The 115,343-nt window shown below is 41.5% G+C and carries 107 protein-coding genes, 1 riboswitch and 1 other annotated feature (2 of these 109 cut by a window edge); of the genes, 85 read left to right on the top strand and 22 right to left on the bottom strand.

All coding sequences use genetic code 11. The features are described from left to right. Positions 1–66, bottom strand: partial view of a type 2 periplasmic-binding domain-containing protein gene (locus NQ550_RS17340; RefSeq protein ID WP_025579254.1) — the start only. Its footprint begins 1,263 nt before the window's first position; 66 of the gene's 1,329 nt are visible here — the first part of the coding sequence; its start codon is at positions 64–66; its stop codon lies off the left edge, out of view. Positions 67–152: 86 nt separating this feature from the next. Then, positions 153–1,166, bottom strand: coding sequence for a LacI family DNA-binding transcriptional regulator (locus tag NQ550_RS17335; protein WP_025579252.1), 1,014 nt, complete (start codon positions 1,164–1,166; stop codon positions 153–155). Between the two features lie 396 nt (positions 1,167–1,562). On the opposite strand from NQ550_RS17335, the gene NQ550_RS17330 reads away from it, so the two are divergent. Beyond that, complete coding sequence (locus tag NQ550_RS17330) at positions 1,563–3,998, top strand: glycoside hydrolase family 94 protein (protein ID WP_025579251.1); 2,436 nt, start codon at positions 1,563–1,565, stop codon at positions 3,996–3,998. 96 nt (positions 3,999–4,094) lie between these two features. On the opposite strand, the gene thrS is transcribed toward NQ550_RS17330, so the two are convergent. Further along, entirely contained in the window at positions 4,095–6,056 is a 1,962-nt protein-coding gene (gene thrS, locus NQ550_RS17325; protein ID WP_025579249.1) for a threonine--tRNA ligase, read from the bottom strand. Positions 6,057–6,220: 164 nt separating this feature from the next. Then, positions 6,221–6,448: a binding site (T-box leader), on the bottom strand. Between the two features lie 147 nt (positions 6,449–6,595). On the opposite strand from thrS, the gene hisC reads away from it, so the two are divergent. Both hisC and NQ550_RS17315 read left to right on the top strand, forming a co-directional pair. Next, entirely contained in the window at positions 6,596–7,651 is a 1,056-nt protein-coding gene (gene hisC, locus NQ550_RS17320) for a histidinol-phosphate transaminase (RefSeq protein ID WP_025579247.1), read from the top strand. A gap of 15 nt (positions 7,652–7,666) precedes the next feature. After that, on the top strand, positions 7,667–8,167 hold the full coding sequence (locus NQ550_RS17315) for a COG2426 family protein (RefSeq protein WP_022380515.1): 501 nt from the start codon (positions 7,667–7,669) through the stop codon (positions 8,165–8,167). Between the two features lie 167 nt (positions 8,168–8,334). Here the strand turns inward: NQ550_RS17315 and NQ550_RS17310 are convergent, their stop codons facing one another. The 7 genes from NQ550_RS17310 to NQ550_RS17280 all read right to left on the bottom strand — a co-directional run bounded on the left by NQ550_RS17310 (position 8,335) and on the right by NQ550_RS17280 (position 13,250). Continuing rightward, positions 8,335–9,396 (bottom strand): type IV pilus twitching motility protein PilT, encoded by a 1,062-nt coding sequence (locus tag NQ550_RS17310; protein WP_025579246.1) that lies wholly within the window; start codon positions 9,394–9,396, stop codon positions 8,335–8,337. Beyond that, the gene (locus tag NQ550_RS17305; protein ID WP_025579245.1) at positions 9,393–9,875 is read right to left on the bottom strand and encodes a hypothetical protein; all 483 of its coding nucleotides are present in this window, start codon (positions 9,873–9,875) and stop codon (positions 9,393–9,395) included. The genes NQ550_RS17310 and NQ550_RS17305 overlap by 4 nt, the downstream gene beginning before the upstream one ends. Beyond that, positions 9,868–10,320, bottom strand: coding sequence for a hypothetical protein (locus NQ550_RS17300; protein WP_022380512.1), 453 nt, complete (start codon positions 10,318–10,320; stop codon positions 9,868–9,870). Before NQ550_RS17300 ends, NQ550_RS17305 begins: the two co-directional genes overlap by 8 nt. 30 nt (positions 10,321–10,350) lie before the next feature. Continuing rightward, positions 10,351–10,851 (bottom strand): DUF4860 domain-containing protein, encoded by a 501-nt coding sequence (locus NQ550_RS17295; protein WP_025579242.1) that lies wholly within the window; start codon positions 10,849–10,851, stop codon positions 10,351–10,353. Continuing rightward, a complete protein-coding gene (locus tag NQ550_RS17290; RefSeq protein ID WP_022380510.1) occupies positions 10,848–11,198 on the bottom strand; it encodes a hypothetical protein in 351 nt (116 codons plus the stop codon). The genes NQ550_RS17295 and NQ550_RS17290 overlap by 4 nt, the downstream gene beginning before the upstream one ends. Before the next feature lie 10 nt (positions 11,199–11,208). After that, entirely contained in the window at positions 11,209–12,258 is a 1,050-nt protein-coding gene (locus NQ550_RS17285; protein WP_025579240.1) for a type II secretion system F family protein, read from the bottom strand. Between the two features lie 77 nt (positions 12,259–12,335). Continuing rightward, positions 12,336–13,250 (bottom strand): transglutaminase domain-containing protein, encoded by a 915-nt coding sequence (locus tag NQ550_RS17280; RefSeq protein ID WP_025579238.1) that lies wholly within the window; start codon positions 13,248–13,250, stop codon positions 12,336–12,338. Positions 13,251–13,475: 225 nt separating this feature from the next. Then, a riboswitch (cyclic di-GMP riboswitch) is annotated at positions 13,476–13,562 on the top strand. Positions 13,563–13,723: 161 nt separating this feature from the next. Between NQ550_RS17280 and NQ550_RS17275 the strand changes: the two genes are divergently transcribed. From NQ550_RS17275 to NQ550_RS17170, 22 genes are all read left to right on the top strand, one after another. Continuing rightward, entirely contained in the window at positions 13,724–14,692 is a 969-nt protein-coding gene (locus NQ550_RS17275; protein WP_242833601.1) for an anthrax toxin lethal factor-related metalloendopeptidase, read from the top strand. A 438-nt stretch (positions 14,693–15,130) separates the two neighbouring features. Next, complete coding sequence (gene rho / locus NQ550_RS17270) at positions 15,131–16,528, top strand: transcription termination factor Rho (RefSeq protein WP_025579236.1); 1,398 nt, start codon at positions 15,131–15,133, stop codon at positions 16,526–16,528. Positions 16,529–16,716: 188 nt separating this feature from the next. Next, on the top strand, positions 16,717–16,920 hold the full coding sequence (rpmE, locus tag NQ550_RS17265) for a 50S ribosomal protein L31 (RefSeq protein ID WP_020993628.1): 204 nt from the start codon (positions 16,717–16,719) through the stop codon (positions 16,918–16,920). 73 nt (positions 16,921–16,993) lie between these two features. Then, positions 16,994–17,962 carry a DUF1385 domain-containing protein gene (locus tag NQ550_RS17260; protein ID WP_022380506.1) on the top strand — a complete coding sequence of 323 codons (969 nt, stop codon included), beginning with the start codon at positions 16,994–16,996 and terminating at the stop codon, positions 17,960–17,962. Continuing rightward, entirely contained in the window at positions 17,959–18,924 is a 966-nt protein-coding gene (gene prmC / locus NQ550_RS17255; protein WP_008706447.1) for a peptide chain release factor N(5)-glutamine methyltransferase, read from the top strand. Before NQ550_RS17260 ends, prmC begins: the two co-directional genes overlap by 4 nt. Then, positions 18,917–19,993: a peptide chain release factor 1 gene (gene prfA, locus NQ550_RS17250; protein WP_008706449.1), complete on the top strand. Its 1,077-nt coding sequence runs from the start codon at positions 18,917–18,919 to the stop codon at positions 19,991–19,993. The genes prmC and prfA overlap by 8 nt, the downstream gene beginning before the upstream one ends. An 80-nt stretch (positions 19,994–20,073) precedes the next feature. Next, positions 20,074–20,991 carry a nucleotidyltransferase family protein gene (locus NQ550_RS17245; protein WP_025579233.1) on the top strand — a complete coding sequence of 306 codons (918 nt, stop codon included), beginning with the start codon at positions 20,074–20,076 and terminating at the stop codon, positions 20,989–20,991. Positions 20,992–21,024: 33 nt separating this feature from the next. After that, on the top strand, positions 21,025–21,177 hold the full coding sequence (locus NQ550_RS17240) for a hypothetical protein (RefSeq protein ID WP_154108134.1): 153 nt from the start codon (positions 21,025–21,027) through the stop codon (positions 21,175–21,177). Then, positions 21,123–22,469, top strand: a complete 1,347-nt coding sequence (gene glmM, locus NQ550_RS17235) for a phosphoglucosamine mutase (protein ID WP_008706453.1) — start codon at positions 21,123–21,125, stop codon at positions 22,467–22,469. Before NQ550_RS17240 ends, glmM begins: the two co-directional genes overlap by 55 nt. Before the next feature lie 20 nt (positions 22,470–22,489). Next, complete coding sequence (locus NQ550_RS17230) at positions 22,490–23,539, top strand: tetratricopeptide repeat protein (protein WP_025579231.1); 1,050 nt, start codon at positions 22,490–22,492, stop codon at positions 23,537–23,539. Positions 23,540–23,563: 24 nt separating this feature from the next. Continuing rightward, positions 23,564–24,799, top strand: a complete 1,236-nt coding sequence (gene hflX, locus NQ550_RS17225; RefSeq protein WP_025579229.1) for a GTPase HflX — start codon at positions 23,564–23,566, stop codon at positions 24,797–24,799. 216 nt (positions 24,800–25,015) lie between these two features. Then, complete coding sequence (locus NQ550_RS17220) at positions 25,016–27,394, top strand: ribonucleoside triphosphate reductase (protein WP_025579227.1); 2,379 nt, start codon at positions 25,016–25,018, stop codon at positions 27,392–27,394. Between the two features lie 34 nt (positions 27,395–27,428). Then, positions 27,429–27,857 carry an ACT domain-containing protein gene (locus NQ550_RS17215; protein ID WP_025579225.1) on the top strand — a complete coding sequence of 143 codons (429 nt, stop codon included), beginning with the start codon at positions 27,429–27,431 and terminating at the stop codon, positions 27,855–27,857. Positions 27,858–28,022: 165 nt separating this feature from the next. After that, positions 28,023–28,457 carry an RrF2 family transcriptional regulator gene (locus NQ550_RS17210; RefSeq protein ID WP_008706458.1) on the top strand — a complete coding sequence of 145 codons (435 nt, stop codon included), beginning with the start codon at positions 28,023–28,025 and terminating at the stop codon, positions 28,455–28,457. 91 nt (positions 28,458–28,548) lie between these two features. Continuing rightward, positions 28,549–29,478 (top strand): cysteine synthase A, encoded by a 930-nt coding sequence (gene cysK, locus NQ550_RS17205; RefSeq protein WP_022380499.1) that lies wholly within the window; start codon positions 28,549–28,551, stop codon positions 29,476–29,478. 182 nt (positions 29,479–29,660) lie between these two features. Further along, positions 29,661–30,743 (top strand): tRNA 2-thiouridine(34) synthase MnmA, encoded by a 1,083-nt coding sequence (gene mnmA, locus NQ550_RS17200; protein ID WP_022380498.1) that lies wholly within the window; start codon positions 29,661–29,663, stop codon positions 30,741–30,743. A 269-nt stretch (positions 30,744–31,012) separates the two neighbouring features. Continuing rightward, positions 31,013–32,326, top strand: a complete 1,314-nt coding sequence (locus NQ550_RS17195) for an O-acetylhomoserine aminocarboxypropyltransferase/cysteine synthase family protein (RefSeq protein ID WP_022380497.1) — start codon at positions 31,013–31,015, stop codon at positions 32,324–32,326. A 376-nt stretch (positions 32,327–32,702) separates the two neighbouring features. After that, entirely contained in the window at positions 32,703–33,557 is an 855-nt protein-coding gene (locus NQ550_RS17190; RefSeq protein ID WP_008706466.1) for a putative manganese transporter, read from the top strand. Between the two features lie 54 nt (positions 33,558–33,611). Next, positions 33,612–34,034 carry a Fur family transcriptional regulator gene (locus NQ550_RS17185; RefSeq protein WP_008706467.1) on the top strand — a complete coding sequence of 141 codons (423 nt, stop codon included), beginning with the start codon at positions 33,612–33,614 and terminating at the stop codon, positions 34,032–34,034. A gap of 147 nt (positions 34,035–34,181) precedes the next feature. Then, positions 34,182–35,186 (top strand): InlB B-repeat-containing protein, encoded by a 1,005-nt coding sequence (locus tag NQ550_RS17180; RefSeq protein ID WP_022380496.1) that lies wholly within the window; start codon positions 34,182–34,184, stop codon positions 35,184–35,186. A 132-nt stretch (positions 35,187–35,318) separates the two neighbouring features. Next, positions 35,319–36,044 carry an AzlC family ABC transporter permease gene (locus NQ550_RS17175; RefSeq protein WP_025578184.1) on the top strand — a complete coding sequence of 242 codons (726 nt, stop codon included), beginning with the start codon at positions 35,319–35,321 and terminating at the stop codon, positions 36,042–36,044. Continuing rightward, on the top strand, positions 36,034–36,351 hold the full coding sequence (locus NQ550_RS17170) for an AzlD domain-containing protein (protein WP_008706474.1): 318 nt from the start codon (positions 36,034–36,036) through the stop codon (positions 36,349–36,351). The genes NQ550_RS17175 and NQ550_RS17170 overlap by 11 nt, the downstream gene beginning before the upstream one ends. A 127-nt stretch (positions 36,352–36,478) precedes the next feature. Here NQ550_RS17170 and dapF read toward each other — a convergent pair whose 3' ends face one another. Beyond that, complete coding sequence (gene dapF / locus NQ550_RS17165; protein WP_022380493.1) at positions 36,479–37,330, bottom strand: diaminopimelate epimerase; 852 nt, start codon at positions 37,328–37,330, stop codon at positions 36,479–36,481. Positions 37,331–37,830: 500 nt separating this feature from the next. Here dapF and NQ550_RS17160 point away from each other — a divergent pair, with 500 nt between their 5' ends. From NQ550_RS17160 to NQ550_RS17145, 4 genes are all read left to right on the top strand, one after another. Further along, complete coding sequence (locus NQ550_RS17160; RefSeq protein WP_022380492.1) at positions 37,831–38,619, top strand: transporter substrate-binding domain-containing protein; 789 nt, start codon at positions 37,831–37,833, stop codon at positions 38,617–38,619. A gap of 82 nt (positions 38,620–38,701) precedes the next feature. Continuing rightward, the gene (locus NQ550_RS17155; protein WP_029676907.1) at positions 38,702–39,397 is read left to right on the top strand and encodes an amino acid ABC transporter permease; all 696 of its coding nucleotides are present in this window, start codon (positions 38,702–38,704) and stop codon (positions 39,395–39,397) included. Next, on the top strand, positions 39,387–40,127 hold the full coding sequence (locus tag NQ550_RS17150) for an amino acid ABC transporter ATP-binding protein (RefSeq protein ID WP_025578180.1): 741 nt from the start codon (positions 39,387–39,389) through the stop codon (positions 40,125–40,127). The genes NQ550_RS17155 and NQ550_RS17150 overlap by 11 nt, the downstream gene beginning before the upstream one ends. 37 nt (positions 40,128–40,164) lie before the next feature. Continuing rightward, on the top strand, positions 40,165–41,079 hold the full coding sequence (locus tag NQ550_RS17145; RefSeq protein WP_259838205.1) for a bile acid:sodium symporter family protein: 915 nt from the start codon (positions 40,165–40,167) through the stop codon (positions 41,077–41,079). 78 nt (positions 41,080–41,157) lie between these two features. On the opposite strand, the gene NQ550_RS17140 is transcribed toward NQ550_RS17145, so the two are convergent. Beyond that, complete coding sequence (locus NQ550_RS17140) at positions 41,158–41,583, bottom strand: CBS domain-containing protein (protein ID WP_022380489.1); 426 nt, start codon at positions 41,581–41,583, stop codon at positions 41,158–41,160. Positions 41,584–41,691: 108 nt separating this feature from the next. After that, positions 41,692–42,699, bottom strand: coding sequence for an aspartate--ammonia ligase (gene asnA, locus NQ550_RS17135; protein WP_008706487.1), 1,008 nt, complete (start codon positions 42,697–42,699; stop codon positions 41,692–41,694). 288 nt (positions 42,700–42,987) lie between these two features. Between asnA and NQ550_RS17130 the strand changes: the two genes are divergently transcribed. The 3 genes from NQ550_RS17130 (at position 42,988) to nrdD (ending at position 46,240) form a co-directional block, all read left to right on the top strand. Beyond that, on the top strand, positions 42,988–43,776 hold the full coding sequence (locus tag NQ550_RS17130) for a hypothetical protein (protein WP_025578176.1): 789 nt from the start codon (positions 42,988–42,990) through the stop codon (positions 43,774–43,776). Between the two features lie 20 nt (positions 43,777–43,796). Then, a complete protein-coding gene (locus NQ550_RS17125) occupies positions 43,797–43,985 on the top strand; it encodes a hypothetical protein (RefSeq protein ID WP_025578175.1) in 189 nt (62 codons plus the stop codon). Between the two features lie 119 nt (positions 43,986–44,104). Further along, positions 44,105–46,240, top strand: a complete 2,136-nt coding sequence (gene nrdD / locus NQ550_RS17120) for an anaerobic ribonucleoside-triphosphate reductase (protein WP_020993622.1) — start codon at positions 44,105–44,107, stop codon at positions 46,238–46,240. 163 nt (positions 46,241–46,403) lie between these two features. Here nrdD and arcC read toward each other — a convergent pair whose 3' ends face one another. Beyond that, positions 46,404–47,336, bottom strand: coding sequence for a carbamate kinase (gene arcC, locus NQ550_RS17115; protein WP_025578173.1), 933 nt, complete (start codon positions 47,334–47,336; stop codon positions 46,404–46,406). Positions 47,337–48,027: 691 nt separating this feature from the next. Between arcC and NQ550_RS17110 the strand changes: the two genes are divergently transcribed. The 13 genes from NQ550_RS17110 to NQ550_RS17050 all read left to right on the top strand — a co-directional run bounded on the left by NQ550_RS17110 (position 48,028) and on the right by NQ550_RS17050 (position 63,750). After that, a complete protein-coding gene (locus NQ550_RS17110) occupies positions 48,028–49,839 on the top strand; it encodes a DUF7507 domain-containing protein (protein WP_025578171.1) in 1,812 nt (603 codons plus the stop codon). Between the two features lie 296 nt (positions 49,840–50,135). Beyond that, on the top strand, positions 50,136–51,593 hold the full coding sequence (locus NQ550_RS17105; protein WP_025578170.1) for a UDP-N-acetylmuramoyl-L-alanyl-D-glutamate--2,6-diaminopimelate ligase: 1,458 nt from the start codon (positions 50,136–50,138) through the stop codon (positions 51,591–51,593). 26 nt (positions 51,594–51,619) lie between these two features. Next, entirely contained in the window at positions 51,620–53,839 is a 2,220-nt protein-coding gene (priA, locus tag NQ550_RS17100; protein ID WP_025578169.1) for a replication restart helicase PriA, read from the top strand. 169 nt (positions 53,840–54,008) lie between these two features. Further along, a complete protein-coding gene (gene def / locus NQ550_RS17095; RefSeq protein ID WP_008706495.1) occupies positions 54,009–54,485 on the top strand; it encodes a peptide deformylase in 477 nt (158 codons plus the stop codon). A 7-nt stretch (positions 54,486–54,492) separates the two neighbouring features. Continuing rightward, entirely contained in the window at positions 54,493–55,440 is a 948-nt protein-coding gene (fmt, locus tag NQ550_RS17090; protein ID WP_025578167.1) for a methionyl-tRNA formyltransferase, read from the top strand. A 4-nt stretch (positions 55,441–55,444) separates the two neighbouring features. Further along, the gene (locus tag NQ550_RS17085) at positions 55,445–56,140 is read left to right on the top strand and encodes a zinc metallopeptidase (protein WP_025578165.1); all 696 of its coding nucleotides are present in this window, start codon (positions 55,445–55,447) and stop codon (positions 56,138–56,140) included. After that, positions 56,133–57,485, top strand: a complete 1,353-nt coding sequence (gene rsmB, locus NQ550_RS17080) for a 16S rRNA (cytosine(967)-C(5))-methyltransferase RsmB (RefSeq protein WP_025578163.1) — start codon at positions 56,133–56,135, stop codon at positions 57,483–57,485. The genes NQ550_RS17085 and rsmB overlap by 8 nt, the downstream gene beginning before the upstream one ends. A 3-nt stretch (positions 57,486–57,488) precedes the next feature. After that, complete coding sequence (rlmN, locus tag NQ550_RS17075; protein ID WP_025578161.1) at positions 57,489–58,529, top strand: dual-specificity RNA methyltransferase RlmN; 1,041 nt, start codon at positions 57,489–57,491, stop codon at positions 58,527–58,529. 1 nt (position 58,530) lies between these two features. Next, positions 58,531–59,277, top strand: coding sequence for a Stp1/IreP family PP2C-type Ser/Thr phosphatase (locus tag NQ550_RS17070; RefSeq protein ID WP_025578159.1), 747 nt, complete (start codon positions 58,531–58,533; stop codon positions 59,275–59,277). Further along, positions 59,271–61,454: a Stk1 family PASTA domain-containing Ser/Thr kinase gene (gene pknB / locus NQ550_RS17065; RefSeq protein ID WP_025578157.1), complete on the top strand. Its 2,184-nt coding sequence runs from the start codon at positions 59,271–59,273 to the stop codon at positions 61,452–61,454. The genes NQ550_RS17070 and pknB overlap by 7 nt, the downstream gene beginning before the upstream one ends. 3 nt (positions 61,455–61,457) lie before the next feature. Continuing rightward, positions 61,458–62,336 (top strand): ribosome small subunit-dependent GTPase A, encoded by an 879-nt coding sequence (gene rsgA, locus NQ550_RS17060; protein ID WP_025578155.1) that lies wholly within the window; start codon positions 61,458–61,460, stop codon positions 62,334–62,336. Next, entirely contained in the window at positions 62,336–63,010 is a 675-nt protein-coding gene (gene rpe / locus NQ550_RS17055; protein WP_025578154.1) for a ribulose-phosphate 3-epimerase, read from the top strand. Before rsgA ends, rpe begins: the two co-directional genes overlap by 1 nt. 8 nt (positions 63,011–63,018) lie before the next feature. Beyond that, the gene (locus NQ550_RS17050) at positions 63,019–63,750 is read left to right on the top strand and encodes a thiamine diphosphokinase (RefSeq protein WP_025578152.1); all 732 of its coding nucleotides are present in this window, start codon (positions 63,019–63,021) and stop codon (positions 63,748–63,750) included. 261 nt (positions 63,751–64,011) lie between these two features. On the opposite strand, the gene NQ550_RS17045 is transcribed toward NQ550_RS17050, so the two are convergent. Continuing rightward, entirely contained in the window at positions 64,012–64,461 is a 450-nt protein-coding gene (locus tag NQ550_RS17045) for an Rrf2 family transcriptional regulator (RefSeq protein ID WP_025578148.1), read from the bottom strand. Positions 64,462–64,783: 322 nt separating this feature from the next. Between NQ550_RS17045 and NQ550_RS17040 the strand changes: the two genes are divergently transcribed. Next, positions 64,784–65,410, top strand: a complete 627-nt coding sequence (locus NQ550_RS17040; RefSeq protein ID WP_025578146.1) for a DUF3786 domain-containing protein — start codon at positions 64,784–64,786, stop codon at positions 65,408–65,410. On the opposite strand, the gene NQ550_RS17035 is transcribed toward NQ550_RS17040, so the two are convergent. Continuing rightward, the gene (locus tag NQ550_RS17035) at positions 65,332–65,979 is read right to left on the bottom strand and encodes a TetR/AcrR family transcriptional regulator (protein WP_025578144.1); all 648 of its coding nucleotides are present in this window, start codon (positions 65,977–65,979) and stop codon (positions 65,332–65,334) included. The two genes, NQ550_RS17040 and NQ550_RS17035, sit on opposite strands and share 79 nt — an antisense overlap. Positions 65,980–66,147: 168 nt before the next feature. On the opposite strand from NQ550_RS17035, the gene NQ550_RS17030 reads away from it, so the two are divergent. The 21 genes from NQ550_RS17030 to ftsZ all read left to right on the top strand — a co-directional run bounded on the left by NQ550_RS17030 (position 66,148) and on the right by ftsZ (position 92,117). Beyond that, entirely contained in the window at positions 66,148–66,918 is a 771-nt protein-coding gene (locus NQ550_RS17030) for an ATP-binding protein (protein ID WP_025578143.1), read from the top strand. Between the two features lie 134 nt (positions 66,919–67,052). Further along, positions 67,053–67,208, top strand: coding sequence for a hypothetical protein (locus tag NQ550_RS17025; RefSeq protein ID WP_259838183.1), 156 nt, complete (start codon positions 67,053–67,055; stop codon positions 67,206–67,208). 146 nt (positions 67,209–67,354) lie between these two features. After that, positions 67,355–68,059: a LytR/AlgR family response regulator transcription factor gene (locus NQ550_RS17020; RefSeq protein WP_025578142.1), complete on the top strand. Its 705-nt coding sequence runs from the start codon at positions 67,355–67,357 to the stop codon at positions 68,057–68,059. Between the two features lie 23 nt (positions 68,060–68,082). Next, complete coding sequence (locus NQ550_RS17015) at positions 68,083–69,390, top strand: ATP-binding protein (RefSeq protein WP_044996326.1); 1,308 nt, start codon at positions 68,083–68,085, stop codon at positions 69,388–69,390. Between the two features lie 133 nt (positions 69,391–69,523). Then, a complete protein-coding gene (locus tag NQ550_RS17010; RefSeq protein WP_025578139.1) occupies positions 69,524–72,385 on the top strand; it encodes a glycoside hydrolase family 3 C-terminal domain-containing protein in 2,862 nt (953 codons plus the stop codon). A gap of 26 nt (positions 72,386–72,411) precedes the next feature. Further along, positions 72,412–74,850, top strand: a complete 2,439-nt coding sequence (locus NQ550_RS17005; protein WP_025578138.1) for a glycoside hydrolase family 3 C-terminal domain-containing protein — start codon at positions 72,412–72,414, stop codon at positions 74,848–74,850. Further along, positions 74,847–75,443, top strand: coding sequence for a hypothetical protein (locus NQ550_RS17000; RefSeq protein WP_025578136.1), 597 nt, complete (start codon positions 74,847–74,849; stop codon positions 75,441–75,443). Before NQ550_RS17005 ends, NQ550_RS17000 begins: the two co-directional genes overlap by 4 nt. A gap of 184 nt (positions 75,444–75,627) precedes the next feature. Continuing rightward, entirely contained in the window at positions 75,628–75,801 is a 174-nt protein-coding gene (locus NQ550_RS16995) for a hypothetical protein (RefSeq protein WP_172730318.1), read from the top strand. 138 nt (positions 75,802–75,939) lie between these two features. Then, positions 75,940–77,037 carry a redox-regulated ATPase YchF gene (ychF, locus tag NQ550_RS16990; protein WP_008706507.1) on the top strand — a complete coding sequence of 366 codons (1,098 nt, stop codon included), beginning with the start codon at positions 75,940–75,942 and terminating at the stop codon, positions 77,035–77,037. A gap of 20 nt (positions 77,038–77,057) precedes the next feature. Then, entirely contained in the window at positions 77,058–78,080 is a 1,023-nt protein-coding gene (gene lgt, locus NQ550_RS16985; protein ID WP_242833552.1) for a prolipoprotein diacylglyceryl transferase, read from the top strand. Between the two features lie 293 nt (positions 78,081–78,373). Further along, the gene (mraZ, locus tag NQ550_RS16980) at positions 78,374–78,805 is read left to right on the top strand and encodes a division/cell wall cluster transcriptional repressor MraZ (RefSeq protein ID WP_025578132.1); all 432 of its coding nucleotides are present in this window, start codon (positions 78,374–78,376) and stop codon (positions 78,803–78,805) included. A gap of 50 nt (positions 78,806–78,855) precedes the next feature. Beyond that, positions 78,856–79,791 carry a 16S rRNA (cytosine(1402)-N(4))-methyltransferase RsmH gene (gene rsmH, locus NQ550_RS16975; RefSeq protein ID WP_008706511.1) on the top strand — a complete coding sequence of 312 codons (936 nt, stop codon included), beginning with the start codon at positions 78,856–78,858 and terminating at the stop codon, positions 79,789–79,791. A 15-nt stretch (positions 79,792–79,806) separates the two neighbouring features. Further along, the gene (locus tag NQ550_RS16970) at positions 79,807–80,385 is read left to right on the top strand and encodes an FtsB/FtsL family cell division protein (RefSeq protein ID WP_020993617.1); all 579 of its coding nucleotides are present in this window, start codon (positions 79,807–79,809) and stop codon (positions 80,383–80,385) included. Between the two features lie 65 nt (positions 80,386–80,450). Next, positions 80,451–82,634, top strand: a complete 2,184-nt coding sequence (locus NQ550_RS16965) for a peptidoglycan D,D-transpeptidase FtsI family protein (protein ID WP_008706513.1) — start codon at positions 80,451–80,453, stop codon at positions 82,632–82,634. 69 nt (positions 82,635–82,703) lie between these two features. Continuing rightward, positions 82,704–84,539, top strand: a complete 1,836-nt coding sequence (locus tag NQ550_RS16960) for a peptidoglycan D,D-transpeptidase FtsI family protein (RefSeq protein WP_025578130.1) — start codon at positions 82,704–82,706, stop codon at positions 84,537–84,539. A 108-nt stretch (positions 84,540–84,647) separates the two neighbouring features. Continuing rightward, positions 84,648–85,604 carry a phospho-N-acetylmuramoyl-pentapeptide-transferase gene (gene mraY, locus NQ550_RS16955; RefSeq protein WP_025578129.1) on the top strand — a complete coding sequence of 319 codons (957 nt, stop codon included), beginning with the start codon at positions 84,648–84,650 and terminating at the stop codon, positions 85,602–85,604. Positions 85,605–85,658: 54 nt separating this feature from the next. Continuing rightward, entirely contained in the window at positions 85,659–87,014 is a 1,356-nt protein-coding gene (gene murD, locus NQ550_RS16950) for a UDP-N-acetylmuramoyl-L-alanine--D-glutamate ligase (RefSeq protein WP_022380471.1), read from the top strand. Positions 87,015–87,100: 86 nt separating this feature from the next. Further along, positions 87,101–88,198: an FtsW/RodA/SpoVE family cell cycle protein gene (locus NQ550_RS16945; protein ID WP_025578127.1), complete on the top strand. Its 1,098-nt coding sequence runs from the start codon at positions 87,101–87,103 to the stop codon at positions 88,196–88,198. An 80-nt stretch (positions 88,199–88,278) separates the two neighbouring features. Then, positions 88,279–89,562: a UDP-N-acetylglucosamine 1-carboxyvinyltransferase gene (gene murA / locus NQ550_RS16940; RefSeq protein WP_025578125.1), complete on the top strand. Its 1,284-nt coding sequence runs from the start codon at positions 88,279–88,281 to the stop codon at positions 89,560–89,562. Between the two features lie 19 nt (positions 89,563–89,581). Further along, positions 89,582–90,721, top strand: coding sequence for a cell division protein FtsQ/DivIB (locus NQ550_RS16935; RefSeq protein WP_029676906.1), 1,140 nt, complete (start codon positions 89,582–89,584; stop codon positions 90,719–90,721). 217 nt (positions 90,722–90,938) lie between these two features. Next, positions 90,939–92,117 carry a cell division protein FtsZ gene (gene ftsZ / locus NQ550_RS16930; protein ID WP_008706522.1) on the top strand — a complete coding sequence of 393 codons (1,179 nt, stop codon included), beginning with the start codon at positions 90,939–90,941 and terminating at the stop codon, positions 92,115–92,117. Positions 92,118–92,263: 146 nt separating this feature from the next. On the opposite strand, the gene NQ550_RS16925 is transcribed toward ftsZ, so the two are convergent. Next, on the bottom strand, positions 92,264–92,593 hold the full coding sequence (locus NQ550_RS16925) for a DUF1540 domain-containing protein (RefSeq protein WP_008706523.1): 330 nt from the start codon (positions 92,591–92,593) through the stop codon (positions 92,264–92,266). A 604-nt stretch (positions 92,594–93,197) separates the two neighbouring features. Between NQ550_RS16925 and infC the strand changes: the two genes are divergently transcribed. The 18 genes from infC to NQ550_RS16835 all read left to right on the top strand — a co-directional run bounded on the left by infC (position 93,198) and on the right by NQ550_RS16835 (position 111,120). Next, a complete protein-coding gene (gene infC / locus NQ550_RS16920; RefSeq protein WP_008706524.1) occupies positions 93,198–93,692 on the top strand; it encodes a translation initiation factor IF-3 in 495 nt (164 codons plus the stop codon). A gap of 35 nt (positions 93,693–93,727) precedes the next feature. Then, complete coding sequence (gene rpmI / locus NQ550_RS16915) at positions 93,728–93,925, top strand: 50S ribosomal protein L35 (RefSeq protein WP_008706525.1); 198 nt, start codon at positions 93,728–93,730, stop codon at positions 93,923–93,925. A 47-nt stretch (positions 93,926–93,972) separates the two neighbouring features. Then, positions 93,973–94,329, top strand: coding sequence for a 50S ribosomal protein L20 (gene rplT, locus NQ550_RS16910; RefSeq protein WP_022380175.1), 357 nt, complete (start codon positions 93,973–93,975; stop codon positions 94,327–94,329). 429 nt (positions 94,330–94,758) lie between these two features. Continuing rightward, positions 94,759–95,913, top strand: coding sequence for an ABC transporter substrate-binding protein (locus tag NQ550_RS16905; protein ID WP_025578071.1), 1,155 nt, complete (start codon positions 94,759–94,761; stop codon positions 95,911–95,913). 248 nt (positions 95,914–96,161) lie between these two features. After that, complete coding sequence (locus NQ550_RS16900; RefSeq protein ID WP_008706530.1) at positions 96,162–97,049, top strand: branched-chain amino acid ABC transporter permease; 888 nt, start codon at positions 96,162–96,164, stop codon at positions 97,047–97,049. Between the two features lie 10 nt (positions 97,050–97,059). Next, positions 97,060–98,115 carry a branched-chain amino acid ABC transporter permease gene (locus tag NQ550_RS16895; protein ID WP_020993609.1) on the top strand — a complete coding sequence of 352 codons (1,056 nt, stop codon included), beginning with the start codon at positions 97,060–97,062 and terminating at the stop codon, positions 98,113–98,115. A gap of 3 nt (positions 98,116–98,118) precedes the next feature. After that, entirely contained in the window at positions 98,119–98,877 is a 759-nt protein-coding gene (locus tag NQ550_RS16890) for an ABC transporter ATP-binding protein (RefSeq protein WP_025578122.1), read from the top strand. Positions 98,878–98,889: 12 nt separating this feature from the next. Continuing rightward, positions 98,890–99,600: an ABC transporter ATP-binding protein gene (locus NQ550_RS16885; RefSeq protein WP_020993607.1), complete on the top strand. Its 711-nt coding sequence runs from the start codon at positions 98,890–98,892 to the stop codon at positions 99,598–99,600. Positions 99,601–99,614: 14 nt separating this feature from the next. After that, positions 99,615–100,238: a cytidylate kinase-like family protein gene (locus tag NQ550_RS16880; RefSeq protein WP_025578074.1), complete on the top strand. Its 624-nt coding sequence runs from the start codon at positions 99,615–99,617 to the stop codon at positions 100,236–100,238. Positions 100,239–100,735: 497 nt separating this feature from the next. Further along, positions 100,736–103,486: a type I restriction endonuclease subunit R gene (locus NQ550_RS16875; protein WP_259838170.1), complete on the top strand. Its 2,751-nt coding sequence runs from the start codon at positions 100,736–100,738 to the stop codon at positions 103,484–103,486. Continuing rightward, positions 103,487–104,599: a restriction endonuclease subunit S gene (locus tag NQ550_RS16870; RefSeq protein WP_025578078.1), complete on the top strand. Its 1,113-nt coding sequence runs from the start codon at positions 103,487–103,489 to the stop codon at positions 104,597–104,599. Further along, on the top strand, positions 104,596–106,083 hold the full coding sequence (locus tag NQ550_RS16865; RefSeq protein ID WP_025578079.1) for a class I SAM-dependent DNA methyltransferase: 1,488 nt from the start codon (positions 104,596–104,598) through the stop codon (positions 106,081–106,083). Before NQ550_RS16870 ends, NQ550_RS16865 begins: the two co-directional genes overlap by 4 nt. A gap of 26 nt (positions 106,084–106,109) precedes the next feature. Next, on the top strand, positions 106,110–106,910 hold the full coding sequence (locus NQ550_RS16860; protein WP_025578080.1) for a hypothetical protein: 801 nt from the start codon (positions 106,110–106,112) through the stop codon (positions 106,908–106,910). A 12-nt stretch (positions 106,911–106,922) separates the two neighbouring features. Continuing rightward, positions 106,923–107,534: an AbiTii domain-containing protein gene (locus NQ550_RS16855; protein WP_025578081.1), complete on the top strand. Its 612-nt coding sequence runs from the start codon at positions 106,923–106,925 to the stop codon at positions 107,532–107,534. A gap of 412 nt (positions 107,535–107,946) precedes the next feature. Further along, the gene (locus tag NQ550_RS16850) at positions 107,947–109,260 is read left to right on the top strand and encodes an AAA family ATPase (protein WP_259838167.1); all 1,314 of its coding nucleotides are present in this window, start codon (positions 107,947–107,949) and stop codon (positions 109,258–109,260) included. Then, positions 109,253–109,846 (top strand): hypothetical protein, encoded by a 594-nt coding sequence (locus NQ550_RS16845; RefSeq protein ID WP_025578085.1) that lies wholly within the window; start codon positions 109,253–109,255, stop codon positions 109,844–109,846. The genes NQ550_RS16850 and NQ550_RS16845 overlap by 8 nt, the downstream gene beginning before the upstream one ends. A gap of 168 nt (positions 109,847–110,014) precedes the next feature. Next, positions 110,015–110,140 (top strand): hypothetical protein, encoded by a 126-nt coding sequence (locus NQ550_RS16840; protein ID WP_259838165.1) that lies wholly within the window; start codon positions 110,015–110,017, stop codon positions 110,138–110,140. 74 nt (positions 110,141–110,214) lie between these two features. Beyond that, positions 110,215–111,120 carry a hypothetical protein gene (locus tag NQ550_RS16835; protein ID WP_025578087.1) on the top strand — a complete coding sequence of 302 codons (906 nt, stop codon included), beginning with the start codon at positions 110,215–110,217 and terminating at the stop codon, positions 111,118–111,120. Between the two features lie 156 nt (positions 111,121–111,276). Here the strand turns inward: NQ550_RS16835 and NQ550_RS16830 are convergent, their stop codons facing one another. The 5 genes from NQ550_RS16830 to NQ550_RS16810 form a co-directional block, all read right to left on the bottom strand. After that, positions 111,277–112,602, bottom strand: coding sequence for a replication-associated recombination protein A (locus NQ550_RS16830; RefSeq protein WP_025578088.1), 1,326 nt, complete (start codon positions 112,600–112,602; stop codon positions 111,277–111,279). A 201-nt stretch (positions 112,603–112,803) separates the two neighbouring features. Further along, positions 112,804–113,316, bottom strand: coding sequence for a DUF4364 family protein (locus NQ550_RS16825; RefSeq protein ID WP_008706534.1), 513 nt, complete (start codon positions 113,314–113,316; stop codon positions 112,804–112,806). A 36-nt stretch (positions 113,317–113,352) separates the two neighbouring features. Then, positions 113,353–114,279 carry a tRNA modification radical SAM protein MnmL/YtqA gene (gene mnmL, locus NQ550_RS16820; protein ID WP_008706535.1) on the bottom strand — a complete coding sequence of 309 codons (927 nt, stop codon included), beginning with the start codon at positions 114,277–114,279 and terminating at the stop codon, positions 113,353–113,355. Then, positions 114,276–114,983 (bottom strand): YesL family protein, encoded by a 708-nt coding sequence (locus NQ550_RS16815; RefSeq protein ID WP_020993606.1) that lies wholly within the window; start codon positions 114,981–114,983, stop codon positions 114,276–114,278. Before NQ550_RS16815 ends, mnmL begins: the two co-directional genes overlap by 4 nt. A gap of 124 nt (positions 114,984–115,107) precedes the next feature. After that, positions 115,108–115,343: the final stretch of a polysaccharide deacetylase family protein gene (locus NQ550_RS16810; protein WP_243282982.1), read on the bottom strand. Its footprint extends 481 nt past the window's final position; the window shows 236 of its 717 coding nt (coding positions 482–717); the start codon falls outside the window, past its right edge; it ends in the stop codon at positions 115,108–115,110.

Genomic DNA, 115,343 nt, shown 5'->3' with positions numbered 1-115,343 from the left:
TGGAACTGCTGTAAGACCGGCAAGCATAGCTGCTGTTAATGTAATTGCCATAGCTTTTCTCTTCATCATGTTATTACCTCCTTGTGATAATTGTTTTGGGTTGATTGTAACTTTTCAGCAGTCCACCAACTGTGAAGATACTGAAGATTTTCTTATTTTGCCAGATTTCTGACTGATGCACCGGGGAAAAGTCTTCCATCAACGGTGAATTTATCGATGATCGTTGTTTTAGGATTTTCGATAAGATCAATCAGCTTCTGTGCGGCAAGCCGTCCAATCGTTTCTGTGTCCTGACACAGAGTTGTCAGCCGTGGCTCCAGGATGCGTGCAAAAGTAAGTCCGTCATAGCCTGCAATGGAAATATCATCTGGTATTCGAAGTCCACGTTCGTGGATTTCATTGATGCCACCCAGTGCGGAGAAGTCATCCGGATAGAGGATACAGGTAGGAGGATCTTTCAGATCCAGAAGCTCTGAAGTTGCTATTGCTGCAGCTTCTGCATCTCGATAAGGAATGACTGGCATATATTCATCAGGTATATCGATTCGTTTTTTCTGGAGAGTTCTGTAAAAACTTCCAAGTCTGTTTCGTGTGACAGAGGAATCTTCTCCGTGAATATAGGCAATCTTTCTGTGTCCCCGTTCAAGAATATAAGAGACAAGTTCTTCCATTCCCTGAATGTTGTTGGAAACAACAGCAATTCTTCCATCAAATACATGATCGATAGTGACTACCGGTATCTCGGATTGTACCAGGCGCTGTACCTCTTCTGTAAAAAAATTGATACAGGCGATCACCACTCCATCGACTCCACGGTAACGGCAGTGCTCATAATAACTGAGATGCTGACCGGAGAGGTTTCCGCTGGTAAAAGTGATGTCATATCCTCTGGATTCGGCAGTGCGTTTAAAGCTTTCCAGTACATGATTGAAATAATCATGGGTGAGGCCACTCATGGCTTCGTCTACAAAAAGTACGCCAAGATTATAACTGCGTCTGGTCTTTAGTGCTCTGGCTGAGGAATTTGGAAGATATCCCATTTCTGATGCAGCCTTCAAAATAAGCTGTCGGGTTTCTTCGCTGATATCCGAATAACCATTAAGTGCTTTGCTGACGCTTGCAACAGATACGTTACATTGTTTTGCGATGTCTTTCATGGATACCATATTATAGTCCAGCCTTTTCTGTTTTTGTTTCTAAAACGTTTTCGCAAGCTAATCGTACTTTATTTTCAGATAAAATTCAAGTATTTTTGTTATATTTGTATAATTTATCCCTGTTGCACAAAAAAGAATTTATAATAATTTATTAATTTCACAAAAAACAGGCTTTAATATAACGAAAAGTTTCGCGATGATCTTACGGAAGTTAAAATAACAGTTGTGAAATATTTTGACTGCTAAAAATGTAGTTGATTTTTTTGAAAAACTGAATTATACTGTGATAAATCCAATCTAAACTATATAATAAACATATAAATTCTGAACGTATTCGTTTTCGCAAGTCTGTTTTCGGCCTTTTCTTCACAAGTGTTTATTTATTCTTTTTAAGGAGGCTTTTCAATGAAATTCGGATATTTTGACGACAAGGCGAAAGAATATGTTATCACTACACCACATACACCATTACCCTGGATCAATTATCTGGGAAGTAATGATTTCTTTTCACTGATCTCCAACACCTGCGGAGGATATAGCTTTTATAAAGATGCAAAATTGTTGCGAATTACCAGGTACCGTTATAATAATATTCCTGCAGATTCCAACGGAAAGTATTATTATATTAATGATGACGGAGTAATCTGGAATCCGGGAACTATGCCGTCTGCAACAGAAACAGATACTTATGAATGCAGACATGGTCTTGGATACAGTCGCTTCTGTTCTTCGAAAAATAATCTAAAAGCAGAGCTTCTGGTTTTTGTGCCCTCTGATGCTTCATGTGAGATCAATTGTCTGAAACTGAAAAATAACTCTGAAACTGAAAAAAATATTTCTCTGTTCTCATACGTGGAATTCTGCCTCTGGAATGCAGTGGATGACGCATCGAACTTCCAGAGAAATTTAAGTATCGGAGAAGTGGAAGTACAGGGGAGTACGATTTATCATAAGACAGAATACAGAGAAAGAAGGAAACATTACAGTTTCTTTACAGTAAATACACAGGTGGACAATTATGATACCAACAGAGATGCTTTTCTGGGAGCAGGAAACGGGAATGCTTTTCCAGAAGCTGTATGTAAGAAAAAATGCAGTAACTCTATTGCAAGCGGATGGTATCCCATTGCTGCACATCAGATAGATCTGACTCTGCTGCCGGGAGAGGAAAAAGAATTTGTTTTTATGCTGGGATATTGTGAAAATCCGGCAGATGATAAATGGGAAGCTCCCGGAATTATCAATAAAACCTCTGCAAAAGCATTGATTGAAAGATTTAATACAATGGAAAAAGCGATGCAGGCCTTTGCAGAACTGAAAAATTACTGGGAAACATTGCTGGCACGCTTTGCAGTCGTCAGCGAGAACGAACATATTGACCGCATGGCAAATATCTGGAATCAATATCAGTGTATGGTAACCTTCAATATGTCCAGATCAGCATCTTATTACGAATCAGGAACAGGACGGGGGATGGGGTTTCGCGATTCTTGTCAGGATCTTCTGGGATTTGTGCATCTTATCCCGGAGCGGGCAAGGGAAAGGATTATTGATATAGCATCTACACAGTTTCCGGATGGAAGTGCATATCATCAGTACCAGCCGCTGACAAAACAGGGGAATCTGGATGTTGGAAGCGGATTTAATGACGACCCGTTATGGCTGATCGCAGCAGTAGCAGCATATATCAAAGAGACTGGTGATTATGGGATACTTGATGTGCAGGTACCCTTTGATTGTAAGAAGGGAACAGAGGTACCGCTTTTTGAACATCTGGAGAAATCTTTTTATTACACAGTAACCCATCTTGGTCCTCACAAACTTCCTCTGATCGGAAGGGCAGACTGGAATGACTGCCTGAATCTGAACTGTTTTTCCAGTGAACCTGGAGAATCCTTTCAGACAACAGGGCCGTCGGAAGGCCCTGTGGCAGAATCTGTATTTATTGCAGGTATGTTTGTGAAATATGGAAAAGAATTTGAGGAGCTCTGTGAGCGGACCGGGCACACAGAACTTGCAAAAGAAGCAGGGAAAGCAGTGGATGAGATGTATCAGGCAGTGCTGGATAATGGATGGGACGGAGAATGGTTCCTGCGTGCCTATGATGCACAGTCTGAAAAGGTTGGTTCAAAAGAATGCGAAGAAGGAAAGATTTTTATTGAACCACAGGGATTCTGTGTTATGGCAGGAATCGGCAAGGAAGAAGGAATAGCAGAAAAAGCTCTGGACTCTGTGAATGAATTGCTGGAAACAAAGTATGGAATAATGATCCTTCAGCCGGCTTATACAAGATACCATCTGGAACTTGGGGAAATTACTTCTTATCCGCCTGGATATAAAGAAAATGCAGGAATTTTCTGCCACAACAATCCGTGGATTTCCATTGCGGAGACTGTGCTTGGAAGAGGAAACAGGGCATTTGAGGTTTATCGTAAAATATGTCCATCTTATATTGAGGAAATCAGTGATATTCACCGGACAGAACCATATGTATATTCGCAGATGATCGCGGGAGCTGATGCACCAGGATTTGGAGAGGCAAAAAACAGTTGGCTGACAGGAACTGCAGCGTGGACATTTATAAACCTGTCACAGGCGCTTCTTGGTATTCTGCCAGGATATGATGGTTTGATCGTAGACCCCTGCCTTCCGGAAACGTTTGGCGATTTTAAAGTGAACCGTCATTTTAGAGGGGCGGATTATCATATTGAGATCCATAAACCGAAAGGTGTGCAGAAAGGAGTCAGATGGATTGAGGTAGATGGTGAGAGGATAAATGGAAACCAGATTCCTATGGTCAATGGCAGAAACGAATACCATGTAATTGTACAGATGGGATAACTGATAAATAAAAGTCCCCACCCATTGCTTATTGCCTGATGCAATTAAAGCAGAGGGTGGGGACTTATTTGAACAGGTTAAAGTAAAATACCTGTTTTATTTATTTTCTTCCTGAACTTCGATTTTACGAATTGTCTTGTTTTTGATTTCTTCTTTGATGGATGTAAGGAATTCACCAAGATCTTTCATTCCTTCATCACCAAGGTAACGGCTTCTTACGGAAACCTTGCCTTCTTCTTCCTCTTTGGCGCCAACAATGAGCATGTATGGAACTCTTGCAAGGCGTGCTTCACGGATCTTGTAGCCCATCTTTTCGGAACGCTGGTCAACAGAGCAGCGGATTCCGTTTTCTTTTAACTGAGCTTCAACTTTGGCAGCATAGTCGTGGAATTTCTCGGAAATTGGAATCACACGAACCTGTTCCGGGCAGAGCCATGTCGGGAACATACCTGCATATTTCTCAATGAGCCATGCCAGTGTTCTCTCGTAGCATCCCATGGATGTACGATGAATGATGTATGGACGCTGTTTTTCACCGTTTTCATCGATATAATACATGTCGAACTGTTCAGCCAGAAGAGCATCCCACTGAATCGTGATCATAGTATCTTCTTTTCCGTATACGTTCTTGGCATTGATATCAACTTTAGGTCCGTAGAATGCAGCTTCGCCAACATCCTCTGTAAACGGAATGTTCAGTTCTTCAAGCATCTGACGGATATGAGCTTCTGTCTGATCCCACACTTCTGCATCACCGATGTATTTCTCTCTGTTGTTAGGATCCCATTTGGAAAGGTGATAGGTTACGTCCTCCTCTACACCAAGAACCTGCAGACAGTACTGTGCAAGTGCGATACAGTCTTTAAATTCTTTTACCATCTGGTCAGGTCTTACGATCAGATGACCTTCGGAGATCGTGAACTGACGTACACGTGTCAGACCATGCATTTCCCCGGAATCCTCATTACGGAACAGAGTGGATGTTTCACCGTAACGAAGAGGCAGATCACGATAGCTGTGCTGTTCTGCTTTGTATACATAGTACTGGAATGGGCATGTCATAGGACGAAGCGCAAATACTTCTTTGTCTGTTTCTTCGTCACCGAGAACGAACATACCGTCTTTGTAGTGATCCCAGTGACCGGAAATTTTGTAGAGATCGCTCTTTGCCATTAACGGAGTTTTTGTTCTGATATATCCGCGTTTTGTTTCTTCGTCTTCAATCCAGCGCTGAAGCTCCTGCATCATGATCACACCGTTTGGCATGATAAGTGGAAGTCCCTGACCGATCACGTCTACAGTTGTGAAGATCTTCATCTCACGGCCAAGTTTGTTGTGGTCACGTCTTTTTGCTTCTTCCATCTGTTCCAGATGTTCTTTTAACTCATCCTTGGAAGCATAAGCTGTTCCGTAGATACGTGTGAGCATTGCGTTCTTTTCGCTGCCTCTCCAGTAAGCGCTAGAAGAGGAGAGAAGCTTGAATGCTTTTACACCCTTTACACTCATAAGGTGAGGACCTGCGCAGAGGTCTGTCCAGTCTCCCTGGGAATAGAAAGAGATTTCGGAGCCTTCCGGAAGATCTTCGATAAGTTCTACCTTGTATGGTTCATTTTTCTCCTGGAAGTATGCGATGGCATCTTCTCTTGATTTTGTGAAGCGTTCAATCTTAGCGCCTTTTTTGATGATCTTTTTCATTTCTTTTTCGATTGCATCCAGGTCATCACGGGAGAATGGAGGGCAGTCGAAATCATAGTAGAATCCTGTATCAATAGAAGGTCCGATAGCAACCTTTGCATCCGGGAATAAGGTCTGTACTGCCTGGGCAAGTACGTGGGATGCTGTATGGCGGAGAACTGCAAGTCCTTTTTCATCTTTTGCTGTCAGGATGTTTAATTCGCAGTCACTGTCAATAACTGTTCTCAGGTCTACAACTTCTCCGTTTACTTCTCCTGCACAGGCAGCACGTGCAAGTCCCTCGCTGATGTCGTAAGCAATGTCGATTACGGATTTTGCCTCAGCGTATTCTTTTTTTGAGCCGTCTTTTAATGTTACGATCATGATGATTATCTCCTTTACGTTAGTATGGATTTGTTATAGTTGCTGTTCACTGTTGATATCCCGCGGAGCGTGTTGTTGAGAACGGAGTGAACAGTAACAGGTTTTTGTACTGCGAAGGGGTAAAAGAAAGAATAAAAAAATCCCCTACAGTACGGTTAAATACTGTAGGGGACGAGATAACATTACTCGCGGTTCCACCCCGGTTGTTCTGATACATTACTGATGGATAAATCATCTGATCAGAACCGCTTCATTCGATGGTAACGGAATCACCGGACTGTATTAAAGTCACTCAGAGGTGGTCTTCGGCTGGTTCGCGATGAAATGCTTGCACCGATATACATTTCTCTCTGTAACGTTCCTCAGCGTACTCTTCTCTTCAACGTTTTAATCCTTCTTATCTTTTCTGCCGCCTATTATAAACTTGCAAAGTGGGTTTGTCAATCAGTAAAATGCAAAAAGTTGATTTACGAAAATAGAGATTAATGTTATACTGACGAAAGTGAAAAACAATAAAAAACATGAAAGGAATCAGATAAATGAGCAGATGGGAAGAAAATATACGTAAAGTAATACCATATACACCAGGCGAGCAGCCCAATCAGCCGGATATGATCAAGCTGAATACCAACGAGAATCCGTATCCGCCGGCACCTGGAGTGGAGAAGGCGTTGAGGGAGATGGATACAGATACTATGAGACTTTATCCGGATCCTACAGCAGGAGAACTGGTACATGCCATTGCAAAGAATTACGGGCTGAAGGATGAACAGGTTTTTGTGGGAGTAGGTTCTGATGATGTGCTTGCCATGAGTTTCCTTACATTCTTTAATTCACAGAAGCCGGTTCTTTTTCCGGATATCACATATTCTTTTTATGATGTATGGGCAGACCTGTTTCGCATTCCATATGAGAGACCGGCACTGGATGAGAACTTTCATATAAGGAAGGAAGATTATTTCAGAGAAAACGGAGGAATTGTATTCCCGAATCCGAATGCGCCGACAGGTGTGGAGATGCCGCTGGAGGAAGTGGAGGATATTATCCGCCATAATCCTGATGTGATTGTGATCGTGGACGAGGCTTATGTGGATTTTGGTGGTCAGTCGGCGCTTCCATTGATTGAAAAATATGACAACCTTCTGGTCGTACAGACATTTTCCAAGTCGCGTTCTATGGCTGGGATGAGAATTGGTTTTGCGTGTGGAAATGAGAAACTGATCAGATTCCTGAATGATGTGAAGTATTCTTTTAATTCTTATACTATGGACCGTACAGCGATTGCTGCAGGTGTGGCGGCAGTTGAAGATAAAGCATATTTTGATGAGACATGTAATAAAATCATAGAGACAAGAGAATGGACAAAGAAAGAATTGAAGGCACTGGGATTCTCTTTTCAGGATTCTATGTCTAACTTTATTTTTGCTACGCATAAAACCTGTCCTGCGAAAGAACTTTTTGAGGCATTGAGAGGGCAGCATATTTATGTTCGTTACTTCCAGAAGGACAGAATTGACAATTTCCTTCGTATCACAGTTGGAACAAAGGAAGAAATGCAGAAATTTATTGATTTTTTGAAGGATTATCTGAAGTAAAAGTTAGGAGGTTTTATGGAAGCACTGGTACATTGGTTCTCGCAGAATCTGTCACAATATATTTCACCGGAAGGGGCAGTTTTTATTATTTCAATGATTCCGCTTTTGGAACTCAGGGGAGGATTGCTTGCAGCATCCTTACTTAAGATATCGGCTGCAAAGGCAATTCCACTGTGTATTGTTGGAAATATTATTCCTATTCCGTTTATTCTGTTGTTTATCAGACAGATTTTCAAGGTTTTAAAAAAGACGAAACTTTTTCGGGGGCTTGTTATAAAACTGGAAGACAGGGCAATGAGAAAGAGTGATCAGGTAAAGAAATATGAGTTCTGGGGGCTGATGTTGTTTGTGGGAATCCCGCTTCCGGGAACAGGGGCATGGACAGGTTCTCTGATCGCTTCTCTTCTGGAGATTGATATTAAGAAGTCTTCCCTGGCAATTTTTTGTGGGATTATCATGGCGACTGTGATTATGTATATTGTTTCTTATGGATTGGTGGGAAATCTGGTACATTAACCGGATCAGATAAGTTCCCTGCGGAGTAGTTATCCGCTTGACTATATTTGAACAGAAAACAGAAAAATAAGAGCAGTTCAGAGATGAAATATATTCAAAATTTTGGATAAACTCATTTCTGAACTGTTTTTGTATACCGGAAAATCAGCGGAGCAATTCTCATTATGTTATAGCTTCCGTTTTAACATATCTGCATTGGACGCAAATTTTAATGCGGTTTCTTTTGTGATTTTGTTCTGTTTATAAAGTTCCAGAAGGCTCTGATCCATGGAACGCATATGTTCATGCGCAGAAGAAGCGATAACTCCATCAATCTGATGAACTTTATTGTCCCGGATCATGTTTCGTATTGCCGGATTCAAACGCATAACTTCAAAGGCAGGGATAGTGTGCCCGTTTATATCAGGGATAAGCTGTTGGGAAATTACTGCCTGCAATACCATGGATAACTGAATGGAAATCTGCCGTTGCTGAGCCGGTTCAAATACATCTACAATGCGCCCGATAGTATTGGCGGCACCTGTGGTATGAAGACTGGACAGGATCAGATGGCCGGTTTCAGCGGCAGTCATGGCGGTTTGGATCGTTTCATAATCTCGCATTTCGCCAAGAAGGATCACATCCGGACTCTGTCTCAGAGTGGCTCGGAGGGACACCAGATAGCTTTCCGTATCTGTGCATATTTCACGCTGACTGACAATACATTTGTCATGTCTGTGCAGATATTCCAAAGGGTCTTCCAGGGTGATGATGTGACCTTCCCGGGAATGATTGATACGGTCAACAATACATGCCATTGTTGTGGATTTACCACTTCCTGCAGGTCCTGTAACAAGTACCATTCCTTTGGTAAAATCAGAAACAGACATAACATCTTCCGGAATATTGAGAATTTCGGGATCGGGAAGTTCAAAAGCAATTACCCTGATAACTGCAGCAAGAGAACCTCTTTGGCGGTAGGTATTAACACGAAAACGGGAAAGTCCGGGGATGGAAAAAGAAAAGTCATCATCTCCGATTTCCAGAAAACGGTCAAAGTTACGGTTGTTGGACATCTGATAAATCTGCCGTAGCAGGATTTCTGTATCAGCAGGCATTAACCGTTCGCCATATATTGACAGTTTGCCGTTGATTTTAAAGGAAAGCGGACGACCGGCAATGATAAAAATATCGGATGCGTGATGTTCGGTTGCGAAGGATAAATATTCAGGTGTTATCTGTTCTGTCATTTTGAATCTCCTTTGTAAACAGGTTGTCTTGTGTCCGGATTCCAGGCAGCGGTGCTGATGGTTTTCCATGTGAGAATTTCCGGTATCAGGTCGGAAGAATATGGAATGTTTATTTCTACATATATTGCCTGTTCCTCAGCAAAATCTACAGTGAAGGATAAAATCTGTGTTTTGGGATCCCATCTGGCATCCGGATATTGTTGTGTGACAGACGACATCAGGGTATTATAAGTCTGTTGTTTTTGACAGTCCGTAAATGCCTGTTGAGCGTAGGCTGTCAGTTCCTGATATTTTGAGGAAGCAGCAGAGCAGGCGGTATAATAGGCGGTGGTCTGTTCAAGCGCAATCCGGCTGGTCTGCAGATCCTGTTCGGAAGTATTAAGAGTCAGCAACGCAAGGATGACCAGACAGAGTACGGAGAAAATCGTACACATGGATGGGATTCCCACAGAGAGGAACGAGGTTCTGTTTTTATTCATGGCTGACCGTCCTTTCTGATGTAAAAGGGAAGGTGACAGAAAGCTGATATAAATTGTCGTGCTGCGAGTTGTAAAAATTTATATCTGCAGTTTTTTCTGTCTCAGAAGCAGCCGGCTGTATGGTCATGGTATATTCAGCCGAATTTTCTGTACAGGGATTCCAGCTGTCATCATAGTAATATTGCAGCAGAGCGCCGGAAGTTTTTGAGGGCTGTCCGAATATACTGATAAATGATGAAAGCTGACCGTTCCACCCTTCCAGAGTTTCGCCGGCAGAAGTGACCAGCTCCTGGATGTGATTAAGTTCTCTGGCTTCTTCTCGCTGCGTTTTTGCTGCTGCAAAGATTCTGACGCAGACAGTGCAGGTAAGTGCAAGGATGAGAATGGAAAGAATCATTTCTATTAAAAACAGGCTGGATTTTGAATGTGTGATTAATTTTTTCATGCTTGAAATCTCCTGTATGATGCCAGTATGTCAGAAACTGTTGTTGCCAAAACCAGAGTGCAGCAGCAGGCTGCTGGTATTACCGTCTGGATCTTTAAGGGTAATACGGTAGAATCCGTCTGTCTCCTGCTGAATCTGAAAATCACTGAGACTGGCAATATTTGTACCCATCTGTGCGGATGGTGTATTTCTGGCAGCAGTAAAAAGCTCTTTCAGGTGCTGCTCCTTCAGATAAATATAAGTAATATACTGTTGATCGTTTACTGTATCAGTCATACAGAGTGCCGGAGAACCATCTACAGTGTCTGTGAAAATGCTCTGCGAACTGTCATGCTGGTGAAATTTGACAGATATGTAGGAGGAAGCGGTATACAGGTTGTTGTTCTGCTGAGTTCCTTTTGTCGCTGTCCGGTAGGCCTGAGCTGAAAAAAGAAGCATCACGAGCAGAAAGATCAGGAAAAGTCCAAGCAGTACAACTGTGAAAAGTCTGCAAACGGAATGACTGTGGCTGCTGGAGCGATTCAAATTCATAGACTGCCTCCTTTTCCGGAAGAGAGAACCAGTACGCTGATGGAAGGAAGAAGATTGGAGCCGGACGGAACATATTCAACTACAAATTTATCTGTATCATAAGAAATATTGTAATCGTGCAGTAGCTCTTCCAGGCTCAGGGGATAATGACCTGTAAGTGCATAAGCTTGTATTGCGCTTTGCTCCAAAGCCTGTTGCAGAGAACTTTGTTCCCGGGAAATGGTTTCCCTGCCTGCACAGGAAATTCCCAGATAAAAGATCAGACAGAGAACAGCCGGTATAATAACAGGCAGAATGTTTCGCAATGTTCTTCTGAGACGTGTATGTCCTGTTTCAAATATATCCATATCCATTACCTCACATAACAATTTCTGAAAGAATTCCAAGCAAAGGCATCATAACAGAGAGAAGAACCAGTCCGACCAGGAGAGAAAAGATGATAACGATGGAAGGTTCTGCGATAGAAAGAATGTTTCCTGTTATTGTGAGCGCCATCTCACGATACCGGATGGCAAGTTTGCTCATGACTTCATCTGCTGTACCTGTACGTAATCCGACTGTGATCAGACGTGCATTCAGTCCTTCAAAGAGGCCTGACTCTGAAAGCGCATCTTCAAAAATGACACCATCTTCCAGAAGCTTCTGTGCTTTTTCGGCTTTTTCTCTGATATTCGGATGTGAAAGAAGCTTCTGTGCCATTTCCAGTGTGACAACATGATCCAGACCACTGTGGATTCCCATGGCAATTGCCTGAGTCAGACGTGCATAGTCAGCGGAAATGGGAATGTCCTTTATGCAGGGTAATCTGCCTGAGAGCCGGCGCAGATAAAAGCGTCCTTTTTCTGTAAAGAAAAGGGCAGAAAATCCGGCGGTGATTATAAGAATTAAAATAAGTAAAACAGCAGAATAACGGCTGATAACATTTCCGGCGTTTAAGAGTCCGTTGGAAAAGTGATTCATTTCCAGACCCATCTGCCGGAAAACCTGTTGAAAGACAGGAAGGACTTTTACCAGAAGAATGATGATGACTGTCCCCATCATAGCAAGCATAATCAGCGGATATGTGATCGCACTGCGAATATTTTCAGATATTTCTATTTCCTGATCATAATGTTCGGACAAACTTTTTAAAACTTCATCCAGACATCCGGTTTCCTCTCCGATATCTATATAGGAAATCATAGATTCCGGAAAGTATCCGGAATTTTTTAATGTCTGTGAAAAGGAGCCGTTCTGCTCAAAATCTGTCAGTAAAAGCTGAAAGAAATCTTTTCCGCGTTGTGTGCGGCTGTCATCCAGCATTAGTTCAAGCCCCTCGGCACAGGAAATGCCGGAGTGAAGAAGAATAGAAAACTGTTCACAGAAGTGAAAAAGTTCTTCATTGGTCAGTTTGTTTTTTTGACGCATAAATTGCCTCCTGAAGGTTTGGGTCAGGTCAGGACCAGATATTCAGCTCCTGATCTGATATCCGTGAGTTGCTATGGTTAACGTGTGAACTGTACGCTGTAATTGTCATCGTCCCCTATGTATTGCTGAATGTTTTCTTTATCCTTGCTGTTGGAATCGAAAGTGGGATCCATACGTGACCAGGATTCGCCACTGAATTCTACAGCTTTGTCAACCCAGCCTTTTGAACGGATATAAACGCTGATCCAGGCGTGTTTTACTGTGCCTGAATATCCGATCTGCAGCTTACAGGGAATATCCCTCGCACGAAGCATGGCAGTGGTGAGAGCTGCATAGTCAAAACAGATTCCTTTCCCTGATTTCAGTGTCGAATCCACGTCCGGAATATAACCGGAGTCTACAGTATCTGCCAGATCATAATCATAAGTAAGATTCTGGACTACATAATTGTAAACAGCCTGAAGGGCATCCACATCGGAGGCATCTTCAGAGATGATAGAAAGTGCCAGTTTGCTGGAAGCGGAGTCGGGTGTAAAGTTGACATACTGGTTTGGATAAAGAAAAGGCAGGAATTCATTTTCTAAGCTGACTTCCAGAGTATCTGCAAATAATGCTGCATATCGGGAGCCGTCAATCTGTTGATAACAGCATATCTGATAAGTGCCGCTTCCACTGGAAAAAGGAATGACTGCGCTTTTCCCGGGACTGACAAAATATGAATAGACCGCTTCATTTTCGCTGGTGAGCTGGACATTCATCTTCTGACTGTCAGAATCAGAAATTGCGGTGAGGTATCCTTGATCTGCATTGGAAATATCCAATGTCAACGGGGATGCTCCTAATGTTTTCTTTCCAGGTGCTTCCGGTACAAGAACCTGAAGCGGGGAATAAACAGGCGGTTCTTCTTTTTGGCCGGAAGAAGTGCTGCAACCGGTCAGAAGAAATAGAATCAGTATGAATGCAATAAAGGGGCGGATATGAAAAATCCGCATGTGTATTTTCCTCACTGTTTATTTTAATTTGATATCTTTGGACTATTCAGCAGATTTACTGTGTAAATCGTGATTACGTCATGTTTGATCCGGATATCACATAAATATCGTTACTGGTTACTGCTCACAGTATATCAGATTTTACGTGAAAATTGTACAAAATTTAATATTTATGTTAAAATTCGGGTTAGGAATATTGACAAAATGAAGAAAAAAAGTATATACTTACAATAAAGGCAAACCTGTTGAAAGGCAGGGACGCAAAGCCAGGGGTCTAAGGTCGTAAGAAGACTATGATAGCCGGTTGCCGCATTTAATTCCGATTTTGTGATGCGATTTCAGAAAATAAGAAGAAGGCTGTCAGCTGTCAGTCGATTTTGTGGTAACCGTTTATATTTTAAATATAGGCGGTTTTTATAATTTTCGGAAGTGCATCCATATAGAGGTATTGTCAGAAAGGATGTGTAAAGATTATGAAGAAGAGAATAGTCGAATTATTAAAGAAGAAAAAAATAGCAGCAGGTCTTACTGCGGTAGTGCTTGCTGTTGCAGTAGGCGGTGTAGCTGTTGTACAGCAAAATCAGATTCCGGAACTGCCGTCCTATACGGATCCTGTGATGGAGACCACTATTGATGAAGAGGAGACACCTCTTGCAGCACAGCCAAAGGTAAATACTCAGACGAGTAATAGTACTTCTACCAAAAAGGTTAAAATGAAAAAAGCTGCAACAAAAACTTATACAAAAACTCTTCCTGCTACATCAGTGACTTCCAAGAAAACATCTCAAAGTTCAAATGCAACTGTGGTAACTCAGACAACTGTTATAAAAAGGATTACAGAAAAATATACGAAGAAATCAAAAGTGAAAGTGGTTACAACAGCATCTACTACAACCGTAACGACTACTACAACAGCAAAAACAGATACATCGGCAGGTACAAACATGACTGTTGCATCCGGTAATTCCGATAATTCTGTAAAGGGAAGTATTGATGTCGGACAGTATGCATCAAGGGCAGACAGCCGCGTACTTAATGCATACAGAACCCTGGGCTTCACAGCAGAGGTGAATCCATCTGTTTCCTATTCCGGGTATTATGATACCCGCAACAGAAAGATCACACTCAGGAAGATGGATGATACAATTTATCATGAATTAGGACATTTTGTAGCGTTTATTTCCGGTAATACAGATCAGACAGCCGAATTCAAAGCAATTTTTGCTCAGGAGAAGACACTGTATACAGCATTTAATAAAGCCTATGTTACACAGAACAGTGCAGAGTATTTTGCGGAGTCTTTTAAAGAATACACACTGAATCCGACAGTATTGAAATCTTCAAGACCGAAAACCTATGAAGCGGTTAAGAATGCTGTTGATAAGTTTACAGATGACCGTATTGCAAGAATACAGAAAACCTACAGTGTGATCTGGAAGTAACTGATGGAATTTTTTGATAAATTTTATAACAGTATTACCGGAAATCCGGAGACATATTTTATGTCTCCGGATTTCTGCTTTTATGTCGATAATATCAGTTTTATGACGTATAAAACAGCTTGCCAATAATAAAGATTTGGAATAATATGGTATTGTCAATTATGAAGAAGATGTGCTAAGATAAATATAAAGATACCGGTGTGCAGACAGGATTACTACAGGAATTAACTTGTCGACACAGGAGCAGGAGTATAATTTTCCTGCGATATGCATTGCTGCAGATCTGATATTCGTGTCACTTCAGACAGATTATCCCACTAACTGTTACAGGAAAAGTTAATAAAGAATAAATTACTCAGATACATAGGAAATCAGAAAAACAAAAATAAAAATAATTATCAATATTAACAATCAAAACAAAAAGCAGAGGATTATTTTATGAGAGAAAAGTATGAATCATTATCACTGGCAACTTTAAAGGATTTGGCAAAAGCCAGAGGATTAAAAGGGGTTTCAGCATTGAGAAAACCGGAATTGATCGAGAGAATGCTTCACGAAGATGAACTGGAAGGTGAGACAAAAAAACAGGAAACAGTCCGGGAGAAATCGCAGCAGAGTGAAGTGGAAGGTAACGGAGAGAGAATCCCCCAGTATAACAAAACACCGGAACGTACACAGTATCATGCCCCGGCAGAGGCAGTACAGCTTGACAGTGGAGAGAGAGCAGACGGAATCCTTGAGGTACTTCCGGATGGATATGGGTTTATCCGATGTGAGAATTATCTTCCGGGGGAAAATGATATTTATGTATCACCTTCTCAGATACGCAGATTTAACCTGAAAACAGGTGATATTATTAAGGGGAATATCCGTATCAAAACACAGGGAGAGAAATTCAGTGCCCTGCTATATGTGACCTCTATCAACGGATTCCATCCCAGTGAAGGGCAGAGACGATATAATTTTGAAGATATGACACCGATTTTTCCAAATGAGAGACTGATAATGGAAAGACCGGGTGGCACAGTTGCCATGAGGATTGTAGATCTGATCAGCCCTATCGGCAAAGGACAGAGAGGAATGATCGTATCTCCTCCGAAAGCAGGTAAGACAACTTTGCTGAAAGATGTGGCAAAGTCTATTCTGAGAAACAATCCGGACATGCATCTGATCATTCTTCTGATCGATGAGCGTCCTGAGGAGGTTACAGATATCAGGGAGGCCATCTGTGGCGATAATGTGGAAGTCATTTATTCTACATTTGATGAGCTTCCGGAACATCATAAACGTGTGTCTGAAATGGTAATAGAACGTGCACGTCGTCTGGTGGAACATAAAAAAGACGTTACAATTCTTCTTGATTCTATTACAAGACTGGCAAGGGCATACAACCTGATCATACCGCCCAGCGGACGAACTCTTTCCGGTGGTCTGGACCCGGCGGCTCTTCATATGCCGAAACGTTTCTTTGGTGCGGCCAGAAATATGAGAGAGGGCGGAAGCCTTACTATTCTTGCTACAGCGCTTGTGGATACGGGAAGTAAAATGGATGATGTAATTTATGAAGAATTTAAGGGAACCGGTAATATGGAACTGGTGCTTGACCGAAAACTGCAGGAAAAGCGGGTATTCCCTGCAATTGATATCCAGAAATCCGGTACAAGAAGAGAGGATCTGCTGCTGAGTAAAGAAGAACAGGAAGCGGTTTACATTATGCGAAAAGCCCTCAATGGAATGAAGTCAGAAGATGCGGTAGAACAGATCCTGAATATGTTTACCCGTACGAAAAATAATGCTGAATTTGTGCAGACTGTAAAAAAACAGAAGTTTATCTGAAACGTTGTAAAAAAACAGTTACTGTTCGCTCCGTTCTCAGTAACAAAAATATTAAATAAATTTTAAAATAAATTTTAAAATAACTTGCATTCCATGGGACGATATGTTATACTCATAAAGCTGTTTAATAGTAAATTCGTCAAATGAATACGAATAGAAAATAGAATCTTTACAGAGAGGTGAAAATCATGAGAGAAGGAATCCATCCTAATTATTATCAGGCAACTGTAACCTGCAACTGTGGTAACACATTCGTAACAGGATCTACAAAACAGGACATCCACGTAGAAATCTGCTCTAAATGTCATCCATTCTATACAGGTCAGCAGAAAGCAGCTCAGGCTCGTGGACGTATCGATAAGTTTAATAAGAAATACGGCCTGAACAAATAATCAGAATATAGTAAGAATTGAGAAGGTTGAGGTTGGGAAATCTCAGCCTTTCTTGTTTCTTTAGGAGAAAATAATGAAATCATCGAACATCGGCGGTCAGGCTGTAATGGAAGGCATTATGATGCGCCATAAGGATAAATATTCCATTGCTGTCCGCAGACCGGACAATGAGATTGAATTAAAAGTAGAAGATTACAAATGTGTATTCGGAAATGCAAAATTTCTCAAATATCCACTGATCCGAGGTGTGGTAAGCTTCGTGGATTCTCTGGTGGTCGGCACAAAATGTCTGATGTATTCAGCAGAGATCGCAGGGGATGAGGAGGACGAAGAGGATAAGCAGAAGAATGCTGCTCTTTCAGAAGAGGAGCTTGCTGCAAAAAAGGCAAAAGAAGATAAGCAGTTCAAATGGCTGTTATATGTGACAGTTGCTGTCTCAATCGTGGTATCAGTTGCCGCTTTTATGTTGCTGCCATACGCCCTTGCAAGTCTTTGCAGAAGGGTTGGCGCTTCGGAATTTGCAGTTACAATAGTTGAGGCATTTGTAAAGCTTGCATTGTTTATGGGATATATGCTTCTGATTTCCAGAATGAAGGATATTCAGAGAACATTTATGTATCATGGAGCAGAGCATAAGTGCATTAACTGTGTGGAACATGGACTGCCGCTTACGGTGGATAATGTTCTTGCAAGCTCCAGACTGCATAAGAGATGTGGAACCAGTTTTCTGTTTCTGGTTATGCTGGTCAGCATTTTTCTGCATTTTATTTTTGTATTGGTTCCATTTTACTGGGTGAGACTGTTTGGAAGACTTCTTATGGTGCCGGTTGTAGCAGGAATATCTTTTGAGATTATTCAGTGGGCTGGAAGATCAGACAGCAAACTTGCTGACTTTTTCAGTAAACCGGGTCTGGCAATGCAGAAACTTACAACTAAGGAACCGACAGCAGATATGGCAGAGGTTGCGATCAGGGCTGTAGAGGCGGTTTTTGACTGGAAAGCATATCTGAAGGAAGAATTTGGAGTTGAAGCAGAACAATGAACGGAGAAACTCTGACAGGATTATTAAAAAAAGGACAGATGATCCTTGCACAGGCGGGGATTAAGGAAGCCGGGCTGGATGCCTGGCTTCTCCTGGAATATGTCACAGGAAAAAGCCGGGCGTATTATTTTGCATACGGAGAAGAAAGTGTCACAGAAAGTGTTGCTGAAAGATATCTGGAACTGATCAGCAGACGTGCGGGACACATACCGCTGCAGCATCTGACGCATCAGGCTTTTTTTATGGGGCATGAATTTTATGTGGATAAGAATGTACTGGTACCCAGACAGGATACGGAAACACTTGTGGAGTCCGCTCTTGAATGCATGAAAGCTGTGAAAAATCCATATATTCTTGATATGTGTACAGGATCCGGCTGTATTCTTATCAGTATTCTGAAGGAGAGAGCTGATGCACACGGAACAGGCGTGGATCTGTCAGATGAGGCACTGAAAGTGGCTGTGCGGAATGCACGGACACTGGAAGTGGCAGAGCATGCGGAATTCGTACAGAGTAATCTGTTTTCTGAAATGCAGAACATTGTGTACGGAACAGAGTATATGAAAAGGACTGCTGTAAAAGATACTGTAAAAATGACAGAATGCGAAAATAGTAATAGAAATTATAGCAGAGCTTATGATATGATTATATCAAATCCGCCATATATTCCTACGGCGGAAATTGAAGATCTTATGGATGAAGTAAAATTGCATGATCCGCGTATGGCACTGGATGGTATGGAAGATGGACTTTATTTTTACAGGGCTATCACGAAACAGGCACAGGATCATCTTGTTCCGGGTGGCTGGCTTTTGTATGAAATCGGATGCAGCCAGGGAGAAGATGTGGCAGCTCTTTTGCGGAAATATAAATTTGAAGATATTGAGATAAGGCAGGATCTGGCCGGGTTGGACCGGGTGGTTCTGGGGCGAAAGAAATTACAGGAGGATAAATATGTTTGATAAATTAGACGATCTGCTCATTCGTTTTGAAGAGGTGCTTAATGAGCTTGGAGAGCCGGGAGTTACCGATAATCAGGAACATTTTCAGAAGCTGATGAAAGAGCAGAGCGATCTGCAGCCGATAGTAGATGCTTACCGGGAGTATAAGAAAAACAAAGAAACGATACAGGACAGTCTTTCCATGCTTGAGGAAGAGAAAGATGAAGATATGCGGGAAATGCTGAAGGAAGAACTGTCTGAGGCAAAGAAGAATGTAGAGGAACTGGAGCATGAACTTAAGATCCTTCTTCTTCCGAAAGATCCTAATGATAACAAGAACGTTATTGTGGAGATCCGTGCAGGTGCAGGTGGGGATGAAGCTGCCCTTTTTGCAGCAGAGATTTACCGTATGTATGTGAAATATGCAGAATCCCGCCGCTGGAAAACAGAAATGATGAGTCTCAATGAGAACGGAATCGGCGGATTTAAGGAAGTAACATTTATGATCACAGGTGCAGGTGCTTATTCCAGACTGAAATATGAAAGTGGTGTACATCGTGTACAGCGAGTTCCGGAAACAGAATCCGGCGGACGTATCCATACCTCTACCTGTACAGTTGCTATTATGCCGGAAGCAGAGGAAATCGATTTTCACCTGGATATGAATGACTGTAAATTCGATGTGTTCCGTGCATCCGGAAACGGCGGACAGTGTGTCAATACAACAGACTCTGCTGTGCGACTGACACATATTCCTACCGGAATCGTAATTTCCTGCCAGGATGAGAAGTCACAGCTTAAGAATAAAGATAAAGCGCTGAAAGTTCTTCGCTCCCGTCTGTATGAGATGGAGCTTGCCAAACAGCATGATGCTGAGGCAGAGGCAAGAAGAAGCCAGATTGGAACTGGTGACCGTTCAGAGAAGATCAGAACTTATAATTTTCCACAGGGACGTGTGACAGACCACAGAATCAAACTGACACTGCACAGACTGGAGAATGTTCTGAACGGGGATCTGGATGAGATCATTGACAGTCTGATCGCAGCAGATCAGGCAGCAAAATTAAGTAATCTTCAGGATGCGGAATAGAATATTGCGGAGAGGGTATGTGACAGAAGATGACTGAAAAAGTATTGATATGAGAGAAGAATGTCAGGAGGAAAATATTTATGCAGAAAACAGCACTTGTAATTATGGCGGCAGGAATCGGAAGTCGTTTTGGAAAAGGAATCAAGCAGCTTGCACCGGTGGGAACATGTGGAGAGATTATTATGGATTATTCCATCCACGATGCGCTGGAAGCCGGATTTAACAAAGTAGTGTTTATTATCCGTAAAGATCTGGAAGAAGAGTTTCGCAGAGTGATCGGCGAGCGTATTGAGAAAATTACGGAAGTAGAATATGTATTCCAGGAGCTTGATGATCTGCCGGAGGGATTTACGAAACCGGCTGACCGCACAAAACCCTGGGGAACCGGACAGGCTGTACTTGCTGCAAAGAAGGTTCTGGATGAGCCATTTATTGTTATCAATGCAGATGATTATTATGGGAAAGAAGCTTATGTGAAGGTGCATGATTATCTTGTGCAGGAACGGCAAAAGGACGGAAAACTCCACATCTGCATGGCCGGTTTCAGGCTTGGAAATACATTGAGCGATAATGGAAGCGTTACCAGAGGAATCTGCCATATTGAGAATGGACGGCTTACAGGTGTGACAGAGACGCATGATATATTTAAGACTGCCACAGGTGCAGAGTCAAGAAATGCGGACGGAAGTGTGCAGGAACTGGATGTAAAGGATCTGGTGTCCATGAATATGTGGGGACTGACGCCGGACTTTATGGAGGTTCTCGAGAAAGGATTTGCAGAATTTCTCAGTGGACTCGCACCGGAAGATACAAAAAAGGAATATCTGCTTCCGGAGTTAGTTGACCATCTGATCAAAAATGAAAGTGCTGAAGTTGATGTCCTGGAGACAAAGGATACATGGTTTGGTGTAACCTATCAGGAAGATAAAGAAACAGTAATGAGAGCATTTAAAAATCTTACAGAAGCGGGTATATATCCTCAGGGACTTTATCAATAAGTTAAGCAGATATCTGCAGCTTTCGCAGGAGACATGTCTGATCTGATTAAAAGCAGTTTTGGGTGTGATCCGGGAAATACAGTATGCAGTGCAGAAACAGAGGATATTGTAAAAAGTAAAGGAGAGCAATTATGGGAAAATATTTTGGAACAGATGGATTTCGTGGAGAAGCAAATGTTAAACTGACAGTAGATCATGCATTTAAGGTGGGGCGCTACGTAGGCTGGTATTATGGAAGAGACCATAAAGCTAAGATTGTTATTGGAAAAGATACAAGAAGAAGCAGTTATATGTTTGAATATGCACTTGTTGCAGGTCTGACAGCGTCCGGTGCAGATGTATATCTTCTTCATGTAACGACGACCCCAAGTGTTTCCTATGCAGTACGTACAGAGGATTTTGACTGTGGTATTATGATCTCCGCAAGCCATAATCCATTCTATGATAATGGTATCAAACTTCTCAATGGAAACGGACAGAAGATTGAAGCGGAAGTAGAAGCAAGGATTGAAGCATATCTGGATGGCCTGATCGAGGATCTTCCTCTGGCAACCAAAGAAGATATTGGACGCACTGTGGATTTTGCTTCAGGAAGGAATCGTTATATCGGACATCTGATCTCTATTCCAAGCAGGGATTTCAAAGGCATTAAAGTAGGGCTTGACTGTGCAAACGGAAGTTCTTCAGCTATTGCAAAGAGTGTATTTGAGGCACTTCAGGCAAAGACTTATGTGATCAATAACCAGCCGGATGGTACAAATATCAATACAAACTGTGGCTCTACCCATATTGAAGTCCTGCAGAAATATGTTGTGGACAATGGATTGGATATCGGTTTTGCTTATGATGGTGATGCAGATCGCTGTATTGCTGTTGACCATAAGGGAAATGTGGTCGACGGTGATAAGATTATGTATGTATGTGGAAAATATCTCAAGGAGCAGGGCAGATTAAAAGATGATACAGTAGTAACCACTGTTATGTCAAACCTCGGTCTGTACAAATCTCTGGAGAGAGAGGGTATGAAATATGAGCAGACTGCAGTAGGAGATAAATATGTGGCAGAGAATATGATGGAGAATGGATACAGTCTTGGCGGTGAGCAGTCCGGACATATTATTTTCAGCCGTTACGCTGCAACAGGTGATGGAATCCTTACTTCTCTCATGGTAATGGAAGCGTGTGTAGAGAAGAAAGCAACTCTGTGTGATCTGGCAAGGGAAATGAAGGTTTATCCACAGCTTCTCAGAAATGTCCGGGTGGCAGACAAGAAGACTGCGAGAGAGAATCCGAAGGTAGTTGCTGCTGTAGAGGAAGTTGCAAAGAAACTGGGAAGTGATGGGCGTATTCTGGTACGCGAGAGTGGCACAGAACCATTGATTCGTGTTATGGTAGAAGCCGGAACAGATGAACTCTGCCTTGAGAATGTTGATCATGTAGTAAAGGTAATGGAATCTGAAGGATTGCTCATTGACTGATTTACTGGCAAAGGAATTACATGTATAACAGAAAAAAAAGATTATTTCTGACTGCTGTCTGCTTAAGCCTTGGACTTCTGACAGGCTGCAATGTGGGAAATACAAAGAATTATAAACAGGCTGCACAGGATCTGGAACAGGGAAATTATGAGGCAGCACTTGAAGAATACGAGACAGCAATTTCTGAAGGAGTGAAGCCTGCACAGTCGTACAGAGGTGCAGGCGTAGCAAAACTCAAGCTTGGAAACTATGAAGAAGCCATAACATATTTCAATGATGCGCTTAAATGTGACAAAGTTGGCAAAGCATTAAAGAAAGATATTCTGTCGTATAGAGCTGTGGCTTATCTCAAAGTAAAGGATTATGAGGCAGCGCTGGAAGACTGCCAGACTCTGGCAGAAAACTATAAAATGGATGCGGATCTGTACTTCCTTACGGGAGAAACAGCATTGGCCATGGATTCCTATGAGGAAGCTTCTGCTAATTTTGAACAGGCCTACGGCGAAGATGCAACTTATGACAGAGCTATCCAGATCTACGGGGCATATCTGAACAGGGATATGGAAGCAGACGGAACCCGTTATCTGGAAGCTGCTTTGTCAGGAACTGCAAAAAATGCAGAGGATCATTGTGACCGCGGCAGAGTTTATTATTATATGGATGATTATGAAAATGCTGAAAGTGAACTGAAACAGGCCATAGACGGCGATAATACGGAGGCACTGGTTCTGCTTGGTATGGTATATATGGATAAAGGAGACAGCGCAAATGCAAAAGCAATGTTTCAGCAGTATGTATCACAGGCAGAAAACGGAGCCAAAGGATTTAACGGACTTGCACTGTGTGATATAGAGGATGGGGATTATGACAGTGCCCTTTCTGATATAGAAAGCGGAATCCATGTGGCAGGAGCGGAGGATATGCAGAGTCTGCTGTTTAATGAGATCGTAGTCTATGAGAAGAAACTGGATTTTCAGACTGCTTTGCAGAAAGCACAGGAATATCTGGAATTATACCCGGAAGATAAAACTGTTAAGAAGGAACTTGCATTTCTTAAAACGCGTGTGTAATATCTATCTGACTGAGGAGAATTTATGGAAGAATTTGGAAAGCTTGAAGAACGGGTGGTTCTTGTGGGAGTGCAGACGGATGATCATGATAATGTGGAAGAATCCCTGGATGAACTGAAGGAGCTTGCATCAACTGCGGGAGCTGTTACAGTGGGAAGAATCATTCAGAATCGTGAGTCTGTGCATCCCGGAACTTATATTGGAAAAGGAAAGATAGAGGAAGTACGTGCACTGGTATATGCTATGGATGCAACCGGAATTATCTGTGATGACGAACTTTCTCCTGCACAGCTGAATAATCTGGAGCGGGAACTGGACTGTAAGGTGATGGACAGGACATTATTGATTCTGGACATTTTTGCAGCGAGAGCTATAACCAGTGAGGGTAAAATACAGGTAGAGCTTGCACAGCTTCGTTACAGATCTGCCCGTCTGGTCGGTCTCAGGGAATCTCTTTCCCGTCTGGGAGGTGGAATCGGAACCAGAGGTCCGGGAGAGAAAAAGCTGGAGACAGACCGTCGTCTTATCCGTACAAGGATCTCTGCTTTGAAGCAGGAATTATCCCAGGTGGAGAAACACAGGGAACTGATCCGTTCCAGCCGGGCCAGAGGCAATATGAAGACTGCTGCGATCGTAGGATATACAAATGCGGGAAAATCTACGCTGCTGAACACACTGACAGGCTCAGAGGTTTTATCAGAGGATAAACTGTTTGCTACACTGGATCCAACTACCAGACTTTTAAATTTGAAGGACGGACAGCAGATTCTTCTCACAGATACGGTTGGATTTATCCATAAGCTTCCGCATCATCTGGTCGAAGCATTCAAGAGCACATTGGAAGAGGCCAAATATGCAGATTATATTATCCATGTGGTAGATTCTTCCAATCCGCAGGCAGAGATGCAGATGCATGTGGTATATGAGACATTAAAAGAACTGGGAGTGATGGGAAAGAAGATCATCACACTCTTTAATAAGCAGGATGCGCCGGGGGCATGCGTACTGCGAGATTTTAAATCAGACTATACGCTGAAGGTCTCTGCAAAGACAGGCGAGGGTCTTGCAGATCTGAATGATCTTCTGGAGAAGCTTCTTGCTGAAGAACAGATTTATGTGGAGCGCCTTTTCCCTTATCAGGAAGCAGGAAAAATCCAGCTGATCCGCGAATATGGGCAGCTTATCTCAGAGGAATACACAGAGGAAGGGATTGCTGTGAAGGCAAGGGTGCCGAAAGAAATCTACGCCAGAGTTGTATAAAAAAATATTTTGAAAAATAAGAAAATACCATATATTGTGCCTTTTGCGAAAATGAGGAACATTATGTGGTATTTTTGCGTGTTGACGAACCGGTGATACTCTGATACAATGAACCTACAGTGTTACTCAGAGCAAAGTGGACAGTAACGACAGAAATATCTCCGGTAAGAATATGCAGGAGAAACAGATTAACAAGAGAAAATGGGGGCATTAGATATGTTTCAGGTAGAAAAACGTGATGGCGAAGTGGATGAGTTTAAAATAGGCAAGATCACAGCGGCTATCCATAAAGCCTTTGATGCAAAAGAGAAAAATTATAGCGAAGAGATGATTGATCTCTTAGGGCTGCGTGTTACTTCTGATTTTCAGAAAAAGATTACAGATAATAAGATTACAGTAGAAGAAATTCAGGACAGTGTGGAGAATGTGCTGATCCAGGCCGGATATGCAGATGTGGCAAAAGCCTACATTCTTTACCGCAAGCAGAGGGAAAAGGTTCGCAACATGAAGTCAACGATCCTGGATTACAAAGAAATCGTAAACAGTTATGTGAAGGTTGAGGACTGGCGTGTAAAGGAGAACTCCACAGTTACTTATTCAGTTGGAGGTCTGATCTTAAGCAACTCCGGTGCAGTTACTGCAAATTACTGGCTGTCTGAGATTTATGACAATGAAATCGCAGATGCACACAGAAATGCAGATATTCATATTCATGACTTGTCCATGCTGACCGGATATTGTGCAGGATGGTCACTGAAACAGCTGATCCAGGAGGGACTTGGCGGCATTGAAGGCAAGATCACATCTTCACCTGCAAAGCATCTGAGTGTTCTCTGCAATCAGATGGTAAACTTTCTTGGGATTATGCAGAATGAATGGGCCGGAGCGCAGGCTTTCTCATCCTTTGATACTTATCTAGCACCTTTTGTCAAGGCAGATAATTTAAGCTATCCGGAAGTGAAGAAATGTATTGAGTCTTTTATTTATGGAGTCAATACCCCAAGCAGATGGGGAACACAGGCACCTTTCTCCAACATTACGCTGGACTGGACAGTACCGGATGATCTTGCAGAGCTTCCGGCTATCGTAGGCGGAAAGAATATGGATTTCAAGTACAAAGACTGCAAAAAAGAGATGGATATGATCAATAAGGCATTTATTGAGACCATGATCGAGGGGGATGCCAACGGACGCGGGTTCCAGTATCCTATTCCGACCTATTCCATAACAAATGAGTTTGACTGGTCTGATACAGAGAATAACCGCCTTCTTTTTGAGATGACATCCAAATATGGAACACCGTATTTCTCAAACTATATTAACAGTGATATGAAACCAAGTGATATCCGCAGTATGTGCTGCCGTCTGCGTCTGGATCTGAGAGAACTCCGCAAGAAGAGCGGTGGTTTCTTCGGATCAGGAGAGAGTACCGGTTCTGTGGGGGTAGTAACTATAAATATGCCGCGTATCGCATATCTTTCCAAGACACCGGAAGAGTTTTACAATCGTCTGGATCGCTTAATGGATATTTCCGCACGTTCTCTGCATATTAAACGTGAAGTAATTGGTAAGCTGCTGGATGAGGGATTATATCCTTATACAAAGAGATATCTTGGAAGCTTTTCCAATCATTTCTCTACCATTGGACTGGTGGGAATGAACGAGGTTGGTCTGAATGCCCGCTGGCTGGGAAAAGATATGTCTGATGAGCGTACGCAGAGATTTACAAAAGAAGTTCTTCTTCATATGCGGGAACGTCTGTCCGATTATCAGGAGAAGTACGAAGGAGAACTGTTTAATCTTGAGGCAACTCCTGCTGAATCTACTGCCTATCGTCTGGCCAAACACGACAGAAAACGCTGGCCGGATATTAAGACTGCAGGCAAGGAAGGGGATACTCCTTATTATACAAACAGTTCTCATCTTCCGGTTGAATATACCACAGATATTTTTGATGCACTGGATATTCAGGATGATCTGCAGACGCTTTATACATCAGGTACTGTATTCCATGCATTTATCGGTGAGAAGCTTCCTGACTGGAAAGCAGCAGCAGCACTGGTACGTAAGATCGCAGAGAATTATAAACTGCCGTATTATACGATTTCGCCGACCTATTCTGTATGTAAGGAACATGGCTACATCAGCGGAGAGCATTTCACTTGTCCGAAATGTGGTAAGAAGGCGGAGGTTTACAGTCGTATCACAGGATATTACAGACCTGTACAGAACTGGAATGACGGTAAAGCACAGGAGTATAAGAACCGTACGCTTTATGATGTGATGCATTCAGATATCAGAAAAATACAGCCGGTTCATGCCAGTGTAGTTACTGTGACTAAGGATGATGTGAAGATAGAACCTGTGGCATCACATAAATACCTGTTTACAACCAGTACTTGTCCGAACTGCAGAGTGGCGAAGAAGATACTGGAAGGCAGGGAGTTCGAGATTATTGATGCGGAGAAGAATCCGGAGATGGTGAAGGAGTTTGGAATTATGCAGGCTCCGACTCTGGTGATCACAGACGGTGAGCATATGACGAAATATGTAAATACATCCAATATTAAGAAATATGTGGATGAGGGATTATAAAGATACTGAGAGAGTTGACCGGAGGATAAAAGAGATGATCAAACAGAATGTTGTATTTGTGGAAAATAAAGCAGGAAGTCTGAAAAGAGTGACAGGGATACTTGCAGATAACGGGATTAATATTTATGGATTTGCATGCTTCGATGCACCGGAGTTTGCAATCTTCCGTATGATCTGCAACGATCCGGATAAAGCGGAAATTGTTTTAAACAGGAGTGGATATATGAATCGTATTACACAGGCGATCGTAGTTGATATGAAAGATCAGGCAGGCGGTCTGGATGAACTCCTGAAAGTAGCATCAGACAGTAATGTAAGTCTTGACTATATTTATACTTCTTTCCACAGAAAAGATCTCAGACCTGTAGTAATTCTTCAGACGGAGGATGGTGCAGTGACAGAATGCATTCTTAAGAATAATGGATTTAATGTATTTACTTCAGCAGAAGAACTGGAGAAATAATACTGTATAAGACAGTGAGAGAATCACAGGACTGGGGATGGTTCTGTGATTTTTTGTATATTCATATAGGAAAGTTGAATATATCTTGACTATATGACTAGGAATACTATATAATAAAAGAAAACAATGATAATCCGACGAAATTTAATCAGGAGGTTTTGAAAAATGCAGATTTCTACAAAAGGAAGATATGCTCTGAGACTTATGCTTGATCTTGCAGTTCATAATACAGGAGAACTGGTCAAGATCAAAGATATTTCTGCAAGGGAAAATATTTCAGAAAAATATCTGGAACAGATTATTTCATCATTAAAGAAGGCAGGATATGTAAAGAGCCTGAGAGGGGCACAGGGCGGTTATATGCTTGCCAGAGAGCCGGAAACATATACGGTGGGAACTATTCTGAGACTGACAGAAGGCAGCATGAAGCCGGTAGCCTGCCTGGAGGACGAACCGAATCAGTGCAGCAGAGCCGGGGAATGCGTCACACTCCGTCTCTGGAAGATGCTTGATGAAGCTATTGAGGGAGTACTGGATAAGGTTACATTGCAGGATCTTAAAGACTGGTATGAAGAGATGGGAAATGATTATGTAATTTGATTTTCCCTCTTGACAACAGTGGATTTATAGAATATTATGTATATAACATATAATTCATATATACTTAGTATGAAATAAGGAGGACGAACTCATGGCAAAAATCTATAAAAATGCAGCGGAACTGGTTGGAAATACTCCTCTCCTTGAGGTTGGAAATCTTGAAAAAGAGCTTGGGCTGGAAGCGAGAATACTTGTGAAGCTTGAGTATTTTAACCCGGCAGGAAGTGCCAAAGACCGTATCGCCCTGAGTATGATCGAAGACGCTGAAGAGAGAGGCGTTCTAAAGCCTGGCGCAGTGATCATCGAGCCTACATCAGGTAACACCGGAATCGGTCTTGCTTCTCTTGCTGCAATCAAAGGATATAGAGTGATACTTACGATGCCTGAGACAATGAGTGTTGAGAGAAGGAATATTCTGAAAGCATACGGTGCAGAAATCGTATTGACAGATGGAACAAAAGGTATGAATGGCGCAATCGCCAAAGCAAACGAACTTGCGAAGGAATATGAGAACAGTTTTATTCCGGGACAGTTTGATAACCCTGCAAATCCTGCGATCCACAAAAAGACCACAGGTCCGGAAATCTGGAGAGACACAGACGGACAGGTAGATGTTTTTGTGGCAGGTGTTGGTACAGGCGGAACGATCACCGGTGTTGGTGAATATCTGAAATCCCAGAATCCTGACGTGAAAGTAGTGGCAGTAGAGCCTGCAACTTCCCCTGTACTTTCTCAGGGAAAGAGCGGTCCGCATAAGATTCAGGGAATCGGTGCGGGATTTGTTCCGAAGGCATTAAATACAGAGGTTTATGATGAGGTTTTTCCGGTTGAGAATGAGGATGCTTTTACAGTTGGCAAGCTGATCGCCAAACATGAGGGAATTCTTGTTGGTATTTCTTCCGGTGCGGCTCTCTATGCGGCAATCCGGCTGGCCAAGAGACCGGAGAATAAAGGAAAAACAATCGTAGCTCTTCTTCCGGATTCCGGTGACCGTTACTATTCTACTCCATTATTTGTGTAAAATAAAAAAGCCCTTTTTAGGGCTTTTTTTATTTTACATAAATGTGTTAGAATAGATATGCTGTACAAATGATTTTTATGTAACTGTTCAGTATTTTGCAGAACAGCTATCATAACATAAATAAAATTATCATAAACAATAATATTCCGTGTAATCGGATCACAGAACAGGATGGAATAAAAATGAGAAAAGCAATTATCGCAATGAGCGGCGGAGTGGACAGCTCTGTGGCAGCTCTGCTTACAAAGGAAACCGGTGATGAATGTATCGGTGCTACCATGAAATTATTTCACAATGAGGACATAGGAGTAAAGAGAGAGAAAACCTGCTGTTCTCTGGATGATGTGGAGGATGCCAGAAATGTCTGCTACAGAATGGGGATCAGGTACTATGTTTTTAACTTTTCCGAGAGGTTTAAAGAGGATGTTATGGACCGCTTTGTGGATGCCTATGAGCATGGAGCCACGCCAAATCCCTGCATTGACTGCAATCGTTATCTGAAATTTGACAAGATGTTTCAGAGAATGCGTGAACTGGAGTATGATTATATTGTAACCGGACATTATGCACGTGTGGAATATGATGAGGAGAAGAACCGTTACTTATTAAAGAAAGCTGTGGATGATACGAAGGATCAGAGTTATGTGCTTTATATGCTGACACAGGAGCAACTTGCGCATATTTCCCTGCCTCTTGGCGGGCTTCGCAAAACGGAAGTGCGTGAGATCGCAGAGAAGCATGGCTTTGTTAATGCCAGAAAGCATGATAGCCAGGATATCTGTTTCGTACCGGACGGTGATTATGCAAAGTTTATTGAACAGTACACAGGACGTAAATCAATCCCGGGCGATTTTGTAGATACAGAAGGAAACATTCTTGGTAAACATAAAGGAATCATCCACTATACACTTGGCCAGAGAAGAGGACTTGGTATTCCGGCAGCATCCAGACTGTATGTGTGTGATATTTCTCCAAAGACCAATCAGGTGGTTCTGGGAAATAATGAGGATCTTTTCCATTCGGAACTGACTGCAACAAAGGTCAATCTGATTTCCTGTGAATCTCTGAAGGAGCCAATGAGACTGAAAGCAAAGATCCGTTACCGTCATCCGGAGCAGGAGGCCGTAGCATGGCAGACGGAAGATGGAGTGCTGCACGTGCGTTTTGATAAACCACAGAGAGCTATCACCAGAGGGCAGGCAGTTGTGTTATATGATGGAGATATCGTTGTAGGCGGCGGCGTGATTGAAAATTGTATTAAATGACAGATTTTCCTTGTCTTTCGCATTTTGTCGGACTGTCTTATCTGCACTGCTTTTTGGAAACGTTATAGTTATTAGCTATTAAACGCTATAGAAAATTTCCTATTGACGTACTAGGAATTAAATGGTAATATACAACCATGCTAAATCATATCAAACAGATATGAAAAGCATAGAAACAAAAATGACTTGCAGATAAGGGGCTTAAGAGCCGGAATCAGTTTTGCAGAGAAAAAGATTATTATAAATCAGAGAAAGATGAGGATATACACATGAGCAAAAAAATCGAAAGAAAAGACAGACATTTCAAATTTGAAACATTACAGCTTCACGTAGGACAGGAGAGTCCGGATCCGGTTACAGATGCAAGAGCAGTACCAATCTATCAGACATCTTCTTATGTATTCAGAAACTGCGATCATGCAGCTGCACGTTTCGGACTTGCAGATGCAGGTAATATTTATGGACGTCTTACAAACCCGACTGAAGATGTATTCGAGAAAAGAATCGCAGCGCTTGAAGGCGGTTCTGCGGCACTTGCAGTAGCATCCGGTGCAGCAGCAATCACATATACAATTGAGAATCTTGCACAGCAGGGTGACCACATTGTAGCAGCCAAGAATATTTACGGTGGAACAACAAACCTTCTGGAGCATACACTTCCGGCTTATGGAATCACAACAACATTCGTTGATGTATTTGATCTTGAAGAAGTAGAGAACGCAATTCAGGATAACACAAAAGCTGTTTACATCGAGACTCTTGGAAACCCGAACTCTGATGTAGTTGATATTGAAGCTATCGCAAAGATTGCTCATGCACATAAGATTCCGCTTGTAGTGGATAACACATTTGCAACACCTTACCTTGTAAGACCAATCGAATATGGTGCAGATATCGTTGTTCATTCTGCAACTAAATTCATCGGTGGACATGGTACAACAATCGGAGGTGTGATCGTTGAGAGTGGTAAATTTGACTGGGAAGCATCAGGTAAATTCGCATCTCTGACAGAGCCGAACCCAAGCTATCATGGCGTAAGCTTTACAAAGGCATGCGGACCGGCAGCATTTGTTACAAAGATTCGTGCAATTCTTCTTCGTGATACAGGTGCAACCATCTCTCCGGTAAGCTCATTCATTTTCCTTCAGGGACTTGAAACACTGTCACTTCGTGTTGAACGCCATGTAGAGAATGCACTGAAAGTTGTTCAGTACTTAAATAACCATCCGCAGGTAGAGAAAGTTCATCATCCGTCTGTATCCACAGATCCGGTTCAGCAGGAGCTTTATAAGAAATACTTCCCGAATGGCGGCGGTTCCATCTTTACATTTGAGATTAAAGGTGATGCGCAGAAGGCAAAGGACTTCATTGATAATCTGGAACTGTTCTCATTGCTTGCCAATGTAGCTGATGTTAAATCTCTTGTTATCCATCCGGCTACAACAACACACAGCCAGTGCACAGAAGAAGAACTTCTCGATCAGGGTATCAAACCAAATACAATTCGTCTTTCCATTGGTACAGAGAATATTGACGATATCATTCAGGATCTTGATGAAGCATTTAAGGCAGTTGCTGAATAATACAGATATAACATCCTTATATATTGTATAAATAAAACATGAATAAAAAGACCATCTTCCGGAATTTCCCCCATATCTGCAAGATGGTCTTTTTGTTATTGTTTACACACCGTTATCCCGCGAGGTGTTTTGGCATGAATATGCCAAAATCCCGAGACATACAAGCCAAAATTCCATTGCCGCAGGCAATCTGGAATGAATTTTGGCTACGTTACTGTGAACGGAGTGAACAGTAACGTCTTTTTTGGAATGTTTCAATTGTATGGTTTACAGACTTGACAAATTATAAAAATACTATATAATACAGAAATGCAAATAAGTTGCAAATGTAAATAAGTTGCAAATACAAATAAAGTGCAAATATAAGGAGAACTATATGTCAGAGATTATATTAGATTCAGTAATAGACAGCATCAAGCTGCTACCCTTTCTTTTTCTTACTTATCTGTTTATGGAATGGCTGGAGCATAAGACAGGTGCGGCAGCACGAAAGAGAATCCGTACAGCCGGAAAATTCGGACCGGTATGGGGTGGACTTCTGGGAGTGATTCCACAGTGTGGATTTTCGGCAGCGGCATCCAGCCTTTTTGCCGGACGTGTGATCACAGTGGGAACTTTGATCGCGGTGTATCTGTCTACTTCAGATGAAATGTTTCCGATCATGATCTCCAATGCAGTTCCTGTAGTTACAATTGTGAAAATCCTGACCTGCAAAGCGGTGATCGGAATACTTTCCGGCCTGGTGCTGGAGTATGTTTACACACATATTCTGAAGAAACAGGAACCTGATGTGGATATTCATGAAATCTGTGAAGAAGAACGCTGCCATTGTGAACATGGAGTTATTTCTTCAGCAGCATTTCACACATTAAAAGTTTTTGTGTACATTTTCTTGATTTCTCTTGTTTTAAATATTATCATTGGATTAGTCGGAGAAGAGACACTGGCAGGACTTTTTACAGGAACACCGATTGCAGGTGAACTGATCGCAGCTTTAGTGGGACTGATTCCCAACTGCGCTTCTTCTGTAGTGATCACCCAGTTATATCTGGATCATATTATCGGAGCCGGGGCGATGATGGCGGGACTTCTTGTAAATGCAGGAGTTGGGCTTCTGATTCTGTTTCGTTTGAACAGAGACAGGGTTCAGAATCTGAAAATTGTGGGAGTACTTTATGGACTTGGTGTATTCTGGGGAATTATTATTGAATTTGCAGGAATTGTTTTCTGATCAACCGAGTCTGCTCTGTCAGAAGAAGCTGATTTTAGGAGGAATGATAAAATTATGGCAGGAAGCAGTTATGCGACAGCAAGCCGCAGAAAAATACTTGAATATTTGAAAAACAGTAATGACCATACGGTTACAGCTGCTGATGTGGATGAGTATCTGAAGAAACATGACAGTGAGGTAAATATCACAACCATTTACCGCTATCTGGACAAGCTTGCAAAGGATGGAACTGTGATCAAATATGTTGCAGAGAAAGGTTGCCAGGCTGCTTATCAGTATGTAGAACCGGGACGGGGATGTGAACAGCATCTGCACCTGAAGTGTGTAAAATGTGGAAAGATCATTCATCTGGAATGTCATTTTATGGAAGAAATTTCTCATCATATTGAAGAAAGTCATGGATTTACCCTGCAGTGTAAGAATTCTATTTTGTATGGAGTCTGTAAAGAATGTAAAGGCAGTGGCGAAGACTGTTGACTGTTTCTATCAGATGATGTAAACTGAAATACAACTGTTTGGTCAAATTGACTGGGAAGCAGTATGGTGAAGAGAAAAGACAGAGAAATTGCTGTAAGTACCGGTAAAAATAACAGATAATATATGAAATCATAAAAGAAGGCAATAATGAGAAAACAGAAGAGACAGATGTGTGTAAGAAGAATGTTATTATTTTTTCTGGCGTGTGTATTAATATGTGCAGCACCCCCGTCTGCAGCACAGGCGGCAATAATGCAGACTGCTAAGAATTCAACAGTGCAAAAGAAAAAAACATCCACGAAAACAGTTACAATAGAGACTTCAGGAGAAATCACAAAAAAGAAAGTGAAAAGCGGTGGTTCTGTGATTCTTCCTGTGGAAGTGAATAAGAGGGGATATACATTTCTGGGATGGTCAACAGTTCCCGGACAGACCTGTAATCCAATGTATCAGGCATATCAGAAAATTCAGGTTACGAAAAATATTCATCTTTATCCGGTGAAGTATAAATGGAATCAGGAACCGGATATTTATGCAGGCGGTCTTGCGGACAGTGTGGAGAAATATGATAAGATTATTTTTGTGGGAGATTCCCGCACAGCAATGCTTCGCAGTACTCTGAAGCAGCAATGCAGTTCTGACAGTTTAAAGAAAGTTGGATTTGTATGCAAGACAGGAGAAGGGCTTGACTGGATGAAAAAATACGGAGAAAAGGAACTGCTGAATGAAATAAGCGGGATGGATGATAATGCGAAGCCGGTGGCAGTTATTTTCAATCTGGGAGTAAATGACCTGATCCACAAAAACAGGGAGTCCATCAGTTATGATTCTGTTGCGTCAGACTATGCTTCTTATATGAATGGATTATCCAGAAAGCTGACTGCCAGGAACTGTGAATTATTTTATATGTCTGTGAATCCATGTAATACGGCAATGAAATCCACGCGGAAGGAGTCTGAGATCCGCGGATTTAATAACAGACTCAGACAGAGACTGAACGGGAATTTTACATGGATCAACAGTTATTCTTATCTGATGAGATGTGGTTATACGACTCGCTGTGAATTTCGCGGTTATACAGATGATGGTGTTCATTATTCTATGAGGACTTATAAGAGAATTTATGCATATGCAATAAAACAGATCAGATAATCCTGACTGAAACCCGGAGACAGAATACTGTTCTCCGGGTTATCTGTGTGTATCAGTAAATACGAAAGTTGTAGCTGTGAAAGAGTTAAACAGTTATCAAAGGATCACAAAAGGTAACAGGAGGAGAGAAACATGAGAAGTGAAAGCTTCAGAAAAGGAGTTAAGGATGGTATTCCCATAGGACTGGGATATTTTGCTGTATCGTTTACATTTGGCATGATGGCAGTTGCTGATGGACTGAGTATCTGGCAGGCTGTGCTGATCTCATTGACAAACGTGACTTCAGCAGGGCAGTTTGCAGGACTTGAGATCATGGTAATGAGCGGCTCTTACTGGGAGATGGCACTGACACAGCTGATCATTAATCTGAGATATTGTCTGATGTCATTTTCCCTTGCTCAGAAATTCAGAAGAGATGAATCTTTGGTTCACCGCTATATTGCAGCATTTGGTGTGACGGATGAGATTTTCGGGATTAGTGCCAGTCAGCCCGGAAAGGTAAGCGCATTTTATAATTATGGTGCCATGTGTGTGGCAATCCCGGGATGGGTACTTGGAACCCTGGCAGGAGCAATTTCCGGAAATCTTCTTCCGGATTTTATGATGAGTGCACTCAGCGTGGCTATTTACGGTATGTTCCTTGCAATTATTATTCCTCCGGCAAAGCAGAATAAGGCAGTACTGGCAGTTGTCGTGGCAGCAATGCTGATCAGCACTTTGTTTAAAGTGATTCCGTTTCTGTCGGAGGTTTCGTCAGGTTTTGTGATCATTATTACTACACTGATCGTGGCAGGGGCTGCCGCATACTTCTGTCCGATAGAGGATGAGAAAGAGGAGGAGGGTGTTCATGAGTCATAATATTTATATTTACATTCTGGTAATGGCAGCAGTTACATATCTGATCCGTATGCTCCCGCTTGCTCTTTCCAGAAAAGAGATCACAAGTCCGTTTATCAGATCATTTCTGTACTATGTTCCCTATGCATGTCTGGCAGCCATGACATTTCCGGCGATCCTTTTTGCCACAGACAGTGTGATCTCGGCTGCTGTGGGATTTATTGTGGCACTGATCGCGGCATATAAGGAGAAAAGTCTTCTTACAGTTGCGTTATTCGCATGTGCTGCGGTATTTATTGTGGAAAGAATACTGGAATTTGCAGTGTAAAAGTTGATAAAAAACGGATACATAACCACAGCTGAATGGTGTGTATCCGTTTTTTGTTGCGTAATATTGTGACCGGCAGCTGAAGCAGATAAGCTGTCTGTTATTTGCTGCAGTTTCAGACAGTTTTTTATTTCAGAAAGCTTACATCAATTTCACCGTCAAATACTGTGGCAGCCGGGCCTGTCATGTAAACAAGATTCTCCTGTCTGTTCCAGAAAATCTGCAGGTCACCGCCGAGAAGTTTTACAGTGACAGGACTGTCACCGTCTACATGTCCGTTCAGAACAGAAGCGACTGCTACCGCACATGCACCTGTGCCGCAGGCAAGAGTTTCGCCTGAACCGCGTTCCCATACACGCATTTTTACAGTATGTTCATCGATCACTTCTACAAATTCAGTGTTTACACGATCCGGAAATGCAACATGATTCTCGAAAGCCGGGCCGATCTTTTCAATATCCAGATGGTCAATATCATCCATATAAACAATAGCGTGGGGATTTCCCATGGAAACAGCGGTTATGTAATAGATTTTTCCGTTTACATCCAGAGGTTCATTGATAACTTCCTCCTTCTCTGACACTACCGGAATCTGTCTGGCGGTCAGGATCGGAGAACCCATATTTACCTTAACCTGGGATACCTTTCCGTTTTCTACAGTAAGATCCAGATATTTGATGCCGCTTTTTGTAGCAACAGAAATATGTTCTTTGTCTACGATGCCGTAGTCATAGGCATATTTGGCAACACAGCGGATACCGTTTCCGCACATGGCACCCTGGGAACCGTCGAGATTATACATATCCATCTCGCAGTCTGCGATTTTGGATGGCTTGATCAGGATCAGTCCGTCGGAACCGATACCAAAGTGACGGTCACTGACATATCTGGCTACTGCGGAAGGATTTTCCACAGTTTCCTCAAAACAGTTTACATATACGTAATCATTTCCAATACCATGCATTTTTGTAAATTTCATCAGAAAAGCCTCCTTATTTGGTTAAATATTTATACACCTCTTGTTGTTTATGAAATTTGTTATGTTATAGGAAATTACTCTGTAATGTTCCTATAACATAACAAAGCCTTTCGGGCAGGATCGCACTGCGGTGGAATGGAATTGTGTCGCTGAAGCGACCCGCCACAGGCGGAGAATCCTGTAAGCAGGATTCTTTCTTGTATCATTTGTATCATATAGAAAAAATGTTATGAAAAAGTGAAAATTACGAATCTTTTACCGGGAAAGTTTTTCTGTGATCTTCATGTAAAAAAACATTTTGCCCTTCCCGGAACAGTTATGTATTATACATTATATGGAAAATATATCTGTTATTCAAGTTTTACCTTGCATTTTATAGAAAGTATGTTAAAATTAAAAACAAAAATATACAACCGAAACGCATAATTATACGCTGTTGTCTGAAGAAGGTAAAAAGATGGCAGCCGTAGATATACTTTCGGATGCGAGGAGGAAAAAAGATGAAAGATCAAAAGAGATTTGCAGCTCTTGCACTCAGTGCAGTAATGGTATTTTCCATGGCAGGAAGCGTATCCGCAGCTCAGAAAGTTGAATCCAAAGATGATCTTGCAGGAGCAACAATCGGTGTTCAGCTTGGTACAACAGGTGACCTTGATGCATCTGATTATGAGAAAGATGGTTCTACAGTAGAACGTTACAGCAAGGGAAGTGAAGCTGTTCAGGCATTAAAGGCAGGACAGATCGACTGTGTGATCATCGATTCACAGCCGGCTCAGAAATTTGTTGAGAATAATGATGATCTCAAGATTCTGGATGAGCCATTCGAGGAAGAAGAATATGCAATCTGTTTAAAGAAAGGCAATGATGAACTTCTTGACAAGATTAACGGAGCTCTCAAGGATCTGAAAGAGGATGGAACTATCGACAGCATCATGGACAATTACATTGGTGAGGATGCCGGTAAGACTCCATATGAATCACCGGAAGATGTTGACCGTTCCAATGGAACTCTGGTAATGGCTACTAACGCTGAGTTCGAACCATATGAATATCATGAAGGTGATGATATCGTTGGTATCGATGCTGATATCGCTCAGGCAATCTGTGATAAGCTTGGATATGAACTGAAAATTGAAGATATGGAATTCGATTCCATCCTTCCGGCCGTACAGTCCGGCAAAGCAGACTTCGGTGCAGCTGGTATGACTGTAACAGAAGACCGTAAATCAAGCGTTGACTTTACAGATACCTATGCAGATGCAAGCCAGGTAATTATTGTAAAGAAATAAGTATTAAAATAACAAATAACAGAGCTGTTGACGATTTGCCAACAGCTCTCTTTTCGGAACAGAGGTTTTTATGAATAATCCTATGATATTAGCGAATGTAAAAGAAGATTTTTATCTGAACTTTATTAAAGATGACCGCTATCTCTGGCTTCTGGATGGTCTGAAAACAACTCTTATTATCACAGTATTTGCGGTAATTGTAGGTCTGATCATCGGTTTCCTTGTAGCAATCATCCGTTCTGCGCACGATAAGTCAGGCTCCTTTAAGATCCTCAATGCGATCTGCAGAGTTTATTTGACTGTAATTCGTGGAACACCAACCATGATCCAGCTGTTGATCATGAATTTTGTAATTTTTGGTGCTGTAAGCATTAACAAGATCATTGTAGGCGGACTTGCCTTTGGTATCAACTCAGGTGCCTATGTAGCTGAGATTGTCCGTTCCGGTATCATGTCCATTGACCAGGGACAGACAGAGGCAGGACGAAGCCTTGGTCTGAATTTCAGCCAGACCATGCGACTGATCATTATCCCGCAGGCATTTAAGAATGTACTTCCTGCGCTGGTAAATGAATTTATCGTGCTGATCAAAGAGACATCCATCATCGGTTATATCGGTATGATGGACCTGACAAAAGGAGCTATGCTGATCCAGAGCCGTACATACAATGCGTTCTGGCCTCTGATGGCAGCAGCAGCGATTTACCTTGTGATCGTTGGAATCCTTACATGGGGGATGAATAAACTGGAAAGGAGATTAAGAACCAGTGAGCGATAAGAATGTACTGATCCAGGTAAAGGATCTGAAGAAAGCTTTTGGTACAAATCAGGTTCTCGATGGAATAACAACAGATATCTGTCAGGGAGAAGTAGTAGCCGTCATTGGTCCTTCCGGTTCCGGTAAATCTACTTTCCTGAGATCACTGAATCTTCTGGAGGTTCCGACAGGCGGACAGATCCTCTTTGAAGGAACTGATATTACAGATCCGAAGGTTGACATTAACAGACACCGTCAGAAGATTGGAATGGTATTCCAGCAGTTTAATCTTTTTCCGCATAAAACGGTAAAACAGAATATTATGCTGGCACCTGTAGAACTGAAGCTGATGACAAAGGAGGAAGCTTCAAAGAAAGCAGACGAGCTTCTGGCACGTGTAGGGCTTCCTGACAAAGCCAATGCATATCCGGATATGCTTTCGGGCGGGCAGAAACAGCGTATTGCCATTGCACGTTCTCTTGCCATGAATCCGGATGTGATGCTTTTTGATGAGCCAACTTCCGCACTTGACCCTGAGATGGTAGGTGAGGTTCTGGAATTGATGAAAGAACTTGCGCAGTCAGGTATGACCATGGTTGTAGTTACTCATGAGATGGGATTTGCAAGAGAAGTGGCAACAAGAGTTCTTTTTATTGATGACGGTAAGATACAGGAAGAGAATACTCCGAAAGAATTTTTCGCGAATCCGAAGAATCCTAGACTGAAAGACTTCCTTTCAAAGGTTTTATAAGATGCTGAGAAAATTTAACAGTTTTATAGAAAAATGGATGGCCCTGGTGACACCGACCTGTCTGTTGCTGGGGGTGTGCTTTCCTGATATTGCCAAATGCGGTCTGCCTTATGTGCCGGCCGTATTTGCATTTATGACATTTGCCGGGGCGTTGAAGTCAAGATTTAAAGATGTGGCAAATGTATTCCGACATCCGGGCTCACTGCTTATTATCATGCTTCTGGTCCATGTGGTAATCCCGACAGCATCCTGCGGGGCAGGCCATCTTTTCTTTGGAAATAACATGGAGCTGATCACCGGAATGGTACTGGAGTTTGCAGTTCCCACTGCAGTGGTAAGTCTGATGTGGGTGACGATTTATGATGGAAACAGTCCTCTGTCGTTGTCTCTGGTAGTGCTGGATACGGTACTGGCACCTTTTCTGATCCCGGCTACGCTGAAGATCCTGCTGGGCTCTGCGGTGACCATAGATCCTGCCAGGATGATGCGGGAACTGATATTTATGGTTGCGCTTCCTGCTGTTGTTGCGATGGTATTAAATCAGATCACAGATGGAAAAGTAATGGAAACATGGCCGGGAAAGCTAGCGCCTTTTTCAAAGCTGGCACTGATATTTGTGGTAACGTCCAATTCTTCCAAAGTAGCACCATATATCCGGGATATGAATATGCAGAGGGTGAAGGTTGCACTGGCAATCCTTGTCCTGGCTGCTTCCGGATATGCACTCGGCTGGTTTGTGGCGTATATCTTCCGAAAGGATCGCAGTACGGCGGTTTCCATGATGTATGGAACCGGGATGCGCAATATCAGCGCAGGAGCGGTGATCGCAGCTGCATATTTTCCGGGGGAAGTTATGTTTCCGGTAATGATCGGAACTCTGTTTCAGCAGGTGTTGGCAGCATTGTTCGGAAAGCTTCTGGCACAGAAAAAGGAAAAACAGGAATTTTGTTGAGGTCTGCTGAGGCGTTATAAAGAATATAAAAAGAACTGCCGCATTAGCAATTGAAAAATTGCAATGCGGCAGCTCTTTTTATGAATCTGAAGCTTTTATATATTTCTTCAGTTCTTTGTAGCAGTATTTGATGATCTCTTTACGGGTGATGATGCCGATAAAGTATCCCTGATCATCTACAACCGGAACATAATTCTGGTTGATTGCCTTGTCCAGCAGATCCTCCATGTCAGAATCTGCGTGAACTGCCTTATATGTTGCTCTTCGCGGGATTGCCATAATGGAAATGCTCTCTGCTTCTTTCAGTCCGGGAACATTTAAGGTTTTCATTCCCCAGAGAAGATCACCCTCGGAAATACTTCCTTTATATTTCCCGTCCAGACTCAGAAGCGGAATGCAGGAAAATTTTCTGTGTTCCATTTTCTCAAGAGTCTGACGAAGAGTCTCATTTTCAAATATATATGCTACATCACTTTTAGGTGTTAAAAAAAATAAAATATTCACTGTTGTATTCGCCCCGTTACATTTGTCTGATAAGGCACTCAGATATACATTGTGTATTTACACATCTGTGTGTCTGTGATCTCTGAGTATTCCAGGTTTACGGCTTTTTTACAGAAGCTGTACTCCTTTTGCTGCTGCTTCTTTCATTACTTCTTCCGGCCACAGGGAAGCATGTACTTCACCGATGTGTGCTTTTCTGAGGAAGAACATACAGATACGGGACTGGCCGATGCCGCCGCCGATAGTATATGGAAGTTCTTTGTTAAAGATTGCTTTCTGGAAAGGAAGCTCGCGTCTGTCATCACATCCTGCGATGGTAAGCTGTCTGTCAAGCGCATCCTCGTCAACGCGGATACCCATGGAAGAAAGCTCCAGAGCAATGTCGAGAACAGGATAATAAACAAGGATATCGCCGTTTAATTCCCAGTCATCGTAGTCCGGTGCACGTCCGTCATGACGTTCTCCGTTGGTTAAGGTTTTGCCGACCTGCATAAGGAATACGGCACCTTTTTCCTTGACAATCTTGTATTCACGTTCCTTTGGAGTGAGATCAGGATACATGTCGACCAGTTCCTGAGTGCTGACAAATGCAATCTCTCTCGGAAGGATTTCTTCGATGTAATCGTACTGAACAGCCATGTATTTTTCGGTCTTGCGGAGAACGCTGTAGATAGCACGTACTGTGGAAACAAGTGTGTCCATGTTGCGTTCTTCCTTGCTGATGATCTTTTCCCAGTCCCACTGATCTACGTATACGGAGTGGATATTGTCCAGATCTTCGTCTCTTCTGATCGCGATCATGTCTGTGTAAAGTCCTTCACCATGAGCAAAGCCATATTTCTGTAATGCATATCTCTTCCATTTGGCGAGAGAGTGTACGATCTCAGCATTCTCCGGCTGGCCTTTGATATCAAAGCTTACCGGACGTTCCACGCCGTTTAAGTTATCGTTCAGACCGGATGACGGATTAACGAATACCGGAGCGGAAACACGCAGCAGATTCAGTTTTTGAGCCAGTGTCTGCTGAAAGAAATCTTTCACAGTTTTAATGGCAATCTGGGTATCGTGAAGATTTAAAGATGACTGATACCCGTCAGGAATTTTAATCTGTTCCATGAGTGGATTCCTCCTGTAATTTCTGTATTTGCATATTTTATGGCAAACTGATAAAAAATATTGTTGTTTACTGAATATCCATTATCTTTTCCCACGCTATTATAACAGGAAAATGGTAGTTTGACAATTATTACTGTTCATTTGGAAGTATCTCGCGGGATATTATGGTTACGGAGAACAGAACGAACAGTAACACAATTTCAGCTTTGCAAGATTGGGGCGAAATGTTAAAATAAATGTGTAAATGAATGAAGCGTTAAATTTATATAAAACTCAGGGGGAAGATATATGGGAAAAAGGTGTCAGGTCTGTGATGGACCAATTGTAAACGGCAGGTGTAAATATTGTGGAATGCCATATAGAAATGATATGGAACTGTATCATCTGAACGAAGACCGTTCAGAGCACTATCGTCATGCTTCGGCAAAGGTGAAAAAAGCAATGGCAGAGAACGAGATCCCTTTGTCTGACAGAAATAAAACAGTTCCCAAAGCTGCAAAAACTTCGTCTGCCAGAACACAGACTATTAGAATGCAAAATACAAAAGTACAAACTTCAAGAATACAAACATCAGGGACAAAGAAAACATCAGGTCAGTCGTACAGCGCACAGACTGCCCGTACATACAGTACCGGAAAAAAGACAGCAAAAAGTGAGAAGAAAAAGAGCGGCAAGGCAGGCAAAATTTTCTGGATCATTGTGCTGATTCTGATGGTAATAATAGGTCAGATGGCAGAGAATTGGGATACGATTGGATACAGGATAGAAGAATTTATCTATGATGAGTTTGACATAGATCTCAACAGTATTTTTGATGACAGCAGTTCTGATGAAGTAAATGAGAGTAATAAGAATAATGAAAGTAATGAAAATAATGAAAGTAATGAAAGTAATGAGAATAACTGGACAGATGACTGGTCTGAGACTATCAGTGCAGTAAAGAACGGACAGGATGAACAGAGGGGCAATCCGGACTGGTATATGTTCACCGGAGAGAATTATATTGTCAGAACGGATGATACTGCATCAGAGATTGCGATACAGATGCCAGTGACCAGGGGTATGATTTTACAATAGATCCGGGAGAATACAGGATAGTGTCCGGCTGGGAGAAGGTTGCTCTGGAAATCAGAAGTTCTTCAGGAAAAGATGAAACTGTAAAATTTGACGAAGCAGACCACGAGGAGAAAATAGAATTACATGCCGGGGATGAGGTATCTGTGGTATCTCTGGATGGTCAAGATAATTATCTTGCCATGTATCAAATTCAGCAATATGACGAATAATTTTTTGCCCCTTTCTTTTTGTCAGAGACTGTGCTATACTTGTTAAACGTACCACATATAGAGAGAATTGTGGTGAATGAAAGAAAAAATACTATATATTGTATATGGGAGCAAAAGGTATGATATATGTTATAAAGAAAGATGGTACGAGAGAAGAGTTTAATTCACAGAAGATCGTAGCAGCAGTAAATAAGTCGGCAGCCAGAATTTTATACACATTTTCGGATAAAGAGAAGGAATTTATCTGCCAGTTTGCGGAAGAACATGCGGAGGCACTGGGAAAGAATGAGATAGAGATCCAGGAGATGCACAACATCGTAGAGGGAGCACTTGAGAGAGTGAACCCGGCAGTGGCTAAGAGCTACCGCGATTACAGAAATTACAAACTTGACTTTATCCATATGATGGATGATGTATATACCAAGAGTCAGGCAATCCGTTATATTGGTGATAAGAGTAATGCCAATACAGACAGTGCGCTTGTAGCTACAAAGCGAAGCCTGATCTTTAATGAACTGAACAAAGAGCTTTATCGTAAATTTTTTATGAATCGTAATGAACTTCAGGCATGTAAAGATGGTTATATTTATATTCATGACCAGTCTGCACGTCTGGATACCATGAACTGCTGTCTCTTTGATGTGGCATCTGTACTCAGCGGCGGATTTGAGATGGGAAATGTATGGTACAATGAGCCTAAGACACTGGATACTGCGTTTGATGTTATGGGTGATATTATCCTGAGCACTGCTGCACAGCAGTATGGCGGATTCACAGTACCGGAAGTAGACAAGATCCTTGCACCTTATGCACAGAAGAGTTACGATAAATATATCCAGGAATTTATGAAATACTCTGACGAGAGCTGGACAGGACGTGAAGAACGTGCGATCGAGTATGCGCTTGACAAAGTCCGCAGAGATTTTGACCAGGGATGGCAGGGGATTGAGTATAAGCTGAATACAGTCGGATCTTCCAGAGGGGATTATCCATTTGTAACTGTAACTCTTGGACTTGGAATAAAGCAGTTCGAGAAGATGGCAAGTATTTCTCTTCTTGAAGTGCATAAAGGCGGACAGGGTAAGGCAGGACGCAAGAAACCGGTACTCTTCCCGAAAATCGTATTCCTTTATGATGAAAATATCCATGGAAAAGGCAAGATCAGTGAGGATGTATTTGAGGCAGGGGTTGACTGTTCTGCCAAGACTATGTATCCGGACTGGCTGTCCATGTCAGGAAAAGGATATATTTCCAGTATGTACAAGCAGTATGGAAAGGTTATAAGTCCTATGGGATGTCGTGCGTTCTTAAGCCCCTGGTACGAGAGAGGCGGTATGTATCCGGCAGATGATAAGGATGTTCCTGTGTTTGTGGGAAGATTTAACATCGGTGCGGTAAGCCTTCATCTTCCAATGATCCTTGCCAAAGCCAGAGCAGAGAGCAGGGATTTCTACGAAGTGCTGGATTTCTATCTTGAGATGATCCGTAATCTGCATATCCGTACCTATGATTATCTGGGACAGATGCGTGCGTCAACCAACCCGCTGGCATATTGTGAGGGAGGATTTTACGGTGGACATCTGAAACCGAATGAAAAGATTGGCAAGATTCTGAAACCAATGACAGCATCCTTCGGAATCACTGCATTAAATGAACTCCAGGAACTTTACAATGGCAAATCCATTGCTGAAGACGGGCAGTTTGCACTGGATGTGCTGAAATATATCAACAGGAAAGTAAATGAATTTAAAGAGAAAGATGGTTATCTTTATGCAATTTATGGAACACCGGCAGAGAGTTTATGCGGACTGCAGGTGGAACAGTTCCGTAAGATGTATGGCATTGTGAAAGGGGTTTCTGATCGTCCTTATGTAAGCAACAGTTTCCACTGTCATGTGACTGAAGATGTAACTCCGATTGAAAAACAGGATCTGGAGGGACGTTTCTGGGAGTTGTGCAACGGCGGTAAGATTCAGTATGTACGTTATCCGATCGATTATAATCGTGAAGCAATACGCACTCTGATTCGCAGAGCCATGTCTTTGGGATATTATGAGGGAGTAAATCTTTCCCTTGCTTACTGTGATGACTGCGGACATGAGGAACTTGAAATGGACGTGTGTCCGGTCTGCGGTTCCAAGAATCTGACAAAGATTGACCGTATGAACGGATATCTTTCCTACAGCCGTGTGCATGGTGATACTCGTCTGAACGAAGCGAAGATGGCAGAGATTGCGGAACGTAAATCTATGTAATATCAGGTCAGGGGTAAACTTTTGAATCTGACATCATAATATGATAATTAAAAGACATATACCGGCAAGATGATATGTATTGCTCTGGTATATGTCTTTTTGTATTGTCAGATAAAATATAGCAATCCTCTTAAATGTATTATTTACGAGGATTGCTATAGAATCATTTAATGATAGTTCCGGTTTTTTCGAAATATCCATCCTTTGCATGCGCAATATCTGTGATGATCGTTCTTCTGTTATCTCCCTTTTCGATAAAAGAGATTCCGGCTTCGAATTTAGGAAGCATGGAGCCTGGGGCAAACTGATTGTCAGCCATATATTTCTTAGCATCATCTACAGAAATTGTATTAAGATATTCTTCGTTGTCCTGACCGAGGTTCAGACTTACTTTCTCAATACTGGTAAGGATCAGAAGAGTATCTGCATTTAATTCCTGTGCAAGAAGTCCGCTGGAAAGGTCTTTCTCAATGATCGCACTTGCACCATGAAGATCGATTCCCTGTTCCATAACCGGGATTCCGCCGCCGCCTGCTGCGATTACTACCTGGCCCGCATCTACAAGTGTGCGGATTGTTTCAAGCTCTACGATTTTCTGCGGTTTCGGAGCTGCCAGGATTCTTTTATAAGTGCCGTCAGCCAGTTTAGTGACAAAGTTTCCCTTGCTTTCTTCAGTTTCAGCCTCTTCTTCTGTAAGGACACGTCCGATGATCTTCTCAGGTTCAGCGAAAGCATCATCATATGGATCAATGACAACCTGTGTAAGGATAGTAGCTACCGGTTTATAAATACCTCGGGAAATAAGTTCTGCGCGGATTGCGGTCTGGAGGTCATATCCGATATAGCCCTGACTCATTGCCGAACATACGGACATAGGTGCAAATGTATAGTCAGGATGTGTTTTGCCAAATTCATTCATGGCTGTGTGGATCATTCCAACCTGTGGACCGTTACTGTGGGAAATGACTACACGATTTCCGGCTTCTACAAGATCTGCGACAGCTTTGGCTGCTTTTTTTGTAGCGATTTTCTGCTCCGGTAAGGTGGTTCCTAATGCTCTGTGGCCCAGTGCAACTACTGTAATTTTTTCGCTCATGGGAATTACCTCGATTCTTTCATGTTCTGTAAATATGATATCTGCGGGGTGATCTTATATATAAAGATTTTTGAAATTTTTTATCACTGATATCATAAATATTCAATCATATTGATATCCTACATTATAAAAGACTGCCAGTAGAATTGCAATAGAAAATAACTCAAAAAACACCTCGCGGGATATTATCAGTGAACAGTAACAAAAAACAAACAGCTCTCACATTTCTGTGAGAGCTGTTTTGTTTTTTTGAGGGGGGAGATAGAGAGTGGTTTTTCATCTATCCAAGACCTATTATATGGGAAAATTATGTTCAAAGTATGTCGAATTTCTGAAACAATCGGTAAATTTATAAAAGAATTATAAACAAATACGAAAAATAAAAAGTGGTATCTTGTTTTTATAGCATAGACATGCTAAAGTAGATTCATCGGCAACAGCCGTTATCAGTATTCTTATTTTCACGCACCGGTCCGGTGCAAAAATTTCCAATTATTTATTGATAGTCCGGGAGATGGTTTTGAATCCTGAGCAGAAACTCTGAAAATCTTATTTATTGTGCAAAACAGAGAGGAGAGATGCGTATGTCTGTGGATATGAACTTATAATCTCGAAAGATACTGTACCGATATCATTCTGACAGTGAAAGTACCTCAGATGACATAGAATAAAAATTCAGGAGAATGAGAGAATGGAAAAAAGAATATGGAATCAGTTAAAAAAAGCAGTCATGATAACGGCTGCTGTCGGGATTTTGGGAGCAGGAGCAGTATCAGCAGCAGAATTTGAAGCTGCAGAGTTATATGTTCCTGCTGTGGGTTTAAAGCAGAGTGCACAGTGGATCGATGAAGAGAAATTTCAGGCAGAACTGACACTGGAAGTGAGCGGTCTGAAAGAACTGTACAAAAGTCAACAGGAAAATACTGCTTCGGAGAACGGACAGTTGCAGATGGAAAATAGTACATGGGATGGCGAAGTGAGAGAAGCAGAAGCAGCAGAAAATACGACAGATGAAGTGGATTCCGAAAATACAGAGTGTGAATCAGAGAGTGCAGTAATAGATATAGAAGATATAGAAAGCGAAGAATACCGGAAGGCAGAAGAAAACGCAGAAGGATCTGACACAGAAACCGGACAGACACAACAGAGTGAGCAGGAGAACCAAAATGAGATCAGGGAAGATAAAACCAGATATTTTCTGACTGTATATATTTCAGAATATTTTCAGGTAAATGCAGAAGCGTTAAAGAATGATCTGCAGGCTGAATCCGTACAGATACAAAATAAGAAAGGTGAGACAACCCAGATTACAAAGCTGACCTGTGAGACTGCACTTTCAGATGCGGAAACAGATATCTTTACCATGAAAGTGCCGGTGTCTCTGCGTGAAGAATATCGTATTTCTTCTGTAAAAACAGATTATCCTCTGTGCCAGGATGCACCGCTTTGCAAAGATTGGGAGGGGACAGGTGCGTATTTCTGGATGAAATCAGGGGATGAAACCCGGACTGTTGCAGAAACTCCTTCAGCTCTGCTTTCCGTACAGGAGGCAAAAACAGGGATCACAGCCCGGTTACAGCAGGAGACGAAAGAGGTACGTGCAGGGCAGAACTTTACTTATATATTGTCTGTAGAGAATACAGGAGAATTACCTCTGGAAAATATAGAGATATCCAGTGTTTTTTCTCAGGATAATATAAAAGCCGAATGGAAACAGGAAGAGGGATTTACTGCAAATGGTATGCAGGGAATTATTTCAGGTCTTAAGGCAGGAGAAATCAGAAATCTCCAGATGACAGTACAGCTTACAGAAGAGCAGGCAGGAGAGCTTATTCATACAGTAACTGTAAAAGCGAAATATCCGGGAAAGGAAGAAAGTATTGGATGTCAGAAATCAGTCGAAACAGAAGTCATTGCATTAAAGGCGGCTTTTGAGGTGGAGAAAACTGCGGACAGAACACAGGCATATCCGGGAGATACGATCACATATCAGATCTGCATCAGGAATACGGGTGAGCGAACACTTCATTCGGTTCTCAGTACAGAAAGATTCCAAAATGCCGGTATTCAGGCAAACTTTGTCAGGAAAGAGGGCGTAACATTAAACAGCACAGGCACACAGGCTCTGATTCCGCAGATCGCACCGGGAGAGGCTTTTGCACTTTACGCCACAGTGACTGTTCCACAATATATGGCAAGTCAGGAATTGATCAATGAGGTAATCGTTACATCTGATGAGACTGGTACACAGGCAATGACATCTAAGGCAAACGTAGAATTAAAGGAAACTGATAATATTGTTACAGTTACGCCGCAACCGGCATCTCTGGCTTCCCAGAGTTATGGATATGACTCAAAGTCCGGAAGTGCTTATACTACTGCTTCCAAACCACGTACAGGAGATGAGACAGAAACGGCTTTGTATATTGTACTGGGGATTTTTGCAATCATGTCCGGAGTCAGTGCATTCTGTTACAGGAAGACAAAAAAACAGCAGAAGTAGAGAAACAACGTTGAAACGACAGGGGAGGTGTGCTATTCTTATATAGAATATACGCTTTAGTAAAACACCTCTGCCTGACTTTAAAGAAATTGCGTTACTGTTCACACATCACTATCCCGCGAGGTGTTTTGGCATGAATATGCCAAAATCCCGAGACATACAAGCCAAAATTCTATTGCCGCAGGCAATCTGGAATGAATTTTGGCTAAGTTACTGTGAACGGAGTGAACAGTAACGAAATGGCCGTAGAGGCTGTATAAAATTCAGGCAGGCAGGAAATGATATGGAGGATTAAAATGAAATTAATATCCTTACTGGAAAAGCTGGAATATACATGTCTTCAGGGCAGTACAGACCAGGAAGTAAAAAATGTGATTTATGATTCCCGGAAAGTAGAAGAGGGCTCTCTTTTTATCTGTATCCGCGGTGCAGTGGTGGATGGCCATAAATTTGTGCCGGATGTAGTTGCAAAAGGGGCAAAGGTTCTGATCGTGGAAGAAGCTGTGGAAGCACCGGAAGATGTGACAGTCATTCTTGTGAAAGATACACGATATGCAATGGCGTTTATTTCTGCCGCATATTTCGGATATCCCGCAGAGAAACTGAAAACAATAGGTATCACAGGAACAAAAGGAAAAACAACCACTACGTATATGGTAAAATCTATTCTGGAAAATGCCGGATATAAAGTGGGACTGATCGGAACCATTGAAGCGATCATCGGTGACAAAGTGATTCCTGCAAAGAACACAACACCGGAGTCTTATGTGATTCAGGAATATTTCCATGAGATGGCAGAAGCCGGCTGTGACTGTGTGGTTATGGAAGTTTCCTCCCAGGGACTGATGCTTCACAGAACTCAGGGATTTGTTTTCGATTTTGGTATTTTTACAAATATTGAGCCGGATCATATCGGACCAAATGAACATAAGGATTTTGATGATTATCTCAGATGCAAGTCCTTACTTCTGAAACAGTGCAAGGTAGGAATTGTAAACAGAGATGATGAACATTTCGAGAAAATTATTGAAGGTCATACATGCAGCCTGGAAACTTATGGATTTTCACCGGAAGCAGACCTTCGTGCGGAAGATGCAAAGCTGGTCGGAGGTAAAGGATATCTGGGTATTTCCTACCATCTGAAAGGACTTCTGGATTTTCATGTGGAGATAGATATTCCCGGTAAATTCAGCATCTACAATTCATTGACAGCAATCGCGATCTGCCGTCATTTTAAGGTTTCGGAAGAAAACATTCTCAAAGCCTTAAAAGTAGCTAAGGTAAAAGGCCGTATCGAAATGGTAAAAGTATCCGATGATTTTACTCTGATGATCGATTACGCGCATAATGCCATGGCTCTGGAGAGTCTTCTGACCACTTTGAAAGAATATCATCCCCACAGACTGGTATGTCTGTTTGGATGCGGAGGCAACAGATCAAAGCTTCGCCGCTATGAGATGGGAGAGGTTTCCGGAAAGCTTGCAGACCTTACCATCATTACCTCTGATAATCCACGTGATGAAGAACCACAGGCGATCATCGATGATATCAAGATCGGTATGGCGAAAACCGATGGAAAATATGTAGAGATTCCGGACAGAAAAGAAGCCATCGCCTATGCGATCCATCATGGAGAGCCGGGGGATATTATAGTTCTGGCAGGTAAGGGACATGAGGATTATCAGGAAATTAAAGGAAAGAAATATCCTATGGATGAACGTGTCCTGATCGCAGATATTCTTGCTGGTAAATAGGTAGCGGGTCAAACAGGAATAAGTTCATGATATATGCTGATATAATAATTGATATTTCCAGTGATAAACTGGACCGGAGTTTTCAATATCGTGTACCGGAAAGGCTGGAGAAGAAAATAAAGGCAGGGATGGTGGCAGCCATCCCTTTTGGAAATGCCGGCCGGGTGCGTAAAGGATATGTGATCGGATTGTCAGATAAACCGAAAATTGCTCCCGAAAAGATTAAAGAAATCAGTGAAATCTGCAGTGGAGAAGAGACTACGGAATCCAGACTGATCGCCCTGGCAGCCTGGATGAGAGAAAATTATGGTTCCACCATGATCCAGGCTCTCAGGACAGTACTTCCTATCCAGGAGAAAATCAAGGCAAAAGAGAAAAAATATATATGCCTGGATATTTCCGAAGAGGCGGGAGCGCAGTTGCTGAAAGAACTTGAACAAACAAGGTTTAAAGCCAGAACAAGACTTCTGAGGGAACTTCTGGAGAAAAAAAGACTGGATTATACACATGCGGCGAAAGAACTGGGGACAACTTCTGCTGTTGTAAAGAAATTTCAGGAGCAGGGGATTATCCGCATAGAATATGATGAGATAATGAGAACTTCACTGAATACAGGTGATATTTCCGGAGAAAGGCGAATGCCGCTTACAGATGAACAGGAAGCGGCAGTAAAGCAGATACAGAGAGAGTGGAAAAAACCATCGCCGAAGCCTGTACTGATCGAGGGAGTGACAGGGAGCGGGAAAACCCAGGTGTATATAAAGCTGATCGAGCAGACGCTTTCTCAGGGAAAAGACGCAATCGTGCTGATCCCGGAGATTGCTCTGACATATCAGACGGTACGCAGATTTTATGCCAGATTTGGGGATAAAGTATCAGTTATCAATTCCAGACAGTCTCAGGGAGAACGCTATGATCAGTTTAAACGTGCGAAAAAGGGAGAAGTCCAGGTGATGATCGGTCCCAGATCTGCGCTGTTTACGCCATTTGCCAGTCTGGGACTGATCATTATTGATGAAGAACATGAATCAAGCTATAAAAGTGAAAGCACACCCCGTTATCATGCAAGGGAAACTGCAATCAGGAGAGCTGTTTTAGAACATGCAAATGTGGTAATGGGTTCAGCTACTCCATCAGTGGAAGCCTACAGTAAGGCAATGAATGGGGAATATAGTCTGGTCAGGCTGACAACAAGATATGGAAGCAGACCTCTGCCCCGGGTTTCTATCGTAGACCTGCGTGAGGAATTAAAAGCAGGAAACAGGTCTGTACTGAGCAGAGAACTCCGGCAAAAGATGAAAGGCCGGTTTGAGAAAAAAGAACAGGTAATGCTTTTTCTGAACAGAAGAGGATACGCAGGTTTTGTATCCTGCCGGTCCTGTGGACATGTGATGAAGTGTCCGCATTGTGATGTTTCTCTTTCGGAGCATAATAATGAAAGGCTTTTATGTCATTACTGTGGATATGAGACAGGAAAACCCCGGATATGCCCGGTGTGCGGATCGCCTTATATTGGCGGATTTAAGGCAGGAACACAGCAGATCGAGAAGGTAGTGCGGGAAGATTTTCCAGAAGTCAGGACTCTCAGAATGGATTTTGATACAACAAGAACCAAGGGCAGCTATGAAAAGATCCTTGCAGCTTTTGCAGCTCATGAGGCAGATATACTGATCGGAACACAGATGATCGTTAAGGGGCATGATTTTCCGGATGTCACACTCATGGGAATAGTAGCAGCGGATCTTTCGCTGAATGCAGAGGATTATCGATGTGCGGAACGTACCTTTCAGCTTCTCTGTCAGGCAGTCGGCCGGGGAGGACGGGGGGAAAAACCGGGAGAGGCAGTGATCCAGACCTATCATCCGGATCATTACAGTATTCAGGCGGCGGCAGTGCAGGATTATCAGGCATTCTATGAGGAAGAGATGAGTTACCGTATGCTTCTGGATTATCCGCCTGCGGCACATATGCTGGCAGTTCTGGGTTCAGGTCCGGAAGATGAGAAACTGGTTCAGGCCATGTATTATCTGAAACTTTATATAGAAAGGATATACAGAGAAAATGACCTGCATATCATTGGCCCGGCATATGCGTCAGTTGGAAAAGTTAAGGATATTTACAGACAGGTTATCTATTTAAAACATAAAGATCATAAAACGCTGGTACATATCAAAGACCAGCTGGAGAAATACATAGAGATAAATTCCGGTTTCCGGAAAATATACATACAATTTGATTTCAGTTAATTATGGCAGATTTTTTCAAAATCTCATTACTGAAGTAATCTGCTGCAGAAGGGAAAACCGGAAGGCAGTAATTTCTGAAATCGTGATATAACAATAATCAAGATATCAGGTTAGGGGCAAAATATCTTTTGATTCTAACATCATAATCAAAGAAGAGGAGAATAAAGAAATGGCACTTAGAAAAATCAGATTACAGGGCGACGAAGTACTTGCAAAGGTCAGCAGACCGGTAGAAAAAATGACACCACGTATTCATGATCTGATCGGGGATATGCTTGAAACCATGTATGATGCAATGGGAGTTGGCCTCGCTGCACCACAGGTAGGTATGCTGAAGCGTATTGTTGTGATCGATATAGGAGAGGGTCCTATCGTGCTGATCAATCCTGAAATCCTTGAAACATCAGGCGAACAGACTGGTGATGAAGGATGCTTAAGTGTACCTGGAATGGCTGGTCAGGTAACACGTCCGAACTATGTAAAGGTAAAAGCTCTGGATGAGGATATGAATGAAGTAGAATATGAAGGGGAAGGTCTTCTTGCGCGTGCTTTCTGCCATGAGATCGATCATCTGGACGGACATATGTATACAGAACTGGTAGAAGGAGAACTTCATCAGGTTTCCTATGATGAGGATGAGGAGTGATAATCAAATGAAGATAGTATTTATGGGAACACCGGATTTCGCAGTGCCGTCATTACATGCACTGACAGAAGCCGGATATGCGGTGGCAGCAGTGGTGACTCAGCCTGACAAACCCAAAGGGAGAGGTAAGACATTATTGCCAACACCTGTAAAAGAAGAAGCCGTTATGCACGATATTCCGGTATATCAGCCGGAGAAAGTGAGAAATAACCCTGAATTTCTGGAGATTCTGAAAGAAATCAATCCTGAGATCATAGTTGTTGCTGCATATGGACAGATTATTCCAAAAGAAATCCTGGAGCTTCCGAAATTTGGATGTATCAATATTCATGCGTCTCTTCTTCCGAAATACAGAGGAGCAGCGCCTATCCAGCAGGCTGTGATCGACGGGGAAAAAGTATCAGGTGTAACGATCCAGCAGATGGGAGAAGGTCTTGATACCGGTGATATGATTTCAAAGATAGTGATTTCGATCTCTCCGACAGAAACAGGTGGAAGCCTGTTTGGAAAACTTGCGCAGGCCGGTGCGGATCTGCTGATCAAGACGCTTCCATCTATTGAGCAGGGAACTGCGGAGTTTGAAAAACAGCCGGAGGAGAGTCCTACACCTTATGCGGCTATGATCACCAAACAGATGGGACTGATGGATTTCAGAAAATCTGCAGAAGAACTGGAACGCCTTGTACGCGGCCTGAATCCATGGCCAAGTGCTTATACATTTCTTAATGGAAAAACTCTGAAAGTGTGGAAATGTAAAGTCAGCACTGAGAAAACAGATGCTGTTCCGGGAACAATCTTCCTGGCGGATAAAGAGGGGATCCATACAGCATGTGGAGAAGGAGTGCTGATTCTTACAGAGGTACAGCTGGAAGGTAAGAAGCGTATGGAAACAGAAGCCTTTCTCCGGGGATATCACATTGAAAATGGAATTGTTTTTACAGATCATAAGGAGTGATTAGATGTACGGATATTATTATTTTGATCCTACGTATTTACTGCTCGTTATCGGAATGGTGCTGTCTTTACTGGCATCTGCAAAGGTAAAGAGTACGTTTTCTGTTTACAGCAGAGTGCGCAGTGCATCGGGGCTTACAGGTGCCGATGCTGCCAGACGGATTCTTCGTATGGCGGGAATTACGGATGTTACGGTAGTACCCATATCCGGCAGCCTGACAGACCACTATGATCCGGGAAGTAAGAAACTGGCACTTTCCCAGGATGTATATGATAAAACATCTGTGGCTGCGATCGGGGTGGCTGCGCATGAATGTGGACATGCTATTCAGCATGCGACTAACTATGTGCCATTGAATCTTCGCTCTGCGATTGTGCCTGTTGCAAACATCGGTTCCACACTTTCCTGGCCATTGTTTCTGGCAGGACTGATTTTCTCAATCCGTCCACTGCTGACTGTTGGAATCATTTTGTTTACATTTGCGGTTCTTTTTCAGCTTGTAACTCTTCCGGTAGAATTCAATGCTTCTTCAAGAGCGTTGAAAATGCTTGGAAGTTCAGGAATGCTTGGAAACGATGAGGTAAAAGGTGCAAGGAAGGTTCTTACAGCGGCAGCACTCACCTATGTTGCAGCACTTGCTTCATCAATCCTGCAGCTTTTAAGACTGATCATACTTGCCGGAGGAAGAGACCGTGACTAATGGAATAAATACAAGAGAACTGATATTACAGATATTACTGGAAATTGAGGAAGAGGGAAAACACAGCCATATTGCAATCCGCAATGCTCTTTCCAAATATCAGTTCCTTCCAAGACAGGAGAGAGCTTTTATTACCAGAGTCTGTGAAGGAACACTGGAATATCGTATTTTAATAGATTATATTATTGATTCATATTCAAAAGTATCTGTAGATAAAATGAAGCCTGTGATCAGGGAAATCCTGAGAAGTGCAGTTTATCAGATCAGGTTTATGGACAGTGTGCCGGACAGCGCAGTGTGTAATGAAGCGGTGAAGCTGGCACAGAGAAAAGGCTTTTACAGCCTGAAACCTTTTGTAAACGGTGTTCTTCGTACGATTGCCAGAGAGTGGAAAAATCTGAAACTTCCTTCAAGGGAAGAAAATCCGGTCAGATATCTGTCTGTCAGATATTCTATGCCGGAAACACTGGTAAACCGTTGGCTTGAGGATTACGGGGAAGAAAAAACAGAAAAGATCCTTACAGATTTTCTCACTGAGAAACCGATCACAGTACGCTGCAGAACTCATAAATATCCACAGAAAGAGATTTATGAGAGCTTGGTCGATCAGGGAGTGGAAGTGAAACCTGCACCTTATCTTCCCTATGCATATGAAATTTCAAATTATAACCATATTCTTGCACTGGATGCATTTATACAGGGGAAAATCCAGGTGCAGGATGTAAGCTCCATGCTGGTGGCAGAAATTGCAGATCCGCAAAAAGGGGATTATGTGATAGATATGTGCGCAGCACCTGGTGGAAAGAGTCTCCATATTGCAGATAAAATGGGAGATTACGGAACAGTAGATGCACGCGATATCAGCCAGTACAAAGTGGATATGATCGAAGAGAATATTCACAGAACAGACTGCATTAATGTGCAGGCTCATGTGATGGATGCTACGGTATTTGATGTAGATTCAGAACTCAAGGCAGATGTCGTTCTGGCAGATGTCCCATGTTCCGGATATGGAGTAATTGGAAAGAAGCCGGAGATCAAATACAGGGTGACTGCACAGAAGCAGGAAGAGATTGTAATCCTTCAGAGAACAATCCTTGACAATGCGGCAGAATATGTGAAACCGGGCGGAGTGCTGGTATTTAGTACCTGTACTATCGCAAAGGAAGAGAATGAAGAGAACATGTTGTGGTTTATGAATAATCATCCATTCAAACTGGAGAGTATTGATCCGTATCTTCCGGAAGAACTGCATTCTGAGACAACAGCTCTGGGTTATCTTCAGCTTCTGCCGGGAGTACACAAAACAGATGGCTTCTTTATTGCAAAATTCAGGAGAAAATAAGTAATGACAGACATTAAGTCAATGACGATCGACGAATTAAAGAAACTGATGACCACTCTGGGAGATAAGCCTTTTCGTGCGAAGCAGATTTACAGCTGGCTGCATGAACACCTTGTTACTTCTTATGATGAGATGACCAATCTTTCCAAAAGCCTGAGGGAAAAACTGAAAGAATATCCTGTCACAGCACTGAAGATGGTAGATGTACAGACATCCCGGATTGACGGTACACAGAAGTATCTGTTCCGTCTCAGTGATGGAAATGTGATAGAGAGTGTTCTCATGCGGTATAAACATGGAAATTCTGTCTGTATTTCTTCTCAGGTGGGATGCCGCATGGGATGCAGATTCTGTGCATCTACCATAGGAGGACTGACCAGATGTCTTCTCCCGTCAGAAATGCTGGATCAGATATACAGGATACAGGCTCTGACAGGAGAAAGAGTTTCCAATGTTGTGGTCATGGGAACGGGGGAACCTCTTGATAATTATGAAAATCTTCTCAGGTTTATACATATCCTGACAGAAGACGGAGGACTTCATATCAGTCAGAGAAACCTGACTGTATCTACTTGTGGGCTGGTTCCGAAGATTTATGACCTTGCAAAAGAAAAGCTTCAGATGACACTTGCACTTTCCCTTCACGCACCTAATGATGTGAAGCGACGGGAACTGATGCCGATCGCAAACAAATACAGCATGGATGAGGTTCTGGAAGCCTGCCGTTATTATTTTAAAGAAACCGGGCGCAGGATCACATTTGAATACAGTCTGGTAGCCGGAGTTAATGACAGCGATGAGGATGCAAGGGAACTTTCCGGCAGAATCAGAGATATGAACTGCCATGTAAATCTGATCCCGGTAAACCCTATTAAGGAACGTTCCTTTGTGCGTTCAACAAGACAGGCTGTGGAGAATTTCAAAATAAAACTTGAAAAATGTGGAATAAATGTTACTATTAGAAGAGAAATGGGCAGTGATATTGATGGTGCCTGTGGACAGTTAAGAAAAAGTTATATGGAAAAAACAGAAAGCGAGAAGTGACATGAGGATATATTCAGCTACTGATGTCGGGCAAAAGCGGAAGATGAACCAGGATTATGTGTTCGCAACTGCTGACCCGGTTGGAAATCTTCCGAATCTGTTTGTTGTTGCAGATGGTATGGGTGGTCATAATGCAGGTGATTATGCATCCTCTCATGCGGTTACATCCATGGTGGAGGAAATCCGGCAGGATGCGGATTTTAATCCGGTAAAGGTAATTCGTCATGCCATTGAATGTGTAAATACCGAGATTCTTACCCAGGCACAGCAGGATGAGAAACTCAGAGGAATGGGAACAACGATAGTGGCAGCTACTATCGTAGGACATTACGCTTATGTGGCAAATGTAGGTGACAGCAGACTTTATGTGATCGGAGAGAAGATTCAGCAGATAACAAGGGATCACTCACTGGTGCAGGAGATGGTAAGAATGGGAGAACTTGACCCTGAACAGGCAAGGAAGCATCCGAAGAAAAATATCATTACAAGAGCACTTGGAGCAGAGAAAACAGTGGATATTGATTTCTTTGACCTGAAACTGGAACCCGGAGATGTAGTTTTGATGTGTTCGGACGGGCTCAGCAATATGGTTGAGGACAGCCAGCTGAGGGAAATCATTTCTGACACATCTACAGATCTGGATGAAAAAGGCAGGATACTTATAAGAGAAGCAAACCGCAATGGCGGCAAGGATAATATTGCAATTGTATTGGTAGAACCATTCACAGACGAGGTGAAAGCATGTTAAAAACGGGAATGATCATAGCAGAACGCTATGAGATATTAGGAAAAATTGGTACCGGCGGAATGGCGGACGTATACAAGGCAAAAGACCATAAGCTGAATCGGTTTGTTGCTGTAAAAGTTCTTAAGCCGGAATTCAGAGAGGATACGACGTTTATCCGCAAGTTTAAAAGTGAGGCTCAGGCTGCAGCAGTCCTGACACATCCGAATATAGTGAATGTATTTGATGTTGGTGACGATAACGGAGTTTATTACATTGTTATGGAGCTTATTGAGGGAATTACTCTCAAGGAGTACATTTCCAAAAAGGGAAAGCTTTCTGTAAAAGAAGCAACCAGTATTGCAATCCAGGTCTCCATGGGACTGGAAGCTGCACACAGCCATGGGATTGTACATCGTGATGTAAAACCGCAGAATATTATCATTTCCATGGATGGAAAGGTAAAAGTAACAGATTTTGGTATTGCAAGAGCCGCTTCTTCCAATACCATAAGCTCAAATGTAATGGGATCTGTTCATTACAGTTCACCGGAACAGGTCAGAGGCGGATACAGTGATGAGAAGAGTGATATTTATTCACTGGGTATTACAATGTATGAAATGGTTACAGGGAAGGTTCCTTTTGACGGAGATACCACAGTAGCTATTGCTATCAAACATCTTCAGGAAGAGATTGTTCCTCCAAGTATTTATACACCGGAGCTTCCCCACAGTCTGGAGCAGATCATTCTGAAATGTACACAGAAAAGCGTGGATCGCCGTTATCAGAATATGGAGGATGTGATCGCAGATCTGAAGCATTCTCTGATCGATCCACAGGGAGATTTCGTAACGCTGACGTCTGTGGATAACGAAGCAAAAACAGTTGTGATCTCAGATAAGGAGCTTGGCGAGATCAAACATATGCCGAAGCAGATCGCAAAGTCAGAACCTGAGGCTCTGGAAGAAGAAATCAATGAAACAGATTATGATGATGAGCCGGAAGTGAAAAAGCACAGGAAGAAATCAGATAAGCCTGAGAAAAAGAAAAAAGGAGGCGGACATGGGCTGACTATTGTAATGCTTCTGATGGGTGTTGTGATTCTGATAGCAATCATTCTGATCGCAGGAAAGGCGTCCGGACTTATTGGAAGTAACAATGATACAGACAAAAAAACTGAGGCCTCAGATACATCGGAATCAGATGATGACGGAATGATAACTGTGCCGAATCTGGTAGGAAAAACAGAGGATGAAGCAAAGAATATCACAAAGGATATGAAACTGGGTATTCAGCCTATGGGCGAGGAGGCTTCAAATCAGGCAAAAGGAACCATTTCTTCACAGGATATTCCAAAGGGAAGTAAAGTAGAGCAGTATACGACCATTAAGTATTATATCAGCAAGGGTGCGCAGAAGATCACAATTCCGGATGTGGATGGACAGACCGGAGTAGACGCACAGCAGACTCTGGAAGATATGGGATTAACTGTTGAGATACAGAAAGAATACAGTGAATTAAATGATGATGGTACTCCGGTTACAGATCCGGGATATGCAGTCTCCACAACTCCGGCAGCCGGAAACTCTGTTTCAGCAGGGGACAGCGTAACACTGCTTGTCAGTCGAGGCGTGGACTATGGAGACAGTGTGGAGGTTCCAAGTGTTGTCGGGATGACAAAGAATGATGCAGTTACTACTTTTGGTAAGTTCCTCAATGTGGAAGTAAAAGAGGAAAAGAGTACAGAGGTGGCAGAAGGAGAAGTAATTTCACAGGAACCGGAAGCTGGAAACTGGGAAGATCCGGATAATGTAAATGTTGTAATCACAGTAAGTACCGGAGATCAGGAACCTTCGGCTCAGAGTGACAGCGCAGATACTGCTGCATCATCTGATGCTCCGGCACAGACAGCAGATAACAGTGCGGCGGCAGCAGCCGGGGAAGTATGGAAATGTACACAGACTCTGAATACTCCGTCAGGATATTCCGGAGGTCCGGTACGTCTGGAACTGATCCAGAATGTAAACGGAACACCGACTGCTTCAGTTGTTCTGGAAGATCAGGTAATCCAGTTCCCGTATGATCTGAATATCACAGGTGCACCTGGTATCAGCGAGGGTACTTTGTATCTGTCTGAACAGATTAACGGCACTTATAAGGAACTCGGAAATTATTCTATTACATTTGCTAAGGCTGAATGATCCATGCAGGGAAAGATAATCAAAGGAATTGCAGGATTTTATTACATCTATGCAGAAAATGATGAGATTTATGAATGCAAGGCAAAGGGAATATTCAGAAAAGATAAACAGAAACCTCTTGTAGGGGATAATGTGGAGATAGAGGTTTTGGATGAACAGGAGAAGGAAGGCAGTGTGACTGCCATCCTTCCCAGAAAAAATTCATTGATCCGTCCGGCCGTTGCCAATGTGGATCAGGCTTTTGTGATTTTTGCGATGGAGAGTCCGAAACCTAATTTTATGCTGCTTGACCGTTTTCTGATCATGATGGAGAAAGAGAATGTTCCGGCTGTTATATGTTTTAACAAGAAAGATCTTGCAAAACAGGAAGAACTGGAGTTTTTATATGAAACTTATAAGAGCTGTGGATATGATGTGATTTTTTCCAGTACTTTTAATGGAGAGGGACTGGATGAGATACATGAGATCCTGAAAGGAAAAACAACTGTAGTTGCAGGACCTTCCGGTGTAGGAAAATCTTCAATCACCAATGCACTGCAGGAAAATGTACAGATGGAAACCGGGGAGATAAGTAAGAAGTTGAAACGTGGAAAGCATACCACGCGTCATTCTCAGGTGATACCGGTGGGACATGATACTTATCTGATGGATACACCGGGATTTTCTTCTTTATATCTGACAGATATAGAAGAACAGGAACTTAAGGCATATTTTCCAGAATTTCGCAGATATGAAGAACAGTGCAGGTTTCAGGGATGCAGACATATCCATGAACCGGACTGTGGCGTGAAAGCAGCATTGGCAGAGCATAAGATCAGCCAGCTTCGCTATGAAGATTATCTGGGACTTTATAATGAATTAAAAGAGAAAAGGAGATTCTAATTATGTATCAGTTGTGCCCTTCTATTTTATCGGCAGATTTTAACCGTTTGGGCGAACAGATCAAAACCCTGGAAAAAGAGGGGATTGAATGGCTTCATATTGATGTTATGGATGGTGATTTTGTACCGAGTATTTCTTTTGGAATGCCGGTGATAAAGTCTATCCGAAAGGAATCAAAGTTGTTTTTTGATGTACATCTCATGGTTACAGAGCCTGAGAGATATATCAGAGATTTTGTGGAATGTGGGGCAGATTCCATTACAGTACATGCGGAGGCATGTGAAGATCTTGAGAGAACTATTGAACAGATCAGGGAAGCAGGTGTGAAGGTGGGGGTTTCCATCAAACCGGCTACACCTGTAAATGATATAAGCCATATGCTCAGCGATGTGGATATGGTTCTGATCATGACTGTACAGCCGGGATTTGGCGGTCAGAAGTATATGGAAGAATGTACGGAGAAGATCAGGGAAGTACGTGAACTGATCGAGGCCGAGAATCTGGATGTAGATGTTCAGGTTGATGGTGGCATCAATGATGAGACAATGGAGACAGTGCTCACAGCAGGTGCAAATCTGCTGGTAGCAGGTTCTTATGTTTTCAACGATGATCTGGCAAAAAATGTAAAACATGCCAGAGAACGAATGGATGAGATCATAAGAAGGATTGACTGAGGAAGAGCATGATAGATACGATAATTGTAAGCGGGGGCAATATCCACAGTGATTTTGCCCTCGATTTTTTAAAAAAGAATGAAGCCTGTCTGATTGCAGCTGATAAAGGGCTGGAATTCTTTCTGGAGCATCAGCTTTTGCCGGATGTAGTTATTGGAGATTTTGACAGTCTGTCTGAAGATGGAAAAAAATTTCTGGAAATTCATGAAGAAAGAAGTATGGACAGTGAAATTCCCTATGGGGGAATGACTGAGTGGAAATTGCAAAAAGGCTTTGGAAATGAGAAAAAAGAAATAAAAGTTATCCGCCTGAGACCGGAAAAAGATGATTCAGATACACAGTCTGCCATGAATTATGCGATCAGGACCGGTGCGAAAAAGATAGTGATCTTTGGTGTGACAGGAAACAGAGTAGATCATCTGATGGCGAATTTCGGACTCCTTGTCCTGGCACAAAACCAGGGGGCAGAAGTAACACTTGTGGATCGGTATAATTATATGAAGCTTATTTCAGACGGAACAGTTCTGAAAAAGTCAGAACAGTTTGGAAAATATGTGTCATTTTTTCCATTTGGAGGAAATGTGACAGATCTGACTCTGGAAGGATTTAAATATCCCCTGAGTAACTATTGTCTGACAGTAGCAGACAGTGGACTTACTGTAAGCAATGAGATCATCAGCGAACATGCCAGAGTTACATTTAGCTCAGGGGTGTTGCTTATGATAATGTCAAGAGACTAAAACACAAGACACGTTTTTTTGATGAGTTTCCCAGGGAGGCACTGGAGCTTGCAGATGAGCTGAATTGACCGCTTTTTTACTTTATAGGAAAGACCGCCTGCGGTGCTCTGCTGAATTAAAAAATGCCCGCACGGAGGCGGGCATGATAACAAGAAAATTCCTGGATTAGAAAATATAAAAATTTTCCTCGCCAAATCGTTATCAGATTTGTCATCATTTAGAAGATAATCCATATCTGGAAGTCCTTTTTCGTTTCTCCTGCTATATAATATTCTGTAAATCATTTTGCATGGATGTTCTCTGGTAATAAGTATTTATGATATCCTGTAAAGTAATCGTATTCATCTTTTCTTCAGCGTTTTTTTGAATTTCATTATAAAATCCCTGCAAAGATAACTGAATATTAATACCAACACCACAATCAGGATTGGTATGAGTATCTAAATGAAGCAGCGGTTTCTCACCTTCAACTGCCTTATAAATATCCAGCAATGTAATCTGGTCTGCCGGTTTTGAAAGAGAAGGATGGGCATGTCCGGCTACACTGGTCATAAGTCCGGCCTTTTTTAGTTTTAACATAAGCTGGCGTACAAAGCCGGGATTTGTATGGACACTTTCTGCAATTGAGGCGCTGGAGAGAGATTTTTCCTGGTTGATAGCAATCAGAACCATCACATGAACAGTATCACTTAATTTCGTTGAATATTTCATGATAAGAAACTCCTTGTAGTATGATATAATGATTTTGCTTTCACATTTTTGAGACAAAAATATTTCTGGTTTATCTAAAACATTTCAAGTTCTCAACAGTTCTTTCCAATATGTTGAGAAACTGTGCATATTTATTATTTTGATGATTGTAAATAATATAATTACAACTATAATGAAATTTAAAGGAAAAGTCAACACAGGAATGAAACTTACGGAGGATTGTATAATCTGCTGATCGTAGACAAATTTATGAAACCACCAAAATCCTTGAATAAACATTGATTATTATATGATGTGATAAAATATTCACAAAGGAGAACTTATGGAATACAAAAATCAAACAGAAAATCGTGCATTTCAGGAAATGTTGCAGGCAGCAGTAAAACGGCTGCAAAATCGTTCCGGAGAGGATATTGCTGCAAAAAGTGGGGCTGTTTTTCATAGCAGCCGAAATGTGCTTGAAGTACTGAGTTTTTATGAAACGATTGAAATTCAACTCCCTGAATTTTGTATTAACTCAGACATGGACGAATGGCATTATCTGACATTGCTGCATTATCTGGATATGGCCGATGGAACAGAAGGTTCACAGAAACTCATTACTTTTGGTAACCTGAAAGATGGATTGATTCGAGGAACCAAGTTCGACCGGACTGCAGAGCAGAAACTGGAAAAGCTTTTGCAGGATAAAGATCCTGAGAAAATTCAGAAAGCATGTAAAAACCTGGGTGCAGAATTCACAGAGACAAAGGCGGATCTGTGTGCTGTTTTTCCAGTTCTGCCAAGATATCCGGTAACTTTAAAGATATGGTTTGCAGATGAAGAATTTCCTGCATCTGGCAAAATATTTCTTCAGGATCATGCCGATCATTATCTGAGTGTAGAAGATGCGGTAACAGTTGGAGAAATTTTGCTGCAAAAATTATCGGAAGCATTTTCTTCTCTCTGATCATGAATCAGAAAACTTTCCAGCCCGGATTTGATAAATTTGTCAATTGTTGTCTGAATCTGTTTCCAGTCATTACAGTGATTGCGGAGCATCAGTCTGTTGATGGAAAGGCAGCCATTCATTTGAAAATAAAAAACCGATTCTGCCTGTTCAAAGGTCAGGAGGCTGTGTGACATAAGCCAGGTCACATAGCCTTCTTTTGTATTTTCTGCTATTTTTTCCAGAAGAATAGGGGCAATTGCATCATCCAGAAACAGTGCCCTGTATTGTGATTCCATCTGTATTTTCTGACAGAACGGATAGGAACAGCTTTTTTGATTTAGACAGAATAAATGATCTACAGTTGTTAACATATCCTGAGTCATATCATTAAAAATATCTGATAATACATCATAGATATCGTAGTAATGAAGATAAAAAGTGCCACGGTTGATTTCAGCATTTTTGCAGACCTCTGTAACTGTAATTTTCGTAAAACTTTTCTGATTTAACAATTCTAAGAACGTATCTTTTATGGTTTGCCTGGTATAGCGGGTACGGCGATCTTGTTTTCTCGTTTTTTCTGACATTATATACTCCTGTATTAGTTAGTATCATATGATTTCTCAACAATTTTTCTGATGTGTTGAGTAACCATACAAATCTCACAGACTGATTATTGTAATTTATATAGTAACAACTATAATGAGGTTTAAAGAAAAAGTCAACAGATTGTTCAGAATTTTAGGAGGAAAAACATGGGACATGTAATTGCAGTATCAGGAAAAGGTGGCGTAGGAAAAACAACTCTTTGTGGATTGTTGATCCAGTATTTATGTGAAAGCGGAAAACGTCCGGTCCTGGCGGTGGATGCAGATGCAAATGCAAATTTGAACGAAGTGCTCGGTGTTGAGCCGGAGGTCACACTTGGGGAGCTGAGAGAAGAAATTGAGCGGGCAGGCATAGACCCACGATATCAGATTCCCTCCGGTATGACAAAACAGGCATATCTGGAAATGCGTCTTTCTGATGCGATTGCAGAAGAAGACGATTATGATTTGATGGTAATGGGACGAACCCAGGGACAGGGCTGCTATTGTTTTGTAAATGGCCTTGTGCAGACCCAGGTTCAGAAACTGCAAAGTCATTATCCATATATTGTGGTTGATAACGAAGCAGGTATGGAACATATCAGCAGAGGAATCCTGCCAATGATGGAAGTTGCTATTCTTGTAAGTGACTGTTCCAGAAGAGGTGTTCAGGCAGCCGGACGTATTGCAAAGCTGATGAAGGAGTTAAACTTTAAACCACAGAAAACTGGATTAATCGTGAATCGTGTTCCGGATGGAAAACTGGACGTCGGAACTCTGGAAGAAATCCGGAATCAGGGACTGGAGCTGCTGGGAGTGGTGCCTCATGATAACCAGGTTTATCAGTATGACTGTGATGGAAAGCCGATTATACAGCTTCCGAAAGATTCTCCGGTCAGAAGTGCACTGGGAGAAATTGTAAAGAAGCTAGGACTGTGAGAGAGGGAGGTTCTCTTTATGATTTCAGCCAGACAGCAGTAGATGAGATAAAAAAATAAAAGAAAAATTAGGTTAAGAAAATAATAGAATATATACAGGAAAAAGGTGAAAAGATGGGATTTTTTTCAGGATGTATGGACGCCAGAAACATGACTTCAATTGAAGAAGTTAAATGTCCGAAATGTAGTGCAGATATAGAAGTATTTGTGAGAGATGGAAAAACAGTTGGCGACAGTGTATGCGATAACTGTGGATATACGATAAAAGAAAACCAGATTATACAGGTGTAATTTGTAATATTACATCCACTTGACTCAGGAATGAAGCAGTGATATACTAAAACAAAAGTTATTTATAAAATAACAGTAAAAACCTGGAACTATATTGTGCGGGCTTGAACAGTTACAAAAAATGCAATTCTTGTGGAGGGTATAGGATGATACAGATTGCAATTGTGGAAGATGAAGAAATTTACGTAAAACAATTAACAGAGTATATCCGGAAATATCAAACGGAAAGGGGAAGATCAATAAAGGTTACAGTATTTGGTGATGGAGAAGATATCACTGAAAATTACAATGGCGGTTTTGACATTATTCTGATGGATATTCAGATGCGGTTCATGGATGGTATGACAGCAGCAGAAAAAATCCGTCAGATGGATCAGAAAGTAATTATCATGTTTATTACAAATATGATTCAATATGCAGTACGTGGATACGAAGTTGATGCAATGGATTATGTAGTAAAACCAGTTGAGTATTTTTCTTTTTCGCAGAAACTGGATAAAGCAGTTGGTCGTATGCGTTCTGAGGTTAAAGAATTTCTTACGATTCCGATTGGGGAAGGAGTTGTAAAGATAGATATAGCAGATATCTATTTTATTGAGGGGCAGAGACATAATGTAATTTATCATACTTCGAGAGGAGATTACTGTTCAAGAATTACGATGAAAGAACTCGAAGAAAAACTTGCGGTACATAATTTTTTTCGATGTGCAAAGGGATATCTGGTAAATATGAATCATGTAGAGGGATTTGTTGGTTCTGATTGTGTGATCCATAATGTACATATACCTGTCAGCAGAACCAGAAAAAAAGAATTCATGAATCTGCTTCTGCAAAACCTCAATATGGAATGATTTCATGCGAAATGGAGGATACTATGTTATATCAGGATATTCCAAGAATTTATACGGCAATAGCAGAGTGGGGATCATGTCTGGTTTATCTTTATATCCTAAAAAAAGAAAACATGAAATCTGTACATTTTCTTATAGGCAGTCTTTTCATGTTGGCAATGCAGAGTATTTTTCTGACTTTGACAGGCAGCGTAACTGAAATTTTGTGGATTCCCTGTATGATGATCGCTGCAGGTATGATGTATGGATTTCTTATGGTCGGAGGAAATATGAAGCCTCTGGGAGCGGCTTATTGCTGTGCCCGTGCATTTGTTCTTGCTGAGTTTGCAGCTTCGCTGCAGTGGCAGATGGTATCTATTGTACAGGCATGGGGGAATCAGAGCCTCGGGGTTGAAATTCTGATCACGATGGTTGTTTTTGGAGGCTGCTTTACTATTGATATTTATTTAGAAAAAGATCTTCTGAAGCAGAATTATCTTGAACAGATGACAGTAAAGGAAGTAGTAGCGGCGGCAATCATGGCTGTTGCAATCTTTGCTTTTAGTAATCTGAGCTTTTTAAATGAAAATGCACCATTTGCGAGCAGAGAACGTGCAGATATTTTTTCTATCAGAACACTGATCGATTTTGGAGGAATTGCAATCCTGCATGCTTATCAGAGCAGGATCAGTGAGTATGTTGCCGAGAAAGAACTTTCAGTAATGAACGTGATGCTGAAAAGCCAGTATGATCAATACCGAAATTATCAGGACAGCCTGGATCTCATACAAATGAAATACCATGATCTGAAACACCAGATAACGGGACTTCGTGCGGAATCAGATGAAGAGAAACGAAAAAAATGGATTGATTCCATGGAAAAGGAAATCGCTGCTTTTGAGAATATAAGCAGAACGGGGAATCAGGTACTTGATACGATTTTGGCAGCTAAGATTTTCCATTGTCGAAAAAATCATATACAGATTACCTGTGTGGCAGATGGAAAATTATTGGATCATATGCATGTAACAGATATATGTTCTATATTTGGAAATGCTTTGGATAATGCGATTGAACATGTAATTTTAATTCCAGATCCGGAAAAAAGACTGATCCATCTGACAGTATCCGCTCAAAAAGGATTTGTGTTCATCAAGATAGAGAATTATTGTGAAGCAGAAATTTCCAAAAATGAAGAGGATCTGATTACAACAACAAAAAAGGATAGTAAAAACCATGGTTTTGGATTGAAGAGTATTCGTAAAGCTGTAGAAAAATATGATGGTTCTGTAGTATTTGGAGTACAGCAGAACTGGTTTGAATTAAAGATTCTTTTACCCAGAGTATTGTAATGCTCTGGGTATTTTGTGCCATATTTGCTGCATCTTGTGCCAAAAACGGCACGAAATAATAACCATGTTATAGTAATGCCAACAGGAAATGATACCTGAAAAAGGCGAGAGAGTCAAAGGAGGAAAAAAGAGAATGATCAGTGTTGAAATGGAAGATGTTCTGGCGGTATTACAATTATGCAAACCGTATATTATCGGTATTATTGCTGCACTTGTAATTGGAATCGTAATTATGATCGCATGCCGCAGGATGTCCAGGGGCAAAAGATTTCTGATAAGAGGAGAAGCTGCGATCGCAATGGTTCTTGCAGTTGTTGTCTGCGTGAATATGATCTGTTTTGGACCAATGTCTACGTTGATTGGACTGGCAACGGGAAATGGAACTTTAAGCGATGAAACAAATGAAGAAGCTGCGGAAGTAGCAGAAGAAATTATGGAAGACGGAATTGTTCTTCTGAAGAATGAAAGCCTGCTTCCTTTAAATGAAACAAAAAAACTGAATATTTTTGGTTGGGAATCTATTAATCCGGCTTACGGCGGAGCTGGTTCCGGTGGAATTAATGATCTGTATGATATTGTCAGTCTGAATCAGGGACTTGAAAATGCCGGATTTTCTATTAACCAGGAGCTGGTTGATTTTTATAACAATTATGGTGCAGATAATCCGGAAATGTCTATCCAGAAACAGAGCTGGACATTACCGGAGCCACCTGTAGATACTTACAGTGATGAGCTTATTAAAAGTGCGAAAGAGTATTCTGATGTGGCAGTTGTGGTTCTTTCCAGAAAAGCAGGTGAAGGTCATAATGATATTCCTATGGATGTAAGAAAAGCAGCATATGATAATAATTCAGATGAATATGATGATTTTCCTGAGGGAGAGCATTATTTACAGCTTTCACAAACTGAGAGAGATATGGTAGATATGGTTTGTTCAAACTTTGATAATGTGATTGTGGTTTATAATGGAGCAAATCAGTTTGAACTTGGTTTCGCAGATGAATATCCTCAGATTAAATCTGTTGTATGGTGCCCCGGAACGGGAAATGTGGGATTTAATGCACTTGGTAAAGTATTTTCAGGTGAAGTCAATCCTTCCGGAAAAACACCGGATACATTTATTTATGATATGACGACTGCTCCGTGGTGGAATAATGCAGAAAAAACGGAGTATACAAATCTGGCAGATATGGCCGTTGAAGGAATGAACGCAGGAACTGCCCAGGTGTATGCTCCGGCATTTACCAATTATGTGGAAGGTATTTATGTAGGATACAAGTACTATGAAACAGCTGCACAGGAAGGTGCGATTGATTACGATAAGACTGTACAGTATCCATTTGGATATGGTCTGAGTTATACGGAATTTGAACAGAAAATGGGTGAATTGGAGGAAAAAGACGGACAGATTTCTGTAGATGTAGAAGTAACCAACACAGGAGATGTTGCCGGAAAAGATGTAGTAGAAGTGTATTATAAACCGCCATATACAAATGGGGGAATTGAGAAATCTTCTGCAAATCTGATCGAGTTTGCAAAAACAGATCTGCTTCAGCCGGGAGAATCTCAGACTGTTACAGTTACATTCAGTATAGAAGATATGGCCTCTTATGATGAGAATAATGCAAAAGCGTATGTTCTTGAAAAAGGCGATTACGTGATCTCTATTAACAGTGATTCACACACTGTGCTGGATCAGAAAACTTATACTGCAGATGCTGATGTAGTATATGAGGGAGAAAATAAAAGAGCATCAGATGATACTGCAGCAACAAATGTATTTGAAGATGCAAAAGGCGATGTGACATATCTGTCACGTGCTGATCATTTTGCAAATTATGAAGAGGCTACAGCAGCACCGGCATCTGCAGAGCTGGGTGAGCCATATGTTTCTGAATATCATTTGAACAGCAACTTTGATAAGACTACATATCTCAATGATAAGGATGTAATGCCGACAACGGGAGCAGATAATGGACTTACATTAGCTGATATGTGTGATGCTGATTATGACGATCCTCGTTGGGAAAAACTTCTGGATCAGCTTACTGTTGATGAAATGGCAAATATGATTGCAATGGCTGGCTATCAGACAGCAGCCATGGACTCTGTGGGAAAAGTGGCTACACTTGATTTCGATGGACCAGCAGCAATTAATAACAACTTTACAGGAGTTGGTTCTATTGGATTTCCAATTGAAGTTGTGGTTGCTTCCACATGGAATAAGGGACTTGCACAGGCCTGGGGTGAATGCATGGGCAAGATCAGTCAGGAAATGGGTGCAGAGGGCTGGTATGCACCAGGTATGAATACTCATAGAACCACATTTGGAGCAAGAAACTATGAATATTTTTCAGAAGATGGAGTTCTTGCAGGAAATATGGGAGCAAAAGCAGTAGAAGGAGCAAGAAAATATGGAGTTTATTCTTATATCAAACATTTTGCTCTGTATGAGGGAAATGCAAAGATGGTAAGTGTCTGGTCAAATGAGCAGGCAATCCGGGAAATCTATCTGAAACCATTTGAAATTTCTGTAAAACAGGGTGGCGCAAATGCGGTTATGGTTTCCTGGAGTTTCCTTGGAGATAAATGGACTGGAGAAAGCAGTAACCTTATGAATACAGTTCTCAGAGATGAATGGGGATTCAGGGGAATGGCACTTACAGACTTCTTCCGAAACAATGGTCATGGATTTATGAATGCAGATGCAGCTTTGGCGAATGGAGTAGATGCAATGTTGTCCACATTCAACGGAGAAGAGAACAATGTAGCCAATCCGGAGCATCCAACAGCTGTACTTCAGATGAGAAATGCCTGCAAAAATGTCATGTATACAGTTGTAAGCAGCTGGGCTTATGATGGAGAACACGAAGAAACAGGTATGGAAAACTGGAAAAAAGCAGGAATTGGTATCGACATTGTAATGGCACTTTTCATGGCAGGAATGGAAGTACTGGTAATCAGAGGATATAAGAAAAGAAAGAATGCTGAATAAGGAAGAAAGTGGGATGGAAAACAGTTATGAAACAGCAAAAATTGATTGAAAAGATGACAATAGAAGAAAAGGCAGCGATCCTCAGTGGAAAAACTGTCTGGCAGACCAGAGAAATTGACAGGCTTTCCATCCCGTCCATCTTTCTTTCGGATGGACCGCATGGAATCAGAAAACAGGCAGGAGCAGGAGACCATTTGGGACTGAATGCATCCATGAACGCAACGTGTTTTCCCACAGCGGCGACGATTGCAAACAGCTGGAATCAGGATCTGGGGGAAGAGATTGGACAGGCCCTTGGAGAGGAAGCAGCAAGTATGGATGTAAATATCCTGCTTGGTCCGGGATTAAATATTAAAAGAAGCCCGTTATGTGGAAGAAATTTTGAATATTTTTCAGAAGATCCATATCTTTCCGGGAAGATGGCAGCGTCATATATTCGTGGAATACAGAGTAAAGGCGTTTATGCCTGCCCGAAGCATCTGGCGGTTAACAGTCAGGAACTTCGGAGAATGGCAATGGACGCAGTTGTTGACGAACGGACATTAAGAGAAATTTATCTGACCGGTTTTGAGATAGCTGTTAAAGAAGGACACGCAAAAGCAATCATGAGCAGTTACAACCAGATTAATGGGATTTATGCTAATGAGGACAAACATCTTTTGACAGATATCCTGCGCAAAGAATGGGGATTTGATGGAATTGTAGTAACAGACTGGGGCGGAAGCAATGACCATGTGAAAGGTGTTGCTGCCGGCTCAAATCTGGAGATGCCGTCCTGTGGGTACGATTCTGCAAGAGAAGTGATTGCTGCTGTCCGAAATGGAACGCTGAAGGAAGCGGATTTGGATGAAAGAGTTGGAGAACTGGTGGATGCAGTGATGGAACTGACATCAGGGAAGAAGCTTTCAGATAAAAACTTTGACAGAAATGCACATCATCAACTGGCAAGGAAAGCAGCAGCAGAAAGCATGATTCTTCTGAAAAATGAAAAACAGATTCTTCCGCTGGATACAAAAAAATCCATCGCTGTTATTGGAGATTTTGTTTTTTCACCCAGATATCAGGGGGCAGGGTCTTCTATGGTCAATCCAACAAAAGTAGAAGATATGTCATCGATTTTGCAACAATATGATCTGAATATTCTGGGGATGACAAGAGGCTATCAGAGAAATGGAGATGTAGATGAGAATGATAGAAAGTTTGCATTAAATTTGGCCATGAACGCAGATATTGTGATTTTCTGCTTTGGTCTTGATGAGATCAGTGAATCAGAAGGACTGGATAGAACCCATATGCGTATTCCGCAGAATCAGATAGATCTTCTGCAGGATATCAGTAAAGTGAATGAAAATATTATTGGAATACTGAGTGCAGGATCTGCGATAGAAATGCCATGGCACACCTGCTGCAAAGCGATTTTGCATGGCTATCTGAATGGACAGGCAGGCGCTTCTGCAACATTGGATATTCTGACCGGAAAAGTGAATCCATCAGGAAGACTGGCAGAAACATATCCCATATCTTATGAACAGACACCGGCATTCCGATATTATCCAAGTAATGAGAAAACATCGGAATACCGAGAGAGTGTTTATGTGGGATATCGCTATTATGATACTTCAAAAGTCCGGGTGCAATATCCATTTGGCTTTGGACTTTCCTATACGGAATTTACATATTCTGATCTTATCATAGAAGAGGATGGAATCAAAGTTTCGGTTACCAATACAGGTGACAGAGATGGAGCAGAGGTTGTTCAGATGTATGTAGGACTTCCTAATGCAATCGTGTTCCGACCGGAAAAAGAACTGAAAGGTTTTGTAAAAGTTTATCTAAAGGCAGGAGAAAGCAGACAGCTCAGGATTCCGTTTGATGATAAGACATTCCGTTATTGGAATATAAAAACGGGACAGTGGGAAATAGAAACAGGAACTTATCAGATTATGGTAGGAGCCAGTGTTGCAGATATTCGTTTAACAGGTATGACTGAGAGAATAGGAAATAGTAAAGGGTATCCGTATAATCCGGCAAAAATGCCTTACTATTATACAGGAATCGTGCAGAAAATATCAGATGAGGAATTTCGTGAACTTCTTGGCCATGAGATACCGAACGGGAGATGGAGTGGAAATCTGGAAATCAATGATGCAATCTGTCAGATGTATTATGCAAAAAGTCGACTTGCAAGGCTGATATATAGATATCTCACAAAAATGAAAAAGAAGAGTGAGGCACAGGGAAAGCCAGATCTGAATATTCTTTTTATTTACAATATGCCGTTTCGGGGGATTGCCAAGATGACCGGCGGGGCCGTCAGTATGGAAATGGTATATGGAATTGTCGATGCTGTGAATGGCCATTTTATGCTTGGAGTAAAAAAAGTAGTTGGCGGATATTTCAGAAACAGAAGAAATAATAAGAAATATGAAAAATTATTAAAAGGAGCCGGAGGGAAGTGCAGATGAATCATATAAAAAATATATGGAAATGTTTTGAAGAGAAACATGCTACTTTTGCAAAATGGCTTTATCAGATATTCTATTTTGTTATATTCAGTATGGGCGTGACAGTATTCCAGTATCTTGTATTTACATTTTTACCAGGGATTTTGGGAATTGGTCTGGCTGGTACAGAATTTATGTGGCCAAAGGTTTCAATGAATCTGTTTGGAGTAAAATTTACATGGAGCTTGCTGGGGTATAATGTATTGCGTGATGCAACGGGGAATATACTGATCGGTGGTGGACTTGGCTATTTTATCAGTTATGAATTGGGGTCATTTCTTGCACAGTGTATCAATTTTCCGCTTCAGAGAAATGTTACTTTTAAAAGCCATGGAAATCCTGTATATCAGGCAATCTGGTATTTTATAGCATGGGTGGTAATTTCACTGATCTGTAATGGATTTAATAATCTGTGGATGCCAGTTGCATCTGCATATGTGGCACCGGCAGTCTATAACATGCTTGTGACAATTATTACAGGTGGAGTTTCCATGGTGATTTTTTTCTTTGTGTTTAAAATTATTTTCCCGGAGGGGAAGGCTGAATCTTTCTGATAAACTGCGGAGCAGTTATTCGGTTATGAGCAAGTAGCAGAGCGGATTGTGAATATCCGCTTGACTAAGGCATTTACCTGAAATAGGTGAGTGCTTTTTTGTTTTCAAGTATTCTATAAGAGACTGTATTTATGCCCTTCATCTTTTGAATATGTGTAAGGACATTTTTTGAGCCGGCATAAAAATGATTTTTACAAAAATTAGAAATAGAAATAAGGCGAGAGAAGAATTTGAAAAATTCATTTCGAAAAGTGTGGAAATATTAGCAGAAGATGAGATGAAAATGAATATTCACAAAGATAAGATGCTATGGTATAATACAAAGTACTGTATTAGGACTTCTGATGAGAGAAGCTGAAATATGGGAAAAGATTTAAAAGGCAAAGAGCTTGGATTGTGAATATCCACTTGATTGTCATTTGATATGTTGGTCAATCAAAGATTTAGCTATTGGACTGGGATAAAATCAAAGGATTTATAGGAGGAAATATAAAAAATGAAATTAGGAATCGTCGGATTACCCAATGTTGGAAAAAGTACATTATTTAATTCATTGACAAAGGCAGGCGCAGAATCTGCAAATTATCCGTTCTGTACCATTGACCCTAATGTAGGTGTTGTTACAGTGCCGGATGAGAGACTGAAGCTTCTCGGAGACTTTTATCATTCTAAGAAAGTGACACCTGCTGTAATTGAATTCGTAGATATTGCAGGACTTGTAAAGGGAGCATCCAAAGGAGAAGGCCTTGGAAACCAGTTCCTTGCAAATATCCGTGAGGTAGATGCAATCGTTCATGTAGTCCGCTGCTTTGAAGATTCCAATGTTATCCATGTAGATGGAAGTATTGATCCTATCCGTGATATTGAAACTATTAATCTGGAGCTGATCTTCTCAGACCTTGAGATCCTTGAGAGAAGAATTGCAAAAGTTACAAAAACAGCACGCATGGACAAAGAGGCTGCCAAGGAGCTTGATTTCCTTCAGAAGGTAAAAACACATCTGGAAGATGGCAAGATGGCAATCACTATGGAAATGGAAAATGAAGATGAAGAAGCCTGGATGTCTACTTATAATCTGCTTACCTGGAAGCCTGTGATCTATGCAGCAAACGTAGCAGAAGGAGATCTGGCTGATGACGGTGAAAGCAACAGCCATGTACAGGCAGTGCGCAAATATGCGGCAGAGCAGAACAGTGAGATTTTCGTTATCTGTGCAGAAATCGAAGAAGAGATCTCTGAACTGGATGATGATGAGAAGAAAATGTTCCTGGAGGATCTGGGACTGACAGAATCAGGACTTGAGAAACTTGTAAAAGCAAGCTATCATCTCCTTGGACTGATGAGTTTCCTTACTTCAGGTGAGGATGAGACAAGAGCATGGACGATTAAAATCGGAACAAAGGCTCCGCAGGCAGCAGGTAAGATCCATACAGATTTTGAGCGAGGATTTATTAAAGCTGAGGTTGTAAATTATCAGGATCTTCTGGACTGTGGTTCCTATGCAGGTGCCAGAGAGAAAGGTCTTGTAAGAATGGAAGGTAAAGAATACGTTGTACAGGATGGAGATGTGATCTTATTCCGATTCAATGTATGATGAACAGGTGATTTATGGAAATGTCGATACGTTTTCCGGGACTTGGCCTGGTCTTTGATTATGTGCCACGCTCATTTCAGATATTTGGAATGGAATTCACCATATATGGAGTACTGATTGCCGTGGGTGCTCTTCTTGGAATGGGACTTGTGACACTTGAAGCGAAACGAAATGGGGAAGATCAGAACAGGTATCTCGATATGATGCTTATCTCCCTGCTGGTTTCAGTGGCAGGTTCCAGATTATTTTATGTGGCTTTTTCATGGGGATTTTATAAAGAAAATCTGAATGCCATACTGGACTTTCGAAATGGTGGTTACGCTTTATATGGTGGTCTGCTCTTTGGATTTCTTGCGGCAGCGGTATTTTGCAGGATTACCAAAACGTCATTCTGGCAGAGTGCCGATATTGCGTGTCCCGGAATACTTCTGGGACAGGCTATAGGGCGCTGGGGTAACTTTTTTAACAGAGAGTCTTTCGGAGAATATACAGATCTGCCATGGGCAATGCAGATACCGGTTTCAGCTGTGCGGTCAGGAGAAGTTTCGGGAGCAATGAGAGATAATCTGCTGACTGTAAATGGGATTTCATATATTCAGGTTCAGCCGATTTTTCTTTATGAAAGTCTGTGGTGTCTGCTGTTATTTCTGCTGTTGATGGCCATGCGCCGAAAAAAGAAATATGAAGGCGAATTGTTTATGATCTATCTGGCAGGTTATGGTCTGGGAAGGTTTTTCTTTGAATGGTTCAGAACAGATAAGCTTTATATTCCGGGGACAAAAGTGGGGATTTCGCTGGTAATTTCCGCTATATTATTTGCTGTTTTTATGCCTGTAGTGATCATACGCAGAGTGATGGCACAGAAAAGAGATACTATACGCCGGCAGAGGAGAAAAAGATTTCTGGATGAGTCAGTGAAAGAAAAAAAGATGTTTCCTGAGACTTCTGAAATGAAACCGGAACCGGAAATCCGGCCGGAGATGGATGAACAGGTAAAGCCAGATGTGGGAAATTCTCCCACAAATTCAAAAGAAGAACAGTAAAAAAACATATATCTGAAAGATAAGTGGGTTGAAAGTGGAAATTCAACCCACTTTTTGTGTATAAAAGCCCATTTTTCTCGTAAAAATAAGGTTGTTTCATAAATGTTAACAGAGTTCTAAATTTTAAAAATCTTTTTCTCCCCCTTGTTTTTTCAGCCTAAATAGTTTAGAATAAGCACATAAGTGGTAGAAAGTGGTGAATAGTGGTGGTGAGTGGGGAATAACGGCAGAGTCCATTACCACCTGAGAAATCTGAAGGGGAGATTCAGATTTTGCGAGAGTAGGTGAGTAACATGTTCATGGGAGAGTATAACCACACGATCGACGCGAAGGGGCGTCTGATCATTCCTTCTAAATTCAGGGAGCTCTTAGGGGAAGAGTTTGTTCTGACAAGAGGGCTTGATGGCTGTCTTTACATTTATCCGATGGATGAATGGGAATCCTTTGAAATGAAGCTCAGATCTTTACCACTTACAAATAAAAATGCCAGAACTTTTTCACGATTCTTTGTAGCTGGAGCAACTACATGTGAACTGGACAGGCAGGGACGAATCCTTGTACCGCAGACACTGCGCAAATTTGCCGGTCTGGAGAAAGATGTGGTTCTGACAGGTAATCTGAACAGAATTGAAGTTTGGAGCAAAGAAAAATGGAATGAGATCTGTGATTATGATGACATGGACAGCATTGCAGAGAGCATGCAGGACATGGGAATCACAATCTGACAGGTCTCGTTTGAAGTATCTTGCAAAGTAAATCCAGACAGGAGACGGAGATGGAATTTAAACACAAATCTGTATTACTGGAAGAGACCATTGAAGGTTTGGATATCAAACCGGACGGAATCTACGTGGATGGTACTTTAGGAGGTGCAGGGCATGCCGGTGAGGTATGCAGGAAACTTTCTGCCAAGGGGAGATTTATTGGCATAGATCAAGACCAGGATGCGATAATTGCTGCGAGTGAGAGGTTAGCCCCCTATAAACAGGCGACGATCATTCGCAGCAATTATTGTTACATGGTACAGGAACTGGCAGCAAGAGGCATCTATAAAGTCGACGGGATTCTCCTTGATCTTGGAGTATCTTCCTATCAGCTTGACAATGAAGAACGCGGTTTTACCTACAGGGTAGATGCACCGCTCGATATGCGCATGGACCAGCGCCAGACGCAGACAGCCGGCGATATTGTCAATGGCTATGAAGAAAAAGAATTATACCGTATTATTCGTGATTACGGTGAAGATAAATTTGCAAAAAATATTGCAAAACATATTGTTGCCGCCAGACAGGTGAAACCGATCACAACCACCGGAGAACTGACAGAGATCATCAGAGAATCCATTCCCATGAAGATGCAGGTGAAGTCAGGACATCCGGCCAAGAGAACTTTTCAGGCAATCCGTATTGAGCTTAACAGAGAGCTCGATGTGCTGCGGGATTCTCTGGATGGAATGATCGATATCCTTGATGATGGCGGAAGACTTTGCATTATCACTTTTCATTCTCTGGAGGACAGAATTGTAAAGACGATTTTCAGAAAAAATGAGAATCCGTGTACCTGCCCTTCAGATTTTCCTGTATGCGTATGCGGGAAGAAATCCAAAGGAAAAGTGATCACAAGAAAGCCGATTCTTCCGGGGGAGACAGAGATGGAAGAGAATCCGCGTTCCAAAAGTGCAAAGCTTCGGATTTTTGAGAGAGTATTATAATTAGAGAGGCATGAAATGGCGAGAACGACCAGGAGTGAAACAGCAAGAAGAAGCAGAACCAGTGCCAGAACAAACAGAGGAATGTATGTTGACGGAAATACGGTCAGACGTCTTGCAGAAGTTCCGGAGAGAAAGAGGCAGCCGGGAAGACAGAATCCGGGAAGGCAGCAGACCAATCGAAACCGAAGAGTGCAGGCGAGTCCTGCGCAGGTACCAAGGCAGAAACATCAGTTGAGTAAAGAAGCACAGAAGAACAGGCAGAAGGCGACTGCAATGAACTGGGGATTTGTAGCGTTTCTGGCAGTTGTATGTGTGGCGATATTATTCTGCTCTGTGAAATATCTTCGTTACAAATCAGAGATTACCGCAAAGATGAGTACAGTTGCATCTCTTGAGGAGGAACTGGCAGATTTAAAAGAAGACAATGATGCATATTACAGCCAGGTGACATCAAATGTGGATCTGAATAAGATTAAGCAGACTGCATTGGGAAGACTGGGGATGAAATATCCGTCAGATGATCAGACAGTAACCTATTCTACATCGGGTAACAGCTATGTAAGACAGTATCAGGATATACCAGATTCAAAGTAGGTGATTAATTGAGCAATACGGGAAGAAAGAGTCGAAGAAGACCACAGAGAAAAATAAATCAAAACATGAAAGAAAAGCTGCTGATATTGTTTGGAATTGTGTTACTGCTTCTGGTAATATTAGTGCTGAGAATTACTTATATTAATGCTACCAGTGGAAGCAAATACAAAAAACAGGTGTTAAGTCAGGCACAGCAGAAATATGAGAGCCAGGTACTGCCGGCAAAGAGAGGTGATATTTATGACAAGAACGGAAATATACTGGCTACCAGCAATAAAGTTTATAATGTGATCCTAGACTGTAAAACTGTAAATTCAGATGAGGACTATGTAGAGCCAACAATACGTGCCTTAAATGAGGTGCTGGGGATTGATGAAGAAACAGTGCGTTCTCTTTTGGCCGATTCAAGAACCAGCCAGAGTCAGTATCAGGTACTGACAAAACAGCTGTCTATGGACAAAAAGAAAGAATTTGAAAAATATAAGGCAGAGGATGAAGATTCCGGTCTTACTAAAGCGCAGGCAAAGGAACGGGCAAATATCAAAGGCGTCTGGTTTGAAGAGGATTATCTGAGAAGTTACCCGTTTAATGAAACAGCATGCGATACAATTGGTTTTGCACTGGACAGAGATGTGGCAGATATCGGACTGGAAGGGTACTATAACAGCACACTGACAGGCGTAGACGGAAGACAGTATGGGTATATCAATGATGATTCAGATGTGGAGCAGACCATTATTGCTGCGGTGAATGGAAAAAGCATTCAGACCAGCATTGACATCGGTGCACAGCAGATTGTTGAGAAATATGTTAATGGATTTAAAGAGGCAATGGGGGCCAAGAATATAGGTGTCATTGTTGAAAATCCGTCCACCGGTGAGATTATTGCCATGGATGGTGGTGACCGTTATGATCTGAATAATCCGAGAGATCTTTCCGCTGTATATACAGAAGATGAAATCAAAGCGATGAATGATGTGGAAACAGTGGAGGCTCTGAATGGTATGTGGAGTAATTTCTGCGTCACAGATGCCTATGAGCCGGGATCTGTTGTAAAGCCGATCGTCATGGCTTCTGCATTGGAAAAGGGTGCGATACAGGAAACAGATACATTTGTATGCGATGGATCGCAGACTTTTGGAGATACTATGATCAAGTGTGCGGTTTATCCGAGCGCACATGGCACAGAGACACTGGGAGAGGTAATTGCAAACTCCTGTAATGATGCAATGATGCAGATTGGTGCCAAGATGGGAGCTACTCAGTTTATCAAAGCACAGAGTCTGTTTAATTTCGGAACAAGGACAGGGATTGACCTGCCGAATGAAGGCGCAGGTATTATCCATACTAAGGACAGTATGGGGGAAACAGAACTTGCATGTTCTGCTTTTGGACAGGGTTTTACCTGTACCATGATCCAGGAAATCAATGCGATGAGTTCCGTTATCAATGGCGGATATTATTATCAGCCGCATCTTGTGACAAAGGTTCTTGACAGTAATGGTGGAACTATAAAAACAATCTCGCCGATACTTCTGAAGCAGACGATTTCCTCCAGGATTTCCAGTGATATCAGAAGCTATATGGCATTGAGTGTACAGCAGGGTACCAGCCGTCATTCCAAAGTGCAGGGTTACAGTTCAGGCGGTAAAACAGGTACAGCGGAGAAATACCCGCGAGGAAACGGAAAATATCTGGTTTCTTTTATTGGATTTGCTCCTGTAGATGACCCGGCTGTGGTAATTTATGTAGTTGTAGATGAACCGAATGTAGAGGATCAGGCAAACAGTACTTATCCGCAGTATATTGCACAGGGAATCCTTTCGGAGCTTCTTCCGTATCTGAATGTAGTGCCGGATGAATCTGAAGATGGAACAGTGCCGGAGACAGAATTGTGGGAAGGGTTTAAGGGACATTTAAAGAGTACTTCCATATCGGACAGTGAACTTGACAGTGACGGTAATCTGGTGGATGCAGATGGCAATCTGATAGACTGGGATGGAAACCGGATTGATGAAAACGGATATCTGCTGGATGCCAATGGAGATCACATATTGGATGAGGAAGGCAATTATAAGATGTCTACAAATCTTGTCAGTGCTTCGGGAAGTACGGATGCAGATTCTTCAGGAGATGCAGTATCCAATCCTGATGCACCTGCACCTCTGGAGGATGATGAAGCTGAGACGACTGAGGATAATGACGAAGAGACAGACGGTATTACCAATGAAGAAGCAGGTCTGGAATAAAAACGTATAGTTATAGCTCCGCAGAGAATGGTCATATATTGTTATGACAATCTCTGCGGAGCTTTTTTTATGAAAAAAAATATGACGTTTCACAAGAGAAAAATATGGGTGGTATTACTCTGCTGTATTTTAATGATGACAGGCCTTATCGGAAGACTGGTATATCTTATGTGTTTCAGATCAGACTATTATTATAAGAAAGCAAAAGAACTTCACGAAAGAGAGAGAGAGATCAAAGCGGCCAGAGGAGAGATTCTGGATGCAAAGGGAAAAGTTCTGGCATCAAACAGGACGGTATGTACAATCTCTGTGATCCACAGTCAGATTAAAGAACCTGAAAAAGTAATCGCCCTGCTGTCTGAAAAACTGAAAATAGATGAGGCAGAAGTGAGAAAAAGAGTGGAGAAAATCTCTTCCATAGAAATAGTAAAGACAAATGTGGAAAAAAGTACAGGTGATGAGATAAGAGAGTGCAGTCTGGCAGGGGTGAAAGTTGATGAGGATTATAAGCGTTACTATCCATGTGGAAGTCTGGCTTCAAAAGTCATTGGCTTTACGGGAGGTGATAATCAGGGAATTATCGGTCTGGAAGTGAAATATGAAGAAATCCTGAGGGGACAGCCGGGTAAAATCCTGACAACAACAGATGCCAGGGGTGTGGAAATTGATAAATTGGGTGAGACAAGGGAAAAACCGATAGAGGGGAAAAGCCTGATGATCAGCCTTGATGTAAATATTCAGGAATTTGCGCAGCAGTCAGCTTTGAAAGTAATGGAGGAAAAGCAGGCAGAACGTGTATCTATCCTGCTGATGAATCCACAGAACGGCGAAATATATGCATGTGTCAATGTGCCGGAATTTGACCTGAATGATCCTTTTACCCTGACAGATGATCTGAATATGCAGTTAAATGAATCCGGGATAACAATACCGTCGGAAGATCACAATGAACAAAGTGAACTGGCAGTGCAGACAGCATCAGGAAAAACAAATACAGAAAGAAAGCAGGAATTACTGAATCAGATGTGGAGAAATCCCTGTCTGAATGATACTTATGAACCGGGCTCTACATTTAAAATCATCACCATGGCAGCCGGACTGGAGGCTGGTGTTGTTTCACCTGGGGACCGTTTTTATTGTCCCGGATATAAAGTGGTGGAGGATCGCAGAATCCACTGTGCAAAAAGAACAGGACATGGATCCCAGAATTTTGTGGAAGGTGCACAGAATTCCTGTAACCCTGTGTTTATAGAGGTGGGGCTTCGCCTTGGGGTAGAACGTTATTATAAGTATTTCAGACAGTTTGGACTTCTGGATAAAACCGGGACAGATCTTCCGGGAGAGGCAGGAACTATTATGCATCAGAAGAAAAATATGGGAGAAGTGGAACTGGCAACGGTTTCTTTTGGACAGTCTTTTCAGATTACGCCTGTTCAGCTGGCTGCAACAGTAAGTTCACTTATAAACGGAGGCAGACGGGTGACACCGCATTTTGGAGTCGCAGTGTTAAATCCTGACAGAACAGAGGGTGAGAAACTGATTTTTCCGGTAAAAGAAGGAATTGTCTCTGAAGAGACTTCGAAGGAAATAAGAGAAATCCTGGAAACAGTAGTATCTCAGGGCTCCGGAAAAAATGCAAAAATTGAAGGATATGCCATCGGTGGGAAAACTGCCACTTCTCAGACACTGCCAAGAAGTGCAAATCGTTATATTTCCTCTTTTTTGGGATTTGCACCTGCAGAAGATCCGCAGATACTGGGACTGTGTATTATTCATGATCCGAAAGGAATCTATTATGGAGGGACAGTAGCTGCACCTGTGATACGTGGTATTTTTGAGAATATCCTGCCATATCTTGGAATTGAAAAAAGTGATGTTTCTGATTTTTCTGCAGAAGGCAATTAGGGAAATTCCGCAGGCAGGGTTGATAAATAAGCAAAAAAGCCTTATACTAAAAGAAATCTGAAAGTAAAAAACTTTCAGGAAAAAACGAAAGAATGAATGAGGTGTAAGATGGAATTTCAAGTTGTAATCCCTGTGCTGATTTCTTTTGCAATCAGCGTTGTATTAGGACCGGTCATCATTCCTTTTCTTCGGAGACTGAAGATGGGCCAGACAGAAAGAACAGAGGGCGTACAGTCCCATTTAAAGAAAGCAGGAACACCTACAATGGGTGGAGTGATCTTTCTGATCGCCACAGCGATAACTGCATTATTTTATGTAGGGGATTATCCGAAGATCATTCCGGTACTGTTCCTGACTCTTGGATTTGGAATTATCGGATTTCTGGATGATTATCTGAAGGTTGTGCTGAAACGCTCAGACGGACTGCTGCCATGGCAGAAATTTTTACTTCAGGTAGTTCTGACTGCGATTTTTGTATTTTATATTGTTAAGTATACAGATATCTCACTGACTATGAGAATCCCATTCTGGAGCGGACATTTCCTGAATCTTGGATGGCTGGCAGTTCCGGTTCTTTTCTTTGCTGTGATCGGTACTGTGAATGGAGTTAATTTTACGGATGGTCTGGATGGTCTTGCTTCCAGTGTGACTCTGATCGTTGCAGTATTTTTTACAGTAGTTTCTATTGGAATGAAATCGGGGATCGAGCCGATCACAGGTGCAGTTGTGGGAGGTCTGATGGGATTTCTGTTGTTTAATGTATATCCGGCAAAAGTGTTTATGGGAGACACAGGTTCTCTGGCACTGGGTGGTTTTGTTGCAGGTACGGCTTATGTGATGCAGATGCCGTTATTTATCCTGATCGTGGGTCTGATCTATCTGATCGAAGTACTTTCCGTTATCATTCAGGTAACTTATTTCAAGGCAACACATGGAAAGCGTATTTTTAAGATGGCACCGATCCATCATCATTTTGAGTTATGCGGATGGTCTGAAACACGTGTAGTTGCGGTATTCTCAGTTATTACAGCGGTTATGTGTATGGTCGCACTGCTGGCACTGTAAGATTTTGGCTAAGCAGATTTCAGCGTTATGCTGATAAAAGGGAGGAAAATTATTATGGAATTACAGGGAAAAAAGGTACTTGTATTCGGTTCCGGAAAAAGCGGAATCGGAGCATCTGACCTTCTGGCAAAGGTAGGAGCATTTCCGGTTATCTATGACGGAAATGCCGAAACAGATAAAGACGCAGTTGTACATAAAACAGATGGGACATATCCGGTCACTGTATATGCAGGAGAACTTCCGAAAGAAGTACAGGACAGTCTTGATCTGGTAGTTTTAAGCCCCGGAGTGCCGACAGATCTTCCACTTGTAAAGAGTTTTTATGAGCAGGGGCTTCCGGTATGGGGAGAGGTGGAACTGGCATACAGAGTAGGTGACGGTGAAGTGCTTGCCATCACAGGAACAAACGGAAAAACTACTACAACAGCACTTCTTGGAAAAATTATGCAGGATGCACGTGAGTCTGTTTTTGTAGTCGGCAATATCGGAACCCCATATACTTCCAAAGCACTGGAGATGAAGCCAAACTCTGTAACTGTTGCAGAAATCAGCAGTTTTCAGCTGGAAACGATTGATGAGTTTGCACCAAAGGTATCTGCAATCCTGAATATTACAGAGGACCATCTGAACCGTCATCATACAATGGAAGAGTATATACGTGTGAAAGAACTGATCACTGAGAATCAGGGTACAGAAGATGTATGCGTGCTGAATTATGAAGATGAGGTTCTGCGTGAGTTTGGAAAACATCTGACTCCACGAGTGGTATATTTCTCCAGCGGACGTAAACTGGATGAGGGAATTTATCTGGATGGAAATAAAATCATCCTGAAGGACGGAGAAAAAGAAATCGAAGTAGTTAAGACAGAAGATCTGAAGCTTCTTGGAAAACACAATTTTGAGAACGTTATGGCCGCAGTTGCAATGGCTTACTACGATGGAGTATCCTTGGACAGCATCCGTAAGAGCATCTGTGAATTTACAGCTGTTGCACACAGAATCGAATATGTGACAGAGAAAAAAGGCGTTGTATATTATAATGATTCCAAAGGAACTAACCCGGATGCGGCAATTAAAGGAATCCAGGCAATGAACCGTCCGACACTTCTGATCGGCGGCGGTTATGATAAACAGTCCGGTTATGATGAATGGATTGAGGCATTTGACGGAAAGGTACGTTATTTGGTGCTGATCGGTCAGACAAAGGAGAAAATCAAAGAAGCTGCTGAGAAACATGGTTTCCATGACATCATCCTCTGCGAAGATCTGAAAGAGGCAGTAAAGGTATGTGAGGAGAAAGCACAGCCTGGAGATGCTGTTTTGCTTTCTCCCGCATGTGCAAGCTGGGGACAGTTTGATAACTATGAACAGCGTGGAGATATGTTCAAGGAATATGTAAGAAATCTGTAGAATATCTATAAGTAAGAATTATAGCTGTCCGGCAGAGAAAGACGAAGCTGCAGTGACCGGCTATAGATAATTTTGCGGAGAAACAGATGGCGCGAAAAAGAGCGACAGATTTATCAAAAACAGATATGACGATGCTGGTACTGATAGTACTGCTTGTGATTTTTGGCCTGGCAGTATTATTCAGTTCCAGTGAATATAATGGCAGAGTACGTTTCGGCGACTCTGCCTGTTATTTTAAGAAACAGTTATTTGCCACAGCATTGGGTATGGGAGTGATGTATATGGTTTCTTCCATTGATTATCATTTTTTTCTGAGGCTGGGACCGGTGGCATATCTGATTTCAATGTTTTTGTCCGGCGCAGTACTTTTTGTAGGTCAGGAGATCAACGGCTCAAAAAGATGGCTGAATCTTGGACCTTTATCTTTTCAGCCTTCAGAGTTTGCGAAAGTTGCTGTAATCCTTTTTCTTGCATGGCAGATCGAGCGTACAAAAAAAGCAACCAGGGGCTTTGGATTTATGTGCAGGACAATATTGACCCTGCTGCCGATCATTGGTCTTGTAGGTTCAAATAATCTGAGTACAGCAATCATTATTCTGGGTATCGGTGGAATTCTGATTTTTGTATCCAATCCGGGATATCTGGAATTTATCGGGCTTGGCAGCGCAGGTGCAGGTTTCATAGCTGTTTTTCTTGCTGCAGAGAGTTATCGTCTGGAACGTCTTGCAATCTGGAGAAATCCGGAGAAATATGAAAAAGGATTTCAGACGATCCAGGGATTGTATGCCATCGGTAGCGGCGGAATATTCGGCAGAGGATTTGGAAACAGTCTGCAGAAACTTGGATTTGTTCCGGAAGCGCAGAATGATATGATTTTTTCGATTATATGTGAGGAAATGGGAGCAGCCGGAGCTATCTTTCTGATTTTTCTGTTTACAATGCTTCTGTGGCGGCTGGGTGTGGCTGCCATGCATGCAAAAGATTTGGCCGGAGCTCTTATCTGTTGTGGAATTATGGGGCATCTGGCTCTTCAGGTTATTTTGAATATTGCAGTGGTGACCAATACAATCCCCAATACAGGCATTACGCTGCCTTTTATCAGCTATGGAGGAACTTCGGCAGTGTTTCTTCTTGGGGAAATGGGACTTGCGATGAATGTTGGGAAATGTGACAGGATAAATTGAATTACAGGTTTCAGAATGGCGTAACATATAATAGAAAAAGCCATAAACTGTAAAGTAAGAGACTCTTTGGGAGCAAAAGGTTGGATGAAATCCATGTGACAGGTAAAGCATCTCTCAGCGGGGAGATTTTTATACAGGGATCTAAAAATGCAGCACTTCCAATGATAGCCGCATCTCTGATGCACAGAGGACTAAGCATTCTGAGGGGATGTCCCAGAATTTCAGATGTTTTTTGTATGGAAGAGATTTTGAAAAGTCTTGGTGCAGTGACCTGGTGGGACGATCACGATCTTTATCTGGATTGTTCCTGCGCAGACGGAACAGAAATTCCTGCAGTCTATACAGGCAGAATGCGTTCTTCGATCATTCTGGCAGGTGCGGTGCTTGCAAGAAACAGAAAATGCAGGATAGGGTATCCGGGCGGATGTACGATCGGGAAAAGACCAATAGATTTCCATCTTATGGCACTGAGAGCACTTGGCGCGGATGTCCGGGAAAATGTATCAGGCCTGGATGGAGAATGTGTCAGATTTGAAGGGCAGGATATTGTGTTTCCGAAATCGAGTGTGGGAGCTGCTCAACAGGCAATACTGGCAGCAGTTCTTGCAAAAGGTGTAACACATCTTTATAATTGTGCGAAAGAACCGGAGGTTTTCTGGCTCTGCAGATATCTGAAAACAATGGGAGCACTGATAGAAGGAGAAGAAACCGGTGAAATTACGATCAGAGGAGTGGATGAACTGAAAGGCGGAGACTACCGTATTCCTCCGGATCGTATTGTTGCAGGTACCTATCTGTGTGCGGCTGCGGCAGCAAGAAGTAAGATTATTCTTCATGATGTACCTGTGGAGGAGTTGCAGTCGTTTATGGAAGTATATCGGAAAATAGGTGGACAATATCAAGTAAATGGTGGTACACTAGAGGTCAATGGAAAGAATGCTGTCAGACCGGCTGTTTTAGTAGAAACAGAAATTTATCCGGGTTTTCCCACAGATCTGCAGGCTCCGTTGATGGCAGTACTGACAGGTGCGCAGGGACAGAGTACCATACGGGAAAATATTTTTGACCGGAGATTTGGCAGTGCTTTTCAGATGAAAAAAATGGGCGCAGATATTTCCGTAAGCGGAAACCAGGCAATCATAAGAGGGGGAAAAACTCTTAAGGGAACACAAGTACAGGCAGGAGATCTCAGAGGTGGTGCAGCCCTGCTCATTGCCGCACTTATGGCAGAGGGAGAAACCTGTGTTACAGGAGCCGGGTTTATCAGCAGGGGCTATGAGCATATCTGTGAAGATTTACGGACTTTGGGCTGCAGAATATGGCAGCCGGGGACAGAGGATTTGAGGATTTATGAGAGAAAGTAATTATGGGAAAAGACCTCCTATGAGCAAAAGGACGAAGAAGATGCTGGCAGGTATGATAGGCGCCGGAGTTATGGTCGCTGTGATAGTATTTTTTTCCTATTATAAAGTAGATACTGTTGAGGTGAGGGGAACTTCCCATTATACAGATGAAGAAGTAAAGAATATGGTGCTTCGGGGACCGATGGCTTCCAATTCGGTCCTTGCACCACTGCTCTACAGCACTACAAATACAGAGGACATTGCATATGTAGATGCATTTAAAGTTACCCAGCTGAACCGAAATACCATCTGTATCAGCGTAAAAGAGAAAAAAACAGTCGGATGCATCCGATATCTTGACAGTTACATTTATTTTGACAGAAATGGCATTTTTGTGGAGGGTTCTCAGAACAGAGATGAGACGGTTCCGTATTTTGACGGAATTCAGGTGAACAGCATCGTGATGGATGAGAAACTGGATATTAAAGGAGATACTGTACTGAATACAGCTGTAGCATTGTCTACAATCTTTCAGAAAAATGATATGATCCCCGATCATATCCAGTTTGACAGCAGCTATTCTATCAGCCTCATCTATGGGGATATAACTGTTCAGCTTGGAAAAGATGCTGATCTGGAAGAGAAGATGAACCGAGTGATAGCGATTCTGCCCAAAATTCAGGGAAAAAAAGGTATTCTTCATATGGAGAGTGTGGCTACGGAGTCCAATACCTTTGAAGAAGAACTGGAACAGGAAGAAGTTACTGCTGAGAATTGGAATGGCGGTTATGATGAAGATGGCAATTATACCGGAGACGGCGAGTATGACGAGGATGGTAATTATGTAGGTGCAAAACCGAAGACTGCTCTTGAGGAAGCAATTGAGAACTGGAATGGCGGTTATGATGAGGAAGGGGATTATACCGGAGCAGGTGAGTATGACGAATCCGGTAATTATGTGGGACCGAAGCCTACACAGGAATCTCTGGATGCGGCATCTGATGAGTCGGGAGATGGTTCAGGAGATGAAAGCTTTGCAGATGACCAGAGTTCTGAAACTTCAGAAGATGGAGAAAGTGATTCATCATATGACGACGGAAACTCAGATGATTCAGATGGATATGGTGATTATACAGAAGATAACAGTGATTATCAGGGGGATGATTCTGAGGGATATTGATAGTATATGGAAACTTTGAGATCAGAGAAGGCTCCGTACACTGATACAACATATTTATCGGAATTGCCGAAAAAGAGTGAAAAAAGTATAAAAAAACAAAATTAATGGTTGATTAATTCTCAAAAAAAATATATGATATATCTATATGTAACTTTGATATAAATCACTGAAAAGGATATCAGGTATAAATAAAGGAGGAAGTACGTTGTTAGAGATTATGTCAAACGAGGCTGAATCATCTGCCAAGATCATAGTGATCGGTGTAGGTGGAGCCGGAAATAATGCAGTAAACAGAATGGTGGAAGAGGCCATCGGCGGAGTAGAGTTTGTAGGTGTTAATACTGATAAGCAGGCTTTAACTCTGTGCAAAGCTCCAACTGTACTTCAGATTGGCGAGAAGATTACCAAAGGTCTTGGTGCAGGAGCCCAGCCTGAGGTTGGACAGAAAGCAGCAGAGGAGAGCATTGAAGAAGTAAAACAGTTAATGGAAGGTGCGGATATGGTATTCGTTACCTGTGGTATGGGAGGCGGAACCGGAACCGGAGCTGCACCTGTTATCGCAGCAGCAGCGAAAGAAATGGGTATCCTTACAGTTGGCGTTGTTACAAAACCTTTCCGTTTTGAAGCAAGAACTCGTATGAATAATGCACTTGCAGGCATTGAGAATCTGAAGAAAGCAGTGGATACATTAATCGTTATCCCGAATGATAAATTACTGGAAGTTGTAGATCGCAGAACAACCATGCCGGAAGCTCTGAAGAAGGCTGATGAAGTTCTGCAGCAGGCAGTACAGGGCATTACAGACCTGATCAATCTGCCGGCTCTGATTAACCTTGACTTTGCAGACGTTCAGACTGTAATGACAGACAAGGGAATTGCCCATATCGGTATCGGTGAAGCAAGAGGAGACGACAAAGCTATGGAAGCTGTACAGCAGGCCGTATCTTCTCCACTTCTTGAGACAACCATCAAAGGTGCTACACATGTTATCATTAATATTTCCGGAGATATTTCTCTTATGGATGCCAATGATGCCGCAAGCTATGTACAGGAGCTTACAGGTGAGGAAGCAAACATCATCTTTGGTGCCATGTATGATGATACAGTTGCTGACTACTGCAGAATCACAGTGATTGCAACAGGTCTGAATGATGATAACCTTCAGCAGACCCCTTTCGGAAAAAGAAGCACAGCTTCTTCCTTTGGTGCAAGAAGACCTTCTTCCACAGCAACGACAGGTACAGCAACAGCCGGAACTGCAGCAGGAAGCGGTATGAACATGCCTAGCTTCAGCCTTCCAACTATGAATGCCACACCATTTGGAGCATCTAAGACTCCGTCAAGCACTGTTCAGAAGAAGGATATCCAGATTCCGGATTTCTTAAGAAACAGATAGGATTATCTGTTTTGCAGTGAAATAATTTACAGACAGACAAAAGAGACATATTCCATATAGATGGACATGTCTCTTTTTTTGACCAGATCAGGGAAGTTCATTATCCCTGATATACGGGTGAAAATCCTGTTGCCATGGTGTTGATATTATGCGCCACAATGGCACTGGAAGGTGTCACATCTTGTATCGGAAGATGCATGTGCATTAGAGCCGTCTACCTGAATGGAGGATGCTGTACATTTGCAGTTATCATTATAGGTACAGTTATGGGCTTTGCAGTCGATCTGGATTTTGTCGCAGCCACAGTCATCTGTATAGCTGTCTTTCATGGAACTGCCGGTTCTCTCTCGGAAACTGCCGCAGCTTGTCTCATTTGCAGAAGTAGCATTTTCGCCTGTCACGTCAATATCACCCTTTGAACAGAGCTGCTCTTTGTTGTAAACACAGGTCATTGCTGAACATTTAAGAATTGTCATAGAGTTACCCTCCTGAAAAAATCTGAGATAACTATTCAATACTGCTGTAGTGCAAGAGTACTGAACAGTTACATTGAATAAGTTTCGGAGATAGGATGTGCAGTTTGAGAGAAAATATACATGAGATCGTTACTGTTCACTCCGTTCACAGTAACGTAGCCAAAATTCATTCCAGATTGCCTGCGGCAATGGAATTTTGGCTTGTATGTCTCGGGATTTTGGCATATTCATGCCAAAACACCTCGCGGAATAGTGGTGTGTGAACAGTAACATGAGATCTAAAAAAATAAAGAAAATGTAAAAAGTACTTGACATAGCAGACTGAACATGGTATCTTATACAAGTACGTAAGAAAACAAAGCAGAGTTCCACTCTCACCTCAGCGCATTTAGTTTAGCGGCTTGGGTTTATATTGCACAGAGAAGGCTGATATTTAAGGTTGGTAGGAATAAGGAGATTGTTCCCCAGATTAAGAAGAAAAGATATCAGTAGTGTGATAGCGGAGTGTGGATTTTGTCCACGCTTTTTTTATGTAAATGAGGGCGACGAGAAGTCATTAGAATCTATCTAACAGGTATGGAGGTGCACTACAATTAGCAATTTAATGATTAACGAACAGATCAGAGACAAAGAGGTACGCTTAATCGGTTCGGACGGAGAACAGCTTGGAATCATGTCCGCGAAAGAAGCAATGTTCAAAGCTCAGGAGGCAGGGCTTGACCTGGTAAAAATTGCCCCGCAGGCGAAACCGCCGGTATGTAAGATCATCGATTATGGTAAATACCGTTATGAGCTTGCAAGAAAAGAAAAAGAAGCCAAGAAGAAGCAGAAGACCATCGATGTCAAAGAAGTGCGACTTTCTCCAAACATTGATACCAATGACCTGAATACGAAAGTCAACGCCGCCAGAAAGTTCCTCTCCAAGGGTGACAGAGTAAAGGTAACATTACGTTTCCGCGGAAGAGAAATGGCACATATGGCAAGCAGCAGACATGTGCTTGATGATTTTGCAAAGCAGCTTGCAGATGTGGCAACAGTGGAGAAGGCACCGAAGGTTGAAGGCAGAAGCATGACCATGTTTTTAACGGAAAAACGTTAAATATAATAGAGATACAGTTTAAGGAGGAATTAACAATGCCAAAAATTAAAACTTGCAGAGCAGCAGCAAAGCGTTTCAAAAAAACAGGTACAGGAAAATTAGTAAGAAATAAAGCTTATAAGAGCCATATCTTAACAAAGAAATCTCAGAAAAGAAAAAGAAATCTGAGAAAATCTACTGTTGTTGATGCTACTAATGTTAAGAGCATGAAGAAAGCATTACCATATTTATAAGAAGCATTTATTCATTGAAGATAGACAAACAGGAGGAAATTTAAGAAATGGCAAGAATTAAAGGCGGATTAAACGCAAAGAAAAAACATAATCGTACATTAAAACTGGCAAAAGGCTACAGAGGAGCCCGTTCCAAACAGTATAGAGTTGCTAAACAGTCTGTAATGAGAGCACTTGCTAGCTCCTATGCAGGAAGAAAGCAGAAAAAACGTCAGTTCAGACAGCTCTGGATCGCTCGTATCAACGCAGCAGCAAGAATGAACGGATTATCCTACAGCAAACTGATGCACGGACTGAAAGTTGCAAACATCGACATCAACAGAAAGATGCTTGCTGAACTTGCAGTAAACGATGCAGAAGGATTTACAGCACTTGCTGAGATTGCTAAAAAAGCAATTGCATAATTGTCGGTTTTAGAGAGACATAAGATTTGATAAATTAAATCAGAATTTTGAGGTACACATAGAAATTGTTACGGTTTCTGTGTGTACCTTTTTTAATGTATTTTTCGATGAATGGGATAAAATTGCGTGTGCGGTACGGTCAAGTGTCCATGAAAGACGGAAAAATCTTAAATTTCCATAAAGTTTTTCTTGCATGGTCAAATATATGGTGATATAATTCAAAACAGCAACATATTAAAGTGTCAGTGGAAGCCAAAGCCGGCTGGGAACCCAGTTGGCTTTTTGTTACTTTTCAGTTCCTCTACATAATAAATGAACTTGCGGAATCTGGTGAAAATGATATACCGGGTGGAATGAATGGTAACGGAAGCTAATCTTATGAGCCGTAAGAGGGACGAAAGGACTGACAAAATATAAGGAGGATTTATTATGAAAAACCTGAAAAAAATCATCAGTGTTACTGCGGCAGCAGCAATGGTAATGTCAACAGTTGCACCTGTATCTGTATTTGCAGACGATGCTACATTTAAGATCGGTGGAATCGGACCTGTAACCGGAGCAGCAGCAATCTATGGACAGGCTGTAAAGAATGCAACAGAGCTTGCAATCAATGAAGTAAACGAAGACGGCGGAATCAACGGATATCAGGTAGAGTTCAAATTTGAAGATGATGAAAACGATGCTGAGAAAACCCTGAACGCTTACAACGCATTAAAAGACTGGGGAATGAACGTCCTGGTTGGTACAGTTACTTCCACACCTTGTGTAGCTGTAGCAAATGAAACAGCAGCAGACAATATGTTCCAGCTTACTCCATCCGGATCTGCAACAGAGTGTGTTGCTAATCCGAACGTATTCCGTGTATGCTTCTCTGACCCGAACCAGGGTACTGCAGCAGCTCAGTACATTGGAGAGCATAAACTTGCTACAAAAGTAGCTATTATCTACGATAGCTCTGATGTATATTCATCAGGTATCACACAGAACTTCACAGCAGAAGCAGCTAATCAGGGTATTGAAATCGTATCTTCCGAAGCATTTACTGCTGATAACAATAAAGACTTCTCCGTACAGCTTCAGAAAGCAAAAGACGGTGGTGCTGAATTAGTATTCCTTCCGATTTATTATACAGAAGCTTCCCTGATCCTTGCACAGGCAGACAGCATGGGATTTGAAACTAAATTCTTCGGATGCGACGGTATGGACGGTATCCTTGGTGTAGAAAACTTTGATACATCTCTTGCAGAGGGGCTGATGCTTCTTACACCATTTGCAGCAGATTCTACAGATGAGAAAACCCAGAACTTTGTAAAAGCATACAAAGATGCTTACAAAGACACACCAAACCAGTTCGCAGCAGATGCTTATGATGCAGTATACGCAGTCAAAGCAGCAGCAGAAAAAGAAGATGTAAAAGCAGACATGGATGTTGCAGATATCTGTGCAGCACTTGAAAAAGGCATGACCGAGATCACACTTGAAGGTGTTACAGGTGACGAGATCACATGGACAGAAGACGGTGAGCCGAACAAAGCTCCGAAAGCTGTAGAAATCAAAGATGGTGCTTACGCAGCAATGGAATAATGAAATTGAAATAACTGAAAAGATTTCATAAGAAATAAAATGCGATTGTTCCTGGAGTGGACAATGGTTGCATGCCAACGGGGCTGTCTGAATTATGCAGACAGCCCTGTTGCCTAATACGTTATTACATTAATGCGTTAATGACAGATTTACTTTTGGCAAAATAAACAAGACAGATTTCGCTAAAGGCAAATCTGCCAGTTTTACACACAATAAAATTATTTAAATATAAGAAAGGAAAGACTTCTATGAGTAGTTTTATATCATATCTTATCAGTGGTATCAGCCTCGGAAGTGTATATGCGATCATCGCCCTTGGTTATACCATGGTATACGGAATCGCTAAAATGCTGAACTTCGCTCATGGAGATGTTATCATGGTCGGCTCTTATGTAGTTTATGTCGCAGTCAGCGGCATGGGATTAAATCCGATTTTAGCCATCCTGCTGTCCATTATCATCTGTACACTCATGGGCGTTGTGATCGAAGGCGTTGCGTATCGACCACTGCGTAATGCAGCTTCACCTCTGGCTGTTCTGATCACAGCAATTGGTGTCAGCTACCTGCTTCAGAACGTGGCCCTTCTGATCTGGGGAGCAGATACCAAATCATTCAGTAACGTGATCAGTCTTCCATCCCTGAAACTTGCAGGTGGTTCTATCGTGATCACTGGTGTAACCATCGTAACCATTATCGGTGGTATCCTGATCATGGCAGGTCTGATGCTCTTTATCAGCAAGACAAAAACAGGGCAGGCAATGCTTGCCGTATCTGAGGATAAAGGCGCTGCCCAGTTAATGGGTATTAACGTAAACAAAACAATCTCCATTACTTTTGCAATCGGTTCCGGACTTGCAGCAATCGCAGGTGTGCTTCTCTGCTCTGCATACCCGTCTTTGACACCATATACAGGTGCTATGCCTGGTATCAAAGCATTCGTTGCAGCTGTATTTGGCGGTATCGGATCTATCCCGGGAGCCTTTATCGGAGGTGTTGTTCTGGGTATCCTGGAGATTTTTGGTAAAGCTTATATCTCTTCACAGATGGCTGATGCCATTGTATTCGGTGTTCTGATCGTAGTTCTGGTTGTGAAACCTACCGGTATTCTTGGTAAGAACATTCAGGAGAAAGTGTGAGGTGGCAGACATGGAAAAGAAGAAATTAAACAAAACAACAAAAAGCAATCTCATTACATACGGAATGGTTCTTGCAGCATATCTGATCGTACAGGGAATGATAGCAGGGAATCTGCTTTCCAACCTGATGCAGGGTCTTCTGGTGCCTCTTTGTGTATATATTATCCTGGCTCTTTCCCTGAACCTGACGGTTGGTATTCTGGGTGAGTTAAGTCTTGGACATGCCGGATTTATGTGTATCGGTGCTTTCACCAGTGCAGCATTTACAAAGGCAACTATGGATACATTTACAAATGCAGGACTTCGTTTCTTCGTTGCTCTGATCATCGGAGCTGTATGTGCAGGTATCTTTGGATTCCTGATCGGTATTCCTGTACTTCGTCTGAAAGGTGACTACCTTGCTATCGTAACACTGGCATTTGGTGAGATCATTAAGAATATCATCAATGTGCTTTATGTAGGAATTGACAGCAACGGAATCCATTTTTCCATGAAAGACCAGATGTCTCTTGGAATGGAGCCTGGTGGAAAAATGATCATCAGTGGTGCCATGGGTATCACAGGTACACCGAGACAGTCAACCTTTACTATAGGTGTGATTCTGATTCTGGTTACTTTATTCGTAGTTCTGAACCTGATCAATTCCAGAGACGGACGTGCGATCATGGCAATCCGTGATAACCGTATTGCAGCGGAATCAATTGGTATTGATATCACAAAGTATAAACTGAAAGCATTTGCAATCTCAGCAGCATTAGCCGGTATCGGCGGTGTGCTTTATGCTCATAATCTTGCAACTTTAACAGCACTTCCGAAGAACTTCGGTTATAACATGTCTATCATGTTCCTGGTATTCGTAGTTCTCGGTGGAATTGGAAATATGCGTGGTTCTATTATTGCGGCAGTGATTCTGAACCTTCTTCCTGAGCTTCTGCGTGGACTCAGTGATTACCGTATGCTGTTCTATGCAATCGTGCTGATCGTAATGATGCTGATCAACTGGGCACCTAAGGCAATCGAGATGAGAGAGCGTCTTTTCAGTAAATTTAAGAAAAAGGAGGCATAAGCTATGGCATTGCTGGAAGTAAATCATTTAAATATTTCATTCGGCGGTCTTCATGCAGTGGATGATTTCCATGTCTCCATCGAGAAAGGACAGCTTTATGGTCTGATCGGTCCGAATGGTGCCGGTAAGACTACAATCTTTAACCTTCTTACAGGTGTGTATAAGCCGGACGAGGGAATCATCAATCTGGACGGACAGGATATCACTGGAAAGAGTACCATTGATATCAACAAGGCGGGAATCGCCAGAACATTCCAGAATATCCGTCTGTTCCATCAGATGAGTGTGCTGGACAATGTAAAGGCAGGACTTCACAATCATGATAAATACAGCCTTTTTACAAGTATTGTACATACTCCGAAATACTTTAAGGTTGAGAAAACCATGAATGAGGAAGCAATGAAGCTTCTTAAAGTGTTTGATCTGGACAAAGAGGCAGATATCCTTGCATCCAACCTTCCTTATGGTAAACAGAGAAAGCTGGAGATTGCCAGAGCACTGGCAACAAAGCCGAAGCTTCTTCTTCTGGATGAGCCGGCTGCAGGTATGAACCCCAATGAAACTGAGGAACTGATGGATACCATTCGTTTTGTTCGTGATAACTTTGATATGACCATTCTTCTGATCGAGCATGATATGAAGCTGGTTTCAGGTATCTGTGAGGAGCTGACTGTACTGAACTTCGGTCATGTTCTGAGACAGGGCAAGACTTCAGATGTGCTCCATGATCCGGAAGTTATCAAGGCATATCTTGGAGAATAGGAGGAGAGACAGATGGCATTACTGGAAGTACAGGACATACAGGTTTATTATGGAATGATTCAGGCATTGAAGGGTGTTTCTTTCTCTGTAAATGAAGGTGAAGTTATTGCTCTGATCGGTGCCAATGGTGCCGGTAAGACTACTACCCTGCATACAGTGACAGGGCTTCTCCGGGCAAAATCAGGACATATTATTTATGACGGACAGGATATCACAAAGGTTCCGCCTCACAAGATCGTAACAATGGGTATGGCACATGTTCCGGAAGGAAGACGTGTGTTTGCAAATATGACTGTTCTTCAGAATCTGAAGATGGGTGCTTTTACAAGATCTGATAAAAATGAGATTGATGCGACTATTGAGAAAGTATATAAACGTTTTCCGCGTCTGAAGGAACGTCAGAATCAGACTGCAGGTACCTTAAGTGGTGGTGAGCAGCAGATGCTCGCCATGGGACGTGCGCTGATGAGCCAGCCGAAGATCATTCTGATGGACGAGCCGTCCATGGGCCTTTCACCGATCTTTGTAAATGAGATTTTTGATATCATTAAAGAGGTAAGTGAGAGTGGAACAACGGTTCTTCTGGTTGAGCAGAATGCGAAGAAGGCTCTTTCTATTGCTGATAGAGCTTATGTCCTTGAGACCGGAAGGATTACACTGGAAGGTAAGGCAAGTGATCTTCTTCATGATGAATCTGTTCAGAAAGCTTATCTTGGAGAGTAAACAGGAGGGATTTTATGGAGAATTTTGTAATTACCATTGCGAGACAGTATGGAAGCGGCGGACGTACAGTTGGCCAGATGCTGGCTAAGAGACTGGGAGTTCCTTTTTATGGTAAAGAGATCATTCAGATGGCTTCGGATGAGAGCGGTATTGATGTGAAGTTATTTGGTCAGGTTGAAGAAGGGACAAAAGTAAAAGCGTCACTGTTCAATAAGACCGGTCTTTATAAAGGGGCACTGATCGCACCGGATCAGAAGGGATTTATTTCTGATGAGAATATTTTTAATTATCAGGCAAAGGTTGTGAATGATCTGGCTGAGAAGGAGCCATGCGTGATCGTGGGACGATGCGTGAATTATGTGTTCAGAGACAGACCGAATACACTGAGAGTATTTATTCATGCACCATGGGAATTCCGTGTTGAGAAGTCCAGAGAGAAGATCAGCGGTGGTGATGAGGAAATTGAGAAGTTCCTTCGCAAAGATGATAAGAGAAAACAGGATTATTATCGTAAATTTGCAGGCGGGGACTGGAGTGATGCGACAAATTATGATCTGTGCCTGAATTCAGGAAAACTGGGATTTGAGAAGTGTGTGGATGCGATTCTGGCGCAGATGGAAGTTATGGGAATTAAATAAAAGGATGAAAAAAAGCAGTTTCTTTCGGAAGGGAAAGGGGCTGCTTTTTTCGTGGGTGGGGGGACGCGCAGACAAATAGTTTCTTTCGTGTGCGGTTTCGGATACTAAGATATTCTAAGGCATCAAAAATCTGCTAAAAGCATGAGAAGAAAAGTCTGGATTACTCGCTTGCGCTCAGACAAAGGACTTTTCTTCTCATAACGCGGATTTTTGATACCTAAGAATATCTAAGTATCCTGCAAATGCACACGAAAGAAACTATTTGTTTGCGCTGGTTATTGGACGTGGAAAAAGATGTATGTCTGGGGATTTTGCCGGAGGCAAAATGCCCTGCGAGGGAGTTGTAAGTGGTTATTTCTTGGGCGGGATAATAGAGGGGGAAAAGAAAAAGAGTATTATAAAAAATCGTATGTTCTTGCGAAGTATGTGGGGTGATGATATACTTATTTTTAATAGAGAGTAAGGTACTACATAGATGATGAATATGTATAAGGGAGATGAAGAAGGATATGACACCGGAAGAAAAAGCACGTTGTGTGATTGATGATAAGCTTTGTCAGTCTGGATGGGTGATACAGGATTTGAAAAGATTGAATCTTACAGCTTCTCTTGGTGTAGCGGTTCGTGAATTTCCTACCAGTACAGGTGAGGTTGACTATGCTTTATTTGTGGATGGAAAGCCAGTGGGAGTAGTTGAGGCGAAGCAATCCCAAGCAGGACAGTCAATTACTGATGTTGAGGTGCAGTCAGGGCGTTATGCAAATAGTACGTTCAAATGGGTTAAGAATGATTATACTATTCGGTTTGCGTATGAAGCAACAGATAAACTGATTCGTTTTACTGATTATAAGGATATTAAATATCGTTCCAGGACAGTGTTTTCTTTTCATCGGCCTGAGACATTATTTGATTTGATTCAGCAGCCAGATACGATTCGAAATAATATGAAGCAGTTTCCACTTTTAGATGTAAAGGGATTCAGAAAATGTCAAATTAATGCGATTAATAATCTGGATCAATCATTTGCGGATAATCGTCCAAGGGCACTAGTGCAGATGGCAACAGGGGCGGGAAAGACATTTACAGCAATTACATCGGCTTACCGATTGCTTAAATATGGAAAAATGAAACGTATTTTGTTTTTGGTGGATACCAAAGGATTAGGGGAACAGGCAGAGCGGGAATTTCTTGCGTATACACCAAATGATGACCCGAGGTCTTTTTCGCAGATATATGGTGTACGTAGATTAAAATCTTCGTATATGCCAAATGATGTTCAGATTTGTATTTCTACGATACAGAGAATGTACTCTATTCTTAAAGAAGAGGAATTGGATGAATCAGCAGAAGAAGCTCCGTTTGTTGAATATGTAACTGCTGAAAGCAAAGCTCCTAAAGAAGTAGCTTATAATGAGAAATATCCACCAGAGTTTTTTGATTGTATCATTGTGGATGAATGTCATCGTTCTATCTATAATGTCTGGAGTCAGGTGCTGACTTATTTTGATGCTTTTATTATTGGATTAACTGCAACACCTGATAACCGGACTTTTGCTTTCTTTAATGAAAATATAGTCAGTGAATATACGCGTGAACAGGCAATTATAGATGGTGTGAACGTAGGTGAAGATGTTTTTCTGATAGAAACGGAGGTTGGAAAAAATGGTGCACATCTGATGAAACAGATGATTGAATATCGTGATCGTTTATCCAGAGCTAAGCGATGGAGGCAAATGGATGAAGATGTGGATTATGTTCCGTCACAGTTGGATAAGAAAATTGTTAATCCAAGTCAGATACGTACAGTAATTCGATCTTTTAAAGAAAATGTGTTTACAACGTTATTTCCGCGTAGAAAAGAAGTGCCAAAAACATTGATTTTTGCGAAAACAGATAGCCATGCAGATGATATAGTGCAGATTGTACGTGAGGAGTTTGGCGAAGGAAATGATTTTTGTCGCAAAATAACTTATGCTGTAGATAATCCGGAATCTGTACTTAGTTCTTTTAGAAATGATTATAATCCACGTATTGCGGTCACTGTGGATATGATAGCAACTGGAACGGATGTTAAGCCAATCGAATGTCTGATTTTTATGAGAGATGTAAAAAGTAAGAATTATTTCGAACAGATGAAAGGCAGAGGAACTCGAGTACTTAGTAAAGAAGATTTGCAGAAAGTTACCCCGTCTGCTACGGAAAATAAAGATCATTTTGTTATTGTGGATGCAGTAGGGGTTACGAAGTCAAGAAAATCGGACACCAGACCTTTGGAGCGTAAACCTACAGTTAGTATGAAAGAACTTATGATGAATGTGGCATTGGGAGTGAAAGATAAAGATACTTTGACTTCTCTTGCAAATCGTGTGATTCGCCTGAATAGTCAAATGACACAGGCTGAGCGAGAACAGTTTAAAGAAAAAGTTGGAGCAACAGCAGGGTGCGTGGCTGAACGTTTATTGAATGCATTTGATGCAGATATTATTTTTGAGCAGGCTCAGAAGAATACAGGTGTATCTGAACCAACAGAAGAACAGATAAAGGTTGCGCAAAGAGAGCTGGTGCAGGCGGCTGTAGCACCATTTCACAATCCGGATATACGCGATTATATTGAAAATGTTCGTCGAAATCATGATCAAATTATTGACAGCGTTAATTTGGATTCGGTTATTTTTGCTGGATTTGATGTACAGCAGGAAAAGAATGTAAATAAGGTAATTTCCAGTTTTCATACATTTATTGAGGAAAATAAAGGTGAGATTGTTGCTCTGCGGATTATCTATGATGCGGCATATAAGGAACGCCCAATGGTCATTGAGAAACTGAAGGAGTTATATGAAAAACTGAAATCAGAAGGAATTACCGTTGAGCGTTTGTGGGATTGTTATGCTATAAAGCAGCCGGATAAGGTAAAAAGAAGCGCAATGACTCAGATTACAGATTTAATTTCAATTATTCGATTTGAGATGGGATATGCAGACACTTTGACGTCATTTGCGGATAAAGTGAATTACAATTTTATGCAATGGACGTTTAAGAAGAATGCCGGGCATATTCAGTTTACAGAAGAACAGATGGATTGGTTGCGTTTAATTAAAGACCATATTGTAGCTTCACTCAGTATTTTGCCGGAAGATTTGGAGTTGACACCGTTTGATCGGAAGGGTGGATTATTGGGATTTTATGATGCTTTTGGTGATGAATATGAAAAAATATTACAAGAAATGAATGAAGAATTGGTGGCATAAATGTATAAGAAAAAAGCATGGAAAGAAATTTTGACAATTGTAAGCGGTAAAAGTCAAAAAAGTGTTGAAACAATTAATGGAAAATATCTCATTTACGGAAGCGGGGGAATTATCGGACATGCAAATGAATATCTATGCCCTGCGAATACGGTTATTGTCGGAAGAAAGGGAACTATCGATCGTCCTATATATGTTACGGAACCATTTTGGAATATTGATACAGCTTTTGGTGTAGTTGCTGGCAAAGATTTAGTACCGAAGTTTCTGTATTTTTTTTGCCTTTCATATAACTTTAAAAAGCTTGATAAATCTACTGGTAGACCAAGCGTTTCAAAATCAGATTTGCTAAAAATTGAAATGCCAATCCCAACGATTAATGAACAACAGCGCATTGTTTCCCGAATAGAAGAACTCTTTTCAGAACTGGATAAAGGAGTGGAAACGTTGCAAACTATCAAACAACAGTTGGAGACGTATAGACAGGCGGTGCTAAAAGAGGCAATGTCAGTTTATGAGTGTCCAATAGCAAAAATTAGCGATGTTTGTAGTGATATCGTTGATTGCCCGCATTCAACGCCTAAATGGGTTGAGAGTGGATACTTATGCTTAAGAACGACAAATTTTAGACGCGGATTTTTAGATTTGACTGAGCCTAACTACGTTTCGCAAGATACGTTTAATAGTCGCAACAAACGTCTTGTTCCGAAAGCAGGAGATGTTTTGTATAGTCGCGAAGGGTCGATACTCGGAATTGCTTGCATTATGCCAGATGGAATTGAGCCCTGCCTTGGTCAGAGAATGATGCTTTTGCGAGCATCTAGTAAATTAAATAATAAATTTTTAATGTATTATCTCAATTCACCAATGGTGACGAATCACGTAATTACAACTAAAGGTGGTACGGGTTCTCCTCATATAAATGTTGGTGATATAAAACAATTTGATATTCCGTTCCCTAATATTGAACAGCAGAATTGTATTGTTGCATTAATTGAGGAAAAATTTTCTGTATGTGATAGTATTGAGCGGATGGTTGACAATGCCCTGGCAGAAGCAAATGTCATGCGACAGAGTATTTTGAAAAAAGCATTTAAAGGAGGATTCAGCGAATGAGTGAACAGAGTTCTGCTATCGTTTCAAAAGTATGGGGAATGTGCAATCCCCTTCGCGATGATGGTGTTTCTTATGGCGATTATCTGGAACAGCTAACCTATTTGATATTTTTAAAAATGTCTGATGAATATTCCAGACCACCATATAAAAGAGAAACCGGGATTCCGGAAGGATTTACCTGGGCAGATATGCATACGCTCAAGGGAACTGAACTGGAGGAACAGTATAAAGCAACTTTAGAAAAGCTGGGTGAACAGGGTGGTATCCTTGGTAAAATTTTCAAAGGTGCAACCAATAAAATCAGCAGTGCGGCTATTTTATATTGTGTTGTACAGATGATTGATAACGAGAGATGGGTGGCAATGTCCTCGGATGTCAAGGGCGAAATCTATGAGGGATTGTTACAAAAAAATGCTGAAGATATTAAAAGTGGTGCTGGGCAGTATTTTACTCCTCGTCCGCTAATACATGCTATGGTTGAATGTCTGCATCCGGAGCCGATGAAAACTATAGCAGATCCTTGTTGTGGATCCGGAGGATTTTTCCTAGCTGCACAGACATTTATTGCGAACCCGAAAAATTATGCTCTGGACAGAGAACAGAAAGAATTTCTGAAAAACGAAACCTTTTATGGGAATGAGATTGTTCCAGCTACTTATAAAACAGCCTTAATGAATCTATATCTACATAATATTGGTGACATTTATGGAAATGTGCCGATTGCATTGGGAGATGCATTGTTGATGGATCCTGGTTATCGCGTGGACTATGTGTTGACAAATCCACCTTTCGGTAAGAAGTCAGCTATCACTTTTACGAATGAGGAAGGCGAACAGGAGGAAGAAGATCTTGTTTATAATAGACAGGATTTTTGGACAACCAGTTCCAATAAACAGTTGAATTTTGTACAGCATATTAATACTATTCTGAAGGCAACTGGTAAAGCAGCAGTTGTGGTACCGGACAATGTACTGTTTGAGGGCGGCGCAGGTGAGATCATACGTAAGAAATTACTTGAAACAACAGATATGCATACAATTCTACGTCTGCCAACAGGTATTTTCTATAAACCAGGAGTAAAGGCAAATGTCATTTTCTTTGATAAACGTCCTGCCAGTGCCGAAATGCATACTAAGGAAGTATGGATATATGATTTCCGTACAAATATTCATTTTACATTAAAACAACATCCGATGACAGATGCAGATCTTGCAGATTTTGTAAAATGCTATAATCCTGAAAATCGCTATGAACGTACTGAAACATGGTCAGAGGATAATCCGGATGGACGTTGGCGCAGATTTGACGTGAAAGATATTTTGGAACGTGATAAGACCAGCCTTGATTTATTCTGGATTAAGGATAAATCGTTGGCTGATTTGGATAATTTACCAGATCCGGATGAACTTGCAGTAGATATTATTGAGAATCTGCAGAGTGCCTGGGAGAGCTTTCAGGAGTTACAGGCACAATTAAAAAAATAGTAAGTCAGATGTGAAGGGGTGTGTAAATGGCAAAAAGTTCATTAGAAAAAGCATTGGAAAAACATCAAAAAGAAATAGAACGTCAATTTAAAAAGAAAATTTATGCAGAGAAGAAATTAGCTAATAAGCAAAGGCAAGATTCAGAAAGACAAGCAAAAATAAATGCCAGAAGGGAAAGAGCTTCTTCTATTGTTGGTGGCCAGCCAACAGTAGGTGATATAAGAATTTTAGATAATTCTGCAGAGGAATTAGTATCATTGATATGCAAAGGATATTGTAGAAATGATTATAGAGTAACCAATAATGATATTGAAATTCCAGTATATTTAGAAAATGATTTAGCTTTAGAATTTGAAAAATTGAAACAATATGGTCTTATATCAAATTATGGATACTATATTTCTGGATGTTGGGAGATTACAATATTGCCTGGTTTGTTAACTTATTTTGAAAGGAAGGAGAGTGCTATTTTGCAAGAAAAACAAAATTATAATACGAATCATTTTTATGGTGATGTTACGGGAGTTCAGATTCAGCAAGGAACTGTTAACTCATCACAAACGCAGTCTATAACACAGGACTTTGACTATGGAGCAATTAGTGATATTCTTGAAAATATTAAAAAGTATGACAGCTTACTTGATGATGAATTTGGAGATAAAGCATCAGATTTAAGGGGAAAAATAGTAGAATTAGAGGAATTGATTGAAAAGCGTGAAAATCCTAGCAAGGTAAAAATATTGTTAGCTGAACTTAAAAATCTTGCAATAGGTGTAAGTGGTAGTTTAATAGCTTCTGGTATTGCAGCGCAAATTCCTCTGTTTTAGGGAGGTGTGTAGTTGAAAGGGATTGTAATTGAATTAGAGAAAGAAGCTCTGAATGAGCAAGCAAGTGTCGAATCATTGTTGCGCAAAGCGTATTTGGTAGCTAGAAAACTTAAATTGGAAGAATTCGAAGAGTGGATTAATAATGAGCAAAACGGGTATAAAGGGAATGCACTGGATTACAGAATGATTAATGGAGAATATAAGGCCTGGAATCCATACCGCGGTTGGATTCCGGTTATATTATCTCCTAAACTGGGAGAAGTTGCATCAAGAATTCCGTTGAATCAATCAGTTTCAGCGCTGCGGGAAATTTATACATCACATGAAAATAGTATACAATTTACACTTAATACTAAAATGAATGCGTTATTAAATCAATCAACAGATGGATTTGAAACACGGTTTGTTTTCGAAACATCTAGAAGTGAGATATATCGAATACTTAGTACAGTAAGGAATAAAATATTAGAGTGGGCGTTGTTTCTTGAGGAAAATGAAATTATTGGTGAAGGAATGACTTTTACAGATAAAGAAAAAAAGAAAGCACAAGAAATAAAAATAATTAATAATTATACAAATAATTTTTATTCGGATGTATCTGATATTGAAATGAAACAGGGATAATACCTAAATTTATAGTTATGTCAAGATCAATTGTGTATAAGATATTTTGAAAGGGACAAATTAGAAAATAATTGAAAAGGATCTAAAAAGGAGCCAAAAGGGAGCCAAAAGGGAGCCAATAAAAGTGGTAGGCTGCAAGAAAATAGAAGACGAGAGTCTGTTAGTAAAAGTTAGTTCTAAGACAGGGAGCATATGTCTCATAATGAGTCATACGCTCTTTTTTTATAAAAAATGATGACTGACGGAAATAATAATATTGTATCTAAATGAGATTGATTCAATAGAGAATAACAATAAAATGAAATAAAATATTACGTATATATGTTAAAAACAATGAATATACTGTATTATTTAAAATAAAAAGAAAATAAATATTGCACAAAAATAAAAAAGGTGATATTATATGTGTGAGATGGTGAAGGAAGGTTATGTTGATATGAAAATACAAGCTGTTTTAATTGATGGATTTAAGAATTTATCAAATGTAAGAATATCGTTTGATAATATTACAGCACTTGTTGCTCTAAATAATTTTGGAAAATCAAATGTACTTTCAGGTATTGATTTTGGATTGGATTTTATTAAGGCTTCTATAGAGGATAAAAAGGATATGATGTCTAATTCCAATCTTATTCCTATAAATTGTAATATGATTGGGAGAAATTACAAATATGAGATGGAAGTATCTACGGACATTAGTGGTGAGGAATACATTATTCAGTATGGGTACGAGTTTGAGTGGAAAGATAATGAGGATAAAGAACCTAGAATAGTATCAGAGTTTTTGAAAGTTAAACTGAATAAAAAAGGACAAAAGTTTACACAGTTAATTAATAGAACTGCTGATACAGCACTGTATAAAAGTTCAGAGACTGGAAGATGCTCATCTAAGATTAAAGTTGAAGAAGCTGAATTGATTGCTAATAAATTAAAAGCTTTTGACGAGCTATATTATGCTCAGATTATTACAAAGCTTAATGGAATGAAGATATATATGGAGAACAATCTGGATGCAAAGAGTTTTTATCAGCCAGATCCTATTATTCGAAAAGGTTTTGAGAATGAGATGATAAATGCAGATAATTTGCCACGAATTATTTATAACTTGAAAGAGCAGAATCCGGATAAATTTGAATTATTAAAGGATGTTTATTTTCAGTTATTTCCTGACATTGAGGATGTTATTGTTAAGCAATTCAAAATTAATGGCTTAACAAATAATGAGGAACTTACAGAAAATCTTCCGTTTGTTTTTTCAAACAATTATCATGTATTATTTGTCAAGGAAAAGAATTTGGCGAATCCAGTAAACTTTTCAATAATGTCGGATGGAGCAAAGAGAGTTTTTATGATTTTAACCAAGATAATTGTATCTAGCGTTAGCAATATTTCACTGATAGCAATTGAGGAACCAGAAAATTCTGTACATCCAGGTTTGTTCCAAGCATACATCCAGATTATCAGCCAATTGTTAGATGATTGTAAAGTCATCATAACAAGTCATTCGCCGTATATTATTAGCTACTTAAATCCTTCTTGGATTCATGTTGGCGTGAATAGGCAAGCTGGAGTTGCTGAGTTTTTTTCGTTTAAGAAATCTGGACAGAAACAGTTGGAAAATGATGCTGCTGGCTTTGATATGAGTATAGGAGATTATCTGTTTTCAATGCTTGCAGATTCAGAGAGCAATATAAGTGATTATTTGGAGTGTGATACCGATGAGTAAATGCCTTGTACTTTTTGTAGAGGGTGATACAGAGGTTGAATTTTACAAACAGGTAGTTGCTAATGCCAGAAAATTGCATCCTGCGGGAAGATTTGATACGAATATTGAATATAGAAATGTAGGAGGCGTTGGAGGTTTTAAAAGTATTGCGCTCAGAAAATTTACAAAAGAAATTAAAACTAAATTTGATGATGATTGTGAATTTACAATTGTTCTATGTAGTGATACTGATGTATTTGATTTTGCTTCTAAGCCACCGATAAAGTGGGGTGAAATCAAAAAAGAGCTTAAAGCGAATGGAGCTGGCAATATTATACACATACAGGCGAAGCGGTCCATTGAAGATTGGTTTCTATATGACATTGAAGGTATTTTGGGATTTCTAAGGCTAGGAAAAAATACTAAAGTATCTGGTAAGAATGGATATGATAAGCTTCAACGTTTATATAAACAGGCCAATAAAGTTTATTATAAGGGAATTAAGAGTAATGGTATGATAGGGCGTTTGGACATCGAAAAGATTGCAGATGCGGTAAAAGACCAGTTAAATCCCTTATATAAGGCTCTTGGGGTAGACAAAAATTAAATATTGATTGGTATGTAAGAGCATAGCTCTTTACATAGAAAAAGCCAGAGGTTAACTCTGACTGATTCCCTTGCCAAAGAAGGTCTTTGGGCTTATTTTTTTCGCAAATTAATAATAACAAAGAACACCTTTTTCTGCAAGGAGATTTTGCAAAGGAGGTATTAGGATATGGCAGTACATCATGGCGGAAAAGTTGGTAGTGCAGCTAGAAAATTGGCTAGTAAGTCAACTGGTAAAAATATAAAAAGCAATGCTGGAAAAACTTTAGCTAATCACAAAGCAAAGTACCATTAACTTAAATAGTCCATAATTACAGACCTGAGTATGTCTTAAAAGGGCTCTATTATTATTTCAAAGGAGAAAGCGATATGGCACAGTACTGCATTTTAGGTAAAAGAATCAATAAATTATCTATACCAAAAACGTATGATATAAATAAAATACAATTAGGCGTTGTAGTAATAGAAAATGAGGCAAAAAAAGTGGGGTTAGCAGAAGTAGGTGATACAGTGTTACCCTCGGGAAGATTTGGAATTTATAGTAGAAAAAATGCTTATGGATGTACATACGCAGATAAAACAAAACCTAAAGAACGCCGTTATGTTTCAACAAATTGGATTTATCCATTTGGCAATACCAATGCTTCAAAGGTTGCGGTTGATGTATATAAGAAATGCTATCCTAAAGTTGAAGTTGCAGCATATGGAATAGAACTACAGCTGTATGAAGATGAGAGTAAGCAACAGTTCGTTATTATAAATATGACAGATGAAATAAGAAAGAAGTATTTGAAAGAAGCAATTAATTTAATGCTTGAAATATATGGGATATGTTATATTTATGATGATGTGATTCAAGTTGAAAAAACGTCCAAGAGGAGAAGATGTAACTGGGAAATACTTCCACCAGGAGAAATGCCGAGTAAGCATGTTGAAAAACAGGTAGAATCAATAAATCAAAGGACAGACACATATAATATTGCGAGATTAAATTATATTGAGATGTATAATTTCGTAACCAGTGTAGAAGGAATTAATGGATTTAAAGGATATTATGCATATTTATTTGAAAATTATTGTGTGTTTGAATCTGCTTTTTATGGAAATGCAACATATATTATTCAAAAAAATAATTGGGAGGAAATGAGTCAAAAGACCAAAAAAGAATTGATCGATGAAAAAAGAATTATTGGAAAAATTGACCATACAAAAAATTGGAAGAAGAATATAGCAAATATGTTTAAAAATTTAGAAATCATAAAGAAAAATGATTAAATGAAAGATTTGATTCCCAAGCTATGCTGAGATGAATAGTAGAAATAAACATCGGGGATTGGAATAAAAAAGTTCCGCCACGCTTAGTATTGCTGAAATGAGACTAAGTGTGGCGAGCTTTATTAGCATGAATTTTAATTGAAACGGATTAAATTGTTAATTCATTGAAAAGGATTTGATTTTGTTCTGGTATTCTTTGAGTGTTTTTTCATACCCCATGTCGCTTAGTTCGTAGAAGTGTTCTCCCTGGATTTCGGTGGGGAGGTATTGTTGGTCTACGTAGTGGTTTGGGTAGTCGTGGGCGTATTTGTAGCCGATGCCGTGGCCAAGTTTTTCGTGGCCGCCGTAGTGGGCGTCCTGGAGGTGTGGCGGGACTGTGGTCTTTGTGTGTTTGACGGAATCCATGGCAGCGAAGATGGCGTTGACTGCGGAGTTGCTTTTGGGAGCGCAGGCCATGTAGGTGACTGCCTGGGAGAGGATGATCTGGGATTCGGGCATTCCTACCCGTTCTACTGCCTGGGCTGCGGCGACTGCTACGCAGAGGGCCTGGGGATCGGCGTTTCCGATATCTTCGGAGGCCAGGATCATGATTCTTCGGGCTATGAATTTGACGTCTTCTCCGGCGTAGAGCATTTTTGCAAGGTAGTAGACTGCTGCGTCAGGGTCTGAGCCACGCATGCTTTTGATGAAGGCGGAGATGATGTCGTAGTGGTTGTCTCCGTTTTTATCGTAGCGGACGACGCGTTTCTGGATGCACTGAGATGCCACATCCAGGGTGATGTGGATGAGACCGTCTTCGCTACGGGGGGTAGTGAGGATGCCCAGTTCGATGGCATTGAGGGCATTTCTGGCGTCGCCGCCTGCCATGTCTGCAAGGAAGTCGAGGGCGTCTTCATCTATCCGGGCTTTATAGTTTCCCATTCCTTTTGTTTTGTCGTTGACTGCGCGAAGGATAAGTTCTTTGACTTCGGAGATCTCCAGGGATTTCAGTTCGAAGATGATGGAACGGGAGATTAAAGCAGCGTTGACTTCGAAGTATGGATTCTCTGTTGTGGCACCGATGAGGATGATGGTTCCGTCTTCTACGAATGGGAGGAGATAGTCCTGCTGGCCTTTGTTGAAGCGGTGGATCTCGTCTATGAAGAGGATTGTTTTTTTGCCGTACATACCCAGGTTTTGCTGGGCTTCTTTTACAACTGCTTCCATATCTTTTTTGCCTGCTACAGTGGCGTTGATCTGGGTGAATTCTGCACTGGTAGTGTTGGCGATTACTTTTGCCAGGGTGGTCTTGCCGGTTCCGGGAGGGCCGTAGAAGATGACGGAGGTCAGTTTGTCAGCTTTGATAGCCCTGTATAATAAGGTGTTTTTTCCGATGATGTGTTGCTGTCCTACAACTTCATCCAGAGTTGTGGGGCGTAGTCTGGATGCCAGAGGGGATTCCTGGTCCAGGGTTTTTGATTTGGCGTATTCAAATAAATCCATAGTTTTTTCTCCATAGAATATGATGATAAAACAGTCACATTTCATTTCGTGTTTATAGTAACATAAAGCATTTCTGACAAATTATAGCAAGTCTCTTAATCAATATACATTATTTACGAGGAGTGCTATAGAACGTATATTTGTTTTAGTATAACGTATCCCTGTTTTTTTGTAAAGATTAGGAAATAAAAAGGAAGAGCATTATAAGAGCTCTTCCATTATTTTACCGTATATTTCCTGGTAATGTGTGGACCATTTTTTACAGATCGACTGTGCTGCCTCAAGGTTAGGAGCTGCGATGTTCAGGTCGATGAGGGAGTTGCCCTTTTCGATGAGCTGGCATCTTACAGAATAGGTTCCCTGTTTGGTGATGTAATAATCGGCAGGAGTGACGATTCGCTCCTGGGCTTTGAAGCCGGTGGATTTCAGGTATTCCCTGACTTCCTGTTTGATCTCAGGAGAGAGATCTTTCTGGAAAAAGGAGAGAGTCTTTATGCCATCTTCGGTAATCCGGTAATGGGAGACATTGGAACGGGTGTCCATGGTGATTAGTTCTGCTTCTACCAGTTCTGAGATTGCCTGCTGGAGATGGAAATAGTTTGTATATTCCCGGTCCAGGATAAATTCTGAAATCTGCGAATTTGTCAGGGTATTTTCGGTATTCTGAAGCATGTATAACACGATTAATTTGTAAACTGTGAATGGTGTTGCCATTTTATCCCTCCTTTGCATAGAGTAGCAGAGAATCTTTTAGTGTGAAAACAGTCTTCCCTGGTAGCTTTGTTCTTCTTTCATCCTGTGATGCAGCATATTTAATACCTCACGTTTACGGCTTGCCCACAGTGGTGCGATCAGCAGATCTTTGGGGCCGTCGCCTGTGATGCGGTGTATAACCATATCCGGTCTGAGATGTTCCAGACAGTTTATAAGGAGAGAGATGTATTCATCCCGTTCGTAAGTCTGAAACAGTCCTTTCTCGTAATCTGCTGCCAGATCAGTGCCGCGAAGCACATGAAGTAACTGCAGTTTGATTCCCTGAATATCCATATGGTTGAGGTATTCCATAGTTTCCAGAATATCTGCTGTGTTTTCACCGGGCAATCCGAGGATTGTATGCACGATTACTTCGATATTTTCTTTTCGCAGGCGTTTTACGGCATCATCAAAAACGCAGAGAGGATATCCCCTTCGGATATACCTGGCAGTGGACTCATGGATCGTCTGAAGTCCAAGTTCAATCCAGACAGGTTTATGTTTATTTAACCGGGACAAAAGTGTCACGATCTCAGGACTGAGGCAGTCTGGTCTGGTGCCGATGGAAAGAGCAACTATCTTTGGATGAGAGATTGCTTCTGTAAAAATTTTTTCCAGATATTCCACAGGTGCGTAGGTATTTGTGTACGCCTGGAAATAGGCAATATATTTATGAATCGGACGTTTCTGTGAAAGGATACTGATCTGGCTTTCTATCTGGTCAGTGATGGAAAGTGCGGCATCTGCAGCGAAATCTCCGCTTCCTCCTGCGCTGCAGAAGATGCAGCCGCGGGTTCCTATCTTACCGTCCCTGTTGGGACAGGACATGCCGCCATTTAGCGTGACCTTATAAACCTTTTCTCCAAACCGCTCTCTCAGCATATAGTCCAGAGAGTGGTATGGTTTCTCTCCCCATTTGGTCATACTGTGTGATCATTTTCTGCTGATGAAGTTTCAGCAGAGTTTCCGTTCTGAAGGTCTGTATCCTGGGTATCTGCATCTGCCGGAATATAATTATCAAAAATCTTTACCAGAAAATGTCCGTTGATAAATGCCTCCAGTGCAAATCCAAACATGCACAGGAGCATGATGGCCATGGACTGTATGCGGAAACTTTTAATAAAAAACACGCCTGCAGGTAACAGAGTGATGACTGCCATCAGGACTGTATACGGAAGATGACGGATAGCCATCAGGAATGCATTGCGGAAGGTGTTTTTGATGGAGTTGTAGAATTTGGCAAGCACCGGATAAATATACAGAAATACCATCATATAAAGGATACCAAATGCAAAGAAAACGATATACAGTACCTGAGACATTGTTCCGTCGATATTGCCTACAATACGCAGATCCATGTAAAGGATAGCTGCAACTGCAAGCATGATAAGATTGATGACAGTTGCCTGTTTGAAGTTCTGCTTAAAGGATTTGAAGAAGCTTCTGATAATATAAGATTCTTCGTTACGTGCCATTTTCAGTGTGACATAGTGGAGTGCAGTCAGTGACGCACCAATAGTCACGATTGGCAGACAACAGATCAGAAAGACCACATTAAGCATAATAAGATCAGCCACGCGTCCCATGACGGTGAAGAATTTGTTGTCCATGTTAAATAGTCTGTCCATTCGTTTAATTACTCCTTTTGTATATAATGATGTACAGCATACTCTGCGGATAATCCTGCTACAGAGAAATCTGTACAAGCTTTGTATAACAGTATAACGAATCAGGCAGGAAAAAGCAAATCTTTTATGTGAGCAGGAGCTGGTCTGCAGTGACAAAAACATAGCCTTTTTCAGTAAAAAGATCAGCGATTTTCAGGGCTGCATCCACAGATGTCTGATAGCCGTCATGCATCAGGATGATAGAACCGTCATGAACCTGTTTCTGGGCGATAGACAGGATAGAATCGATGTTTTTGCTTTTCCAGTCCAGGGTGTCTACATCCCAGAATACGGGAAGCATGGTGACAGAAAGTTCCATAT

Origin of the sequence: Blautia wexlerae DSM 19850 (genome assembly GCF_025148125.1) — a bacterium.
Lineage (GTDB): Bacteria > Bacillota > Clostridia > Lachnospirales > Lachnospiraceae > Blautia_A > Blautia_A wexlerae.
This window is presented reverse-complemented; position numbering and strand designations above follow the sequence as displayed.

Coding starts and splice junctions, on each gene's coding strand:
- NQ550_RS17335 (WP_025579252.1), bottom strand. CDS start 1,166: ATGGTATCCATGAAAGACATCGCAAAACAATGTAACGTATCTGTTGCA.
- NQ550_RS17330 (WP_025579251.1), top strand. CDS start 1,563: ATGAAATTCGGATATTTTGACGACAAGGCGAAAGAATATGTTATCACT.
- thrS (WP_025579249.1), bottom strand. CDS start 6,056: ATGATCGTAACATTAAAAGACGGCTCAAAAAAAGAATACGCTGAGGCA.
- hisC (WP_025579247.1), top strand. CDS start 6,596: ATGAGCAGATGGGAAGAAAATATACGTAAAGTAATACCATATACACCA.
- NQ550_RS17315 (WP_022380515.1), top strand. CDS start 7,667: ATGGAAGCACTGGTACATTGGTTCTCGCAGAATCTGTCACAATATATT.
- NQ550_RS17310 (WP_025579246.1), bottom strand. CDS start 9,396: ATGACAGAACAGATAACACCTGAATATTTATCCTTCGCAACCGAACAT.
- NQ550_RS17305 (WP_025579245.1), bottom strand. CDS start 9,875: ATGAATAAAAACAGAACCTCGTTCCTCTCTGTGGGAATCCCATCCATG.
- NQ550_RS17300 (WP_022380512.1), bottom strand. CDS start 10,320: ATGAAAAAATTAATCACACATTCAAAATCCAGCCTGTTTTTAATAGAA.
- NQ550_RS17295 (WP_025579242.1), bottom strand. CDS start 10,851: ATGAATTTGAATCGCTCCAGCAGCCACAGTCATTCCGTTTGCAGACTT.
- NQ550_RS17290 (WP_022380510.1), bottom strand. CDS start 11,198: ATGGATATATTTGAAACAGGACATACACGTCTCAGAAGAACATTGCGA.
- NQ550_RS17285 (WP_025579240.1), bottom strand. CDS start 12,258: ATGCGTCAAAAAAACAAACTGACCAATGAAGAACTTTTTCACTTCTGT.
- NQ550_RS17280 (WP_025579238.1), bottom strand. CDS start 13,250: ATGCGGATTTTTCATATCCGCCCCTTTATTGCATTCATACTGATTCTA.
- NQ550_RS17275 (WP_242833601.1), top strand. CDS start 13,724: ATGAAGAAGAGAATAGTCGAATTATTAAAGAAGAAAAAAATAGCAGCA.
- rho (WP_025579236.1), top strand. CDS start 15,131: ATGAGAGAAAAGTATGAATCATTATCACTGGCAACTTTAAAGGATTTG.
- rpmE (WP_020993628.1), top strand. CDS start 16,717: ATGAGAGAAGGAATCCATCCTAATTATTATCAGGCAACTGTAACCTGC.
- NQ550_RS17260 (WP_022380506.1), top strand. CDS start 16,994: ATGAAATCATCGAACATCGGCGGTCAGGCTGTAATGGAAGGCATTATG.
- prmC (WP_008706447.1), top strand. CDS start 17,959: ATGAACGGAGAAACTCTGACAGGATTATTAAAAAAAGGACAGATGATC.
- prfA (WP_008706449.1), top strand. CDS start 18,917: ATGTTTGATAAATTAGACGATCTGCTCATTCGTTTTGAAGAGGTGCTT.
- NQ550_RS17245 (WP_025579233.1), top strand. CDS start 20,074: ATGCAGAAAACAGCACTTGTAATTATGGCGGCAGGAATCGGAAGTCGT.
- NQ550_RS17240 (WP_154108134.1), top strand. CDS start 21,025: ATGTCTGATCTGATTAAAAGCAGTTTTGGGTGTGATCCGGGAAATACA.
- glmM (WP_008706453.1), top strand. CDS start 21,123: ATGGGAAAATATTTTGGAACAGATGGATTTCGTGGAGAAGCAAATGTT.
- NQ550_RS17230 (WP_025579231.1), top strand. CDS start 22,490: ATGTATAACAGAAAAAAAAGATTATTTCTGACTGCTGTCTGCTTAAGC.
- hflX (WP_025579229.1), top strand. CDS start 23,564: ATGGAAGAATTTGGAAAGCTTGAAGAACGGGTGGTTCTTGTGGGAGTG.
- NQ550_RS17220 (WP_025579227.1), top strand. CDS start 25,016: ATGTTTCAGGTAGAAAAACGTGATGGCGAAGTGGATGAGTTTAAAATA.
- NQ550_RS17215 (WP_025579225.1), top strand. CDS start 27,429: ATGATCAAACAGAATGTTGTATTTGTGGAAAATAAAGCAGGAAGTCTG.
- NQ550_RS17210 (WP_008706458.1), top strand. CDS start 28,023: ATGCAGATTTCTACAAAAGGAAGATATGCTCTGAGACTTATGCTTGAT.
- cysK (WP_022380499.1), top strand. CDS start 28,549: ATGGCAAAAATCTATAAAAATGCAGCGGAACTGGTTGGAAATACTCCT.
- mnmA (WP_022380498.1), top strand. CDS start 29,661: ATGAGAAAAGCAATTATCGCAATGAGCGGCGGAGTGGACAGCTCTGTG.
- NQ550_RS17195 (WP_022380497.1), top strand. CDS start 31,013: ATGAGCAAAAAAATCGAAAGAAAAGACAGACATTTCAAATTTGAAACA.
- NQ550_RS17190 (WP_008706466.1), top strand. CDS start 32,703: ATGTCAGAGATTATATTAGATTCAGTAATAGACAGCATCAAGCTGCTA.
- NQ550_RS17185 (WP_008706467.1), top strand. CDS start 33,612: ATGGCAGGAAGCAGTTATGCGACAGCAAGCCGCAGAAAAATACTTGAA.
- NQ550_RS17180 (WP_022380496.1), top strand. CDS start 34,182: ATGAGAAAACAGAAGAGACAGATGTGTGTAAGAAGAATGTTATTATTT.
- NQ550_RS17175 (WP_025578184.1), top strand. CDS start 35,319: ATGAGAAGTGAAAGCTTCAGAAAAGGAGTTAAGGATGGTATTCCCATA.
- NQ550_RS17170 (WP_008706474.1), top strand. CDS start 36,034: ATGAGTCATAATATTTATATTTACATTCTGGTAATGGCAGCAGTTACA.
- dapF (WP_022380493.1), bottom strand. CDS start 37,330: ATGAAATTTACAAAAATGCATGGTATTGGAAATGATTACGTATATGTA.
- NQ550_RS17160 (WP_022380492.1), top strand. CDS start 37,831: ATGAAAGATCAAAAGAGATTTGCAGCTCTTGCACTCAGTGCAGTAATG.
- NQ550_RS17155 (WP_029676907.1), top strand. CDS start 38,702: ATGATATTAGCGAATGTAAAAGAAGATTTTTATCTGAACTTTATTAAA.
- NQ550_RS17145 (WP_259838205.1), top strand. CDS start 40,165: ATGGCCCTGGTGACACCGACCTGTCTGTTGCTGGGGGTGTGCTTTCCT.
- asnA (WP_008706487.1), bottom strand. CDS start 42,699: ATGGAACAGATTAAAATTCCTGACGGGTATCAGTCATCTTTAAATCTT.
- NQ550_RS17130 (WP_025578176.1), top strand. CDS start 42,988: ATGGGAAAAAGGTGTCAGGTCTGTGATGGACCAATTGTAAACGGCAGG.
- nrdD (WP_020993622.1), top strand. CDS start 44,105: ATGATATATGTTATAAAGAAAGATGGTACGAGAGAAGAGTTTAATTCA.
- arcC (WP_025578173.1), bottom strand. CDS start 47,336: ATGAGCGAAAAAATTACAGTAGTTGCACTGGGCCACAGAGCATTAGGA.
- NQ550_RS17110 (WP_025578171.1), top strand. CDS start 48,028: ATGGAAAAAAGAATATGGAATCAGTTAAAAAAAGCAGTCATGATAACG.
- NQ550_RS17105 (WP_025578170.1), top strand. CDS start 50,136: ATGAAATTAATATCCTTACTGGAAAAGCTGGAATATACATGTCTTCAG.
- priA (WP_025578169.1), top strand. CDS start 51,620: ATGATATATGCTGATATAATAATTGATATTTCCAGTGATAAACTGGAC.
- def (WP_008706495.1), top strand. CDS start 54,009: ATGGCACTTAGAAAAATCAGATTACAGGGCGACGAAGTACTTGCAAAG.
- fmt (WP_025578167.1), top strand. CDS start 54,493: ATGAAGATAGTATTTATGGGAACACCGGATTTCGCAGTGCCGTCATTA.
- NQ550_RS17085 (WP_025578165.1), top strand. CDS start 55,445: ATGTACGGATATTATTATTTTGATCCTACGTATTTACTGCTCGTTATC.
- rlmN (WP_025578161.1), top strand. CDS start 57,489: ATGACAGACATTAAGTCAATGACGATCGACGAATTAAAGAAACTGATG.
- NQ550_RS17070 (WP_025578159.1), top strand. CDS start 58,531: ATGAGGATATATTCAGCTACTGATGTCGGGCAAAAGCGGAAGATGAAC.
- pknB (WP_025578157.1), top strand. CDS start 59,271: ATGTTAAAAACGGGAATGATCATAGCAGAACGCTATGAGATATTAGGA.
- rsgA (WP_025578155.1), top strand. CDS start 61,458: ATGCAGGGAAAGATAATCAAAGGAATTGCAGGATTTTATTACATCTAT.
- NQ550_RS17050 (WP_025578152.1), top strand. CDS start 63,019: ATGATAGATACGATAATTGTAAGCGGGGGCAATATCCACAGTGATTTT.
- NQ550_RS17045 (WP_025578148.1), bottom strand. CDS start 64,461: ATGAAATATTCAACGAAATTAAGTGATACTGTTCATGTGATGGTTCTG.
- NQ550_RS17040 (WP_025578146.1), top strand. CDS start 64,784: ATGGAATACAAAAATCAAACAGAAAATCGTGCATTTCAGGAAATGTTG.
- NQ550_RS17035 (WP_025578144.1), bottom strand. CDS start 65,979: ATGTCAGAAAAAACGAGAAAACAAGATCGCCGTACCCGCTATACCAGG.
- NQ550_RS17030 (WP_025578143.1), top strand. CDS start 66,148: ATGGGACATGTAATTGCAGTATCAGGAAAAGGTGGCGTAGGAAAAACA.
- NQ550_RS17025 (WP_259838183.1), top strand. CDS start 67,053: ATGGACGCCAGAAACATGACTTCAATTGAAGAAGTTAAATGTCCGAAA.
- NQ550_RS17020 (WP_025578142.1), top strand. CDS start 67,355: ATGATACAGATTGCAATTGTGGAAGATGAAGAAATTTACGTAAAACAA.
- NQ550_RS17015 (WP_044996326.1), top strand. CDS start 68,083: ATGTTATATCAGGATATTCCAAGAATTTATACGGCAATAGCAGAGTGG.
- NQ550_RS17010 (WP_025578139.1), top strand. CDS start 69,524: ATGATCAGTGTTGAAATGGAAGATGTTCTGGCGGTATTACAATTATGC.
- NQ550_RS17005 (WP_025578138.1), top strand. CDS start 72,412: ATGAAACAGCAAAAATTGATTGAAAAGATGACAATAGAAGAAAAGGCA.
- NQ550_RS17000 (WP_025578136.1), top strand. CDS start 74,847: ATGAATCATATAAAAAATATATGGAAATGTTTTGAAGAGAAACATGCT.
- NQ550_RS16995 (WP_172730318.1), top strand. CDS start 75,628: ATGATTTTTACAAAAATTAGAAATAGAAATAAGGCGAGAGAAGAATTT.
- ychF (WP_008706507.1), top strand. CDS start 75,940: ATGAAATTAGGAATCGTCGGATTACCCAATGTTGGAAAAAGTACATTA.
- lgt (WP_242833552.1), top strand. CDS start 77,058: ATGTCGATACGTTTTCCGGGACTTGGCCTGGTCTTTGATTATGTGCCA.
- mraZ (WP_025578132.1), top strand. CDS start 78,374: ATGTTCATGGGAGAGTATAACCACACGATCGACGCGAAGGGGCGTCTG.
- rsmH (WP_008706511.1), top strand. CDS start 78,856: ATGGAATTTAAACACAAATCTGTATTACTGGAAGAGACCATTGAAGGT.
- NQ550_RS16970 (WP_020993617.1), top strand. CDS start 79,807: ATGGCGAGAACGACCAGGAGTGAAACAGCAAGAAGAAGCAGAACCAGT.
- NQ550_RS16965 (WP_008706513.1), top strand. CDS start 80,451: ATGAAAGAAAAGCTGCTGATATTGTTTGGAATTGTGTTACTGCTTCTG.
- NQ550_RS16960 (WP_025578130.1), top strand. CDS start 82,704: ATGAAAAAAAATATGACGTTTCACAAGAGAAAAATATGGGTGGTATTA.
- mraY (WP_025578129.1), top strand. CDS start 84,648: ATGGAATTTCAAGTTGTAATCCCTGTGCTGATTTCTTTTGCAATCAGC.
- murD (WP_022380471.1), top strand. CDS start 85,659: ATGGAATTACAGGGAAAAAAGGTACTTGTATTCGGTTCCGGAAAAAGC.
- NQ550_RS16945 (WP_025578127.1), top strand. CDS start 87,101: ATGGCGCGAAAAAGAGCGACAGATTTATCAAAAACAGATATGACGATG.
- NQ550_RS16935 (WP_029676906.1), top strand. CDS start 89,582: ATGAGCAAAAGGACGAAGAAGATGCTGGCAGGTATGATAGGCGCCGGA.
- ftsZ (WP_008706522.1), top strand. CDS start 90,939: ATGTCAAACGAGGCTGAATCATCTGCCAAGATCATAGTGATCGGTGTA.
- NQ550_RS16925 (WP_008706523.1), bottom strand. CDS start 92,593: ATGACAATTCTTAAATGTTCAGCAATGACCTGTGTTTACAACAAAGAG.
- infC (WP_008706524.1), top strand. CDS start 93,198: ATGATTAACGAACAGATCAGAGACAAAGAGGTACGCTTAATCGGTTCG.
- rpmI (WP_008706525.1), top strand. CDS start 93,728: ATGCCAAAAATTAAAACTTGCAGAGCAGCAGCAAAGCGTTTCAAAAAA.
- rplT (WP_022380175.1), top strand. CDS start 93,973: ATGGCAAGAATTAAAGGCGGATTAAACGCAAAGAAAAAACATAATCGT.
- NQ550_RS16905 (WP_025578071.1), top strand. CDS start 94,759: ATGAAAAACCTGAAAAAAATCATCAGTGTTACTGCGGCAGCAGCAATG.
- NQ550_RS16900 (WP_008706530.1), top strand. CDS start 96,162: ATGAGTAGTTTTATATCATATCTTATCAGTGGTATCAGCCTCGGAAGT.
- NQ550_RS16895 (WP_020993609.1), top strand. CDS start 97,060: ATGGAAAAGAAGAAATTAAACAAAACAACAAAAAGCAATCTCATTACA.
- NQ550_RS16890 (WP_025578122.1), top strand. CDS start 98,119: ATGGCATTGCTGGAAGTAAATCATTTAAATATTTCATTCGGCGGTCTT.
- NQ550_RS16885 (WP_020993607.1), top strand. CDS start 98,890: ATGGCATTACTGGAAGTACAGGACATACAGGTTTATTATGGAATGATT.
- NQ550_RS16880 (WP_025578074.1), top strand. CDS start 99,615: ATGGAGAATTTTGTAATTACCATTGCGAGACAGTATGGAAGCGGCGGA.
- NQ550_RS16875 (WP_259838170.1), top strand. CDS start 100,736: ATGAAGAAGGATATGACACCGGAAGAAAAAGCACGTTGTGTGATTGAT.
- NQ550_RS16870 (WP_025578078.1), top strand. CDS start 103,487: ATGTATAAGAAAAAAGCATGGAAAGAAATTTTGACAATTGTAAGCGGT.
- NQ550_RS16865 (WP_025578079.1), top strand. CDS start 104,596: ATGAGTGAACAGAGTTCTGCTATCGTTTCAAAAGTATGGGGAATGTGC.
- NQ550_RS16860 (WP_025578080.1), top strand. CDS start 106,110: ATGGCAAAAAGTTCATTAGAAAAAGCATTGGAAAAACATCAAAAAGAA.
- NQ550_RS16850 (WP_259838167.1), top strand. CDS start 107,947: ATGGTGAAGGAAGGTTATGTTGATATGAAAATACAAGCTGTTTTAATT.
- NQ550_RS16845 (WP_025578085.1), top strand. CDS start 109,253: ATGAGTAAATGCCTTGTACTTTTTGTAGAGGGTGATACAGAGGTTGAA.
- NQ550_RS16840 (WP_259838165.1), top strand. CDS start 110,015: ATGGCAGTACATCATGGCGGAAAAGTTGGTAGTGCAGCTAGAAAATTG.
- NQ550_RS16835 (WP_025578087.1), top strand. CDS start 110,215: ATGGCACAGTACTGCATTTTAGGTAAAAGAATCAATAAATTATCTATA.
- NQ550_RS16830 (WP_025578088.1), bottom strand. CDS start 112,602: ATGGATTTATTTGAATACGCCAAATCAAAAACCCTGGACCAGGAATCC.
- NQ550_RS16825 (WP_008706534.1), bottom strand. CDS start 113,316: ATGGCAACACCATTCACAGTTTACAAATTAATCGTGTTATACATGCTT.
- mnmL (WP_008706535.1), bottom strand. CDS start 114,279: ATGACCAAATGGGGAGAGAAACCATACCACTCTCTGGACTATATGCTG.
- NQ550_RS16815 (WP_020993606.1), bottom strand. CDS start 114,983: ATGGACAGACTATTTAACATGGACAACAAATTCTTCACCGTCATGGGA.